The sequence below is a fragment of the Psychrobacter sp. TPE 89C genome, assembly GCF_055522395.1.
On the sequence record NZ_JBVFXW010000005.1, the window covers coordinates 1 to 103,463 of the forward strand.

Below are 103,463 nucleotides of genomic sequence, written 5' to 3' on the forward strand. Positions count from 1 at the left end.
TATGAGACAGCGCTTGGCAAGGCTCGTGGTCAACGACGTCAAGAAAATGAATCGGTTGATAGTAGTAGTTTGACTGCGGGGGTCAAATTCTGGTTCTAATATTATTAAAATAATAGGGGATATACTATGAATGCTTCAGATCAAAACAGCATGAATCATCAACAGGGCATGAACCCTTATGTAAAGTTCACTCTGATGATTGTGACGTCTACGATTGTGATGTACATCATGATGTATTTCAATACTTATGAATGGGATCATATTTATTTTAGTGAAACCCGAGCTTACATGGCGCTCTACATGGGTGCCGGTATGGCAGTGGTCATGTTGGCATTTATGACCAATATGTATAAGAAGACCAAGGTCAATTTGATGATCTATGGCCTGAGTGTATTGATGTTTGCTGTTGGTATTTGGGGTGTTAGATCACAAGCAACGGTCGATCAAGTCGATTGGATGCAAGCGATGATACCGCATCACTCGATTGCTATTCTCACCAGTAGTCGCGCTGATATTGAAGATCCGCGTGTACAAAAGCTTGCTGACGATATTATAAAAGCGCAAAAGCGTGAAATCTCTGAGATGAAGCAATTGATTGATGAGTTGGAATAAACAGTCACAAATTCTGAGCACTCTGTATTAGGTATCATTAAGTAAGTAGCCTATTGAAAGGTATATGTTCACACGCCAGTACTATATCATTACTTATACTAAGGAAATAACAAGTAAGGAGTACTCATCATGATTATTATGATGCACGGTATGATGAGCGGGCCTATGGATGGCCTCATGAATGGATCGATGATGCACGAGATGAGCTGGGGGATGATGGTTCTCTGTTTAGTATTTGCCCTACTGTTTTTGGCCATATTGATATTAATTATTATGTCGCTACTCAAACACCTGCGTAAACCAGATTGAGTCTTATTCTTAGATAAGTTATTAAGCGTATAAAGTAAGAGTAGAGACAACGGCTATCAGCGGTTGATATGACTGAATCAGAATATTTACTTATGGTCTTCAAGGAGTAGTTTTTATGAAACATGTGGCCAAGCAAGCGCATATCAAAAGCGGTAAATACGACAAAGTGCCAGAGGGCTACAGCGGAACCGTTTATACCTGTCCGATGCATCCAGAGGTGAAAAACGTTACAGATAGCGGCTGTCCAATATGCAAAATGTCTCTTAAACCTGACGACACTGTTGCCGAGATGGTAGCAATGAAAGATGACCGTGCAAGCTGCCATAGTCCGTCGAATACCGATGCCCATCCTACTAAAGAGAGTAAATACGACAAAGTACCGGAAAATTATAGCGGTACCGTTTATACCTGCCCTATGCATCCCGAAGTGAGAGATGTGGAAAAAAGCGATTGCCCAATATGCGGTATGTTTCTCAAACCTGAGGGCGAGGTTACTGATTCAAATGATAATGAAGACAGTCATGCACACTGTCATGGAAAGGATACTGACCGTACTAAGGTAAACTCTATAAAAGGCGGCAAGTACGATAAGGTGCCAGCTGGCTACAGCGGAATCGTTTATACCTGCCCCATGCATCCCGAAGTCAGAGATGTTGAGAATAGTGGCTGTCCCATATGTGGCATGGCACTTGAATCAGAGACTGCTACTATTGGTGAAGAGGATACCTCAGAGCTCGATGACATGACTCGGCGTTTTTGGATTTGTACCGTGCTGACCGTCCCTTTGTTTTTGTATGCAATGAGCGATATGGTAGGTATAAATTTAGACAGCTTCATTCAAGGCGGTCAGGGTGATATCGCTGGGCAGATTGCTCAGTGGATACAGTTGGCGCTTGCGGTACCAGTGGTGCTATGGGGAGCAGCACCTTTCTTCGTGCGAGGTTGGCAATCCATAAAAAGTCGCAACCTAAATATGTTTACCCTAATTGCGATAGGTGTAGGCACAGCATTTGGTTTCAGTCTGATAGCAACCTTTATTCCGGGCATTTTCCCAGACAGTTTTAGGGATGCATCCGGTCGAGTCGGTGTTTATTATGAAGCAGCAGCAGTTGTCACGACGTTAGTACTACTAGGTCAGGTGCTAGAGCTTAAAGCCCGAAGCCAGACTTCTGGCGCAATTCGTGCTCTTCTTGAGTTGGCACCACCAAATGCAAGGCGGGTAGATGAGCAAGGCGTTGAGACAGAAGTCTCCCTTGACGAAGTTATCAGTGGCGACAAATTACGGGTTAAGCCAGGAGAGAAACTCCCTGTAGATGGTATTGTGCTTGAAGGCAGTAGCAGTATCGATGAGTCGATGGTAACGGGGGAACCTATTCCGGTTTCTAAAGCAAAAGGCGATACGGTTACTGGTGGCACGGTAAACGGCACGGGAACCCTACTGATTGAAGCGGTTGACGTAGGTGATGACACGGTTCTGTCCAAGATCGTCAAAATGGTTGCTGAAGCCCAGCGCAGTCGCGCACCAATACAGAAACTGGTGGATAAAGTGGCTGGATGGTTTGTGCCAATTGTCCTTATCTGCTCTATCATAACTTTTATCGTCTGGGCTATCTTTGGGCCTGCGCCTGCCATGGCCTTTGCACTGGTCAACGCTATTGCAGTGTTAATCATCGCTTGCCCCTGTGCGTTAGGACTCGCCACGCCTATGTCGATTATGGTCGGTACCGGAAAGGGTGCTCAGAATGGTGTGCTTATCAAAAACGCTGAAGCGTTAGAGAGCATGGAAAAAGTCGATACCATCGTTGTCGATAAAACGGGAACATTAACCGCAGGCAAACCAGAGGTCACTGCTATCGAAGCACTTGGTGGCTTAGATGAAAATGAACTGCTTATACTTGTCGCTGCGGTAGAGACTGCCAGCGAGCATCCTTTGGCAGAAGCTATTGTTAAAGCTGCGCAGGAAAAATCTCTTGATATTGCTAAAGCCAGTGATTTTAGCTCGACCACAGGCGAAGGCGCGCAGGCACTGGTCAATGGCAAGCAAGTCGCTGTAGGCAACTCAAAATTTATGCAACGTCTTGATAGCTTTGACAGTACGCTTTCAGAACGTGCTGATAAGCGCAGAAAAGACGGCGAAACGGTAATGTTTGTAGCAGTAAACGGCCAAGCTGCTGGTTTAATATCAGTCGCTGATCCGATCAAGCCGAGTACTAGCGAAGCGATATCTTTACTGCATCAGGCTGGACTAAAGGTGGTCATGCTAACAGGTGACAACGAAATAACTGCTAGAGCCGTTGCCAGTAAGTTAAATATTGATGAGGTACATGCTGACGTCTCTCCAGAAGACAAAAACCGTATTATCAAAGAGCTACAAAATAGCGGCAAGGTCGTGGCTATGGCGGGTGACGGTATTAACGATGCTCCCGCTCTTGCACAGGCTAACGTTGGCATTGCCATGGGCACAGGAACAGATGTGGCTATGGAGAGTGCTGGCATCACGTTAGTGAAGGGTGATCTGATGGGAATTGTCAGAGCCCATGAACTGAGTCATTCTACGATGCAAAATATCAGACAAAATCTGTTTTTTGCGTTTATCTACAATGCGCTTGGTATACCGCTTGCGGCAGGCGTTCTGTATCCATTCTTTGGGCTGTTGCTCAGTCCAATGATAGCAGCCGCTGCGATGAGTCTGTCTTCAGTATCTGTTATTGGCAATGCGCTGAGATTGCGTCGCTTGAAACTGTAATTTTTGTACGGTAAAGAGGGTCTTAAAGCACACATACACATACTGGTCTTATCAAGACTTTAAAATATAAGGATCACGTTATGGGCAGTTTTTCTATTACACATTGGCTGATTTTATTAGTAGTGGTGGTGGTCGTATTTGGCACTACTAAGCTTAAAAATGCTGGCAAAGATTTAGGCGGTGCAGTAAAGGGTTTTAAAGAAGCAGTCAAAGATGAAGAAACTTCGCGTGCTCGCAATAATCGTTCACTTGACCATGAAAATAGTACACCAGTTTCAAACAATGGTTCAAATACACAGGTAGGGGCTCAGGCTGATGATACAGAAATCAGTCCTGTCACCACTGATGATCAGCAAAAAGTATAAAGGCTGCATCTTGTTCCCGTAACGTGCGTTATGACAAATAAGGCTTGATGTAAGAAGATTAATTCACAATAGCTAGCTTTTCATCTGTAATAAGCATCATATGCACAAAAAACCGTAGTAGCGGTGAGTGCTGCCATTTATTCGTTTGCTCTCTAGGATCTCGGCTAGCAATACCGATATGGAGAGCGCTTGTCGAATCATTAGATTGCTGCTTAATGTCTTGATAATCAGTATGTGACATATTTTTCATCCATAAAGCTTCGTTGCTACTTATTAGCCAATGTTTCAAAGGCAGCAGTTTCTCAGCAATATTGATGAAACGCTGCAACTCTTTCTCATCTCCTTTTCTAAATGGTAGGTATGCTCTGCTATTAGAGAGTTTTTGACTACATATCTCAATAAACCAAGCCCAATCAGTTCCTGACTTTTCTCGTAGACGATAGGCATTATTTAATAAAGGTGACAGCAATCTTAAATCACTTTGGTATTGAATGTGCAGTGGGCTTAAGACAGTAGGTTCTGAGTCTATGAGCTTTACAAAACGAGGTTTACCGCGTTTAGTAGTGATAGCGACAACTTCGTTGGCACGTTTTATTAAAATATTTGCATCTTGAATAGGAATATGTGCCAACTGGGCTGCTTTATCTAATGGTATATTTTTATCATAAGTCTGTAGCAGCAGTTGAACTCGGTTTAGACCATAACGACCAAACAGTTCATTAGTGGCTAGCGTATTGGTACTCAAGAGAAATTGCTTATCACAGCTTTCGATCGTAAATTTCGGTGACTTGCGTTTGCCTTCTATAATACTTTTAAATAAAAGTGTACGCATGCTAGATATGCTAGATATGCTGGCTATGCCACTAGCAGTAATGTCAGCATTATCCTCAATCTTTCTAGGAGGGAGCTTGGTAATGTTACACAGTGTTTGCTTGGGTAGTCTGATGTCAGCAACACTCAATGCATAGGTCGCCATTAAAGTGGCAAAATGGTTGTAATACTCAAAGCTACGCTCAGGCGACAAATGTCCCATAATACCTGATAGAGCGTACCAACGATCTTGTGCATCAATATGCTCACCCAATAAGCCATGTTTGATACGTAAAATATCGCTTTTATCATAATCGGTTAGTGCCTCTACGATATCTGGATGACCTACTAGCGCTAAAGATAGGTTGCTCACAGCCGTATGTCTAAATCCATGAAAGGTATGCTCTGCCACATTATCATTTACCGATATGTCTTTTAAGACTCGTTTGAGTAACTGTAAGGGAACATGATCACCAATAGGGCGCTGATCTGATGATAAGGTAAAGATAAATTTGTTTGAGTTACTGCCAATATTACTTTGTACAAAGGTGATAAAGAGGTTCAATTCGTCAGGCTTTAGAAGGGCAAATATAGGAATGCGGCGGATACTACTTTGAGTCTTAGTTGAGCGGTAGCTATTAGGCCTGATCACCACTGAGGGTGTGGCTACCTTCAAACCTTCGATGTCACTATACTTAAGTCCCAACAGCTCTTTTTTGCGCATGCCAGTACGATAGACTAAGATAAATAAAAGTGCGAACATCTCCCGCTCTAGTATATCTACAGAACCCAGTATTTGCGTGATAATGGTTTGGTACGCTTGCGGTGATATCAGCTCGGCACGTACACGCCGACCGTTTTTCGACTGTTGAAAGTTCACGGAGGGTAGATTGTATTTGCTCTTAGCAAAGTTGTGCATACTCTTCAATAGATTGGCAGAGTATCCAATGTCAGTATTGTTCCGTACGACAGCTTTGTACTCTAAAATATCTTCATAAAGTTCCTCAAACTCTTCCTCTGACCAAATATCAAGCGGCTGCGCCGTTGTAAAATATAGCCATTCATAGCCTATAGTTTTAATATATTTCAAAATAGACTCATTACTAGGTGATTTTGACTTTTTTCTATTTAGTAAACTTAGTACCCAATCTAATAAAATTTTTTCACTTAAGTCATCATATTGCTTATAGCGTTTTTCTACTCTTTCGATAATTGTGTACGGATTGCTATTGGATTTTTTCTTTTCATATTTTTTATCCATTTTAAAGTCTTTAGTGAGACTCATAATCAAATCAGACTTTCTAACCTCTATTTTTTTGGTAGAAATGTTGCCCGTCTCTTTTTGAGCAATAGAGCTTGTACTGATAGATAGCGCTAAAATATGTTCTAGATTATAGTGCTCAACTTTATGTTGATATTTTTGGTTCAAAAAATTATCAAAATCCTGCGTGCTCAGTCCAGCAGTGTTATGCATACCTCGAAGTATACCAACTGAAGCATGATCAATATCAGCGCCATCGAGCATCTCCCAGTGGTAGCTTGCGTAATATAAAAATTTTGAAAAGGAGAGGGGTTTAATATTTAAAGGCTTGATTAGGTTAGATAAAACAGTGGTCAAGTATAGCTCAATCTTATCTGCTGACAGCTTGGCAATGATATGATTGATATCTGTTTGACTGCTGTTTTTATGGTAACGCATCAGCCAACACTGACTGACTACATCTACGACGATTTGCTTGGTGTTATAAAGCTTGTCACTTTCTTCTTCTCGTTCATTACCAAAGCGCTTTTGTACAAAGCGCGGCGAGACCACTATCCTTTCTTTGATGAATGGCTGATATTTTTTGGTGAGCAATGAGGTAAGCCACCCTTGGAGCATCTGTATTTCATTAATACCACCATACACAATCCCTGAAAATATCAGCCAGCCTAAAATCTGATCTTGGCTATAATCAGCTGTTTGATTCCAGTGTGTTTGTGCGACACGAATAATCTTGACCAGTGACTTGCCATTTTTGACCCAGTCGTTATTAATAATCAATGGATTGAACTTTGTGGGCTGCGGCGCGACTATCTTAGGGTAATAGTGTTTTGCAAGCATGTAATGTTGATTTTGATAATCAATAAATTGACTAACAGTCTGCCATGCTTGTGTTAATTTTTTGGTTGTTTTATAGGCTTTAGAAATTTTGTCTTGAACAATAACTTGAAACTTATCGAACCCTTCGTTAGATAAGGGTTTTAGCTTATTATCAAAGTCACGCTGAAATTGGTCTAGTTCTTGACTCTGTAATAACCATAACTCATCAGCAAAACTTACAGGGCTCGGTATAACTAAAAAGGTGCGATTACTTGGCCAAAGTACTTGTTCGTAATCTTTGTCAAAAGATTTGGTGAACCTAATATTACCAGGATGAGTTCTTTGCAGGGAATCCCACTCAGTCTGTAGGTCGGCCAGTAGCTGTATGTCATATTTTTTAGGGCTATCGTCTTTGAGTTCAGAAGGATAAGGCACGTAGCATCTTTTTCTGCCATCAAAATTTGCCAAGCCATCGATGATTTTGGGCAGGTGAATATTATCTATCAACATGGTCTACTCCCGCATATATTCTTTCAATATGGCTTATCTTAGAATAGTTGTTTATCTCTATAAGGTTTAACCCTAACTGTTCAGCGATCTGCTCAAATACAGGTGCTACACGTCTTATATCTCTTTTACTGCTCGATGAGAAACGTCCTAATACCTCTTGACGAGATTTTTCATGACCAATAATAGTGTTGATGAGTGGCAGCTGAACACTACGTTTCTCAAGCTGAGTACGCACAAAGTGACGAGTCCAGTAAGGGTTGGCATCAATAACGTTTTTGGTAAAATTATAGGTGTCACCGCGCTTAATATCTTTTAGGTTACTTACACTTGCAGATAAAAGTTTCAATAACGCTTCATCGTTACCTAAGCGAATATCATCAACGGTAGTGCTGATGTCGTGCTTCAATTGATGCTTAGCCTGATAGTCAATTATATAGTCTCTATAGTCTGTCAAATGGCGTACAAGGGTGAGGCATAGTGGTATCAGACGATCACTTTTTACTTTCTTAACGGGCTTATCGTTGATCTCTAGCAACCCCATATCAAGATCGATATCGTATATCTTGCCAAGACCGTTGTTCGGTCGCACGCCCGTTAAAAGGCAAAAGATAAACCATATAAAAATACTGGTTCTATTAAAGTGCTCATCATAATTTGTACTTTGATCTGCCCAAATTTTTATCTCATCTATGATGTTACGAACGGTTTCGAGCTTGAGTGCAAACCCAGAGCCTATGGTGTATTTATGCCAAGGGGTGATATAAGCTAAGTCAAAACTACTTATATTGCTGAGTACACTTAGCGCCGACTTATAGTGAGCGATGATCCCTTCACTAGTATGGCTGCTATAGTACATCGCTGGAGCATGGGGCGCTGGCGTGCGGCAAATGATATCGGCAATATGTGCATGACAATCTGGCGTATAGCGAGAGAGTACAACATGTAATACTGTTTCTATTCGGTTGACCGAAAGATAGGGCAGTCCAAGGCTATTACGCAAGTTGGCAAGGTAAGTCGTAAACTCTTCTTTTATAGGCAACTGACAAGCCAGCAGGTTATCAATTAGCCATAATGGCAGTGGAATTTTAATAGTGTCAGAATGATTTTCGTAATCTTCCTTTGTTAACGTTTGGCTAACAGATCGTTTAGTAATACCAAGGCTATGTTTAATATAAGCTCTTTTGTCATGGATGCTAAAAATACTAGGATGACCGACATAGCCTGGTATTATTAAGGACTTAACAGGAAGGCCAGTAAGCATTGATAGCAATAAAATGCCAGCGCAGGTTTTATTGTTATCTGACTCTGGTAAAGATTTAGCATCTTGGTGTAGTGCGGCAAATAGGGTTTGATAACCAGCAACGGAAAGTAAGCGTGTGTTAGAGTTGAGCGCGAGATTACGCTGGGACATATAGTTTTGCTGCAGCGATAAGTCGATAGTTTGCAGCGGTATAGAGTTTCTAATTAGAGGGTTTGGATAGTTGTCGTAGCTGATATAGGGCAATTCATTGTGATCGATGTACTCTTCAAAGCTCGTCGTTAACCCTTCATAGGTTTCGGTATTAGCTTCCAGAAATGCTAGGTCTATGGTGGTAGAGCTGTGTTCGACATCATCAGGTGTGGTGTTCCAATTGTCTTTATCAGGCTTACTATTCCAGTTAGAGTTTGTAGCTCCATAATCGAGAGGATATATTGGTTTATCATCGGATAAGTTTATGGGTTTAATGCTGTTATTTTTTGGTGGCTTCTTGCGCTCAGGTTTTGGTGCATGCAAGTCGTGTGCGTGTTGGTAGGCGGTCGTTATTTTATCTATCTGGCTCAGCTTGGCTTTTATGTCAGACTTGTCTTTTTTTACTTTCTCTGTATGAGTAGCTTGGCCATTGATTAGTGCTACAAGTTCGCTTTTTTGCTGATCTAATAGACTATTAAATACCGATAATATACGCTCTATACTCATCTCAGTGTGGGAGATGTCAGGAAGTGCGTTCCAAAGCCATTTGCGCCTAGAAGATGCTGAGAATTGCGCCATCTTAAACTGCATCAGTATATTATTGGTATGAGTTTTCTTATCTTGAATGATAAGTAAAGCTGCAGTGTGCATTGCTATTGCTAACCAAACTAGGTGTTGCAATGAGTGGCCTAATTGTTGTTTGGTGACAATATTCTGCATTAGGATCAGCAGCTGCATCATCAGTGGTTTTTCTGCTAAATGAGTACGACTGATTTGCATATACTTAGAGGCAATAGGCTCATCTTGTAGTATTAGTACAGTCATCTCTAATAAAGGTTCAATAGAATTATTAGAGGATTTATAACTGTCATGTACTGCGATAATAATGGTGGAGATAGCATCTATAATAGCTTCTGGGTAAACAAACGCTTCCTCACTCTTTAAATAATCAATGGTCTTTGCAGACAGCCATTGTTCCTCATTGGGTGAGGTGTCATTATCTTGAGCCATCACGATACTCCAGTAGGACGACGTTTATGATAAGTCTGCTCATTTATTTTTATAAGCCGACAAAATGTAGTAATAGCAAAAATATTTTTGCCAAATAGTTTTTGGTTTATTTCTTGATCCAATAGCTCGTTTAGCTGCGTATAAACGAGCCTAATATCTATCTTTTTATTATGTAGAGCAATGAGGTCGATAAGCTCGTAAAAACTGATGCCAAAATCAAACTGACTCTTTGAGATGTATTTCACAGCCACTTCTTGTCTTAATACATCAAAATCAATATAAGGGCTTTTTACTATATAAAATAGCTCAAAGTTATTGAGCAAGAACCACTTTTCCTCCTCTTTTATAAAGCAGGTAAGTTTCGAGCAAGCATTACTTTGCTCAAGTTCGATAGTCTTGCTGTCAAGCAGCGGCCTAATATGGCAGGTATAAATATCAAATAAACCAACGATGTCTGGATATACAAGTACATTGAGTGTTTGTAGCTTAGCGATCGATAGTGATTTCATATATTTCTCACTGAGATATCGAGTTAATGATTTGGTCGTTATATCCTGTGTATTGACCTCCACTAATAATTTACGAGTATTAGCAAACAATTGAAAGTCAATTTGCTAATATTTGAAGCAAAAGTATGAAATACACGACATCAGGTGACGTCTTTTGAGCTTTTATAGACAATCTATGGTGATCTTATCTGAGAGAGTTTAGGAGTGTAGCTAGAGTTTGTAGGTGTATGAATGGATAAGATAACTAGAAACGTAGTTTAGGGTGATAGCTTGGGAGTGGAAAGTGGAGACAAGGCAAAGTACTACTTGAAGAGTAGAGGTCGGGTATAGATTGATATGTACGTAAATAACTATCTAGTAGGCAGTATAAATGCCACTTCGAGTAGAACTTTATGATGAAAACGTACAGCCTGCTCATATGTTTAAAATAGATAATATTGCTTGTAGATATGCCGCTTGTAGAATTTAAAAGCAGATGTGATTTATACGATGATGGCTGCTGTGGTATTTGAATAGTGAATGGTATGTATTTGACTTACTATTAGAGTAAGACGTTTTGAAGTCATAGCTATCTATTAGTTTCAGTTTAGCCTTAATTTCATTGCATTAGCTATTAGTAATAAGCTATATTTCATCCTTTATATTCAACACTAATCGAGATTATCTGCTATGAACAAGTTGAAATTTGGTATTACCTTTAGTTTACTACTGGTTTCCACGTTAGGAAGCACTCAAGTGTTTGCAAAAAATATTAATGTTAGCATTGGAAAAATTGCTGAAGGAAAAGAAATTATTATTCCTGATTATGAAGAAAAAGTAGAGCATGAAAGCGAGTGTGAGGACTATCAGCAAGCGGTATTTATAAGGACAAATAGTAGTAAAATTCAGCCAGCATGTGTTAATTATGGCAGTTTGGATAGCTATGTTGTCCCCATAGACGAAGGTATTACTTTAATTTCAGGCAATGTAAAGTACAAGGACGCTGTATTAGACGTCGACAAAAATAAAATACGCTAGCTTATACAATAAGACATCTTGAATGTTACTGTTAAATCTTATTATTTGAACTAAGACTGGATATATTCAAAATTAAAAAAGCTTAAAGCTGGAATGTAAATATGAGATTTTTAAAGTTGTTTGCTTTGTTTTTACCATTAACATTGATAGCTTGTAGTGGTAACGGACCAAGTAAATCAGTCGTCAAAGAAAAAGTTTTAGAGAGTTTTGTCCGTACGCCTGATTCAGTAGACTTTGACTATATTAAATGTGAGCCTAAGCCGCCACGAAAATACAAGGGTTATGAGGAAAATGTTGAATTTAGATGTATTGTCAGTTTATCTGTAGAAGCTTTTGGTAGACATGATGTTGTTACTCGTTCATATGATTTTGAAAAGTCACAAGATAATTGGTATGCAGATTCACCAAAAGAAGTTTCTAGAGAAGAAGCTGAGATAGCAGAAGGCAGATAGTTTTTCAAATATATAAACACAAATGAACCGCCCCAAGATTGTCGGATACTTAATATTCTAAAAGAATACGACAATGAAAAGACAAACCTACACCCCCGAGATTAAAGAACACGCCGTTCGCATGCTAATTGAAGCAGCGAGCGACTATCTCTACACATGGTCGGCCATTCAAGCTATAGCGTCAGAGATTGGCTGTACGCCTAAGAAACACATAGACCAAATCGTTCCTGCTTCAGTACAAGCTCAAAGCCAAGAGCAATGTGTTAAAGAGCTTGAACGCAAAAATAGAGAGCTCAAACAAGCCAACGAGATAATATGCAAGGCTGCTGCTTTTTTCGTCCAGGTAGAGCTCGGCCGCTGATTAAAATCATGATTCAATTTATCCAAGATAGCAAATATCCTCATGGGATCGAGATGATCTGTTGAGTACTACCAATAGTACCGTCAACCTATCACCGTGCCAAAAATTTGGAGAACTATCCTGAAAAGCGATCACTGCGCAGTCAACATTACGACTTCTATATAAGTGGGATTAAACGTATTTGGTAGGATAGCAAATGCCGTTATGGTGCTCGTAAGGTTTGGTAGCAGATGAAAGTAGATGGCATTCATGTGGCTCGTTGTACGGTAGAGCAGTCAATGACTCAGCATGAGCAGCCGTAACGACTAGAAGCATACAGATGACCTAGTTAATTGTAGCTTTAATGCTCACCGTCCTAACCAGCTGTAGGTTGTGGACTTTACTTATATGAAGACTATAAGCGGCTAGGTGTATAACGCATCTATCAATGATGCATTTGCTTGAGCTATCGTTAGCTAGAAAGTATCAAAGCGGATGAACACTGATATGGTGATGGCAGCTTTAAATCAAGAGATAGCAGACAGAAACAAGCCCAAAGATGTAATTCATCATAGCGATAGAGGGATTCATTACGTATCTATCCGCTACACTTATAGTATGACTGACTTTGGCATTATCACTTCTGTGGGCACGACTGATAATTCGTATGATAATGCATTGGCTGAAATGGTCAATGGGCTTTATAAGTCTGAGGTCATTCATTATTTAAAAAAGAGCTAGGACGGCGTAAGTGATGTTGAATTAGTAATCTTTGAATGGGCGGTAATTCGAGCACCGCTCTCGTCTTGCAAAGCTAAACCGATAATTAATCGATTTTTAACGCTTCTCAGGTTTAGTAAAAAACGACTGGATAGCACGATTGGTTACTTGTCATCCTTTGAGTTTGAAAGACGGTGTTATGATGATTTTAATCTATTAAGTGAAAATGGCTGACTCAAGTAAATCTGGCTCCGACAATTCCAGGAAGGTTCAGGTAGAGGATAAAGTGGATTTAGGAGGTGGGCATTTTTATGATCATTCTTTAGACATAATGAGCTATAGAGATTAAAATGATACTTGGTAGTGGCCAAAATAATATTCTTCTTGTTTGCAATTTCAGTATAAAAAAAGCACTCTATGTAGAGTGGTTTTTTATGGCCAATAATTTTAATTACTCACACTGAGATCCAAAAACAACCATACCAAGGGCTCCTCCTGCGTAGCTCAACATCACTTTATTACAGCCGACTGTAATAATATCTCCTACATTAAGATCACCTTTTACATCGCCCTCGATCCATATATCGTTAAGTATAATGCCTTTATTATAATAACCTTTAAGCACGCCTTGTATGATAGTAGGGCGATCATCAGCATACTGAGATAACGCTTTATCCACGTCTTCTGCAAAAGCGCTAGATAGCATAGGAGCCCATACGGGAACAGGGACACCATTGATATCTGGGCGATCATCTTCCAGAGGTTGTTCCTCGAAGACTGGAGCTATCTGGTCTCCATTAGCGTCTGCAATGTCATAATAAGTAATTCCTGTGTAGTCATGGTACGTCGAGCTACCAACTTCTACATCGTCAATCCAATACTGGCGCATTCGTAAAATATGATTGTACTTAGTTGTCGCCTCGACATCTTCGAAAGACGAGTCAGTAGAGCGACCATCTGAATCAGTCTCATCATTTGTACTATCTGCTATTGGTTCCTGAGCGGACTCTAAAGGCGCGTCAGAGCCTATTCCTCCATCAGTCTCGTTAGCAGTGGTTGAGGAACTGGCCTCGCTTTCTGAATTAACTTGATCTGAGCAAGCACCAAGGGCCACGCTAGTTAAGAACATAATTGCCAATAATCTTCTCATTTCTTATCCCTTATACACAGTTATTTATTATAACAACTAAACCTTAGTCTAGAAATGATTTTATATAATGAAGAAGAAACGCTGAATAGCTCGCCCATTTTCTAAGTCACCTGAGCGGTGATGAAGTCTTTTGATGTATCGCCTTTGTGTGAATTAGCTTTCTAAGTCACCTGAGCGGTGATGAAGGATCAAAATGCGTCAAAACTGGTGGCTCTAGTTTTCTAAGTCACCTGAGCGGTGATGAAGATGCTTATCTGGTCAGCGAAAAGTCTGGCAAATTTCTAAGTCACCTGAGCGGTGATGAAGCACGCATACCAATGATGGCATTAGTCACGTCATTTCTAAGTCACCTGAGCGGTGATGAAGGTGTTCATGTGCGTTTCACGGTTCGGACACTTTTTCTAAGTCACCTGAGCGGTGATGAAGTTTCAAAGTGAATCACACATTGTTGCTCATAATTTCTAAGTCACCTGAGCGGTGATGAAGGCGGCATTGCGTTACAGCGGCGCACTAACAGATTTCTAAGTCACCTGAGCGGTGATGAAGCCCAATGCCCTTGATAACCTGCTGTGTGTAATTTTCTAAGTCACCTGAGCGGTGATGAAGAAAGGTATTGATGCTAAGCCCCAAAAGGGGAATTTCTAAGTCACCTGAGCGGTGATGAAGAACTTTTTGCATTTTGTCGGTAAAGTCATCAATTTCTAAGTCACCTGAGCGGTGATGAAGGCTTTAAAGTTTTCAATCATAGCGGCTACTTTTTTCTAAGTCACCTGAGCGGTGATGAAGGACGGACAGATGGCAGAAGTGTTTAGTACATTTTTCTAAGTCACCTGAGCGGTGATGAAGCCGCAAAAACCTGAACAAATGCAAATGCCTATTTTCTAAGTCACCTGAGCGGTGATGAAGTATAGCTGCTCAACTGTAAGATCAAATGTCATTTTCTAAGTCACCTGAGCGGTGATGAAGCTGTTGGTGATTCAAAAGCTTATTGTACTAATTTTCTAAGTCACCTGAGCGGTGATGAAGAAAGACAATTACGTTCGGGTGTTTCTGCTAAGTTTCTAAGTCACCTGAGCGGTGATGAAGGACTTTCGGGTTTCACCATCAGTCACGCCACTTTTCTAAGTCACCTGAGCGGTGATGAAGCTCTATTAGTAGAAGCACCTTTGCCCTTTAGTTTTCTAAGTCACCTGAGCGGTGATGAAGTGAAGGAGAATCGATCTGCGTCTAATGTCATTTTTCTAAGTCACCTGAGCGGTGATGAAGTTTCTTACAAAATAGCTCTTCTGTAAAAAGTATTTCTAAGTCACCTGAGCGGTGATGAAGTGCTAAATATGGCAATAAATTAATCAGACTTGTTTCTAAGTCACCTGAGCGGTGATGAAGTTTTTAAAAGCTGTTGAAATGGATATTATTGATTTTCTAAGTCACCTGAGCGGTGATGAAGGCGTCAGGGATATTTTTAGCCAATGTTTCTATTTTCTAAGTCACCTGAGCGGTGATGAAGACGTCCTTATCAAAGTCTTTGGCCTCGTTTGCTTTCTAAGTCACCTGAGCGGTGATGAAGGTCAGTGCCCCTCATTGCCTTCTTTTGACGTTTTTCTAAGTCACCTGAGCGGTGATGAAGCTACCAGTGCCTTTGCTTCTACCAGTGCGGGCTTTCTAAGTCACCTGAGCGGTGATGAAGGCGTTTGACTAACAGCCAAACCCAAAGCAAGATTTCTAAGTCACCTGAGCGGTGATGAAGTTAGGTGCAAAGGTAGCTTGAACGGTTGAAACTTTCTAAGTCACCTGAGCGGTGATGAAGTATTGACTTAAATGAACGCAGCTTCCTGTCGTTTTCTAAGTCACCTGAGCGGTGATGAAGGCCTGTGTAAATACGGTTGATATATTTTTACCGTTTCTAAGTCACCTGAGCGGTGATGAAGTTCATGGTCAGCGTCGTTGTCTAATTTAAATTTTTCTAAGTCACCTGAGCGGTGATGAAGATGTGCTTGAACAACACAACCTTGTTTGATGATTTCTAAGTCACCTGAGCGGTGATGAAGGTAGCTTGTCTAGCATATTGAAAGATACGGCATTTCTAAGTCACCTGAGCGGTGATGAAGTATTCAGCAATATTGGTAAGTCTGGCCGTGATTTTCTAAGTCACCTGAGCGGTGATGAAGTGATACATCCTTAGAGCTATTGTACGCACTATTTTCTAAGTCACCTGAGCGGTGATGAAGTACGTCCGAAGAGAGTTGCGTTCTTTCGTGCTTTTCTAAGTCACCTGAGCGGTGATGAAGGATAAGTTGTAGGTGATTGCATCGCCACTAACTTTCTAAGTCACCTGAGCGGTGATGAAGTCATAAACACCCTCAGGCGCTTCAACATCTACTTTCTAAGTCACCTGAGCGGTGATGAAGGCAACGCCACATACAGCGGCTCTAAACCCATATTTCTAAGTCACCTGAGCGGTGATGAAGTCATACTAGAGGATGAAATGGGTTATGACATATTTCTAAGTCACCTGAGCGGTGATGAAGTACAGCGCCCTGCTGAACGTCTGCACGTAGTTTTTCTAAGTCACCTGAGCGGTGATGAAGTACAGCGCCCTGCTGAACGTCTGCACGTAGTTTTTCTAAGTCACCTGAGCGGTGATGAAGCAACCGTTTATAGTAAAACATTAGCTACTGAGTTTCTAAGTCACCTGAGCGGTGATGAAGACGTAAGAAAAAGACCGTCAAAATTTATTGGTTTTCTAAGTCACCTGAGCGGTGATGAAGGTTGGTGGTTGGTCTTTGGTTGATGCTGTTATTTTCTAAGTCACCTGAGCGGTGATGAAGGAGGGATTTAACCGCCATGTTTGTTCATCATCTTTCTAAGTCACCTGAGCGGTGATGAAGACTAACAAAGTTTTCAGGTATGCTTGCAGATGTTTCTAAGTCACCTGAGCGGTGATGAAGTGCATAACGCTGTAACTACAATCGGCATACAATTTCTAAGTCACCTGAGCGGTGATGAAGTAATGGGCTGCTTATTTTGTACAGGCTCAATCTTTCTAAGTCACCTGAGCGGTGATGAAGCAACGCCTTGATGGTGTTGGTAGGCCGCATATTTTCTAAGTCACCTGAGCGGTGATGAAGACGGTTGTAATTAATAATCCAAACTTTACTGATTTCTAAGTCACCTGAGCGGTGATGAAGTTTACGATGCAATATTTTGGTGGTGTCAATTGTTTCTAAGTCACCTGAGCGGTGATGAAGGACGACGATTGACGACGAGGTAGGATCAGCTATTTCTAAGTCACCTGAGCGGTGATGAAGACCCAATGACGCAAACCGCTCTTTTGTCTTGCTTTCTAAGTCACCTGAGCGGTGATGAAGATTACAGCGTGATACTTGCTAGATTGCCAAGTTTTCTAAGTCACCTGAGCGGTGATGAAGCAGCACGGTACGTTTTTAATATGCACGATGACTTTCTAAGTCACCTGAGCGGTGATGAAGTAATACGGCTAATGGGCTGCTTATTTTGGACATTTCTAAGTCACCTGAGCGGTGATGAAGAATGGGCCTAACATAATCCATTCGCCATGATTTTTCTAAGTCACCTGAGCGGTGATGAAGTCAGCGCACATACGGCTTTACTAACTCAGACTTTTCTAAGTCACCTGAGCGGTGATGAAGGTCACAGTTGCTCCAGCCTCAAAGCTGTCTATTTTCTAAGTCACCTGAGCGGTGATGAAGGTATCACCATGGACAAAAGAAACATCCAGTATTTTCTAAGTCACCTGAGCGGTGATGAAGTCGTGTTTACAGAGGGTTCGTTTCTTTACAACTTTCTAAGTCACCTGAGCGGTGATGAAGCAAGATGCGGACGATTGCGGGCCAAGTATTTATTTCTAAGTCACCTGAGCGGTGATGAAGCACTTGTATGTGTAAGTCATGCCGTTTAGTACTTTCTAAGTCACCTGAGCGGTGATGAAGTTTAAAGCTCCGTTATTAATCGAAATCGATTATTTCTAAGTCACCTGAGCGGTGATGAAGGATACAGAGCCTTACACGTTGTTCATTCAGACTTTCTAAGTCACCTGAGCGGTGATGAAGTTTGTTTGTGGTGCAGTAGGACTAGAAACTTTTTTCTAAGTCACCTGAGCGGTGATGAAGGCGGTGCTGGTCAAGTGGCTGGTGTTGTTCATTTTCTAAGTCACCTGAGCGGTGATGAAGCGATGACAGAAGGTTTGGCAATTAACGTGACATTTCTAAGTCACCTGAGCGGTGATGAAGTATTGGCACAAGAGTCCACCATTAGATAGAGTTTTCTAAGTCACCTGAGCGGTGATGAAGAAAACCTAGGCTGTGTTAGCTCGGTCTTTATTTTTCTAAGTCACCTGAGCGGTGATGAAGAGCAAGGCTCAGTCCATGCCATTGAGACAATCTTTCTAAGTCACCTGAGCGGTGATGAAGTTGAGTCGCTACTAAAGCAAGCCTTTAATGGTTTTCTAAGTCACCTGAGCGGTGATGAAGACTTTACCGCCAGCCGTTTTGGTTGCGTTAATTTTCTAAGTCACCTGAGCGGTGATGAAGGTTATTACACTAGTGTTGACATTGCGGTAAGTTTTCTAAGTCACCTGAGCGGTGATGAAGTGGCTTCTCGTTGTGTTGAGCATGATGACAATTTTCTAAGTCACCTGAGCGGTGATGAAGACCGACGCTAAAGCCCATGTATTTTAAATACGTTTTCTAAGTCACCTGAGCGGTGATGAAGCTATGGGTGAATGTATTTACCCAGAACCAATTTTTCTAAGTCACCTGAGCGGTGATGAAGGTAGCGTTTTGACAGTTGATCCCGATAAAATCTTTCTAAGTCACCTGAGCGGTGATGAAGTAACCTCCGCTTTTTTGATGCCTATAATTTAATTTCTAAGTCACCTGAGCGGTGATGAAGTATTGGCACAAGAGTCCACCATTAGATAGAGTTTTCTAAGTCACCTGAGCGGTGATGAAGTTTTTAATTTCTCTATCGTGACTAATAATTCATTTCTAAGTCACCTGAGCGGTGATGAAGACGTTGCTCTTGATGCTGCTGGGTCTGATGCTTTTCTAAGTCACCTGAGCGGTGATGAAGTTATTGGTCAGCCGCAGTTGGGTTTTTTAGGTTTTCTAAGTCACCTGAGCGGTGATGAAGTTGTCGTCATCAAACGTATAGCAGAACTCAGCTTTCTAAGTCACCTGAGCGGTGATGAAGGCAAAACCCCTGTATGGATATTCTAAAATAATTTTCTAAGTCACCTGAGCGGTGATGAAGAGGAATTATACCTCAAAGAAATCAATTACAACAAGGCGTGGAGGACAAAACACCCTATTTTACCCTCCATTTCTAGCCCGGATATAACTGATTGATTTTATTGTAATTTTTTAAATAGTCAAAAAAAAGGGTTTTTATGCCTAATTTTTGGGTAATTCGTCATTACCATTCAAGTCGATTACCAATGTGGCACGGTAATCGCATCTGACATACCATTTATGCCATAGACATTAAAGCTGCCTACTTTGGGTTGATCACAAGCCCGTTGCAACACTCTTAGACGATAGTTGCTATTGTTAGTCTGGCTACGCATTTGAATGTAGGGCAATGCCATTTCATTCTTGCGTTTAGCCACAGTTATCATGGCCTCCTCATAACTAACTTTAAGTTTCTCTGACAAAGTTTTCGCTTGTATATCAATAGGTTTAAAACGGTAACGATGGACACTGACATAGCCAGTGGCCTTGTTGCCAACGTCTTTGATACCTTTGATATGTACATAGTCTGTCAGTCGCGATAGCCAATCGTTAAGATTTAAGGTTTCTAAATCTTTTTGGTTGGAGGCAAAGACACGTAGCTTTAGCCCAAGCTTGGATGACTGCTCTGTTTTATCATCATAATGATAATCGGGGAAGCTGACACCGATAGAGTCGATATTATGCTTGTTTTTCACATCTACCAACGCTATATGCAATTGGATAAATAATTTGCTCCAGATAAAGTAAGGCGCAATATCAGGGTCAGGGATAATGGTTATTTCTTGAAAATGGGTTAGGTTAGTTGAGTCCGTCATGACTTACTCCTTGCCACTGGCACCGAACACGCCGCCACGAATAAGTACACCCATCACATAATGCTGTTGGCTGATATCTGGAGCATCACCATTTAACACCCAATTATCAAATAAGGTATAAAAGTCCATCTTAGCTTTAGGCTGACGAAATGCTGTACCTAAAGTAGTCACCGCGCCATAAGGTTCAACAGCGATAGGGAACTCGGCATCAGGATACCAGTCATCAATAGTGCGAATCGCGTTACTGACTTTTTGTGAGTGCATACCTGCATTGTCCTCAGAGCCCCTGCGGTCACTGACACGGTAGAGTACTTTGCTCTTCTTACTACCAGTATCTAAGATTAGTTCTTGCGAAGGATAAACCTCTTGACCATAACCAATGATGGCCTGTGCTTCTACGTATAAAATAATGAACTCATCACCGTTTAAACCTGCTTTGATCCAATCTGCCACCTGCCTAATATTAGCATCATCACTATTAAAATCTTTTAGACCGTAGGCTTTTGCATCATCGATAGTAATAGTTTGATCATTACATTTAACAGTGATTTTGATACTTTCAGTGCCTACACGATTACGCCATAACCAGCGAGCATTTAAAACGTTAATCGCATATCGACGTGCTAATTCATCGACACCTTGAGTATCGATATAATCAGTGACCACTTGCTCTAAAGCCTTCTGATAATCTTGATCGTTACAGACGTTAGGCTTACCTGTGAAGGGTAGAACTTTCAGACTAAAACGCGCAACCAAGGTATCATTGTTTTCATCTAATGACGCAGAATCAACTTTTTGTAGATTAGCTTTTTCTGTTTCAGCATCTAGTTTGGCAGGATCATTGGTAATGGTATTTTTCAGGCGGTTACTAATGGTGCCACGTACTGACTTTTCTTTAATAACGACAGGCGAAGGCGAAGTTGCTTTATTGGCTGCTTGACTATCGGTTTGCCATAGATAGGCGTCTGATACATCTAAGTTACGCTCAAAAGCGAGGACTGAGGCAGTTTTTAAGGCTGATTTTGACATAAAGTTCTCCATAGGAATCAAGGTTAAGTTAGATTTATTGTAAAAGTTGATTGGTTTAAAAGATTAAAAGTAAGGTCAGAAATCTTGTCGCTGAGTAACTAAATAGAGAGAGTCATCAGCATCGTAGCGATAATGCCAAAAAGCATTAGCAATATCATGTTCACCGCCAATGCGATTTAAACGCTGTGGATAGACCCATTTACCAAGGCTATATACGGCTTCGACATATTGGCTAGGGTATTCAGGATTGCGCACATTTTGCATGACACCTGAATCATATAGTTCAGAAATCCCTTGATACCCTACAGGCATAGGTACAAGCCAACCGTGACCACTCTTACGCGAAGTAGTCAGCCATTTGGTATCACCATTTTTTTGAGTTTCTGGTATTTGATGCAGCGCGCAAACCTCTATCAAGGCATCTAAAGGCGTCGCATCTAGATTGTCTTTTTGTACGTCATTAATAATTTGAGCAAACTCATTTTGTGCATCCATCAGTACAAAGGCAGGTAACAGCTGTGGTATGACGGCACTGATATCACTATTCTCAAAAAACTGTACTGGCTCAAATCTAGCCAATCCGCGCACACTACCACCCGCCATACGCTGCTGCTGAATCCATTGCTTAGTGTTTTGAATAGCAGACGCTTGCTGCTCAGTCGTTAATGTAGTGTCTGCCAATACTTCAACCACAAAGCTCATGACTAATCGACATTTGCCTTCTTCAATAATAGACGCTGTTTTTCCGTCTTTTTTTATAGGATTACGAGTTTGGTTAAAAGTGTAGTTATTGTAGGAATTTGGGCGATACATTTGTGGTTGGCAATCATGACATGCCAGTAATACGCCACCTAATGACACCTCAGATAACGACTCATCATCTGCCATCTTGCGAGACATTGCGTGAAAGCTACCTAAGAATCCAGTGATAGCAGGAAACCCATAAGTGAGTGGGCTTGAGATAGTGTTCGCCCCATCAATCATTACCTTTTTAAATAGCAAATAGCCAACTATCCCAATATTACTATCATCGTCTACACGGCTCATAAAAATACTCCTTTGCCTGCGCGCTCATAGCGTTTTTTCATATCCTCAATCTCACGCTCCCAGTCTAAATGCTCGGCATCGCCAAAATCACTGGCAATCTCCTTGAATTCGGCTTGCATCAAAGTATTGAGCCAACGGGCAAAAATATGAATGATTTGACTATGCCAAGCATCATCTTGTTCACGTTCCGCTTTGAATTCCTCTTCGCCTTCAAGGTCAGAGCGTTTTGGATCAAGCCAAAGCTTCTCGACACGATCAAGCTCATAGTCTTTTGACCAGCCTGCAGGCATAGTCGTCCGAATGTCTTCTGCGGCTGCAAATATTTGATAGAGCACCTCATCAATCGCACTTTTGCGCGCATCTCTGACATCGACGATATTGCGAGTGTCTTTTATAGATTTAAAAATACTTTGAATCGTCTCACGCGCGTTGTATTCCATACTGGTACTAAAAACACTATTGGCAAACTTGGATAATTTAAACGCGCGTTCTTGTTTGATAATCGGTGGGAGTGAGGGCAGGAGATAGTTACGACCACCTTGTTTGCTCATGAGCAAGCTAACATTTTGCGGTTTTGTACCACCAAGCTGAAGCGTTGCCAAATCATTCAAGGTAACATAAGGTTGCTGTTCGGCAGTTTTTTTAAAACGGTTATCACGTGCCGTTTTATTTTCTTCCGAAAATTTCAGGTGATTGATACGTTGATAGACTTCATGGGTGAGTACAGAGGGGTAGAGCGGTATGATATTAATATAGTTAAGCTGATCAATACCCGTACTTTCATACGCATTGGTGACCCATAATGTTTGTTTATTACGTTCATGAGTGACAGGGTCGGAAATGATATTTTGTAGTGCTTCTTTAAAAGTCTGTTGATAAGTTAAAGCCACCGCTTGGTCGCTAGCCAGCGTGGCAATAAAATCAGCATCATCCGCTAAGATGAGGTCACGAATTTTAGTCGTCTCATCTACTTCAAAGTCAAAAAAAGCAGCTAGGGGCAGGGCAGCAGCATTACCATTGGCATCAATGTAGCCACTGTTTATTGAATGTGTACCGATGATGGTTTCAGGTAAACTATTTATAGCTTCAAAACTAACATTATCGCCCTTTGCATCAGGATGCACCCCTTTTGAGATATGCGTACCGAAGTTCAGTTGCTTTGCCATACGCGTTGCCGCATCAGGAATCCAATTGCCGACGCTATATTTCTCTTTGGCTTCTGCTAGCGTTCCTTTTAGCTCTGAGACCTTTTTATAGTCGCTACTTTCAACGGCTTTAGCGAGCTGCTTTTGCTCAGTGTCTGTTTTTTTATCGTATAAGTTAACAAGAAATGCTTTGACTGCACTGCTGGCTAGCTCTGGGGTTATATCAATCAAGATTAGCTCCTTTAAAATAATGTACAAAAGTTGAATTTTTAAGCTATTAAAGCATGCAATATTTAATAAGCCAAAGCCTATCCACGAACAAAGCCAAAAAACTCGTGAAATGCCCAGCCACGACTATTGCTAGATTTAATGCTGTCTAGCGATACGGATGAATAAGTAATCGCTAATGACCGCATGCTTTTATCAGAATGTGAGTGTTGCAAATCTTGTAAGACGTCATTCAATGAAGTCGTCAACCAAGGTTTTATTTGTGCATGCTCAAATTTAAAGGCTAGTGGCTGAATCGCTTTATTCTGAGGGGTAGATTTGGTTAAACCTTTTTCAAAAACGTCTTCGGAATAATAAGTATCAAAACCTATACTTGGCATGTCGGTATCTTCATCATTGACCATTCTCGGGATTAATAGCCAGTCCTCCTGTGGCGTTCCTGCTCGAAAGGGGCTAATTTGCTGTAAATAAGTATGAGTACGATTAGCCGTAGCCTTGCTATCCCAATATGCGTTAACGTAGTTAAGTTTAGGGCTATTTAATAAATGCCGCATAACTTGATGTTCAAGATCGCTTAGCGTCTCTATAGTTTTATTTTGAGAAGTCTCAATTCTAGGTCTCGCATCGACTTGTACTAGCTGCTCTTGAGTCATCAGTTTATTTAAATCGTAGCTTGGTGGCTTGAATAGCGTGGTCTCAAACCCTGGATGTGTGAAGATAGGCCGCTGAGCATTAGGATGCTTAAAGTAGCGGATATTGTATTGTAGTAATAGAATGTTTGGCTCATTGGCAACTTTATCAGGACGATGTCGCCAAACACGCCCAGCCAACTGAATAATAGAGCGCATAGAGGAGGGTTCTACGATCGCCCAATCATAGTCGTGGTCACGTCCGACCTCAGCGACTGGAGTGGCGAGTACCATAAAGATATGGTTTTTAGCAGGCTGATTGGCAATGGCTTGTTCAATCTCAGGATGATTAAAGATACTAACTTTAACTTCGCTACGGTCTAAGATTCTATCGAGCTTATTCTCTAACGCATTGCGTAGTAGAAGTAGCTGCTTGGCGTGATAGCACACTACATGTATCATCGTATTTTTGGGTACTATTATGCTGTCTGCTTTGAACAGTTGCATCGCAATATTAGTAATGTTATTGATATTTGCGACACGTACTAGTCCAATACTTATTTGGGTGCTTTCGATAGATTTTTTCTTATTAGAATTAGGTTGTAATTCATGATGTTTACTATGCAAATTGATAGCTGCATCGACTATGGTTTGTGCCAAAGCACTATAAAACGGTGTAGCTTTATCCTTTGTATAAGAGGCTGAAAAGGGTAGTATTGCTGCTTGACGCCTAATAGGCTGTTTAGCTAAATAGCTGGCACGCTTATCACAAAATTGTTTATGGTTATTTTGAAAAACATCAACATCAGCGCATTGTTCAGACATCATCGCTTTAGGTTGTTCATCAAACCATGCACAGACTACTTTTGGTACAGGCTTATTTTGACTTTGATTAAATAGTTTGCGCCCTTCCATATAAGCTTCAAATAATCCTGTTACCAAATCAGGGGTCAAAGTCGCAGACGAGAGTAATACGCGCGTACCAAACAGTCCAGCAAGGTGCACCAAACGCGATAGCGCAGGCAAGTCTGCTTGATCAAAATCATCGGGTTCATCTAATATCAAATCACTACTGAGCAGGCGCAGCATCGGAGCAATGTATTTACCGCCGCGTTTGCATTCGCTAGCTTGGATAATATGGTCAACGGTGCAAGTCACGATAGGCGCAAAGATTAAATCACGAGCTTTAGAGTTGGCGATAACGGTATCAAGATTCAGCGCTTCATAATCTTGATAGTCTATGTCGCTATCGACGATTTCATCTAATAAATCCTCGCTGGATTCACTACCAAAGGTCGCAGACTCGTTATCGGGTTCATTGTCCTTTTTGTATTCATCGATAATGTCTGTAATATCGTTCGTCTTGTTATCGTACGCCAGCTCGAACAGTTTTTTATTGGCACTGCCACCGACCAATATGGCTAATTGATCGCCTTTTAACTTCAAGTCTTTACGAAAGCTTAGCCCTGTTTGTAACGTTAAAATTCGCAGACCTAATGCAATAGTAAAGCGCGCACCCTTCTTAGGATCAGCCAAACCATACATAATCCGTGCATTACCGATAGTCTTACCTGCACCTGTCGACGCCATATTAACGCCGAAAAACCCATGTTCGTGCGTGGCTTCTTGCAGACCATAGCTCATTTTAAAAGCTTGATTTTGCCATTTAAAACGCTCAATACCTGTTGGTTTGGCCAATGGGTCATGGTTACGCAAGGTTGGCATTTCACTGGCAATAATAGGTAGCGCGCGACAGAAGTGAGCAGTAAAAGTACCTACTCCTAATAAGTGCTCCTCCAAAGATTGCTTGACCGTTGGTATGCTAGCCGTGCGATCCGTATTTGCAGCTAATTTCTTAAATTGGCTATTAACGGCTACACAGCGTGAATCGTTTTCCTTAAGACTAGAATAATTATGATCACCAACCATTAGGCATAGGCGAGACAAATGTAGCAAAAATGGATCACTAATTGCTTTGTTAGATTCAACAGCTTTTTGGCCGATTTGCATTAGTGTAGAGTCATTTAGTGCTTTTTTAGACCAACGTCTAATATTTTTTTGCCAAGTTGAACTATTAATAACTAAATAATCAAATTTCCAAAAGCTTTTAAGTTGAGTTTGTGTCATTTCCTCTAACGATTTAGGGTTTTTAACCCAATAATCAAAAGGTTTTAAGCGACCGTAGGACTGCTGTAGGTTTCGCTTGTAAAGTGCTGTTTCTTGAGGCTGCTGCATACGTTGAATAGCGGTAAAAGAATGAAATACTTTATCAGCAGGCGGTAATCGGTGATGAGTGACAATTAACCAAGCGACCCACTGAGCAAGTGGTGGCATCGCTTCTATATTGACAGTATCTTGACTCGCATTAGCAAGACGCTTTTCTATATCGTTATTCTTTAACCAATCACCCAATTGCATTAATCGTTCAAGCCATATCTCATCTCGGTTACAACCTTCAATCATCAGCTCAAATAGTTTTAATGATATCCACTCATGACGATAAGAGTCACCTTGTTTACTACCTTTTATGAGTTTGTTTTGAAAACCAATTGTTGATTTGCCGATATCATGGAGTAGTGCAGCAATGGTGGCGATAATTTGCATACTACTGGCATAAGCCCAGTCGTTTTCCCATTCAGTATGCATAATATTTCTTTTGGTACGGTTCACAGGAACAATTCCAACCTCATTAAACTTGCGCTTATTACCAACGATCCATACTAGCTCCGTCAGCTGGCGTGTCTTATTGCGATGACAGCTTACCGCCGTTGACTTAGTCGCCGAACTGCGTAATAGCTGCTTAACCGTTTTAAGGCCTTCTTCAGTGATAGCCGTCTGCCAGACGTTATCACCAATGCGATTGGCAAAAGCATCTAAGATTCGACGAGTACGCCCTAATGCCTTTTTTTCACATTGAGAAACTAAAGTGACAATCATTTATAGCTCCCAATCTTTAGTCATAGCAATCTGCTTTACGACTTCAAACTGATAATCTAGTGCCTTATGCTTGGTAAACATATTCAGGCATTCTTGACGAAACTCTTGCTCACTCATGTTTTCGCTGGCACAGATAAAGGCGAGGGGCAGAACTAAAGCATCTTTGATAATATCGGCGATATCAAACACTAAAGCACCGCGCCGAGTCTTGCCGTGCATTACAGCAAAGCCATGTGGAATGCCCAATGTCCATGCTGTTGTCGCACCTAAACCATATGCTAGATAATTACCATGATTGAGAAAGCCATTGGCCTTATCGATACCTTCATGTTCTCTTGTAAAGCCATCGTAGCCTGTATTCTTTGCAGACAGTTTGTAAAGCTGCTTGGTCAATCGTGCTTCTAATTGTAGTAAGTGCATGACTTCCGTTTGCTGATTGATTTGCCGAATGTTATCGGATAGCAAGGCTTGCACCGCATCAATACTGTTATCAAACCCCCAACGTTTTAGCTCACTGTCTTTACTCCATACCGTTTGTAGATAAGCCAATCGTGCATGTTGCAACAGTTTCGCTGCCATCAAACGCTTGTTATCATCCCACCACCAACTCATCCACCCTTGAATATATTCTGTTGGACGATACTCACTTTGTGGTGTCATCCACTCGATAAATATTTCACGCTCCGCACCCATAAATAATGGCGAGCCACCACCACCACAAAAGCCAACTAAGACGCCAGCTTGTGATAGCAATCGCATTGCCGCTTGAGTAATGGAAGTTCCCGTACCGAGTAGAATGGAGGTGGTATTAGCAATAGGAATGTTATAGAACAGATTGGCTTTATCCTCTTCTGTTAGATAGAGAATTCGACCATCTTTTTGCATTACCCTACAATGAGAAAGGTAGTAAATATTGGCACGTTTAGAGTGCAAAATAGTCTTTAGATCAGAGGACGCGAAACTATTGTCAGTATAGGAGTTGCTAGGTTTTGCCATAGTAGTTCCGTCCATTGGAATTATTGTAGAGTTTAATACCAATTTACTTTAACCGAACTATGTTGGTAAAACAATATATATAAAAGTCTTTACGACAACAGATGTCGTCAGACAATAAAAAGCCAAACAACATAAACTGTTTGGCTTTAAATATTTATCGGTTATTATGCTCACGCCATGCAGCGTGCTCACATACCTCACAACACCAGCTCTGTTTTGAGCGCATGTAAGGAATATCTGCTGGTACCTCTAAAGGACAAATATAGCCACAGTATTCGCATAGCACATCATCTAAATAAGCAAAACATTGACCTATCGTTTCAAACAAAACGTGTAAGCTGATCTCATATTGGCAACAAAGTGCATTTACATGTTCAATATAGCCATCATATCCGTCATTGTTTGAATATGCCCAATAGTCTGCACAAACTCTTAGATCTCGAGCATTTTGAGTCATACTAGGCTGAAGCTTAACACTCATAATATTCTCCTTAGTACCCATAGCCAGTGTGTGGTAGTAGCTCGTAAAGCGCACTCTGTAGCTGACCACGCATCTCATCAAGTATATAATCAGGATTAGCGTCTAAGCGCTTCTGTACCCATACCCGCATTGCCATATGATTATCGAAGCAGCTATCTACATTTAATAAACGAGCCAAACCAGTACCTGATTGAATACAGAGCTCACAAATTAGAGAGTTAGCCATATTATTTGCATCATTACTGATATAGCCACTAGGTTTAAACGTCGCATGCAGTTTGTCGTAATCAATGATTTTCATTTTGATGCCTCCTTATCATTAGATACCTGAGCAATCTGACTTCGGTTGACCAATGCTTCAAATGCACTACCATCCTGCCGAGTCATATTCGGTACGTAACGGCTATACGTGTTGAATAGCATTTTGGTCGTAGAGTGTCCCATTTGGCTGGCTATCCACTCAGGACTTTCGCCAGCAGCTAGCCATAGCGTTGCTGCGGTATGACGGCTCTGATAGGCATTACGCTTCTTGAGACCCAAAATCTTAAGAGTAGGATGCCAAACACGCTTATTCACGTTGTTGTAATCAAGTGGTTCACCTGTATGCGCGCAAAACACATAATCAGAGCGTCCATAAGTAATCGTTTGTTGCTCTTTTAGAGCGTCATAGACCCAAGGTGACATTTGAATCGCACGGTAAGACTCTTGAGTCTTAGGAGGAACAATTTTGCCTTTAACATAAGCTTGTTTGATCACAATCTCACGTCGATCAAAGTCAATGTTCTCCCAAGTCAACCCATCAATTTCACTCGTACGCATCCCTGTGAAAAAACGTACCAGATAATAATTGCGATAGTCTGCTCTCACACCATTAATAAACGTCCAAACCTCATTCAGTGTGAATGGTTGAATATCCGTTTTAGGCTGTTTTAGCGCATTTATATCGTAGTAGGGATTATCAAATTGATAGCGTTTAGCCGCTTCTTTTAGTATCATACCTAAAGGTACCATGATCGAATTGATGCGTGCCGCTGACAGATGTTTGTTAGCTTTTCCGTACGTTACTTTGGCGAGCGATGAACGGAAGGCTAATACATCTGTCTTTTTTATGAGATGAATGGGCTTCGTCCCAAACTTAACAATCAAGTACATATCGATAATCTCCTTTATTTTGCGCTTGTAAGTATCACGCCATTCAATTTCTTTTTCAGAAAACCATAATTTTGCAAACTGCTCAAAGGAAGGTGTATTGGTATTAATGCATTCCTTGCGATCGTTCAACGCTACCATTTCTGCTGCTTTGTCACTTTTTGGAAAGTACTTAGCATAGTTGAACAGACCTAAGATGATTTCTGCTTCCATTTTCTCAATCACTTTCTCAAGCTTCTTGCGATTCGTCGGTGTGTCTGTCAGGTTTGTCGTCTCCCGACAGCGTATACCCATGTAATAAAAATCGACAAATAGCATATTGCTCCCTCTGCGGGTTCTAATACTAGCCATCCTATTCCTCCTTATTGAAGTGCCATTGCGTTAATGCTACCGGCGATGCCAGTACGCATATCTTTTTCAATCTCTTCCCAAATGTACAAAATCTTACGACCACCGAACGGGCGTATATAATGAATGCCTTCGATAAGCACGCTATCCTTGAGCTCATTACGGATAGTACGAGGGTTATATTTGATGAGCTCAGAAAGCTCTTGGGTAGTTAGGTAGGTATGTGACATAATAAATTCCTTGTAAGCCAATTAAATAACTAGGTTGTTTTATCGAAATAACAAATAATTCTATAAAAGTAATTTGTTGTTCGATAGAAGTACTTTACTAGCTATCGTTAGTCGATGCAAGTACTTTTTTAGTCTATTAAGGAATTATTAATGATTTTATGTAATTTACCAGTGCTACTAGCTGAACGTCGTATGAAGGTGGCAGATCTAATAAGAATGACAGGAATTAGCAAGTCGACAGTGCACAAGATCTATAACGAACAGACTTCAAGAATAGATTTTGACACTATGGATAAAATTTGTGAGGCACTAGATATTGAAGTAGGTGATTTATTTACTTATGTACCTAACGACTCGCTAGATAAAAAGAAGTAAATAAATATTGAGAGTGTTTTAGATAATTTAGGGTAGAGGTCGAAAGTGCGACTCTGAAAGAAAGGCAAAATAGAGAGCAGGCGCAACTTAGGCACAATTTAGGCACACACGTTTTTTGATGACGTTTGCGGAAAGTGAGAAAAGAGGAAATTTGCATCGACGTATAGTTTCCTTTTTCACTACAGCCCATATTTCACGGACAAAAAAAAGCCCCAATCGTGAGATTGGGGCTTTCTAAATTTGGTAGGCATAAGCAGACTCGAACTGCTGACCTCTACCATGTCAAGGTAGCGCTCTAACCAACTGAGCTATACGCCTATTTAGGTCATGCATTTTAGCAAGTTTTTCAAACTTTGCAAGCCTTTTCTATCAGAATATCGCCTTATTATTATTATATTTAGAAATGAGACATAGATTGACTAACTTAAAATGATTTTTATGTATTTTTACTAAATATTTAATTAAACTGGTTTAGTTTTTATTGTTAATTAAAGTGTGAAATCAAATGAAGAAGCATCTATAACTGCTATGATATCTCTGGAAACGAGGTGATTATCATCATGATCATAAGTTGAAACCAATCATATTTCACAAAAGTTAAATAAAAGTCAGAGAAACCGGAGAATAAGATGGGTCTATTGGTAGATGGGCAATGGCAAGACAAATGGTATGACACAGAATCTAGCGGTGGGCGTTTTGAGCGTGAAGACGCAGGCTTTAGAAACTGGGTCACAGTAGATGGCAGCGCAGGACCATCAGGGGTAGGCGGTTTTAAAGCTGAGCCTAATCGCTATCATTTATATGTGTCTTTGGCCTGTCCTTGGGCGCACCGTACTTTGATTTATCGTAAGCTCAAAGGCTTAGAGAATATGATTTCACTGTCTGTCGTTCATCCGTTTATGGGTGAGAATGGTTGGACGTTTGCAGCGGGAGAAGGGGTTATTGCTGATCCATTGAACCATGCATCGAATGCCTATGAGATTTATATCGCGGCAAAACCAGACTATACAGGGCGCGTCACGGTGCCTATCTTATGGGATAAGAAAACCAATACCATCGTTAGCAATGAGTCGTCAGAAATTATTCGTATGTTTAATTCAGATTTCGACGAAGTTGGTGCTGTAGCGGGTGATTTTTTACCGACCGACTTATTAACAGAAATTGATGAGATTAATGACTTTGTCTATTCTGCGATAAATAATGGTGTATATAAAGCAGGATTTTCGACCACACAAGAGGCTTATGAAGAAGCCGTGACCGCACTATTCGACGCACTAGATACGTTAGAGGTACGCCTGTCAGGTAAGCGCTATTTGGTAGGCAATAGCATAACAGAGGCCGATTGGCGACTGTTTACGACTTTGGTGCGTTTTGATGCTGTGTATGTCGGGCATTTTAAATGTAATCTGCATCGTATCGTGGATTACCCAAATCTGTGGGGATATCTGCGTGATTTATACCAAGTGCCAGGTATTGCAGAGACGGTAAATATGGTGCATATCAAGCAGCATTATTACACCAGTCATGCCAATATTAATCCTACGCGTATCATACCTGCTGGCCCAGTGATTGATTTTAATGAGCCACATGACCGTGCACGTCTATAGTTTTATTTATCAAAAAATATTCAAAAAAAGCCCCAACTGCTTAATAGTAGTTGGGGCTTTTTTTATGAGATGAAATACCGTTTATTTAACACTAAGCGTTGTTTAGCTGACGTGCTGCTTCTAGGGCAAAGTAAGTCAAGATACCATCAGCACCAGCGCGGCGGAAGCCAATCAGTGACTCTAAAATGACCGCGTCGCTCAACCAGCCGTTTTGAATGGCTGCCATGTGCATGGCGTATTCACCAGAGACTTGATAAGCAAAGGTTGGTACACCGAAAGTATTTTTAACTTCACGAATCAAATCTAAGTATGGCTGACCAGGTTTAATCATCACCATATCAGCACCTTCATTGATGTCCATGGCCACTTCATGCAACGCTTCTGCACGATTGCCAAAATCCATCTGATACTGTTTCTTATGTCCGCCTCTTAGGTTGCCAGCACTACCGACCGCATCACGGAATGGGCCATAATAAGAAGAGGCGTATTTAGCTGAGTAGGCCATGATAGCAGTATTGACAAAGCCTTCAGACTCTAGGGCATCGCGCATGGCTTTGATACGGCCATCCATCATATCGCTCGGCGAGATAATGTCAGCGCCAGCGCGTGCATGTACCAATACTTGCTTCACCAATACTTCGACGGTTGCATCATTGACCACATAACCGCTGTCATCGAGCAAACCATCTTGACCATGCGAAGTGTAAGGGTCTAAAGCAACGTCTGTCATGACCACCATTTCTGGTACGGCATCTTTCACCGCTTTTACCGTGCGTGCTGTCAGGGCATTTTCGTCATATGCTGATCTGCCATCTGGTGTCTTTAGTGAGTTGTCAATCACAGGGAAGATATCGATGGTCGTAACACCTTCTGCTAATAGCTCTTTGGCATATTTAATCAGTAGGTCAATAGATAGGCGCTCGACACCTGGCATGCTCGCAATCGTTTCGCGCTGATTTTCGCCTTCTAATACAAAGACGGGAGCGATGAAATGCTTAGGATGTAGTTCCACTTCACGAATCATCGCTCGCACGTTATCGTTATAACGTAGACGGCGCAAGCGAGTAGCAGGGTATTGGCGATTAAAAGTGTAAGTCATCATAATTCCTTATTTTAATTACAATCAGGGTTATTCGGATGTTAACTGCGTCAGGCTCTGTTAGATCTGCTCTATAAAGCAGTCCAATTTTTTATAGAATTCATGTAGGCAACAGTGTGTTCGATAAAATGTCACTACTATAACCAATAGTCACTACCGAAAGCAAAAAGCCCCACCAAGTCGGTAGGGCTGATTGTACGTATCGACTGTCAATGTGAGGATATCGTTACGTTACAAGATGATGATTGTATGATTTAAGGCCTAACAATCTTTGTAACGTGAACTGACTCTACACTATTTTTTAATTAAGCGTGTTTCTTCAGTGATCACACCTACGGCAGTATCTTTTTTACCATCATCGTTAACATCGACAACAGCAGTAGGGATAAAGGTAGTTGTTTCTACAGGTTGTGCCTGTTTGATTGCCACGGCTTCTTGCTGAGAAGCAACACGTGCTGAACCAGCCGCATCGATAGCCTTGGTCGCTTTTGCCTTATTGGTATTGGCAGCTACATTAGCGATTTGGGCTAAATTGGTATGTTGCGGCACAGGGATAGCAGTCGGTATGTCTAGATTGGAACCACCACCAAGTACTTGATACAACTCAATCTGGCTAATGATTTTTTGTAGCTCTAAATTCAAGATACCTTGCTGAGTTGAGAACAACGAGCGCTGTGCATCGAGAACGTCTAGATAGTTAGAGATACCAGCTTTGTAGCGAGCATTGGCAATCTGATACGTCTGATCAAAGTTATCCTGCAAGCGATACTGTGCGTCGAGCTGATCACCCAATGTGGCACGTGTCGCTAGTACATCTGATACTTCACGGAATGCCGTTTGGATAGAGTTCTCGTAGCTAGTCAGCGTTTGCTCACGTTCAATCTGCGCCACATCGTAATTGGCATCCAATCGACCAGCATCAAAGATAGGCACGCTAATGCTAGGGCCAAATGACCAGCCAACCGAGCCAGTATTAAATAAGTCGTTCAAGCTACCACTACTAACACCAATGCTACTGGCTAGACTGATAGACGGGAAGTAAGACGCACGCGCCACTTCGATATTGGCACCAGCGGCTTTTAGATTGTATTCCGCTTGCAGTACATCTGGGCGATAGCGTAGCAGCTCACTAGGTAGTCCAGCACTAAATATCTGCTGGTTAGTGATGTTGGTAACAGACGCGTTCGGAATAAGATTGCTAGGTATTGGTGCACCGACTAAGTACTGCAAAGCATTACGGGCTGTTAATACACTGCTCTGAGCACTTAGCATCGCAAGATTGGCGTCTTCTAATGAGGCGCTGGCTTGCAAAGAAGCAAGCTTGTCATCGATACCAGCTTCAAAGCGCTTGGTGGTAATGAATAGCGACTCTTTACGACTTTCATAAGTTTTAGAAGCCAGTTCAAGCTGTGCTAGGCTATAACTTAAGTTAGCGTAGCTTTGAGCAATATTACTGATTAGACTGATTTGAGTGGTATCTTTTGCGGCAGTGGTGGCCAAAAAGTTCTGTAAAGCCTGATCTTTTAGGCTTGAGATTTTACCCCAAAAATCCAGCTCGTAGTTTGCCAAGCCTAGATTGACGTTGTAGCTGCTACTAGGGTTACGATCCACGCTGTTTTGAGCGCTGCGAGAGTAACCACCGCTACCATCAATCGTTGGCAAATCACTAATATCAGTGATTCGATATTGCGCCCGTGCTTTTTCGATGGCTAGGCGTGCATTCTCAAAGTCTTTATTGTTTTGAAGACCGAGCGCAATCAAACTCTTTAAACGCTCATCGCTATAGAAGTTCTGCCAGCGTTGACTGGCGATACTTGCCTGATCAGCACTACTGACAGTTTCTTTGTCATACGCGCCATAGGCTTGCTGAACCGGAATATTAGGCTCAGCAAGTACAGGACGCATATCCGCTTTTGGTATAGTGTTACAGGCAGCCATGCTTATTGCTAAAGCGGTCAGGCCTATCAGACGACTGCCATTTCTGCGGGCGCTAGATAGTGATAAAGGGGTAGAGGTCATGGGGCGCTCATCTGTCGTTGCGCACGCGCTGGCAGTAATACTGACTGCCGCGTGTGCTGAGTTTGAGGTAAAAAGTGAACGAAAACTCATTGTGTATTATCTCCTAAGTTCACAGGCTGATAACTCTTAGAGAGAGTCGGGCTTTGTGGATCACTGTTTGGTGTATGCGGCGTATTATCACCACCACCATCTCTGTCATTTGGCTTATTATTCTCATACTTATGAGGGAAGATGCTACGTATCCAAATATAGAACATTGGGATAAAGAATACACCTAATAATGTCGCACTGACGACCCCACCAACCACACTGGTACCGATCGCACTTTGACTGCCAGAGCCAGCGCCAGTGGCTAAAAATAATGGCACAACACCAAGACCAAAGGCAAGCGACGTCATAATAATTGGACGTAAACGTTGACGTGCGGCTGTCATCACGGACTCTTTGAGACTATAACCAGCTTCTTGATAGTCTCTTGCAAATTCGATAATTAGAATAGCATTCTTAGCAGACAGCCCGACTACGGTGAGCAGACCTACCTGCAAATAAACGTCGTTGGAGAAGCCACGCATCCATGTAAATACCACCGCTCCTAAAACACCAAGCGGAACGACCAATAGCACAGAGAACGGAATAGACCAGCTCTCATACAAGGCGGCTAGACATAAGAATACAACTAAGAGCGAGATTGCATATAGCAATGGAGCCTGAGCACCTGATTTTTGCTCTTCAAGTGATGTGCCTGTCCACTCATAACCGACGCCTTCCGGCAGATTGGTTATCATCGTCTCTACCGCAGCCATTGCTTCACCCGTACTGAGTCCAGCAGCAGCAGCACCCTGAATGTTCATAGAAGGGAAACTGTTGTAACGGGTCAGACGCGGAGAACCTGACTGCCATTCACTGCTAGAGAACGCATCGAATGAAATCATATCGTTATTGTCATTACGTACGTACCACTTACCAAGGTCGTCAGGGTTGGTACGACTACTCGGCTCGCCTTGTACATAAACGCTCTTAATACGACCACGGTCAACGAAGTCATTGATATAACTTGAGCCCCATGCGGTCGAGATAACGCTATTGATACTAGACATCGACAAGCCATAAGCAGCGGCCTGTTCTTGATTGACATTGACCTTGAGCTGCTGTGCATCTTCTTGACCGTTAGGACGTACACCAGAGACTTGGTCGTTTTGAGCGGCCATGCCCAACAACATATTGCGGGCTTCGAGCAGCCCTTCATGACCGACGTTTCCGGTATCCTGTAGCATCAAGTCAAAACCACTGGCATTACCAAGTTCAGTAATAGCGGGCGGTACAATCGGGAATACTTGTGCCTCATTAATCTGAGTAAAGAAATAACCCATCGCCCGGCCAGCCACAGCTTGTGCGGTATTTTCATCGCCTGTACGCTCAGCCCAATCAGTTAAGCGTACGAACGCTATACCCATGTTTTGGCCTGATCCGGCAAAACTAAAGCCGCCGATGGTAAAGACAGAAGCGACATTGTCTTTTTCTTGGGTGTGATAATATTCACTCACTTTATCCAACACATCTTGCGTTTGATCGAGTGTAGATCCAGATGGGAGCTGAACTAAGGTAAACATAATACCTTGATCTTCTTCTGGTAAAAACGAGCTAGGAATGCGTAAAAAGACCACCGTCATAATGCCGATAATAGCGGCATAGCCAATTAAATATAACCATTTACGGCCGAAACTTTTACCCACAAAGCGCTCATAAGAGATGCTTGCTTTAGAGAAACTACGGTTGAACCAACCGAAGAAACCTTTTTGAGTGGCCATACTGCTCTTGTCATGGCTCTTGCTACGTTTGAGCAAGGTCACACAAAGGGCAGGGGTAAAAATAAGGGCGACTAAGGCCGATAGTACCATGCTGGTAATCAAGGTAATGGAGAACTGACGATAGATAGCACCAGTTGAACCACTAAAGAACGCCATAGGTACGAATACTGCTGATAGAATCAGAGCAATACCAACAACAATCTTACTAATTTCACCCATCGATTGAACGGTAGCATCTTTGACAGAAATGTCAGGATCTTCTTCCATTATCCGTTCGACGTTCTCTACGACTACGATGGCATCATCGACCAGTAGTCCGATAGACAGTACCATCGCAAACATGGTCAGAACGTTGATACTAAAACCTGCGATATACAGCACACACAAGGTACCGAGAAGTACCACAGGTACCGCTAGGGTCGGGATAATTGTTGCGCGCCAGTTCTGTAAGAAAATGAACATGACGATAAATACAAGCACAATAGCTTCGATGAGCGTATGTACTACTTGTTCGATAGACAATCGCACAAATGGTGTGGTGTCATAAGGAACAACCGTGGTTAGACCAGTAGGAAAGTTTTGTTCCAACTCTGCCATACGAGCGCTAAGTGCTTCGCGCGTATCAAGTGCGTTAGCGCCACCTGCCAATGATATACCCATACCAGCGGCTTCTTGACCGTCAAATAATGAGTTAACACTGTAGTCTTGACTACCAATCTCAACATCTGCCACATCGCTTAAGCGTACTTGCGCGCCTGAGGCATCCGTTTTCAGTAGTATGTTTCTAAACTCATCAGGCGTCTGTAAGTAGCTTTGTACCGTTACAGTGGCGTTGATAACCTGTTGCTCAGTGTCAGCGGGCGCTTGAGCTAACTGACCTGCAGAGACTTGCGCGTTTTGTGCACTGACGGCAGTAATGACATCAGAAGGCATCAAGTTATAGCTACGTAAGCGTGCAGGGTCTAGCCAGATACGCATCGCGTAGGTAGAACCAAACACACGAACTTCACCAACGCCCTCGACACGGCTGATCTGATCAACGACGTTTGAGTTAATGTAATCGGCGATATCACTACGATCCATACTGCCATCTTCAGAGATGAATGCTTGCACCATCAAAAAGCTGCTAGAGGATTTGTTGACCGTGACACCTTGACGCTGAACGGATTCAGGTAGTGAGCTTGTTGCCGCTTGAAGCTTGTTCTGTACCTGTACCTGAGCGGTATCAGAGTCAGTACCAGTCTCAAAGGTGAGCGTCACTGATGCACTACCGTTTGACGAGCTGGTTGATGACATATACATCAAACCATCAAGACCTTTCATTTTTTGTTCAATGATCTGAACCACTGAGTCTTCGACGGTTTGCGCACTGGCACCAGGGTAATTTGTGCTAACTGTAACAGTCGGCGGTGCAATACGTGGGTACTGTTCGATCGGTAGATTAATGACCGATATCACCCCGATGAGCATGACTAAAATAGCCAATACCCATGCAAAAATAGGGCGATTAATAAAAAAACGTGACATAGTATATCCCTAAGTCTTCCTATCTTTGAATGGAATTAGTTAGCTGCATCTTCCGCAGGTTTCTTGACCGTGTTGCTCTCAGCAGGTTTCTTAGTTTCTGTTGCTGCTTGCTGTGGTGTTTTGGCCGAAGCACTAGCAGGCGCGCTATTTCCAGTTGATGCTGGTGTAGCGTTTTCTACAGGTTTGGCAACGACTTCTTGATCAGGCTTAACTTTTGAGCCACCTATGACGACCAGTTTTTCACCTTCTTTGAGACCGTCAGTTACTACCCAATTACCGTTATAAGTACCATTCACTGTGACAGGGCGTACTTTGATTTTATTGCTTTCATCAACGATATAAACCTGAGTCTCACCTTTGACAGAGCGTGTGACCGCACTTTGTGGTACCAGTACCGCATTGTTGATCACACTTTGGGTCAAGCGTGCGCTGACATACATACCTGGTAGTAGAATACTGTCACTATTTGGGAAGATTGCACGTAAGGTGACAGCACCAGTTGACTCATCAACCTTTGCTTCAGACAGGGCCAGTTCGCCACTGACAGGATAAACTGTACCATCTTCTAATACCAACTCAACGGTATTCAAGCCCGCTTGAGCCTTGCCAGCAGAAATCTGTTGACGCAGTTTAAGTAGCTCGGATGAAGACTGGCTGATATCGACATAAATAGGATCTAGGCGTGAGACAGTCACTAGTGGATCAGCTTGACTTGCGCTAACCAACGCACCAGCAGTAAAGCTTGAGCGATCGCTACGGCCTGATATTGGGGCACGTACTATAGTGCGGTTTAGATCTAATGAGCTGGCTTGCAAACCCGCTTTGGCGCTTTCAATACCAGCTTTTGCGCTTTCAATACCTGCTTTTGCTTGACCAATAGAAGCATTGGCACTTTGTACAGCAGCTTGAGCCGTGCGAACAGTGGTTACCGCTTGTTCATATTGTTGTTTAGAGATGGCATTGATTTCGACCAATCCGCTCAAGCGCTGCAAGTCGTTTTGAGCTTGAGACAGTGTGGCTTGTTGGCTAACCAGATCAGCTTGTGCATTGACACTATTGGCCACTGCTGTCTGATAGTTGGCCTCTGCCTGTTGTACGGCTGCTCGACCACTCGTCACAGAAGACGCATAGTTGTCTGTATTAATACGATAAAGTGGTTGACCTTTTTTGACTGTACTTCCCTCACGGAACAGTATTTCGTCAATGACGCCATTAACCTGTGGGCGGACATCTGCAGTCTGATAGGCTGAGGTGCGACCAGAAAAGGTTTGTACTTGTGGTACGGTTTCAAAGGTTACGGTCTGTACGTTGACGACGGAGGGTGGCATTTGCTGCTGTGCGGCATCCCCAGCGGCATCTTCGTTACTGTCACAGCCCACCAGTACAGCTCCAGATAGTACAGCTGCTATTACAAGCGCAAGATAAGAGTGCTTCATCAATGTCCTCGTCAATAATATAATTGCGGTATAAATAAAAGAGTAATAATCATTAGTAGCGTTCGAGATATTGTTATTTGTTCTATAGTCATTCCACTATAAAAGTATGACAGCGTTAACCTCGCTTGAAGTATCATATATACATCTACGCTCGGTTGCCTTGTATTACTTTTAAATTGAATCGACTGTATGACAATCAATGCTAAGCGTTATGAATAATATACATAGGCGTTATAATATTGATTGTTTAATAAATATAAAGATGGCTATTGGTACTAAATATATAATTAAATAGTTAGATTTAGCCAATAAACATAGTCCGCTATTATAAACTAAAGGGTTAACCCCACAGTCAAGCTAATAAAAACAGTTATTCTGAAAAAGAAAGCCACATTTGTTCTCATGAACTGTACAAACATTGAAAGGGTAAGCATCACAAGAGATAACGTTTACCAAAGCGTAACGTTGTGACAGCGCAATATAGTGTTGTTTTTTTGTTATATAGTCTATTTTTATATACATATCTGAGATTGTGCTTAAGAAATGTTGCGCAGACAGCAAAAATATGGTTTTAGCAATACCTAAAAACATCTTTAACCTGAGCGAAGGTGCATGGTGTATCAATCAAAGCCTCTTGATCAAACATTATCCGACCGTCAAAACAATCCTTAAACGATTATAGTACTGCGAGGATTTATAAAACTTAAAGAAAGGTAACGATTCAGCTAACATACCGGTTCTTAAAATTGTGAATTGTTAGCTTTTCATGCATTAGTCACTAAAAATGCTACTCAAAAAGGAGCCGTCTTAATCAATCAATAATAAAGACGACTCACATTTAATTATACTAATCGTGCGCTAGCAAGTTCAGTCAATTGATATAAGCCTGTGCGATAGCGGTTATCAGGTAGAGTGCTTAGGGCGTCTTGAGCCAGTTTGGTTTCTTCCAACGCGCGCTGTTTGCAATAGTCTAGAGCGCCTGAACGACGTACCAAGTCAATAAGTTGTTCAGCGTTTGGTGTCTTGCCTGTCTGCACAGCAATACGTAGCTGCTCATAGCCTTCAGTGTCGCTGTGTTTTAGCAGCTCAAGCGCTTTAATGGTTGGTAGCGTAGGTTTGCCTTCAGCAAGATCATCGCCTAGGTTTTTGCCCATCACTTCACTATCGCCACTATAGTCGAGCACATCATCGATAATCTGAAAGGCATTGCCAAAGTGCTGACCAAAATCACCCAATGCTTGCATATATTCTGTCTTGTCTTGCAAGATAGCCGCCCCTTGAGTGGCCATCATAAACAGACGCGAGGTTTTGCCATCGATAATGCGCAAATAGTCTTCTTCTGTGGCGGCAGGGTTATGCTGATGCTGTAACTGCAAGACTTCACCTTCAGCAATATCACAAGTCCCATCTGAGAACACTTGCAACAATGGTAAGCTTTGAAAGCCGACCAACAGATTGAAGGCACGGGCAATCAGATAGTCACCGACCAGTACGGCTGTGGCGTTATCCCATGTAGCATTGGCGGTTGGCTTGCCGCGACGCTGACCTGACTCATCAATGACATCATCATGAACGAGCGTAGCGGTGTGCAGCATCTCGGTGATTGCTGCTAAATGCATGGCTTTTTCTGATGGATTGTCATTGAACATGCGTGCACACAACAACGTAATCAGCGGGCGCATACGTTTACCGCCAGCATTAATCACATGTTGCGAGACGCTCATTACCAATTGAACTTTGGAATTAAGACTACCGAATACTTGCTTGTCCATGATTTCAAAATCATCAGCCACGATACTTTGGATATCAGCATAGTTAGGTGTTGATTGAGTCATTGAATCTGTATTATTTGAAGGGGTACTGGTCATAATAAATAGTCATATTAATAAGAGTAGAAAGAGTTTTTAGCCTTGATGCCTTTTAACCTTAAGCCTATAGCAGGTAAGGCGTTTTTCTATAATAGCATAGCTCTGTCTCTAAATTGTTGGTTAAAGTATTTAGAGAGCAGCGCGATTATCTTGTATACCACACCTATTGTAGGTAGTTATTGGCATACAACATTCAAATCAATTTAAATGATAACTATGTAAATCTAGCTATCTCTGTTGTGTTTTTATAGGCAGGCATGAGTGATAAAGGGCTATAAGTAACTGATTATATAAGTTATAATAACGGCTGTTAGGCATAAACTGCTATTCATTATTTTTATGCAGGCTGTTTTTTATTGAGTAGTATCTTAGATACGTTCACAATCAACAGCTTATATAGTGATAACGGATACGGTTATTAGTGTAACCACCTTACAAAAACAAGATGCACGGCTTGCTTTTATGAGCAAAAAGCCGTAAAATCTTGCCTTTAATTTTTCCCTGTCGTGTTCGTCGTAAAAGCGTTGGTATAACATCAGCCACGGCACACGGGTTAAACGGAGTCATACAATGTACGCAGTAATCAAAACTGGTGGTAAACAGCACCGTGTAGTCGTCGATGAATTGCTTAAAGTTGAACTACTAAAAGCAGAAAAAGGCGAAACAATCAAATTTGAAGACGTATTGATGGTTGTTGACGGCGATAACGTCAAAATCGGTCAACCTGTCGTTGAAGGCGCTAGCGTAGAAGTTGAAGTTGTTGAGCATGGTCGCGGCGAAAAAATCCGTATCATCAAACACAACCGTCGTAAGCATTATCACAAAGAACAAGGTCACCGCCAATGGTACACCTTGTTAAAAATCAAAGCCATTAATGCCTAATTACCCATTTAGCAATTATTGCTAAACAGTGCACTAAATGCTTAAGAGTTATCGCATCAGCGGTAAGTCAAATTAACAAGGAGATTTTCTCATGGCACATAAAAAAGCTGCCGGTTCGAGCCGTAACGGTCGTGATTCAAACCCAAAAATGCTAGGCGTAAAAATCTTTGGTGGCCAAGCTATCACAGCTGGTAACATCATCGTTCGTCAACGTGGTACAGAATTCCACGCAGGCGAAGGCGTTGGCATGGGTCGTGACCATACTTTATTTGCACTGAATGACGGTGTTGTAAAGTTTGCGACCAAAGGCAAATTTAACCGTCGTTATGTGACGGTTGAAAACGCATAATTATCTATTTAAGTCATTTTATTCTTTGAGTAAAATGATTGGATAATTAAAAAAGCTCCTATTGCCTTATGGTAGTAGGGGCTTTTTTTACGTGTATTCATTCTTGTTGAAGCTTGTCAGAAGTAGTGAAAAATAATAAGAAAAACGGCTCATACTATTTAATAGTGTATAACCAATGCGGTTACAAGCGTGTATGGCAGCCGTAGTAATGATTGCAAATCATGACTAGGCGCGCAATAAAAAAACTGGCACACTGTTGTCATTGTTTATAGACACCAGTTTTATATTGGTCAGATAAGCACTTATAGAAAACAAAAAATTTAATGAGATGTTTTACTTTTAAGCGACTATTTTTTAAAAGCTACTAGGCTTTTTTAGAGAGGATTTATAATGACTTTATCAATGAACAAATCAATCAAACAAAAAATGATGAACGGTGCTCTAGCGGGTGTATTAATGACATCACTTGGCGTGGCAGCTCCTATGATTGCGATGACTCAATCGGCAACGGCAGCACCTGCAGATAACTTAACTGCTGCTAAGCGTTTGAACACGCTTTTGACCAACACTAAGAGTATGACGGCTAACTTTACCCAAACGACTAAAGGGGCAAATAGTGGTACGTTCAGTGGCTCTATGAGCGTTCAACGTCCAAACAATTTCCGCTGGGAAACGAAGTCACCATCACAGCAGATAATTGTAGCCAATGGTAGCTCAATGTGGGTTTATGACAAAGACTTGGAGCAAGCGACCAAGCAAAACGTCGATAGCCAAGTGGGTAACACCCCAGCACTATTGCTATCAGGTGATCCGAGCAAAATTGATCAGAACTTCAAAATCACTCAGCCATATTCTAATAAAAACTACTATGTACTCTATCCAAAATCAGATAGTGCTAGCTTTAAGAGCTTATCAATGAGCTTTAGCGGTGGTAAGCCAGTGATGATGGTACTAAATGATAGCCTTGGCCAGACCACATCGATTAAGTTCAGTAATATCAAACTTAATCCAAGCATCAGTAGCAGTCAGTTCAAATTCACACCACCAGCAGGTGTTGATGTTATCAATCAGTAAAAATCAATCACGACGTTATAGTTAGTGATTCAATAAAAAAGGACAAATCTTAAATGATTTGTCCTTTTTTGTGGCAGTGAGTAAGGTTGTATTGTTGCAACGATATTGTGCGTTGAGTATATTCAAAGATTTAAGACATTGCTTTGATAGCATTCATATCTGGCATCAGTGGTAATGCATCTAAATCACTCAATCCAAAGGCATCTAAAAACTGTGGTGTGGTGTGTAGCAATGCAGGACGACCTAACGTATCTTTATAACCGTCTTCCTTGACCCAACCTTTATCAAAGAGCTGCCTAAGTATGTTGCTTGATAGCGTCACACCGCGTACATACTCTATGTCACTACGGGTGACGGGTTGTTTGTAAGCAATGACACTTAGCGTCTCTAGTAACGCTTGGCTGAGGCGCTCCTGACGTTGTGGGAAAACGGTCTGAATGAGGGCGCTATAGCTATCTGCAATTTGCAGTCGATAGCCACTAGCGGTCTCGTGTAAGCTAAGTACGCCCGTGTCCAATCGTGTTTGTAATAATGCGAGCGCTTGTTTTAGCTCTTTGGTAGACAAATTCAGATGCTTCTTTAATACATTGGCAGTTAGAGGCGTTTCTGAAGCATGTAACAGTACTTCGATATCTTTACTGATACTTTCAAATCTTTGCCGTTCCTCATCAGGTAGTGATGAGCGTCCGGCTGCTGATATCGATTGTTGTGTCTGATCGTTTAGTGCCATGTCGTTTGGTGTTATGTAATTTGGTACTGTGTCATTTAGTGTTATGTCGTCAATATCTACCATCGAGAGTACGCTCTTTTATAAGTATTGTATTTTTAATATAGGGCAGGTTAAATATAGTTGGTTCAATAGCATCTAAATACAAGGAAAGCGAGTGAAAGTACGACAAGTAGCAGACTAACACCGTATCCAGTTTACAGAGAACTGATTATACTGTTAAGCCAACCACTGCAAGGTTAATGGCCCAATGTGTGAGTCGTTTTCGGAATCATTATCAGCAGTGGGGCTGCTTGCTACATCAGCATTTACCACACCGACTAACTGCCGTTTTATCAGCTCTAATACCGCGACGAAACTGACCACCACACCTATCTTGCCTTGTGCTTTATCCAGTAGCTCATAAAACGAGCGAGCACCATCCGTGCTCAGCTGCCGACTAATACTGGCAATGCGATCGGCAAGTGGTACTGCATCGACTTTGATGGTATGCATTTGATAGTCTGGTTGTAGCTGCATTTTAAATAAGCTATCAATCAGCAAGGTAGGTGAATAGCTCGGCAATTCAGCACTCATAACGTCTTGGCTAGGCATACTGACCATTGCCAAAAACACATCGCGCTCAAGACGAACCAGATTGTCTAGGCGCTGACTGGCTACCTTAATTTGAGCGTAGGCTTCAAGACGTTCAATCAACTCTGCCTTTGGGTCGCGCTCATCGGTAGGTGCTTCTGGTTTGGGCAGTAATAGCTCTGTTTTGATGGCGATCAACGTCGATGCCATCAGTAGATAGTCACCTGCCAATTCAAAATGCTCAGTATCTAACTCACCAATGTATGCCAAATACTGCTCAGTGATGGGCAGTATTGGCATCTGGGTCAGATCAACATTGTTCTTTTTGACCAAATACAACAGAAAATCCAATGGTCCAGCAAACTGCTCTAGCCAAATGGCAAAGGCTTGCGGTGGCACGTATAAATCTTCTGGCAAATGTTGTACTGGCGTCTGATAAATACGCAACGACATATCATGAGCGTTGGTAGAGGATACTGGTATCATTTCTGTTACATGGTCTGTCTTCAATGGATTACTTAAGCTTGGCAAGTGGACGAATACCAATGGCACGGCGAGTCTTGTCTAGTTGCTTACGGCTATGACGACGTGCCTTTTCTGCGCCCATTTGCAAGATTTCTTCAAGCTCTTTCGGATTGGCCATCAGTTCTTGATAACGCTTGCGGAATGGGGCGATTTCGTCATTTATTTTTTCAAACAAGGCTTTTTTTGCATCTCCCCAACCAATACCAGCTGCAAACTTCTCACGCATGTCAGCAATTTCTTCAGGCGTCGCAAAAGCTTTATAAATCTCAAAAATAGCAGAGTCGTCAGGATCTTTTGGCTCCTCAGGCAGCTGCGAGTTGGTGACGATTTTCATGATGGCTTTATGCATCTGTTTTTCGGCGCTGACTTGCGGATTAGCATCACCGAACAGAGGAATGGTGTTGCCATAGCTCTTACTCATCTTACGGCCATCAAGACCCGTCAATAACGGTATGTCGTCATCGACGACAGCTGACGGTAGTGTAAAGAGGGTTTTGTAACGATGATTGAATGTACCAGCAATATCACGTGCCATTTCAATATGCTGTACTTGATCGCGGCCAACAGGTACATGAGTAGCATTGAACATCAATATATCAGCTGCCATGAGCACAGGATAGCCGAACAGCCCCATGTTGATACCTTGATCAGGATCGACGTCTTCTTTGTCCATATTGATATCGACCGCCGCTTTGTAAGCGTGAGCACGGTTCATCAGACCTTTGGCACATGAGCAGTTCAATACCCAAGCCAGCTCTGGAATTTCAGGCACGTCTGACTGACGATAGAAGGTCACACGCTCTGGGTCTAGACCACAGGCAATCCAAGTCGCGGCAATGGCTTTGGTTGACTCATGAATGATAGCAGGATCGTAACAACCAATAATGCCATGGTAATCTGCCAAAAAGAAAAATGCTTCATCGTCACTGTTTTGAATAGCTTGGATGGCTGGACGAATCGCACCAACGTAGTTACCCAAATGTAGAGTGCCAGTCGGTTTAATACCAGTCAATACGCGCTTTACAGCTGGTGCTTCGGTAGAGGTTTGGTTGTTAGATGTACTATTACTAGTCATAGGAAATCCGTTATTTCGTTTATCAAATTATTATAAATGTGTTGTTATTTATGAGTCGATCATAGTAAAAATATTGACCACAAAGTATAACAAACTTTTCGACTATTTTTCTTTGGAATGATGCCTACTTATAGATATCGGTACGACCGTTTGGCCCGTGTTTAAAGCGCCGATGAAACCACATCCATTGGGTAGGATCGATACGAATGAGTCCTTCTAAGACCTCATTAACCTGAGTGGCGTCAGCAACTTCATCATTACTTGGATAGTTACTTAACTCAGGCGTAATCGTCAGGTGATAATGCGGACGTTTTCCCCTTGGTAAATTGTCCGGCGTTTGACGATAAGTATGTAGCGCCATTAGTGCGGGTGGATGTGTCTTGTCGCCCAATTTAGCCATACGTCGTGAGGCAGTAATAGTGGCCGCTGGTACACCGAAAAATGGTGCCATCACACCTTGTTTAAGACCATAGTCTTGATCAGGCGAGTACCAAATAACATGTTTTTCCTTGATAGAGCTGACAAAACTACGCATGTCTCTGCTCGCTATTTGCTTACCAAGAATGGTACTGCGCCCATTATAAACAAACCAATCTAACAGGGCATTGTTCTGAGGTCGATACATACCATCCATTGGAAAAAACTGCGTACATAACATACCACCTAGATCAAGCATCGTATAGTGGGCACCGAGTAAGATAACAGGGCGCCCTTCATTTTGTGCGTTAACTAGATGCTGTAAGCCTGAGATAGAAACCGTGCGAGTAAAGACATTGGGGCGGAACCACGCACATAGGGTTTCAAATACCCCAATACCCTGATTGACGAAGACTTGCTTGGCCATCAGTTCACGTTCAACTTCTGGCTTTTCTGGAAAGGCTAGCTTGAGGTTAATCAGGGTATCCCGCCTGCGTGAGCCTGCTATTTTATAGAGCAAAACACCCAGTTTACGACCTAGCCAAAACTGATAGCGCAATGGTAAGTAAATCAGTGGCAACACCAAAGCGAGCAATAACCAGATACCCCAGTACTTAGGCGATAAAAACTGCCATTGAAAGGGTTTCTTATCGGCTTGCGCTGTACGCTTATGAGTTTGCTTAATCGTTGGCGTACCAGCAGGGAGTGCTGGTGACTTAGCCGACGGCTGTATGCTCGGTGAGGGCATACTGTCTTTTGAAGGTGGTTTACTGGGATCGTATTGTTCAGGCGCTTTCATAATATCCTTTTGCAGCACTTTTATGGCATCGGGTTATAGCATCTTATAGCATTGTCGCTATTGATGAAAAGTTATTATGATAATGGGGTAGTAGCTACGGGTTTACAAGTTGGTTTTTTGGCAAAGTAACTCTATAAAAATGCTATGAATCGGCGTATCTGTAAAATATTTAAGATAAAGTTCTATCTAATCAATAGTCATAAAAAAACCTTACAAGCTGCGAACAGCTTGTAAGGTTTTGCAAATCTACTCTTTTATTTAATGCGAGTACTGTTGCTCTGAGATAAAGACAACAGTCGCAAAAGCATAAGAGATAGCTTTGATTAACGTTTCGAGAATTGTGGACGTTTACGTGCTTTACGTAGACCCAATTTCTTACGTTCAACTTGACGTGAGTCACGAGTAACAAAGCCAGCTGCTTTTAGAGCAGGTTTCAAAGCTTCGTCAGCTTCGATTAGCGCACGAGTGATGCCGTGGCGGATTGCGCCAGCTTGACCACTAATACCGCCGCCTGCAACAGTTACATATAAGTCATATGCGTTAGCAGAGTCTAATAGCTCTAATGGCTGACGTACAACCATGCGTGAAGTTTCACGGCTAAAATATTCGTCAAGTGGCTTGCCGTTAACAACAATGCTACCAGTACCTTTTGATAAAAAGACACGAGCAGTAGAAGTCTTACGACGACCAGTTCCGTAATTGCGTTCCATAAGTGTATCCTTAGATGTCTAGTGCTTTAGGTTGCTGTGCTTCATGTGGATGTTCAGTACCCGCATATAGTTTCAGCTTCTTGATCATCGCATAGCCAAGAGGGCCTTTTGGAAGCATACCCTTAACTGCTTTGTGTAGAACATCTTCAGGCTTATGTGCAAGCAATTTACTGAAGTTAGTTTCTTTGATACCACCTGGGTAGCCACTGTGACGATAGTATTTTTTATCTTGCGCTTTTTTACCCGTTACCGTGATTTTGTCAGCATTGATGACAACAATAAAGTCACCAGTATCAACGTGCGGCGTAAAAGAAGGCTTATGCTTGCCACGTAAGCGAGTAGCAATTTGAGTGGCTAAGCGACCAAGGGTTTTGCCGTCAGCATCTACGACATACCAGTCATGGGTCACTTCAGCTGGTTTTGCACTAAGTGTTTTCATGATAAAACCTTAAAATTAGAATTCGTTGAGAGTTTAGCTGGGAACGGGGCTCTCAAAAAACAGACTGCACATTATAAGCAGTAGAGCCTACGCTTGCAAGCTGCATTAGGGTTTATTTTTGCCTTATATACATTTAACTGCAGCGTTTGGCCAGTTTTAAGCGGTTTTAGACATTTTTAGTGGGTATTAAATGATTTCTCAAACAAGACAAATTACATAACCGTCAATGTTACGTTTGGTAATCACCGTGCAATTATGACGATGATAGCCGATAAAGTCCAGCGACAACTTGTCCAACTTTGGTTTGTTTCAAGCCTTCAAAAGCCACGACCTTTAGGACTGTCTGCTCTTGAGCGGCTAAATTGTTATTCAAATTATTTGCCAATTGCTGCAGTTGACTCTCTAAATCTTTGTCAGCTTCCAAATAAATGAGCGTGTCAGTATCGATTAACGACTGAATAATCAGGGCTGTCAAAATTGGCTGCCACAGATCCTGAGCATAAGGCGGGTCAATGAACACAATATCAAAAGTTTGCGGGACGACTTGCTGCTGTATTAAGACTTTCTCTGCTGTGCCAGTGATGATTTTATGACTGTCAGCATCAATGCGTAGCTGTAAAGCGCTTTGGCGTAGCATATCGCTTTGCGCATTATTTATTTCAATGAAAGTGCAATGTGCAGCGCCACGAGATAGTGCCTCAAAGCCTAGCACGCCACTCCCTGCACAGCTATCTAACACATAAGCCCCATGAATATCAGCCAGTAGCCAATTGAACAATGTCTCGCGCAGGCGGTCAGGCGTTGGTCGTAAACCCTCCGCATCGATAAAACTCACAGTGCGTCGTTTGAATTGACCACCAATGATACGCACATCGCCACCAATAGTAGCCTTTTTTGCTTTGTGATTTTTCCTAGTATCACGGCTGCTCATAGATTTTTTCATTATGTTTTCTCGCTGGCCGTCTTTTTATTCAGGTGTTGCTGCTTCTGTTACAGTTTCAGTTTGTTCTTTTAGAGCCTGCTCTTCTTTATCACGTATGGCATCACGCAGTGCTTTATCAAATGCCTTTTGACGTTTGATGGCCTTTAACTCATCAGCTGTTGGCGGCAATATAGGGTTACTTTTGCGTTGTAATACCCAATAGTCAAACAGCGCACGTCCTATCGGTGCAGCGACTTTACTACCGCCACCACCATTTTCGACCAATACGGCAAGCGCAATCTGAGGGTCTTCTACTGGCGCAAAACCATTGAACCAAGCATGATCCCAGTAGCGTTTGTCTATGGCGGATTTGTCATAACGTTTACCTTGTGCAATCGACTTTACCTGCGCGGTACCCGTTTTACCTGCAATGCGATAGCGTGGGGTGTAGATGCCGCGCCCAGTACCACTTTTGATCGTGGCTTCCATAGCGTCATGCATGCGTAACCAGTCAGAGGGCTTGCCATTGTAGTCAATTTTACCATCTGGTTTGGTGATAACTTTGACCTCTGCTGCACCATCGCTATTTTTTAATAAGTGCGGCGTAATATGATAGCCCTTATTCGCCGTCATGGCTGTGGCGTTGGCAACTTGTAGAGGGGTGGCTAGAAAATACCCTTGACCGATACTGACTGAAATGGTTTCACCTGGTAACCAACGTCTATCATAAGTGTCTTTTTTCCATTTTGGTGATGGCATGATGCCTGCTCTTTCATTAGGCAAATCAATGCCTGTTTGCTGACCAAACCCAAAGCGTGTCATCCAATCGTGTAGGCGCTGAATACCCATTTCATAGGCCAGTTTGTAGTAATACGTATCCACCGACATCATGATTGATTTTTTGAGATCTACTGACCCGTGGCCACCGCGCTTCCAGTCGCGGAATCGATGTGAGTCTCCCGGTAGGCTAAAATAACCGGGGTCATAAATAGTGGTTTCCCAATTACGCAAGCCATAATGGATACCGCCCAGCCCTTCAAAGGGCTTAATAGTCGAAGCAGGTGGGTACATACCTTGTAACGCACGATTGTACAATGGCTGATCAAGGTCATCGCGCAAATCACCGTAGTCTCTAAAGGAGATACCCGAGATAAAAGGGTTGGGGTCATAGCTTGGGTTACTGACAAAAGCCAATACGTCGCCATTTTTTGGATCGATTGCGACAATCGCGCCGCGACGGCCATCTAGCTGCTGTTGGGCGATCGTTTGTAAGCCATAGTCCAAGCTCAACGTAATATCGTTACCTGCTACAGGCGGCTTGGTATCTAATTGACGGACGATATTGCCAAGGGCATCCGTTTCAACTGATTGATAGCCCGGCTGTCCGAGTAAAATATCTTCATAGTAATCTTCGATGCCAATCTTGCCGATGAGGTCAGTACCAGCGTAGCGCTCTTTATCAATGCGTTTGCTTTCTTTGTCATTGATACGACCGACATAGCCAATAACGTGTGCAAATAGCTTGTCATAAGGGTAAGAGCGCGTTAGCTTACTCTGAATGCTGACACCACGAAAAAAGGGCTTACGTTCACTAAACTGTGCCAGTTGTGCATCAGTCACGTCGATTTTGATCGTGATAGGGTCATTTTTGCTTTTGCTCAGGCGCGCCAAAATATCAGTGATGTCTTTTTCTGTCAGATCAAAAATAGGCGCGAGTAGCTGTAATGTACGCTCTGGATTTTCGACTTCATTAGGGCTCAACATCGCCGTAAATACGGGTTGATTGTCCGCGAGTATGACCCCGTTACGATCGTAAATATAGCCGCGGCTAGGCGGTGCTGATATCAGCTTGATTCGATTGTTATCAGCTTGTGTGGTGTACTTGTCATGGGCGTAGACTTGTAGGTAGCCATAACGCATTATTAGGCCACCTAAGCCAATGAATATTAAAAACCCAAAGACAATGATACGGTTGGTAAAAATTCGATTGACCTGATCGGTGTTGGGAGTTATCGGTTTATTCATATAAAGTCAGAGCCCAAACGGTCAGTAAGTCAATTAAAGAGAAATAAGATAGGCGGGATCGTTAACCAAGGTGCGGTGAGCAAAAAGGATAATATAAAGAATTTCAAACACATAAGAGATATGGTTGGAAATGATGACATATACAATCTGTCTATAGATATTCGTTGTCACTTAATCACAAATTATAACAGAACAAACGCGAGGACGCAGTACTTCGCTGTTGGTTTTGTCTTTATTATTGGCACATCAATGATAGCTTATATTTCTGCGTTTTCCATCTGATGTGAACGATAAAACGTGTCATGTCTGGTCACAACTTGGCTAGGGTCTACGTGTGCTAATGGATAGCAAGTATGCTAAAATCAGGCGGTTTATTTTATAGTCATAATTATGGGTAGAGCGTGTGTTTGTGCAGCGTTCTAATGTGCTAACGGTATGTTATTAGCAACGACAATCAACCTGTCAGGGACAAGATAAGTCATGGACACAACTTCATTGTGGCAGGCGATAGCTGAGCACCCAGAGTTCTTTGCCATGCTAACCATTCCGCCGGTAACGGCATTCGTTACTTGGATACATGTGTGGATGGCGCTCAAAATGCTGTTTTATCCGGTTAAGTTTTGGGGTATTCGTATTCCTAACTTTCCGTTTTTTGGGTTGCCAGGTATTGGCTGGCAAGGTATCGTGCCGCGCAAAGCTGGCAAGATATCAGGTGTCATCGTTGATCAGACGCTGTCAAAACTGGGCTCGCTTGATGAGTTCTTTCAGGCGATGGAACCTGAGCAGATGGCCGTCTTTATCACTGATACAGTCGATAAAAACCTTGAGGCACTGATTGATGAAATTATGCTGGATCATTCGCCTGCGCTGTGGGGCAATCTACCTTATGCGTTAAAGCGTCGTGTCTATGCCCAAGCACACCAAGAGCTGCCCAATATTATGCAGTCGTTGGTGACAGACTTGACCCATAATGTCGAAGATTTGGTTGATATGCGTAAGATGATCGTCAACACGATGGAGGGTGATCGTCGGTTGATGGTTAATATGTTTTTAAAGGTAGGCCAAAAAGAGATCGATTTTATTTGGCATATCAGTGCCTTGATTGGTTTGATTTTCGGTCTTATCCAAATGTTCATATTTTTGGTAGTGCCGCAGCATTGGACAGTGCCGTTTTTTGCAGCAATTTGGGGCTTTCTCACCAATTGGATTGCTATTTGGATGGTGTTCAATCCGGTCGAGCCACACTTTATCCCCTATGTTAAGTTTTTTACTGTACAGAGCCATTTCCCATTTATAAAACCACAGATACCGCGTATTGATCGATACCGTCTACAAGGTGGCTTTATGAAACGTCAGGAGGAAGTCTCTGAGGTTTTTGCTGAGATTGTGGTAAAGGATTTGGTCACGCTTGAAAACATCATGAATGAGATGATGTATGGCGACCGTGCTGTGCAAACGCGTGAGCTGATGAAGTCACATTTATATAAAGTGCTAGAGTCGCCGGTGATTAGTACGACGTTGCGCGTGGGATTGGGTCGCCGTGAGTATGGTCAATTAAAAAACACGATTATAGATAAGTCGATTGTCGCAACGATGGTGCCACTACGTGATCCTGAGCTGAATGAGAGCCGAGCGAGCAAGATATTTGGGCTGTTTCGTGATCGTATTCGTGCATTGACGCCAAATGAGTTTCAAAATTTATTGCGTCCCGCTTTTCGTGAAGACGAAATGACGCTGATTGTATTGGGTGGTCTGACGGGATTTTTGGCTGGTTGGCTGCACCTTATTTTGGTCTTTTTTCCATCGACTTAACCAGATATTAAATTTTATGCGCTTTATACACATCGCATACAGAGTGGATACAAAAACGTGACAAGTTGGCGCTAATGTACCATGCTGTAAGCGTCTCAAGCTGCAAGGGCTAGTGACGCTCACCATCGCACTCATAAATATAGCAGTCACAAATACTGGATGCTTATAACGTCTTAACATTCTAATCCCTCAAATAAACTATGACCGTATCAAGGTAAACAAGGTTAGACCGTATGTTAATCACAGAATTGGGTTATTTTGCCTTGCTCGCCGCCTTTATGTTGGCGATTTTGCAGGTAGTATTACCGACCATCGGTATCATGCGCGACCACGTTGCATGGCAGCGTCTAGCGCCAAGTTTGGCATGGGCACAGTTTGCCGCAATGATTACCTCATTTGCCGCGCTGATGGCAGGCTTTTATTACAATGACTTTAGCCTCGTCTATGTCACTCAGCATTCTAATACTCTGTTGCCTTGGTACTATAAGTTATCAGCAACGTGGGGCGGACACGAGGGTTCATTGCTGCTTTGGATGACCATTATGGCCACTTGGTGTGCGCTGGTCTCTTATTTCAGCCGTGGTCTACCATTGTCTATGCGTGCGCGAGTATTGGTGATATTAGCTGGCGTGCAGATGATGATGCTAGCGATGCTTATCTTTACTTCATCGCCATTTGACCGTACATTGCCTAATTTACCTGTTGATGGTGCGGATCTAAATCCTGTACTACAAGATTTTGGCTTGATTATTCATCCACCGATGCTTTATATGGGCTATGTGGGTTTAGTCGTGCCATTTGCTTTTTGTATGGCGGCATTGTGGGAAGGTCGTTTAGATGCGGTATGGACACGCTGGTCGCGTCCATGGGCGCTAGCTGCTTGGGGCTTTTTGACCGTGGGTATCGCACTAGGCTCATGGTGGGCTTATTATGAGCTTGGCTGGGGTGGTTGGTGGTTCTGGGATCCAGTAGAGAATGCGTCACTGATGCCATGGTTGGCAGGTACGGCATTGCTACATTCGCTTGCTGTTACCGAAAAGCGCGGTGTGTTCAAAGCATGGACTATTATGCTAGCGATTTTTGCCTTTGCACTCAGCTTGCTGGGCACATTCCTTGTGCGCTCAGGTGTTATTACCTCTGTGCATTCGTTTGCTGCTGATCCAACTCGTGGTCTTGTCATCTTGGTGATTCTTGGTGTGATTATCGGTGGTGGCCTGTTGATGTTTGCTGTACGCGGCTGGCGCTTGACGGTCGAAAGTCAGTATCAGTTGATTTCACGTGAGTCGTTCTTAGTTATTAATAACGTCATTCTTTTGATTTCGACGTTGGTCGTACTGCTCGGCACGCTATATCCTATTATCGCTGATTCCTTTAATTTAGGACAAGTCTCTGTCGGCCCTCCGTATTTTAATGCGCTATTCGTCCCATTAACTTGGTTGATATTAGTCGCGATGGGCATGGGCTCCAATATTCGCTGGAAAAAAGACAGCCGTCCACTATTGGGTGCCGGCATGGTGATTGCGGCAAGTAGTGTTGTATTAGCAGCAGTTATCACGTATTTCACTAGCCCGTCTGCGATGCTCAATATTGGCGTCACATTGGCAGTCAGTTTTTGGGTGCTGTTCTGGATGGTGGTGGATTTCAAAGACAAAACCAAAAATGCCCCGAGTTTCTTTAAGGGATTACGTCAATTACGTCTGAGCTATTGGGGTCAACAGACCGCTCACGTTGGTGTGATTGTGGCGGTTATTGGTATTGCCTTTACCAGCACGTTGAGTATCGAGCGGGATGTCGCGCTTGGACCAAATGACAGCGTTCATGTCCAAGGCTATGACTTTACCGTTAAAGGCTTTAGTGAAGTAAAAGGCAGTAACTTTGATGCGACACAAGCTGAAGTTGAGATAACCAAAGACGGTCAGGCGGTGACGACACTGTACCCTGACAAACGTAATTACATCATCAGCATGATGCCAATGACAGAAGCGGCTATTGATGCCAGTCTAATGCGTGATGTCTACGTAGCACTTGGCGAACCTATCGCAGAAGATAGTAATGAGTGGGCTTTCCGTATCTACGTCAAACCGCTTATCCGTTGGATATGGCTTGGTGCTTTGATTATGGCATTTGGTGCATTGCTCAGCATGCTGGATCACCGTTATCGTATTAAGAAAACCAAAACGCCTGCGCAAATTGCGGCAAACAAATCAGGCTTTACGACAGTGGCCGATTTGGATTCTCCAGCAATAAAGATGGGGGATAAGTAATGAGCACATCAAACCATTCCTCTGACCCAAGTCCGAAAAAAGACAAGGCAAGCAACACAAAAACCATGAACAAAAAACAGCTTAAATTGTGGTTTGTTATTCCGTTAATTGTATTCCTTGGTTTTGTCATCATGTTATATATGCGTCTGGGTAAACCAACGGATATCGTTACCAATACGGCACTTGAGCGCCCAGTACCAACATTTGAGCTGCCGCTATTATCAGACACTAGCCGCATCATGACCAATGAGAATTTACCTGATAAGCCCTTTCTAATGAATATTTGGGGCTCTTGGTGTCCAACTTGTATCATTGAACACCCGTTTTTAATGCAATTAGAAGAGCGCGGTGTCAATTTGGTCGGTGTCAATTATAAAGACGATATTGGCGATGCGTTAGGGTACTTAAATCGAGGTGGTGATCCGTTCTCGATGTCCATTCAGGATTTGTCTGGTCAGTTTGCATTGGACTTGGGTTTGACGGGTGCGCCTGAGACTTTCATCGTCGATGGTGAGGGTATTATTCGTCAGCATATTATCGGTGAGATCAATGAAAGCAATTGGCAAAGTCGTATCACGCCTTGTTTGATGGTACTTAATGAAGCCAATGATAAAAACATCAGTCCAGAGCTGAGTCAGGTTCAGGAGGCGTGTCAATGATCGCTTATCAAATAAAGAAGGCGACGCTACAGTTAGCAGGCTTTATCATTGCTTGTCTCTTAAGTATGAGCAGTTATGCTGCAATTGAGGTCTATGACTTTGATTCTCCGCAGCAAGAAGCTCAGTATCGTGGTCTCATTGAAGAGTTTCGGTGCCCCAAATGTCAAAACCAAAACTTAGCAGGCTCTGATGCACCAATCGCTCAAGACTTAAAGCAAAAAACGTATGATCTGATAAAAGATGGTCGTAGTGATGGTGAAATTCGCGCTTATATGCAGGAGCGTTATGGCGACTTTATTAGTTACAAGCCGCCTGTACGTCCATCAACGTGGATTTTATGGTTTTTTCCGCCATTATTGCTCATCATTTTGGTTGCAGGTTGGTTTTGGCAAAGCAAACGACGTCAGCTTGTGGCTAGCGGGGAGAGTGGGATGACAGTAAATAATACTGCTACGGCGCTATCTTCTGCCGAAAAAGCTGAACTTGATCGCTTGTTATCACGTGCTGAGAGCGATGATAAGAAAGATCATGACATCACAAGTCTCGAGGACAAAAAATGACCATATTCTCTACTGTGGGCTTATTTATTGCTCTAAGCTTACTTACAGCCTTAATACTTGCTGTTATTACTATCATACCGTGGTTAAGATCGCCTCGTTCACAAGAAAAACAAGTAGACAATCAGCTATTAGATATCAACGTTGCGGTGTTCCGCGAGCGTTTAGCAGAATTAAAAACCGATAAAGACAGTGGCACTATTGACGACACTCACTATGAGAATCAAAAGCTTGAGCTTGAGCGTCAGCTGTTAGATGCTCAGCGTGAAGTCACACCGATGGTCACGCCTGGCGTTAAGAGTCGCCTGATTATTATCGTTTGGGTTCCTGTATTGTCGGCTTTGGCGTATGTTATGGTCGGTGACCGTACCCCTGTGTTTGAGCTGTGGGCAGCCGAAGACAAGGTCAGCCAAGTCGCTGATGACTTACTGACTGGTAAGATTGATCAGCCACCAGCTTGGGCAATCGAAGATGGTCAGCAGCTGATTAGTGCTATGCAGACCAATGTCTATCGCCATGCCGATGACCCTAATCGCTGGATGCGCCTATCGGAGCTTTTCTTATCATTAGAAGCGACCGATTCGGCACTAGAGGCTTTGTCACGTGCTTATCGTTTAACACCAGACAATGAAGAAATCGCGACTACCTACGCACAGATTAGCTTTTTTGCTAATAAAGGCCAGTTAGATTCTAATACTCGTCGAGTGTTAGAGGGCGTATTGGCTAAAAATCCTGCGCATGAAGGCGCGCAAATGCTCATGGCAATGGGTGAGGCACGCAGTAGTAATTTTGATCAAGCACAAGGCTGGATTAGACGTCTACGCGAGAGTATTTCTGCCAAGCCTGGCGACCATACCCAAGCGCTATCGAGTTTGGATGAGTTAAGTGCCAGTGTGAGTGCTCAGAAGCAGCAAGCATCTGAAGGCGTCGAAGTCACCGTGAAAGTGAATGCAAGTCTATTGCCGTTGGTTAAGGCTGACGATGTACTGTTTGTGGCGATACGTGATGTGAAAGGTGGTCCACCATTTGCAGCCAAGCGGTTACCAATTAGCGTCATTAAACAAGGTGAAGCCAATATTAGCCTAAGTGATTTGGATGCTATGATGCCTGAACGTACTTTGAAGTCTGCTCGAGACGAGAAGGTTCAGTTAGCGGTCATCGCACGCATCAGTCATAGCGGTACTGCTAGTGCTGAGTCAGGTGACTTGTCAGGCAATCCAGTCGTGATTGGCCCTGAACAAACTGAGGTCAACGTAGACATCAATCAGCAAATCCCTTAGTTGACTATCTGTTGCTGTCAGCCCCTATGACACAAGCGCTGTTGTCCAACACAGCAGCGCACAACAGCGTTATATGAACAGGTAAGTCATCGCAACTTATCACCCCAAATAATTAAAATACTTGAGCTTTGCAGGGCCACAAGGTAAGGTAGCCTTGCAAACAACCAATCCCAACGTTGTATTAGTCCCAAAATCCTATTTATTAAGGAGAAACGTGTAATGATGCGTATTATTTTGCTAGGTCCACCAGGCGCCGGTAAAGGTACCCAAGCCCAGTTCATTTCGAAAGAATATGATATCCCGCAAATCTCAACTGGCGATATGCTGCGTGCAGCAATCAAAGAGGGTAGCGAACTTGGCAAAAAAGCCAAAGACATCATGAATGCGGGTGGCTTGGTTTCTGATGACCTTATCATTAACCTAGTGAAAGAACGTATCGCTAAGCCTGATTGTGTCAACGGTTGTATCTTTGATGGTTTCCCACGTACGATTCCACAAGCTCAAGCGCTTGCAGATGCTGACGTTGCGATCAACCATGTGGTTGAAATCAGCGTTCCTGATGATGAAATCGTCAACCGTCTGTCTGGTCGCCGCCAGCATCCAGGCTCAGGTCGCGTTTATCACGTCCATCACAATCCACCTAAGCAAGACGGTCTTGATGATGTGACTGGCGAAGCGTTAATCCAGCGTGAAGATGATAAAGAATCTACGATTCGCGATCGCCTAGCGACTTATCATGAGCAAACATCTGCACTTGTTGGTTTTTATCAAGACAAAGCTAGCAAAGGTGCTGATGCACCTAAGTATGATAAGTTTGATGGTACTCAAGGTATCGATGATGTGAAGCAACAAATTTTGTCTGCACTAAAAGGCTAATTATCAATTTTAGCTAACTGATATAGTCATTAAAGACCCTGTTTAATAGCAGGGTTTTTTTATGGCTAATGATCTTGTATCTGATGGTTTTATATCTCACGAATCTATTTTTCGTAATGGCCTGTTTATTTAGAATTAAAAAGAACCCACAAAAAAACCGTTCACTCATCATAAGTAAACGGCCTTTTTATCAAAATATGTGACTGATAAAGCTCGCATATTTCTGATTAAAGCTTAGGCATTACCTTCAGCACCAACTTGTGCTTGCTGCTGGCTTTGTGCATAAGCTTGATCAAAGTTTACAGGTGCTAGTAGCAATTGTGGGAAACTACCACGTGTCACGATGTCACTGATGACTTCACGAGCGTATGGGAATAGCACGTTAGGGCAATATGCACCCAAGATTTGACCGATTTGGTCTTCTGGAATGTCTTTTAATAAGAAAATACCCGCTTGATGAACTTCAGCGATAAAGGCTGCTTCATCAGCATTTTTAGCCGTAACGCTCACGGTCAAAATGATTTGATAATGATCATCATCAAGCTTTTCAGCATTGCTAGATAGGTTAATATCAAGCTCTGGGTTCCACTCTTTGGTGAATACACCAGCGCCTGGCACTTCAAGTGACATGTCTTTTACATAGATGCGTTCTAGTGCCAATTGTGGTTGTGCTTGTTCGTCAGCCATGGTAATTCCTCTAAAATTGAATCAAATAATTGGGAAAATGGTCATTTTAATCAAAGTTCATTGTAATATAAATCGAGACTGAATCTCGACATTTTTATCAATACTTTTTATTGCTAGTCTTGAACCTACCTCTTTCTCTCTATCTTTGTATAAGCTGAGGTGGGTTCAAAAACAGGCAGCAGATTAACCCGCTAATAGCTCGTCAAGTTTGCCTTGTTGGTTCATCTGATTGAGCTCGTCGAAACCACCGACAAAGGTATCACCAACGAATATTTGTGGCACAGTACGATAGTTATTGGTTTTTTTCATCAATGCTTGGCGCTCTTCGCTACTGATGTCATGCATGCCAATCTCTTCATAAGCAACGCCCTTTGTTTTTAGCAGTTGTTTGGCGTTTGAACAGTATGGACAGATAGGGGTCGTGTAGACTTTAACAGATACGGTCATGATGAATCCTTATTTATTGGTTTAGAAGGTAAACGTTTTATTGTAATCCGATACCAGTACATAAATTGATATTAAAAATATATTTGGCGATGCTCATTATTAAAGTGGGGATGAGCATATCAAATTCAAGATGCTGGAGCATAAAAGCGCTGAGGGTAGCATAAATATCACAAACAAAAAGACACCTATCAATAAGGTGTCTTTTTTTGAGCATATCAATTAGATGTTAATTGTTGCTCGCTGAGCATTTTTCTAACTAAATAGTCATAAACTTTACTACTTATGCAAACTCGGCTTGGCTTTACCTTTGTTCTTCGGCTTGACATCTTTTACACCAACCAATGGCATGCCAGCGCCTTGCCAGCCACCAACACCACCTTCTAAACGGTAGACGTCATCTTTACCGATCATCTGAATCGCAGCGCCTGCTTGCACACCCATGTCACATATAATAATGACTGGTTGCTCAATGGCACGAATTTCTTCTATACGGTCTTTGAGATCAGTGAAAGGTATGTTGCGGCTACCTTGGATATAACCTGACTCAAACTTCTTTTTGGCACGAATATCGATCAGCTGCGCACTTTGCGAGTTAACCATCATACCAAGGGTATTAGGCGATATTTTTCTGCCGCTACGTTTGTTTTCAATAGCAAAAAACAGTATGGCAAGTACGGCCAATATACCAAATAAAAACGGGTGGTTGCCCACAAAATCCAGCGCACGATCCAAACCATACCTCCAAAAAATAAGTGTTCTATTAAGCCGAGAAGCCAGCCCAACGATATTGAACAAGGCGCTATTATACCGATTAGACCATCCATAGTAAACGTGCGATGGTCAACCTAGTGATGAACGATTAGTAAGGCCACGATTAATAAGGTTTAGTATCGGCCTCTTCTCTAAGGGTCACGAGGTTTTCGACACGGCGCTGTAACACCTCACCATCGGCCACGGCTTGCCATAATGCACAACCTTTGCTGTTGTGAGTATGACGACAGTCACGGAACTGACAGTAGCCTGCTAGTGGTGCAAGCTCAACAAAGCCCGAGATGATATCATCTGGACTCAAATGCCAAATACCATATTCACGGATACCAGGCGTATCAACGATGCCACCTTGGGTCAAGTCGTCTGGGTTAAACGGTAATAAGCGGCTGGTGGTGGTCGTATGCTGACCGAGCTTCGAGTTTTCAGAGATGATGTTTACCACTTGACCCGATTCTGGCAGTAGCGCATTGATTAAACTGCTTTTACCAACACCAGACTGTCCCGCAAAGATAACCAGTTTTTTGTCTATGTAGCGTTTTAGCTCGTCCAGTCCTTCTTGCTCATTACTGTCAGCGACGTTTTCAGGACAATCTACTGAGGTTAAGACGCTTTCATACCCAAGTGCTGCATATTGTGCCAATAGCTCATTGGTATCGACGCCGTTTTCTTGCGCCAGTAAATCGGCTTTATTCAGCACCAATAATGGCTTTACGTCAGCAAGATGACAAACCACTAGATAGCGATCAATCAGTGTGGGTGCAGCAGCAGGCAGTGGTGCAAAGACAATGGCCAAAATATCAACGTTGGCAGCGACAGGTTTAAGCTTATGATAGCGGTCAGGTCGAGAGACCAGCGAGGTGCGTGGTTTGACGGACTCGATACGGCCAAATCCAGTATTGGAGTCGGCGTTCCAGCGCACTTGGTCACCAGCGGCTAGCATCGGCAAATTGGTACGTACATGACAACGCCAAATATCACCCAACTCAAGCGTTTGCCAAAATGGCTCAGGATCATCAGGCCCAATCTCTGGCTGCTCAGGTATCACAGCAGGCAAGCTGGTGACTTGCACCTCTAGTTGCTTACCGTAATGCGCCATGACCACGCCATCCATCAAACTGTCATCGATGCTGTCTTGACTTAACAATTGCTGCTTGTCGATGCGACGAATCTGCTGTTTGGTCAGTTTGCGTTGCCGGATTAATGCCATGGGTTTGAACCTATTAAAAAAATATTGCTAAGTGTAGCGTGAAAATTTGCTAACATACAGCCTAAAGCGCCTATACCAGACGGTGGTTTTGTAATGTTTTAAGTTTTTGAGACGTTATGAATCCGTCAGCGCAATATAATATCATTTGAGCATGACCATTTATAGGTGGTTTATTTAGTTCACATTGCCCCAAAGTTGTTCCAAGCTTTATTGACCATAGGACAAAATATGAGTACCGATGACCATCCCAATAAAATCAAAATCAGAAACCAAGGCAAAAAAGGGCTGGTATGGATTGACCTAGAAATGACAGGTCTTGATACCGTCAATGACGAGATTATCGAGATTGCCACTGTCGTCACTGACGAAGATTTGAATGTATTGGCAGAAGGCCCTGTGTTTGCCATTAAGGTATCTGATCAAGTCTTAAATAAGATGGATGATTGGAATACTAAGCAGCATGGCCAGTCAGGATTGGTCGACCGTGTGCGTCGAAGTACGGTGACATTGGCAGAAGCTGAAGCTGAGACCATTAAGTTTTTAAATAAATGGGTCGATAGTGGCAAGTCTCCAATGTGTGGCAACTCAATCTGTCAAGACCGTCGCTTTATGGCACGCCAAATGCCAGAGCTTGAGCGCTTCTTTCATTATCGTAACCTCGATGTGTCATCTATCAAAGAGCTTTGCTTCCGCTGGCGACCTGATATCTTAAGAAACTTTGAAAAAGGCGGCAGTCATTTAGCTCTAGATGATATCCGTGACTCTATCCGTGAGCTAAAGCACTATCGTCAGCATTTCTTTAAATTGATGGATTAGAAGTAGAAAGTTTGCTAGCTTTTGTAGGTTACATCTAATCTGTCCCGTTTAGAGTAAAAGCTTACTTAGTAGCTATTAATAATTATGAGAAGCTGATGGACGTTAAATCTATATTGATAAAAATAGCTATTATTTCAAGTATATTATCTCCAGAGCTTTCTTACAGTAGTAGCGATTTATTAAGAGATAACCTTGATACTACTACGCAAGAAAATAGTAGTATCAATATTGTTGGAACCAGTAAAGATAAGACCGAGCTAGATAATATCAGAAATAAGATTCTTTCTACTTCTCGGTATAGCTTCGTTGGTAATTTTTCAGAGGATTTAGCCGCTGTAGAACGAAATGATAAGTATGGTTTCATTAATACTGATGGCAAAGAGGTCGTACCATTACAATATGACCTAATCGGTATCGGAGGTTTTAAAAGAGGTTTGATAGCTGTTCAGAAGAATCATAAATGGGGCTTTATTAACAATTCTGGTCAGGAAGTTGTTGAACTAAAGTATCAAGATACTTGGAGCTTTGAAGAAGATATAACTGGCGTTAAGAAGGATGATAAATGGGGTTTTATTGATACTAATGGAGAAGTATTTGTCCCATTCCAGTACGAGCACGCTGGTTACTTCGCAGGAGGTCTTGTACCTGTTAGTAAGAATAATAAGCATGGCTATATAGATGATACAGGTCAGACAGTTATTGAATTACAATATGATTGGGCTTATGTCTTTAATGAAGGTTTAGCAGGTATCGAAATAGATGGAAAGGCTGGCTTTATAAATACTATGGGTCAAGTTGTTATACCCCTCATATATGATAGTGCTTGGGCCTTCTCTAAAGGTCTAGCGCCTGTTAAGAAAGACGGTAAATGGGGGTATGTTAATACAGAAGGTAACGTTGTTATACCTTTTAAATATGATTATGCAGATATATTCTCAATGGGCGTGGGTATAGTCAAATTAAACGGCGAAGAATTGAGAGTTAATCGACAAGGTCAAATCGTTGACTGATTTTAAATTTTTTTAAATAGAGTTATAGGCTACGCCTTACGCACCGATTTTATAGAGTCTAATTTTCAGTGGTGCACGGGTTTCACTCTACACTGAATATCTAAACTCAAACAATCCAAACTCAGTATCATTATTACTAAAGCTGTCATTTGTATATTCGGTGCTTGTCACTGCACCAATAACGGCACTGACTTTCGGCTGGCGTGTTTCTTTATCTAGTAGTCGCCAGTCACCTAAGACATAACGCATTTTATCATTGGCAGTTTGATGAATATCTGGGCGATGCGTGTGTCCATGTAGTAGGGCATCACTATCAGCCATCACTGTACTGACCGCGTCTGAATTGACATCCATGATATGAGTGGCTTTATTGGCGTTATTTCTTTGACTCTTCTGTCGCATTTTATCTGCAATTGCCAAGCGTTTTTCTAGTGATTTATTGAGTAAATACCACTGGGTTAAACGGTTGCGCATTACTTTTCGAAAGAACTGATACTTTTTATCATCGGTACAGAGCGCATCGCCATGCTCTAATCGGTAATTTTGCTGTCCGACGTTTAGGGTGTATGGCTCATAAATAAGCTCACCACCGAATAAATTACAGAATGGTTGATCTAAGAGAAAATCACGATTGCCATGCATTACCAAAATCTCACAGCCAGCCACTCGCAGTGCTTTTAACTTCACGATAAGCGGGGTGAGCCAATGGGTCTGGCGTTCATCCTCCAACAAAGACAAATAAACATCATCACCCAGCCATACTTCGAACCAATCACCCAAGATAAACAGGCGTTTGAGAGCAGGTAAGGCAAGGCAATCATCAAGCAGCGCCAAAAAAGCCTGCACTAAGGCAGGCTCTTCAGGCGATAAATGCAAATCGCTAATCAAAACTTGCCGCACCTCATGAGGGCGGGTCGTGATTAAATGATTAAAATTTTGCATTTATCTTTATCCTCGTGACTTATCAGAATGCTTTCTTAAAAAGTTATTCTAATAAGTGCTTATTGAGTAAATATGACTACTTAGCCTGCTAATGAGAAACAATTACTGAGTAATGATGGTCGCTGAGTTGATAACGACTGGCTCTTTTGGTACATCAGCATGCATGCCGAAACGACCAGTAGGAACGCTTTTCATTTTTTCAATAACATCCATGCCGCTTGTGACTTTACCAAATACAGTATAGCCCCAACCTTGCATGTTTTTGCCAGTGTGGTTTAGGAAATCGTTGTCTTTTACGTTTACGAAAAACTGGCTAGTTGCTGAATGCGGATCTTGCGTACGCGCCATCGCAATCGTACCTTTATCATTCTTTAGACCGTTGTCTGCTTCGTTTTCAACTGGAGCATTGGTTGGCTTTTCGTTCATTTCAGCGTCCATTCCGCCGCCTTGAATCATAAAACCATCAATGATGCGATGAAAAATAGTACCGTCATACTGACCCGATTTTACATAGTTCAAAAAGTTTTCTACGGTTTTTGGTGCTTTTTCTTCATTGAGTTCGATAACGATCGCACCCATACTGGTGTCTAGTTCTACTACTGGTGGCATGTCTACCATGGGGTATTCCTCTTTGGTCGCAGCGCCTTAAATGACGCTGTCAAGTGGTGGGTAAAAAGCTGGTTAATAAAAAGTCATGGGTAGTCTAACGGCTTTTTTAGTCTGTGTCATGTATCAGGCTGTTAATGCGTTCGCAAAAGCTGATAGAATAACGCAACTTTAACTTTTTATTATCATTTTTGATAACCTGTTTTTAATAGTTTGGTTTGAATTTTCCATGATGTGTGATGGCATGCATCATGAACTGACAATTTGCGTTAGGAGCAATACCCGATGAGTGAGAACTCAAGCAATAATGCACAAAAAGACGAACACAAAAACGACTTTATTCGTAATATTATTCGTGACGATATCAAAGCGCAAAAACAGCAACAGATTGTGACGCGTTTTCCGCCTGAGCCAAACGGCTATCTGCATTTGGGTCATGTAAAATCTATTTGTTTAAACTTTGGTGTGGCCAAAGAGTTCGACGGTGTGTGTAACCTGCGTTTTGATGACACCAATCCAACGGCAGAAAAGCAAGATTTCATCGACAATATCGAAAACGATGTGAAGTGGCTAGGATTTGAGTGGTCAGGTGAAGCGCACCATGCGTCAGGTTACTTTGATCAGTTGCATGCATGGGCAGTACAGTTGATTGAACAAGGTGATGCATATGTTGACTTGCAATCGCCTGAACAGATGAAAGAAAACCGTGGCTCATTCAATGAGGCAGGCACGCCGTCTCCACAGCGTGACGCCAGTGTTGAAGAAAACCTAGCACTATTCAATGATATGAAAGACGGCAAGTATACTGAAGGCAAAGCCGTTTTACGTGCCAAGATTGATATGGCAAGCCCAAACATGAACATGCGTGACCCTGTCATCTACCGCGTCATGCATCAAGCGCATCACCAAACAGGGGATAAATGGTGCATCTATCCTATGTACGATTTTGCCCATCCGCTCTCTGATGCGCTCGAAGGGATTACTCACTCACTATGTACACTAGAGTTTGAAGACCATCGCCCGTTCTATGATTGGGTCATCGAAAAAGTTGGCTTTGCCACGCCGCCGCACCAGTACGAGTTCAGCCGCTTGAATGTGGACCATACGTTGACCAGTAAACGCAAACTTAAGCAGTTGGTTGATGAAAGCATCGTTAGTGGTTGGGATGATCCACGTATGCCGACGGTCGCTGGTATGCGTCGCCGTGGTTATACGCCAGAGGGTTTACGTGACTTCTGTGAACGTGTGGGCGTGACGAAAGTAGATAGCGTGGTTGATTTTCGCTTATTAGAATTTAGTATTCGTCAGTCGTTAGAGACGACGACTGCCCGTGGTATGGCAGTACTCAAGCCATTAAAAGTGACCATCACTAACTTTGCAGAAGCGGTCAGCAGCTGGGACTCTCTAAAAGCCGATAGCGTCAACGCGCGTTTTGATGATGCCGCACAAACTTTATGGTTGACTCAGCCGAACCATCCCAATGTCGATATGGGTGAGCGTGAAATCCCATTCACTGAGACGATATATATCGATCAAGGCGATTACGAGATTGAGCCGCCAGCAGGTTATAAGCGTTTGTCACCAGAAAAGCCAGAAATCCGCTTGCGTAATACCTATGTGTTGGCAGTGACTGAGCATATTACGGATGAAGCGGGCAATGTGGTCGAACTAAAAGCCACCATTGATCCGACTACTTTGGGTCAAAATCCCGAAGGCCGTAAGGTTAAGGGTGTCATTCACTGGGTATCGGCCAGTCAAGGCGTTCCAGCAACCGTGCGTATGTATGAGCAGCTATTTAGTGTTGAAGACCCAAGCAGCGTTGCTGACGTCCATCAAGTATTGAATCCTAACTCGTTGACTGAACTCAATGCTGTGGTTGAGCCATCACTTGCCAATGCTGATGCTGGCACGCGTTTTCAGTTTGAGCGTGAAGGTTACTTTATCTCTGATAGCGAAGACCACAGCACGGATAAACCAGTCTTTAACCAAATCGTTAGCTTACGTGATAGCTATAAACCTGCTTAATACATAACGAGCAATGCAAACAACGTTTGTTTTGAGACAATACTGAATAATAGTAGTTTGCAATCCAGCCCATTTCTAGTACGCTAGGGATGGGCTTTTTTGTGCATCTGTAAAGTTGAGTATCGTAATATTTGAGGAAATGAAAATGGCAAAGTTTTTGAACAGTAGTGGTACGACTTATCATTTAGAAGAGTTGATTAAAAATGCCTCTGAGAGATAAGGGTCTGTTGAACATTCAAATATTAGGGCTGCTGATTGTTAAAATTGCACCAAACTAGGCGCAAGCCGACGATAATGTCGAGACCTTAGCTAGGCTTGCAACAACGTTTGGAGTGATTTTAGCATCAGCCTTTCAGGGCAGTACTCTTTTTTGCCAATCTATGGCGAAATTGTTTAACCTAGAATGACTAGGCATCAAAAATTTCACTGCATATTGTCTAAAAAATAGTAACTGCCAGCACCACATTTTAATGTTCAACAGGTCCTAATTATTATTAGTCCGTATCTCAAGCTTAATGAGCGTATTAAAGAGTTATTAGAAGACCGTAACCGTCTGAAAATCGACATTCGAATTGTCTATGGTAAAAATGATCTACACCCTGAAGAAATAAATTGGCTCAAAAACTTAACCTTTATTCGTACCAGTTTTTGCAAAAATTTGCATGCGAAATGCTATCCGAATGAAAATGAGTGCATCATTACCAGTTTGAATCTGTATGAGTTTAGCCAAGTCAATAATAATGAAATGGGCGTGCTGATTTATCGTAATGAAGACAGTAAGCTTTATGCCGACACTTATGAAGAAGCTCAGCGCATCATCCGAATCAGTGACGAAGTGAGAATGTCGCTTGAAAAAGTAACTGAAATTGAATCTGGAACGGATGCTAGCACTGATAAAAAATCCGCGTCTAGTCATACGACAGTGAATACTAACGCTAATACAACGGCAAAACCTACCACAGAAGCGGCGACGCCGAATTACTCTAGATTGACGACTGCCAAGCTTGCTAAAGAACTGGGGTTTAAAACTCAGGCGTTAAATGATAAGTTGTTGGCAGCCGGTTATTTAGAAGCGCAAGATGGTGAGCTAGTATTGACTGATGCTGGACGAGCAGCTGGTGGTACTAGCAAAAAGGGCAAGTTTGGTGAATTTTTCTTGTGGGATGCAGGGATGGTCATCTAGTTGACCCTCTAGAAATGTATGGGTTTATTTATTGCCAAATAGAATAAGCGCATTACAATCCGTCACAAGACATTCATAACCAGTTTGTTAAGATAAAGTCAGTTTTTACTGAGGCGCTCTGTGTTATATTTGATCACGGAGCACGTCGATGATAATAATAGAGCGCGAGGCCGACGTGTCGATATAAGCGTTCATCAACATAGCTAAGGAATAGAGCATGGCACATTTACGTTTAGGCGATACCGCACCAAATTTTGACGCTACAACCACAGAGGGTGACATCAATTTCCACGAGTGGGCAGGCGATCATTGGGTGGTGTTTTTTTCGCATCCAGCTGATTTTACCCCAGTATGTACCACTGAGCTTGGTCGCGCCGCTGCCCTTAATGGCGAGTTCCAAAAGCGCAATGTCAAGCCGATTTGTATCTCTGTCGATAGCTTAGAAGACCACAAAGCATGGGCGAGTGATATCGGTGAGATCCAAGGGACAGAGATGAATTTCCCAATCATCGCTGACCCAAATAAAGAAGTCGCTGAATTGTATGACATGATGCATCCAAATGCCGATAGCACTCACACTGTACGTAGCGTATTTATTATTGATCCAAACAAAAAAATTCGTCTAACCTTAACGTATCCTGCAAGCTGTGGTCGTAACTTTGATGAAATTCTTCGCGTTATCGATGCTCTGCAACTGTCTGACGAATATAGTATCGCGACGCCAGTAGACTGGAAAGACGGTGATGATGTGATTATTCCACCAAGTGTGAAAAACGAAGACATTGCTGCCAAATACCCTAAAGGTTATACAGAGGTGAAGCCATATCTACGCACTACACCTGCACCAAATAAGTAAGTTGAACGAACTTGCCCTATAGTGATAAACATTAAGCCCTGTAACGTAACGTTATGGGGCTTTTTGCTACTCATATAACAAGCAGCGTTGGGTTTAGCAGTTCGCTGACTATATGATGGAAAAAGAACCATATATTATGTCTAGGTAATATCGTCTTTGAATGATATATTTTTAATGAGCGTTATCTACTATAAAAACCAACCGCATTCATTCGCTTTTCAATCCATAGTTTAAGGAGTTTGCCATGAAAAAACTATACGTCACCCGTACTGCACCGAATCCACGCAAAGCACTTATCTTATTAGCATCTAAAGGCATCGATGTTGATGACATGGACGATATTGATGTTATTGATATTGACTTTGCTGCTAATGAGCAGAATTCAGATGAGTTCACTGCAATGAATCCGATGCGTACTGTGCCAGTGCTCAAGTTGGGTGATGGTACGATACTTAATGATTCACAGGCCGTGTGCGAATACCTCGACCGCGTCTATGGTGAGCGCTCTGTGATGGGTAATGATGTCATACAACGTGCACAAGTTTGTTCTATGCGCCGCATCGCAGAGTTTGAAGTTTTATATAACTTCATGTTGGCATTCCAGCACAGTAATCCCGCGAAAGCCCAACGTGTTGAACAAGTACCAGAGTTTGTTGCCCCATCTATCGCACGAGGGGTCAAAACACTCGCTTATTTTGAAAACATACTAGAAGGCCGTGAGTATTTGGTCGGTGAGCAATTGAGTTTTGCAGATATCGTGCTCTATTTAGGTCTAGATTTTGGTAAAGTGCTCAAAGTTGATCCTAATGAGCAAGGTGAAAATCTTGCCCGTTTTTATCACATGATGAATGAGCGTTTTAGTATCAAAAACATGGCAAAAGCCAAGCCTACTCATAAAGAAGACTGAAACAAACACTAAGAATTAAAAATCATTTATAATCAGCGGTCTTAGGTAGTTGATAGTAATGTCAATTGCCTAAGACTATTTTTATGGATGTATGGCAAGTAAGAATAACCCGTAAAACAGTAGTTATACCAAACCCAAGAAGTACGATTAGCTGCGTCAAACTCGTTTAGTCTACAATGCGTAGTACTTGCACCTGTTTTCCTTGCTACTCTAATTTTTGTGAATGGTATTACTATGACTACATAAAATTAAACACTTTGTTACAACCGCTATAGTCATCAGCGCTATAGTGGTGAAATCATTACGCTTTTTGTGTTAGATACGGTTCGCCATCTGACCCTAAAATTCGTAATTTAGCCTCAAAGAGTTGATGGTTTAAAGCTTAGTTCTGCAAAAAGGATAATCACGATGCATGTGAATGGCCAAAAGGTATGATTGTTATGACATCGTTTGTTAAGAAACAGCCTGTTCGTTTGGGGTCGCTACCTCGTTCGGTATTGCTACTAAGTATGCTAGCCATCAGTTTGGCATTAAGTGCTTGCCATGGACCTTCTGACGAAAATGAGGGGCCAGATGATACAGATGTAGCTGCTAGTGAAGTAGGTGATACAGCTGTTGATAGTGATACTGTTAATCAAGATGCTATTAATACCGATGCTATTAATACCGATGCGATGGCCAGCGAGGTGATAGCCGATAAGATGAGTGTTGAAGATGTAATGATTAGCAATCTCTCACGTTATCGTTGGACACTGATATCTGCAACGGACAGTCATGATCAGCCACTAGATATGTTAATGCAAATCACAGACCAAGTGCGCCTGTCACTCAACCAGTATCAAGGTCAAAATACCTTAAATTATAGTGTTGGTTGCAACACCATAAGTGCGGCTTATCAGTTACAAGGTTCTGCTTTAACCGTTGAAGATAGCATGAGCACTAAAATGTCCTGTGGCGATCTTAATAAGGCTGAAGACAACTTAAGTACGTTGATGCAAGGTGATAGCGAACTGGTATTGGCGATGGCTAACAATGCTAGCGTTGACAGTCTCAAAAGTGATATACCAATATTGACACAGACTATTAGTGATGCCGCTACTTTAGTTTGGCAAGGAAAGCTGACCCCACAAGCCAGATATAGTAGTAAGGGCGAGGCTGTATTTTGGGCAGTAAGTGCAGACATGGTACCGTGTGCTGATAATAACCCACAGATGTGTTTACGAGTGAAGCCCGTTACTTATAACAGTCAAGGTATTAAAATCAATGAAGGTAAATGGCGCGTATTTATTGGTGAAATCGATGGTTATCAGCATGATGGCCAGCATGAAGAAGTATTACGTCTACAGCGCTATCGATTAGACGGCAGCGATACGGCAGAGGATGATACTTCCAACACATCAGATGAAGAATATGCTTATGTATTGGATGCAGTCATTGAAAGTTCAGTAGTAGAATAGATTCATTCATTATCGTTATGAATATATGGAGTCAATGATTCAAAAAACACGCGTCCATATGAAGCGTGTTTTTTTATGGTTGTATAACAGACTCTGTATTTAACGCAAATTGCCTAAGTCTTCTTCCGTTAAGCGCCAACGGCCTTTCTTTTTAGAAGCACCGCGTCCACGCATAGCGCTATTCAATATCAGTTTGTTCATTGAATGGCTTGAGTGAGCATGACAGATGGCGCAGGCGAGTCCATCAGCAGCATCCTGTTGTGGTACCACATCGAGAGACAAGATACGGCAGACCATCTCTTGCACCTGCTCTTTTGCTGCAGCACCATAGCCGCAGACAGCTTGCTTTATTTGGCGGGCAGTATATTCTGATACTTCTAGGTCCAGTGCTACCATGGCAGCAATCGCCGCACCTCGTGCCTGACCAAGCTTAAGCGCAGAGTCTGGATTTTCAGCCATAAACACCTGCTCAATAGCTGTATAGATAGGCTCGTCTGCATATTTTAAATGATGCTGGGTGATTCGTGTCAGACCATTAAAAATACGCTTAAGTCGTTCAGGCATCTCTTTGGTATCCGTACGAATAGTACCTGCATCGATATAAGTCAGTTTGTCGCCGGTTTGTTGAACAATCCCATAACCCGTCATGCGTGAGCCTGGATCAATCCCGATAATAATGGCCATAATATCCCGTCTTGCTTACATTTTATTTTATATTCAATCCTATATAAATCGGATAGGGTGTCAGACTCGCTCAGCCTACTCTCGTAGCACTTTTACTTACCGTCCTTGTATCCAAATTATATTGTACCGACTATATGGCTTAAAAATTAGCCGTAAGTTTGATAGTATAGCAATCAATCCCCATATACATCATATGTTAGCCATCTTAATTTGCATGGCGCTCAATTTATTGGTTTTTATTTTATAGGACGACACTTTATGGGTCAGATAGTTGGTATTGCCATCGTTTGGTTTATTATCGAGATGCTGCTTTGGTATTTGCTTGCTCAGTTTATGAGTGGTTGGTGGGTGTTTATGTGGTTTATCATTGCCGCCGTCATCGGTATCTCACTGTTGCGTAAAGGAATGGCAGCACTGAATCCAATGGCACAGCAAATGAAAGCTGGTGGAATGACGAATCCGTCGATGCGTCCGCAAGAGTCGACCATGATTAAAAGTGTCGCGATGGCAGCAGCGGGTGTTTTACTGCTCATACCAGGGGTGCTCAGTGATTTGCTCGCATTATTGGTCGTATTGCCACCAGTACAGAAAAAACTTAAAGACTTTGCCAATAACTATGTCATGAACAATCAGCAAAAAATGATGGAAATGATGGCAAAGCAGATGGGTGGCCAAATGGGCGGCGGTCAAAATCCGTTTGGTGGTATGGGTGGTCAAAATCCATTCGGCGGAGCAGGCGGCACGAACGGTCAAAACCCATTTGGTCAGCAACAACAAAACCCGTTCGGCGATGTGTTCAAACAGCACACGACTGTGGACGGCACAGCAAAAAATATTCCTAAAGATGTGAAAAAAATCACAAAATCAGCCAATGATGAATAGTGTATCGTCTATAGACTAGGAATACAGAAAAAGTCATAAAAAAAGCCCCTTTCGTCGATGACAAAAGGGGCTTTTTGTTGGTTGTAACCGTATTATCGTAAACTCATTTGTTATGAATAAAACGGTCAATAACCGAATGAAACAACCGAAGTGCCGCTGTAAGATGGTGACCCATGAACCGTGAAGTTCAGGGCGGATGCGTCATCATCTCTGCAGGTTTCCTGATACACCGCAAGCGGTGCAGGCATACACAATGAGATGATAGGTACCACATCCTGGTAAAGCATTATCGGCTCAGGGAATAAACATCTACTAGCCAACACTTCAGAATATAATTATCTTAACCAATGAGTTGAACGATTGCAAGTACGATTTACAGATTGATACGTAGGGTTGATGATTACAAGATTCATGTCGAGTTTTAACCCTTTTTTGAAAGACGCAAGAGCATACTAGGCGCTTAATTACTAGTTAAAAATAGCGATTTTTCAGCTATTTTGAGATGTGTGTTAATATAGAGGGCTTTAAACATCCTAGTACAGCATCATAGGCGTTCATTCACTTGAGGAGCGGTAATTCATGACCCATAATCACCAACAATCAGAATTTATCAACGATAGTCAGGCTCAACTCAATAATAAAAAAGACAGCGATAACAATAAAAAAACACCGCATGTCTTAATGATATTAGATGGTTTTGGGCATCGTGAAGACGATAAGGACAACGCAATTGCTGCTGCCGATATGCCAAATCTTGATAAGATTTATCAGCAGTATTCACACGGATTGATATCTGCTTCAGGAGAAGACGTTGGTTTGCCAGACGGTCAATTTGGCAACTCAGAAGTTGGGCATATGAACTTGGGTGCTGGCCGTGTTCTTTATCAAGATTCAACTCGTATTTCAAGTGAAGTGAGTAATCGTGAGTTTTATAAAAACGAAGCACTAGTAAATGCCGTAAAAGCGGCAAATGAGCTTGGTGGCAACGTGCATATTATGGGGCTGTTGTCGGACGGTGGTGTACATTCGCACCAAGATCATATCGAGGCGATGTGCCATTCAGCACTTGTCCATGGTGCCAAAAACGTCTTTGTGCATTGCTTTTTAGATGGCCGTGATACACCGCCAAAGTCTGCTGATAAATACATCAATCGTTTACGTACGCATATCGGTAAGCTCAATGAGCATTATGAAGGTGGTCGAGTACAGATTGCGAGTATTATCGGTCGTTATTATGCGATGGATCGTGACAATCGTTGGGATCGCGTACAAAAGGCCTATGAGCTTATCACGGAAGGTAAGGCTGATCGCTTGTCGACCCGAGCTGACGGTGCTGTACAAGCCGCTTATAAAGCACGTGAGACAGATGAGTTTATCAGTCCTACGACTGTGATTGGACGTGATGAAGTGCCATACACGGTCGATGACAATGATGCCTTAATTTTTATGAATTTCCGTTCTGACCGTGCCCGTGAACTTGCACAAGCCTTTGTACTACCGGATCATGAGTTTTCTGGGTTTGCACGTAATAAACAACCTAGATTGGCAGCTTTTGTGATGCTGACCAAATATTCAGACATTTTAGCGGATAACTCAAAAACCAGTATTGCGTATTATCCAACATCATTGACTAATACTCTTGGTGAATATCTGCAAGATCAAGGTAAGACACAGCTGCGTATCGCAGAGACCGAAAAATACGCTCACGTGACATTTTTCTTTAGTGGTGGCCGTGAGGATGAATACAACGGTGAGACACGTATCTTAGTCCCTTCTCCAAATGTGGCCACTTATGATTTGCAGCCTGAAATGAGTGCGCCTGAAGTGACAGATAAGTTGGTAGAAGCGATTGAATCTGGTAAATATGACGTATTGGTCGTGAACTATGCCAATGGGGATATGGTTGGACACACGGGTATATTCAATGCTGCTGTACAAGCGGTAGAGGCGTTAGACGTATGTGTGGGTCGTGTGGCGACGGCAGTGCGAGCAGCTGGAGGTGATATGTTAATCACGGCCGATCATGGTAACTGTGAGCAGATGCAGGACTATGACAGCGGTCAAGTACATACTCAACATACCACTGAGCTGGTACCTTTTATTTATGTTGGTGACAAAAAGTTAAAAGTGCGTCATGGCGGTAAACTAAGCGATATCGCACCGACTATTTTGGCACTGATGAATATTGAAGCACCACTTGAAATGACGGGTGAAAGCTTGTTATTACCAGTATCGTAATTGATAATTAAAAGATTTTAGCCTTCGTATTCTGATAGCAGATTGTCGTTGTGAGAAATTAAAGTTGTTGCACACTAGAAAAGGAAAGATATCTAATATCTTTCCTTTTTTTGATACATTTGGCCTAAAATATTTGCAATACTATTCTAGTTTTAAGCATGCGCTTGATGTTATGTTATGAGGCATGTTTAATAAATATATCTATAATAATAACGTTATATAGTTGATTCAGTTTAAAAGAGATACAGGGTAACCGAGCGCAGATGTATATGTGATAATTCAAGCGAGGTTTACGCTGTCACTCTTTTATAGAGGATTGACGATACATTCTATTATTTAAACGAGTTCTCTTATGCATCCTATCTATTATGTGCGATCGTCTGTCTCTAAGCGATTGGGTAAACCAACGCTGAAGCTATCTGCCACACCGACTTTTTTTAAGCCTGTATTAATGATAGGTTTACTGGGATTGAGTACTTTTAGTGTGTATGCACAGGCAGCAATATTGCCTGAGAACGATGCACGTAACCCTACAGCCAACCTACAACTTATCAGTTTAAATGATGATGAGATAGCGGCCAAAAATGACACTAATAATTTATCAGATATTGCGGATATGCTTGAAGCTGCAGACGATGCGGATGACTCAATAGATAGTGTGCCAGATGAAAGTGCTTTAACTGACGATACGGATGATATCGATACCAGTATCCCGTCTGACGTTGCACAAGTATCACTGAATGCCATTTCTCCAGAGACGCTTAAGACGTTCGTTGCAGTAGTGGATTTAGTGCGCCGTGAATATGTAGATACGGTGAATGATGAAGAGCTATTTAGCAATGCGATGAGTGGTATGCTGACCAAGCTTGACAGTCATGCTGAGTTTTTAGATGCTGAGGCTTACGAAAACCTACGTGCTTTTACAGAAGGTGATGTGGGCGATGTCGGTATCAAAGTTACTTATCAGCCCGTGGCTGGCTACTGGGTAGTTACAGACGTCGATGATGACTCACCTGCTGATAAAAAAGACATCGCTGTCGGTGACTATTTGCATCAAATTGGCGATCTTAAACTGGATGCTAATAAAGAAAGTAACGATATCAAGCAACTCCTGACAGGGATTGCGGGTACGCAAGTGGATATCGTAACCTCGAGAGCTGGTCGCCGCAAACATACCACTACTTTACAGCGTAATAATAGTCACCCTCAAATCGTTGAAGCAAAGCTTATCAATGGTATTGCCGTTATTAAGTTGCCTGCTTTTCAAAATAACAGCCGTGAAAAATTATTGGAAAGCTTGATTGATTTGGAGGCACCCGTATCTGGTATTTTGTTAGACATGCGTGACAATCCAGGTGGTGTATTAACGTCAGCGGTGAGCGTTGCCAGTTTATTCATGACTGATACTGATGTGGTACAAGTGAAAGCTCGTCAAAGTGAGACACGGACTCTATCGACTCAAGGTGCCGCCTTATTCGAATCACTGCCAGTTGTTGTTTTACAAAATAGATATTCGGCATCAGCGGCAGAGGTGCTGGCCAGTAGTTTACAAGCACAAAAGCGAGCCACTATTACTGGTGAGGTCAGCTATGGCAAGGGGTCAGTGCAGTCAGTTATCCCACTCAATGATGAGCAAGCCGTTAAATTGACAGTTGCTAACTATATGACAGCATCAGGCAAAAAGATAGATGGTATCGGTGTAAAGCCTGATGTCACATTGTCAGGCAATGAGGGCACATGGGAGCAGCAGGCACTCGAGATACTACAAGCACAAAAGTTAGGTTCAGGTATTCGTTTTGTCCGAAAGCCTACTGAAAATAACAAGGCGTTATAGGTCGAAGGCAGCTGGCTAAGCGCTACTCATTATAGGTAGGCTATAGTGTAATCATTACTATAGTCAATCCTCTATAAAAGAGTGAAAGCGTAAACCTCGTTTGAAGTATCCCATATAAATCTGCACTCGGTTGCCTTGACTCTCTTTTGAACTGAATCAAATATATGAAGGTTTATGATTCAGATTCATCCTCAGATATTTCTAATTTTTTCATGCGGTAGCGTAAAGAGCGAAAAGTCGTACCTAATAGTTCGGCTGCCTGAGTTTTGTTCCATCCGGTTTTTTTAAGCGCAGTAATAATCAGTTGCTGTTCTTGCTCTTGCAAGTAAGTTTCTAGCCCTTGAATGGGCAGTTGTCCATCAGATAACTCGCTTAGATTGACCTTTTCACTATTTTCTTGCTGGGTAGAGTTGGGGTTGGTGGACTCTTCATTATTATGAGATGTTGTAGGGTTCAGTATTTCTGTTTGATTGACTGATGAGCGCTGTCTCATAGCAGGGAAGTGCTGAGTGCTAGTGCGATAAGGGTGCAAGTTGGTTGTTACTTGTTGGATCTGCGGTGCTATTGCTTCATTTGTTGGTTGGATGGTTTTTTCACCCGCCTCTAGCGTTGCACCCACTGTCTTATCGTTTAACTCAGGTTCTGGTATTTGAGCATGATTGACATCAATATCTGTAAGACCTAAGTGATTGACGTCGATTTGTGAGCTCTCTGCTAGAGTCACGGCTCGCTCAAGGATATTACGTAGCTCACGGACGTTGCCCGCAAAGTCATGATGTTGCAAGCGCTCGCAAGCCTCATTAGTCAATGATGGTGGCGTCTCTAACTGCCATTCATTGGTAATCATTGCTAAAAAATGCTCAGCTAAAACAGGTATGTCGTCACGACGTGCATTTAGAGTAGGGAGTTTTAGTTCAATCACATTGATACGGTAGTACAAATCTTGTCGAAATGCGCCATCTTGTACCAATTGACTTAAGTCTTTATGGGTTGCGGACAATATACGAATATCTACCGGCACTTCCTTGGTATCACCAATCGCTCTCACTGTTTTTTCTTGAATGGCACGCAGTAGTTTTACCTGCATTGCGAGCGGCAAGTCTGCTACCTCGTCTAAAAATAACGTGCCACCATTTGCTTGTTGGAACAGTCCTTGTTTGTCAGCGACAGCACCAGTAAAGCTGCCTTTTTTGTGACCAAAAAATTCTGACTCCATGAGCTCTGAAGGTATTGCACCGCAGTTCACTGGTACAAAGCTACCATCTCTACGTGGGCTTAAGTCGTGAATCAGTCTAGCAACCACTTCTTTACCTGTACCCGATGCGCCTGATAAAAAAACAGGTGCTTGTGAGCGTGCCAGTTTTAAAATAGTTTTTTTCAGAGGATGCATCACGGCAGAATTACCGATGAGCCTACTATCCAACATTTTTTGCTCAGGTGAGGATTCAGGTGTAGCACTTGCTACATGGTCTTGGTGTATAACCTTTAAGGCATTTTCGACCAGTTGGCGTAAGCGCGGCAGCTCAAGGGGTTTATTAACGAAATCAAAAGCACCAAGTTTGAGTGCCTCGATCGCTAGATCCATACTGCCGTGGGCGGTAATCACAGCTATTGGAGTGCTAGAGCTGTCACTTATTTCTTTTACTAACTCTAACCCTGACCCATCAGGGAGGTTTAAGTCGGTCAAGCAAAAATCATAGTCATTGTCTTTCCAGAATGATCTTGCTTGTGACAACGTATATGCGACATCACTTTTGATGCCCATTTTGGTCAAAGTAATTTGCATTAATCGGCACAAATCTACTTCATCATCGACGACTAGCGCGGTTGTTGTCATACATTATCTCATTGTGTTCAATAGCTATAGTCTGTCCTATATAATTCAGGTACGATGTCAGGAGCGTTCAGTCTACTGTTTGTAGTACTTTCTCTCGCCCTTTTTGTATCTAAATTATCTTACAACTGACTATATAGAATTAAAAAAATAAATAGTAAACCTTAAAATAAACATAACTCAATGGTAAAAGTCTTGCCACAGGATAAGACTGCTATTTACAAAACGCTTTTATTCACGTTGTTTTATGCATTGTGCCATACGTACTAGCATTGGCAGAAGGCGCTATCAAGCGAAAGCATGTTTTCTTATGCTCAGGAATATAAAGCAAACGAGTCTGATTGGCCTCACAAAATGCTTGTGATAGGTACAGTCCTAAGCCTGTACCTGCCTGATCTGTAGTAAAGAACGGATTAAATAAATGTTCTAAACTTTCGGCGCTCACGCCAGCACCATCGTCTAAAACATCGATTATAACATCGTTGTCGGCACAATAAATCTCGATTTCTACATAAGCATGAGGATGAGCATAGCTACTATAACGTAGGCCATTATTGATTAAATTGATCAAAACTTGTTCTAATTGATGAGTGTCGAATGATATGGTAGGTTGCGTTTTTACTCGTAAAAAAATGTCATGTCCTTGAAAATAATTTTCTAAAAATGTTGGCATCCACTCAGCCAATACGATCGATTGTTGACTGGCTGCTTGCTGGCGCGACAGTTTTAATACATCTTCTATAATACGATTGACGCGTTTTGTTTGCGCAAATATCATCTTATAAAGCTCATAATTACCGGACAGGTCGACATTTGAGTTGCTAACCGCTGTGTTTTCACTTGCGGTATTTCTTTCTTCAATTTCTGTCACATCTTCCATTAATAGCTGACTGGCTTGAGAAATAGCCGCCAAAGGGTTTCTTATTTCGTGAGCAATACTGGCGGTTAACTGTCCTAAAGATGCTAGCTTTAACTGTTGGGCACTGGCTTGCTCACGGCGTAAATCTTCTAGCATTATTAGTTTGCTACCATCCTTTAATGGAATGATATGTACGCGTAGTTTACCGAATATAGAAGCATTTGCTACTGCAGGCAGGTCGTACGTAAAGGTGCACGATTGACCTACTGAGACTGACAAACAGGCATGCAAGAGCTGTGTATGCTGTTTGCTAAGCTGTTGCTCAAAATTGGTTAATAGTTCGGTGTAGCTATCATGTCGTGTACTAATATCTGCTTCGTCAGATACGCTTGGCAATGATATTGATGCATTATAAGGAAGGCTAAGTAATTGATGAGCGGCAAGGTTAGCTAACACGACATGCTGTTTGTCGATGACAATGACACCATTAGCCATTTGCGTGATGACTTCTTGATTGATGACATTCAATCGCGCTACTTCTTTGGCATGACTCGCGGCTACTTTTTCTAGCTGTACTAAACGATAGGAGATCGACCAACTCAATCCACCAACTGCCAAAAAGCTGGCGGACATAAGTAAAGCATTACCTAAATTGGCCAAATTCATACTATTAGCAATGGCATAAAAAAATTGCTGATAAATGACAAAAATAATAGCAAGTAGCGTAATAACTAAGGCTTGTGAGCTGTGTAATAGCATAAAGCTGGCTGCGACTACCACCATATACAGCATGGTCAGCTGTAAATCAGGTGCACCAGCTGTGTAAAGCAATAAGCTCAATATAATAACATCTAAGACCAAGCCAAAGGCCAGTTGACGTCGCATCTTTTGATGTACGACATAAAACAGTCCCAGCAAAATTAAACTCAGTAGAATATAAAAGCTAAGGACAGTTTGTTGCAGAAAGCTTGGTAGAGAGATGATGTTGCCAGCTTGAGCCGTGATATACACCATTAACATAGAAAATAGGCCAACGATGAAGCGGTAACTGCTATAGATTAGCCCTAATCTACGTAATTGTATCAGCGGAAGAGTTTCATCTTGATGCAGATAATGAGTAATAGCAGACTTCATAAGTTGACCATGGCAAAGAAAGGGAGGCTAAATGGTTTATGGTTGGATAAGACCATGACGAATGGCCAAATGAGTCAATTTGACATCACTATCTACACCGACTTTTTCGTAAATGCGATATCGATACGTATTGATGGTTTTGACACTGACGAATAACTGATCGGCTATCTGTTGAGGGCTTTGACAGTTAACTACCATCATGGCCACTTGTTTTTCACGGTCACTTAATAAGTCGAATGGTGAGTTGGCATTATCTGATAACAGAACATCGGCCAATTGTTCGGCAACATCTTGACTAAAATAGCGTCCGCCTTGATAGATTTTTTTGACCGCTCTTATCATCTCATCGAGTGGTGTACCTTTGGTGATGTAACCATTAACACCTGCTTTGATGAGCATTGAAGGATAAGGCTGTGCTGACATACTACTAACGGCTAATATTTTAACTCCTATATCAAGCTGAATTAAGCGCTTGGTTGCTTCTAGCCCACCAATATTAGGCATGTTGACATCAAGTAATATCACATCAGGACGCAGCTGTTTAGCCAGCCTAATAGCCATATCACCACTGTCAGCTTCGCCGACAACTTCAATGTCGACACTATCTGATAGCATACGGCTAATACCCATTCTTACCAAATCATGATCATCTACTACCAATACTTTAATCATAACGATACTCTTTATTTTTTGTCAGAATGAAGATTTTGACTGATGCTGAATGACAAATGATTTCAAGTCATTTGAGCCATTTTTCAATTTGGAAACACAATATACTGTTAATATATTGTGTTGTTACTGCTACTTAACATAACAAAATATGAATAATCGCTTTATTCGAAACTAGAAATGTTTCTTAAATGTGAAGCAATGTTTCTATAGTATCAAGTAGATGTAGCGAAATTTGTATTAGACGGAAATGAACCATTAAATCATTCTAAGAGATTAAACTTAAATGCAAACCATGATACACTAAAAATACAAAAACTCTATATGAGTACTCATAAACACATCCATAAAGGCTACGTACGTTTGTGGCGTCAGGCAGTGTATAACTGGCGTGATAACGACAGCAGGGGGCATAATGAAGCAACTACCATTAACCAAACAGCAATTAATCGCTGCTATGATTTCATTGAGTTTGGGCAGTGCTGCACAAGCCGCACTTACGATTAATGGTAGCGCTGACAACGGCTCTAGCGCACGCATGAGTTGGGGCGGTGCGGACAGTCTATCTGAAGCACGTAATATCATGTACAAGTCTAACAGCTCTACTATCAAAAAAATTGATAATGGTTCTGGTACAACGACTTCTAATAGTTTCGGTAGTAGTAATAGTTACAATACCACTTACCGCGGTTCATTTGGTAGTAGTGATATGATTCCTATCAGCACTGACTCTCGTAGTGTCGCTGTTATCGATGCAGAGACTGGTGAGTCTATTTACGAAAAAGATGCTGATGTTGCGCGTCCAATGGCCAGTATTACTAAAGTAATGACTGCCATGGTTGTACTTGATGCCGGTCTCGACATGCGTGAAGAGATTACCCTTGATCCAGAAGATTTCGTTGGTCCTAAGCGTGCAAGCTCGAACCTAAAGTCTGGCGATCGTATGAATCGTGCTGAAATTTTATTAATGGCATTGATGAAATCAGAAAATCCGGCTGCAAAAAGTCTAGCGCGTAACTATCCAGGTGGTTATAGTGCCTTTATGCGTGCGATGAACCGTAAGGCTCAAGACTTAGGCATGACGACCGCTTTCTTCGGTGATCCAACAGGACTTGATAAGCGCAACGTCGCTTCTCCAAAAGATCTTGTAAAAATGGTACGTGCTGCTGGTAATTACGATGTGATTCGTCGTTTCTCTACCACTAAGAGCTATGACTTTTTTGTCTCAAACTACTCCAGTGGTAACCGTACCTATAAAGCCAATAACACCAGTAGTTTGGTCCGTGATGGCAGTTATCCAATCGGTATCTCAAAAACAGGATTTATCAACGAAGCGGGTCGTTGCGTCGTGATGGAAACGCGCGTGAATAACCGTCCAGCGATTATCGTGATCTTAGGGGCGAACAGCTCAGCCACACGTTGGGGTGATGCCAAAAATATTCTGAACAGTTTAGCGACACGTCGCACGGTGTAAGCTTATTGTTTTGGTATTTTCAATTAGTTTGGTAGTTGTAAAGAGGCTGTTATGTGATATAACAGCTTTTTTATTGTGTGGAAATTACGGATACATTATATGATTCAGTCATCAAATTTTTTAATGCCGCAGTTATACTTGTTGACCAACGACGATGAGTTTTCACTTCTGTATCAGAAGTTAGAAGCAGCATTGGCAACCGGATTAATTGCGCTACTACAAATCCGACGCAAGAAAATACTCGCGTTACCTGATGGCGAGTCGCAACTGTACGACGAGGCGCTACAGATCGTTGATTTGGCCAATGTGTACAACGTTCCAGTTGTCATAAATGATGATATTGACTTGGCGGCTAAGCTTGGTGTCGGTGTGCATCTGGGTCAAAAAGATGGCAATGTTAGTGATGCTAAGCAGTCTTTAGCACCCAATCAAATTATTGGCCGTACTTGTCATCGTGAATCAGCATTAGTTAAAGAAGCAAAAAGTGATGGCGCAAGTTACGCTGCAATGGGCGCAGTCTTTGCTTCTACAACTAAACCAAATGCCGATATTGTATCCCATGAGCAGCTTGTTACCGGTTGTCAGCAAGGCATAGATATGTGTGTGATAGGTGGTTTAACGGCTGAAAATGTCTCGACTCTAGCAGGGTTGCCTATTGAATATGTCGCGGTAGTAGGCGATATTATGGATTTACCAGTCACACAAATCGCTGAACGTTGCCACCAGTGGCAGCAGGTATTTTCTGAGTGGGAAAAACCTGCTTTATAGTCTATTTATTGAAAATAGAAGCCAAATGTTATTCAGCATGTTCCATACATAGTGTGGCGTATGGCAAGGCCTCTAAACGTTGCACTTCGATCTGCTTGCCGCATACCTCACACTCGCCGTACGTACCGTTTTCGATACGGCTTAAGGCATTATCGACATAAATTAAACTTTGACGAGCTTCACCCATGAGGTTTTTGCGCATGTCATTTTGACGATATGAGATGGCTTGGTCGTCCCAATGCTCATTGAGATCGTCTTGTGGGTTTTTAATGTGGTCTTCAATTTTATCGATTCGAGTCTCATACTCGTTTTTTAATGTTAAGAGATTCTGTTTTGCAATATCTAAGTTGATGGTCATTGTACTCTCCTAATAGTTTATTTTTATTATCCACACTTCTATCGTAGAGATGCTGACGGTTAAGTACCACCACAAAATGTTACTGGCTCTTTAACAAGGTTCAAAGAGTAAGCGTTAAGTTTTTGGCAAGTTCCACATGAGCTTTTGAAAGAAAACTGGTAGAATGCACCGCCGTTAATTTTTGCCTAAACAGATATGTTGATAATCGAATAACAAATATAAAAAATTATCACAAAGGTAAAGATCAACTCAAAAATATGAAGATCAATATAGACAACAGTTGGTCATCTTCTTTTATAAAAGTCATGTCATAACACATGTCATAGCAATAGTAACCGTAAATTAACCAATAGATTGATGCATAGGAGCAGGTAATGAATTTTTTGCGTATGAGTGAGCTGAGCTTGACGGATAAAGTCGTGTTAGTTCGAGAAGATCTAAACGTACCTATCAAAAATGGTAAAGTTACGAGTGCTGCTCGTCTGCAAGCAAGCCTACCTACTATAAAGATGGCTTTAGAAAAAGGGGCTGCTGTTATCATTTGCTCACATCTAGGACGTCCGACTGAAGGCAGTCCTGAAGCAATATATTCATTAGCACCTGTTGCCGACTACTTAAGCGAAAAACTAGCAGCACCAGTGAGCTTGAATCGTGATTATTTGACGCAAGGTGCTTCTATTAAAGCTGGTGAAGTCGTACTACTAGAAAACGTGCGTTTCAATGAAGGCGAAAAGAAAAACGATGCCGCTTTAGCAAAAAAATACGCAGATTTATGCGATGTATTTGTGATGGATGCTTTTGGTACGGCACATCGTGCGCAAGCATCAACAGAAGGCGTTACTCAAGCTATGCGTCAAGCGAGCAAAACAGTCTGTGCAGGCCCTCTATTAGCTGCTGAACTTGATGCACTGAGTCTAGCGCTTGAGACCCCAGCTCAGCCGATGTTGGCTATTGTTGGTGGATCGAAGGTATCGACGAAATTAGAAGTTTTGCACAGTTTGGCAGAAGTATGCACACAGATTATTGTTGGTGGCGGTATTGCCAATACTTTCTTGGCGGCTCAAGGTCATAGTGTTGGCGCGTCATTGTATGAAGCAGATTTAGTAGATACGGCTCGTGACATCATGAGTAAAACTGAGATTTTATTACCTGAGTACGTCGTAGTCGCTGATAAAAATGATATCGACTTCGCTGACTTTACTGGCTCGTTACAACAAGCCACGGCGACGATTAAGTCTGTCGATGCGATTGGTGACAATGACATGATATTGGACATTGCACCAGAGAGCGCAAAGCAGCTTGCCGATGCGATTATCAATGCAAAAACGATCTTGTGGAACGGCCCAGTGGGTGTGTTTGAAGTAGATGCTTTCGGCCAAGGTACGCATATAGTGGCAAATGCTGTTAAAGCTAGCCAAGGCTTTTCAATTGCTGGTGGTGGCGATACATTAGCAGCGATCGATAAATATCAAATTGCTGATGGTGTCAGCTATATGTCAACGGGCGGCGGTGCGTTTTTGGAATTTGTAGAAGGTAAGGTGCTCCCAGCGGTTGCTGCTCTGCAAATTGACGCTTAATTAAGTCGATGCTACCTAGCCGTTTGGTAACATTAGACGTACAACTAAAGTTAAGTATCTCATGTAGGCTATCGACATAATGTGATGGCTATCGCTTTTTTAGTCTGTCTTCAGACCAGTTATAAGCCATAGCCGTTGATCCTTAAGTCATTATTATTTATCTATATACTTAAAATTATTATTGCATGTCTCATTTGCACTCTATAAAATAGTGCCACCATGTATTTTGACATGTCTTATTTACGAGAGGTTTATTATGTTAAAACGTCATTTGTTACTTGCTAGCGTACTTGCTGGTACTTTTGCAGTTACTGCATGTAGCCAACAGACAGAAGAAAACGCTGAAGCGACTACTGAGTCTGCTGCTGACGACATTTCTGCTGAAACTGAAGCGACTGCTGCTGACGCTGAAGCGGCTGCTGCTGACGCTGAAGCGGCTGCTCAAGATGCTGGTACTGAAGTTACCGAAGGCGCAGAAACTGCTGGTGCAGCTGCTACAGATGCATTGCAAAACACTGGTGATGCTATCGCTGAAGGTACTAGTACTGTCGTTGAAGGTACTGCTTCTGCGGTATCTGAAGGCGCTACTGCTGTTGCTGAAGGTGCAGACGACATCGCTGTTGACGCTGAGCAACAGTACTAAGTTAAGTAACAAGCTAAGTAATAGGTCGCTTCATTACTGACTTATTGACGCGCTATTGATTGAATAAATTAATAGGTTAGTAACGAACATAGGTTTTTGTATTATAAGCCCTCATGATATATTAGAGAAGCCTTGGTGATTACCAAGGCTTTTTGCATTTTTATGATTAACTTAAATTTTTTATAGAAACCAATACATGAGCTGACTCCTTGCAGAATTTGCTAAAATAAAGCATAGACTAAACATATAAACAAATAGTCAGGCAACGACTACGAAGACAGAGCAATTTTTGTTATAATCATCGCGTATTCATTGTCCTGAAATGATTAACTATTATGCTGATTGGCAGTGCTGTTACTGTTATCAAGCAATGCTTTTTGCTAATGGCTTTTAAAGCCATCATTTCAAGAGCTATTTTTAAAATACTATTCAAAACTCAATCAGAGAGCGCTTTATGGCCTTAATATCTTTACGTCAACTTCTAGATCATGCCGCTGAACACAGCTATGGTGTTCCTGCCTTTAACGTCAATAACCTAGAGCAGATGCGTGCAATTATGATGGCTGCAGATGCCTGTGATTCACCTGTTATCGTCCAAGCCAGCGCTGGCGCACGTAGTTATGCAGGATCAGCATTTTTGCGTCATTTGATTATTGCTGCTATCGAAGAGTGGCCACATATTCCAGTCGTTATGCATCAAGATCATGGCATGTCACCAGCGATTTGCCAACGTTCAATCCAGCTTGGTTTTTCATCAGTGATGATGGACGGCTCACTGGGCGAAGATGGTAAGACGCCGATGGATTATGATTATAATGCTAGCGTGACTCGTGAAGTCGTTAAGATGGCGCATGCTTGCGGTGTGTCTGTAGAAGGCGAAATCGGTTGTTTGGGCAGTCTTGAGACTGGTATGGCAGGCGAAGAAGACGGCTCTGGTGCAGAAGGCGTATTGGATCATGAGCAACTATTGACCAGTGCTGACGAAGCTGAGCAGTTCGTTAAAGACACCAACGTCGATGCGCTAGCTATTGCTATCGGTACGAGCCACGGTGCGTATAAATTCACGCGTCCACCTACAGGTGACATCCTGTCTATTGAACGTGTAAAAGAGATTCATGCCCGTATTCCTAACACGCATTTGGTCATGCATGGTTCATCATCAGTACCGCAAGAGTGGCTAAAAGTCATCAATGAAAATGGCGGCAATATCGGTGAGACTTATGGTGTACCTGTGGAGCAAATCGTTGAAGCGATTAAGCATGGTGTCCGTAAGGTCAATATCGATACAGATTTACGTTTGGCCTCAACAGGTGCTATTCGTAAATTTCTTGCAGAAAATCCGAGCGAGTTTGATCCACGTAAATATTTCAAAGCATCTATGGTCGCAATGTCAGACATCTGCACCAATCGTTTTGAAGCTTTTGGTTCTGCAGGTCAAGCGCATAAAATTCGTCCAACTAGCCTTGAAGGTATGGTGAACTTTTACCAGTAAAATTTGTCTAGTGAAAAGTCGCGAACAATAACATGGCAGCTGATGTTCTTTATGCTGATATTCTTTATACGATGGCTTATGTAAGAGGTAGTGAATGATGATTGGATTGATTACCGGACAAGTGCAATATTTAATGGCACCAACCGCTTGTATCATGACTACCTCTGGTGTTGGTTATGATATTGAGCTGCCATTGCCTTCATTTTGTCAGCTACATCTCAATGAGCAGGCAAGTATTTGGACGCATTTTCATGTGCGTGAAGATGCGCAGCTGCTCTATGGCTTCATCGATCGCAAAGAGCGAGATGTCTTTCGTCAGTTGATTAAAATCAATGGCGTTGGGGCAAAAATGGCATTGGCTATGTTGTCTGCGATGTCAGCAGCTGAGCTCAAAATGCACGTTGAGCAGGATTCAGAGACAGCCCTGACTCGTATTCCAGGTATCGGTAAAAAAACGGCGCAACGTTTGCTGATTGAACTAAAAGACAAACTGAAAAATATTGAAGTGGATAATAGCAATTTAGAATTCGCTATTCAGCCTGCTGAGATTTCTGCCGAAGACAATATCATCGCTGAAGTAGAAGGCGCTCTGATTAGTTTGGGGTATAAAGAAAAAGAAGCCCAGCTAGCCATTAAAGCTGCTAAAAGTAACGGTGATGTCTTTGCAGATACGCAAGGGTTGTTAAAAGCCACGCTACAACAGCTATCAATGTTTAAGTAGTTTTGGCTGCTGTTATTAATGAGTGTATCAATACATATCGAATAAATAAGCGACATTAATTGTCGCTTATTTTCGTTTTGGCAGATAACTTTTGATGTTTTGCATGACTTATAGGTGGCGTTTGGTTATGCTGTTTATTACCTAATTTATTAATATAATGATAAAAACTATGATGCAAGATCGTTTGATTAATCCGCTAGAAGGCGCAGGGGATGCTCCTGATTCCAATATTCGACCAGCACTATTGGCTGAATATATTGGCCAGCCAGTCGTACGTGAGCAAATGGAAGTATTTATTGGTGCAGCACGAGGTCGTAATGAAGCGTTAGATCATACCCTTATTTTTGGTCCGCCAGGTCTAGGTAAAACCACGCTTGCTAATATTATTGCTCGTGAAATGGGTGGTAATCTACGCTCGACCTCAGGGCCAGTGCTTGAGCGTCCAGGTGATTTGGCAGCCATGCTGACCAATTTAGAAGAGGGTGACGTACTCTTTATTGATGAAATTCATCGATTGAGTTCAGTTATTGAGGAAATATTATATCCAGCAATGGAAGATTTTCAGCTGGATATTATGATTGGTGAAGGGCCTGCTGCTCGTTCTATCAAGCTTGATTTACCACCTTTTACCTTAGTGGCAGCGACCACCAGAGCAGGGCTGTTGACGTCACCACTACGTGATCGCTTTGGTATTGTACAACGATTAGAGTTCTATAATATCGCTGACCTAACGACGATTGTCAGTCGTGCAGCACGTTTGATGCGTGTGCCTATGAGTGAGGATGGCGCAGTCGAGATTGCCCGTCGTGCGCGTGGTACACCGAGGATTGCAAATCGTCTATTGCGCCGTGTTCGTGATTATGCTGAAGTCAGGGGTGATGGCAGTATCAATGGTGCGATAGCGGGCAGTGCGCTGGATATGCTGGCCGTTGATAGACGTGGTCTCGATCATTTAGACAGACGTTATATCGAAATATTACATGAGCGTTTTGATGGTGGACCTGCTGGAGTCGAAGCGGTGGCCGCAGCCATGGCGGAGGATAGAGGCACGCTTGAAGATGTGATTGAGCCGTATCTGATTCAACAAGGCTATGTGTTACGTACGGCACGTGGTCGCGTATTGACTCAAATGGCGATTGATCAGATGCTATAGTATTCAGTATTCAGTATTCAGTATTCAGTATTCAGTATTCAGTATTCAGTATTCAGTATTCAGTATTTAGCGTAAGAAATGCACCTGCTTCTCATTAAAAGCAGGTGCATTTCTTTGTTTGAGTCTAAAGTTACGAGGCTTTTTCTGAACTAAGTAAATAAAAAATAAAGCTGGTCTTTAAGCCAATATACGCCAAACAACTACCAACACAGCCAGTATATAAAATATAGGTGATAGCCAGCCGATGACTTGCGTAGCAATAGCAATAAATATAGCAAACCCTGCCAGTGCTAGCCAGTCACGGCGACGGTCATTGAGCATGTCAGCACGAATTTGCTGTATCTCTCGCAGTTGACTGTCTTGGCGTGATCCTTGTGAAGCAAGGCTTTGTAAGCCTTGGTCTAGTAACTTGGGAATATCAGTGGTAGACAGTAATATCTCGGGTAATTGCTGACGAAGCTGTTGTAAGTTACGCATAGGGTCTAGCTGCTCTTTGATCCAACTGCTTAAAATTGGCTTGGCAAGTGACCAGATATCAAGATCAGGATATAAGTCGCGACCCAATCCTTCAACATGTACCAATGTTTTCAGCAATAGCATGAGTTGCGGTGGAATGCTCATATGATGACGGCGTGCAATGTCTAGAATCTGCATTAGTACGCCAGCAAAATCGATATCATTAATGGATTTTTTTAACATCGGGCCGACAGTGCGCTTCATATCGCGCATCAAGGCGTGTTTGTCAGTATTTGGTGGTATCCAACCTGCTCGGCTTACAATATCAACCATTGCCGTAAAGTTGTCATTCATGACTGCCAACAGCATACGCGCGACGATGAGTTGATCGTCCTTCGATAAAGTGCCCATGATGGCACAATCTAGTCCGATATAACGTGGCTCATGACCTAAATCGACCGCTGCCATACCTGCATGTAGTGTTTGAACTGGCGGCGTCTCTACGAATACATTACCCGGATGCATATCAGCATGAAAGAAGTTATCACGAAATACTTGGGTAAAAAATATCGTTAAGCCTTTTTTGGCCAGTGCCGCACGGTCATAACCAAGTTGGTCAAAAACCTCAACCTGCGAGATGGGAACGCCTTGAATACGCTCCATCACCATCACATTTTTGGCAGCATCATAAACTTCAGGTACATACATCAATGCTGAACCCAAGAAGTTATTACGCATTTGAGTAGTATTGTCTGCTTCAAGGGTTAAATCTAACTCGTTAAGCATGACTTGACGGTAGTCTTCGACAATATCAATAATATGTATGGCACGAGCCGCTTCGATACGAGCAGATGCCCAGTTGGCTAATTCACGTAGTAGCTCAAAGTCAGCAACAATGGTGGTACGGATATCAGGACGAACCACTTTGACCACGACTTCACGGCCATCATGTAGTGCAGCAGTATGAACTTGAGCGATAGAAGCGGCGGCAAGCGGTTTGATGTCAAAGCGTGCAAATAGTGTTTCGATAGATTGCCCAAAACCATCCTTAGTATCCTGAATTTGAGCGACAGCAATATCAGCGTCAAACGGTTTGACTTTGTCTTGTAGCTGAACCAGTTGCTCAATAATCTCAGGCGGTACTAAATCACGACGTGTAGAGAGCAGTTGTCCAAGTTTTAAAAACAGCGTACCCATATCTTCAAGCGCATATTTAATCGCATTTGGTTGATGCTTTTTACCCCAAGCAGCTGGATGCATACGAATTAGACGTGCTAAAGGTTGCAGCTGCGGTGCTTCTTCGACCGAAAAATGGGTATCAATGCGATACGTAGCGGCGATACGCCAAAGCTCAAATAAACGGGCGCGATGAGATAATAGCATGAGATATATGTACTCTAAATAAAGTCAGAAATAGGGTAGGCGTAGCGATTGCCTATTGATGAAATGAGTTATTAAGGAAACGTACCTGTTCATCCTTGATAGCCGCGAGTTTGGCATCTTCACGTTCGACATCAGCACGTAGCTTTAGGAGTTGTTGCTTGAGGTCATTTACTTCCGCCGTCTCAGCAGGATTAGGAGAGCTATTACCTGCTACGTCATTTGCCCAATCACTGACATCGTTGAAAGCACGCTTAGCACCATGACGCCAGCTACCTTTGAGCTGCGAGATAAGCAGATGCAACTGACTCGCCATTGGTTTACCAATGAATGGCTCAAGTTGTCCAGCTACGTCAGGATCAAATCCTGCGACCAACTGTTTGAGCTGCATCAGCACTTTATAGTCACCAGCGATAGGTAGATTGCCCTCAGTGCCGCGCATCAGGTTGAGCAGTTGAGCGGGGTTTTCTACAGTAATGGTACAGTCTGGCTGACTGTGACCCAGACGTGCCCGTTCCATACTGGCTTTTTGGCGCTCATTCATTTGGCCACTTGGCTCAAACACGCTCTCTGTCGTGACAGGCTCAAAGCGTAAACGCTCGTGAGTAAACAGCACATCTAGATTGATTTCAGGCATGCCCATATTCAGTCGTAACACTTTGCCAGCAAGTGGTGCTAGACCTGCTTTGGTAATCTCATCACTAGCAATGGCAAGATTGATCAGCTTTTCGGCACCAGCTAATAGGAGGACAGTCAGCATAAGGCTCTCGCATTGTTAAATGAGCGCCTTTGCATTAGCTGCATCAGCGCATAGTATAGTCGTGTCAGGCTCAATAAGGTCTTACTAATCGTACTTTATCGTTACGCTTTAAAGCCACGATGCACAGCGACGATACCCGCAGTTAAATTATGATAATCACAATTTTCAAAGCCCGCTTGTTGCATCATTTGCTTGAGTGTCTGCTGATCAGGATGCATGCGAATCGATTCTGCTAAATACTTATAGCTTTCTGAATCATTGGCGATGATTTTACCCATCAGTGGTAGCGCGGTAAAAGAGTATAGGTCATACGCTTTTGATAATGGTTCAAAGACAGGCTTTGAAAACTCTAGTATTAATAAACGACCGCCCGGCTTCAACACGCGATACATGGCTTTTAACGCAGCATCTTTGTCTGTGACATTACGCAGACCAAAGCTAATAGTTACTAAGTCAAAGCTTTCATCATCAAAAGGTGCAAGTGTCTCAGCATTGGCCAAGACAAAATCAACGTTATTACAGCCCGCATTGATTAGGCGCTCACGACCCACTTCTAACATGGCCGCGTTGATATCTGATAATACTACGTGGCCGTTTCTACCGACTTCACGGCTAAAGACTTTGGCCAAATCTCCAGTACCGCCCGCGATATCAAGCACATGTTGACCTGAACGCACACCTGATAAGCTTATGGCATAACGCTTCCATAGACGATGGATACCGAAAGACATTAGGTCATTCATAATGTCGTATTTTTTGGCGACAGAGGTAAAGACATCCGCCACGCGCGCCTGTTTTTCTGCTTTATTAACTGTTTTATAACCAAAATGTGTTTCTTCTGCGCCATCAGTATCAGACGTATGTGGATTGTTGATGTCATCACGCTGGTTAAAAAGCATTTGTTTGGCTGCTTCTACCTTTGCAGAGACACTTTCTACTTTGCTATGGCTATTATCGATGGTGTCATTGGTTGGCATAGTGGTTTGTTGGCCTTGTGGTGTTCCAGTTGGTAAGTCTTGGACTTGCGTGAAGTCATTGCTTTTGACGCTATTACTGTGTGTGTTTACATTGGCTGTTGGCAGTGTCTCTACGTTAGCAGTTTGTGCTGCTAGGACTTGGGCTGTGATGTTTTGATTGTTGGCGATACTATCTTTTACCAGCTGATCTTGTAAATGACCGTTGGTTGTCGTTGGTTGGTTGAGATGCGTATTTTTATTATTTGCAGTATCGGTCATGGTGTTGTCCTATCATTCATTTTTATGATTGTCTTTCTAAGAGATATAAGGTGGCGGTGACTCAGTTGTATTATGTATCCTATGATACACCAAACGTCATTGGCTTACCGCCATTATCCGTATCATGGACTTGGTCAATAATTATCAGCTCACGCTCACAAAAAGGCTCAATAAAATCACTCACACTTTTGAGCGGTTTCATGGCTTTAAACCCTGTATCAATGAAGTCGTAAAGTGGCTGAAAGTTATAGCGATACGCAGTGCCTTTAGCTAGGGCAAAGGCTTTTTTGAGCATAAACGAGTTCAAGTGCTTATCAGTGCGGTAGCAGACCTCTTTTAGGTTACGAATCTGTACTCGGCGCTCGTCAGCTTCATCGACAGCACGATACGCAGCAAGCATATTCTCTTCATTAACTGGTAACGCTGCAGCGACCAGCCATTGAGCCAAATGCAAGTCTAGCTCAATCGCTAAAATCGCCGCTTGGATACCCATGCTCCCTGCTTCTAACGCAGACTCTTTAGCTAGGCGCTCAAGTTTTTGAGCTTTAGGTAGAATGCGTGCTAGCTGCTTGGCCAGTAATTTGAACTCATCACCGCCGTATAGCTGCGTTAGAAAATAATCTGCCATCAGTTGGTTTTTTGGCTGTTCAAAGAGGTCGCTGTGCGTGTGTTTAATCCGTGTTTGTTGCCATGATTGTACGTCTTTGAGCTTGGCATCTAATGCCAAATCTTCATGATAGGGCAGCGCCCAAAAACGTGTTAAATGCTGTTGTAAATCGGCTAAAGCGGCCATAATATGTAAACCTACAAATAAGTAAAAGTAGTAAAAAGAATGTGATCAAACTGATAATTTATACTTAGTGTCTTACACTGATAAATAGTTATTAAAGCATGTATTCTAGATGGTGTTCACAATAAAAGAAAATAAAGTAGAATACAAATGTCAAACTGTTACATAGCATCGTTATTTACTCGATTAATCGAATGCTATGATTAAAAAAATGCGTTTTAAATCATAGGATGATTTTGGTTATGAGTAAACAGAATAATACGACTAGACCAACCGAGCTAGAGTCAGTCAGTGCGCAATTTAGTGAGCAGGTTGTCGATCAGCGTCTGACGCCTAATCCCCTTAGTCAGTTTTCTATGGATACAGATTCTCTAAGACTGGCCTTGGTTACCGCTCAATACGCTCTAAGAGCAACGCGGCAACAGACGCCGCCCACACTCAATAAGCCAACAGGTTTATTAGTGTTGGTCAATGGGATGGAGCAGGCAGGTAAAGGCACGGCGGTTAAGCAGCTGCGAGAATGGGTTGATCCTAGGTTGCTTAAGGTTGAGGCTACGATAGGTTCTCGTCCATTGGCGTCTCAGCCTATTTGGCAAGCGCATACTCACGTGATGCCACGTCATGGTGATGTGATGGTTTACTTTGGGAACTGGTACGCCGATTTGCTCTACAACGCTATGCGAATGGCGACATCAGACAGCGATAGTGAGCAGTCAAAAAGTAAAAGCTTGAAAGTTAAAAAATCGCTGCCTATCGCTAAATGGCAAGCATATCTAGAGCAGCAACTCATCAAGCTACAAGCCTTTGAACAAGATCTCGTTGCCAACCAAACCAGACTATTAAAGTGCTGGTTTCATGTCGATATCGAAACCCTACAATCACGGCTGAACGACAAAGAAGCTGATCCACATTTTTTATATCAAATTGACTGGAATAGTCAAAACGTTATCGAAAAATTCAATGAAGTGGCCGCAGCCTTACTACGACAGCAAGATGACTGGGTCATTATCGATGGTGATGATAAGTCACAAGCGGCCGATCATTTTTGTCATGAAGTGCTACATGCGATGCAAACGGCACTAGTGAGTAGTAAAGCAAGCTCGACTGAGACGGCTAAAAAGCAAACCTCATCCGATAAATCAGAATCTAATGACCAGACAAATCAAGCCTTGGATCTAAATGCGTTTAAATCGGTAAAAATACCGAAGCAATTAAAGCGCGTCGTTGATGTAAACATAGATAAGTCTGATTACCGTAAAGCATTGGCAGAGAAGCAAGCGCGTTTCGCTGAATTGCTACGTGCGCGCAATGGTCGGCATGTGGTATTTGCCTTTGAAGGTATGGATGCGGCTGGCAAGGGTGGGGCAATTAAGAGATTGGTCGCGCCGCTCGACCCACGTGAGTATCAAGTCTATAACATTAGCGCGCCAATGCTGTATGAACTACAACACCCTTATCTATGGCGCTTTTGGACAAGGTTGCCTAACGAGCAAACTGATCATATCAGTCGTGTCGCCATCTTTGACCGGACTTGGTATGGACGTGTACTGGTTGAGCGTATCGAAGGGTTTGCAACGCGTGATGAGTGGCAGCGCGCTTATGATGAGATCAATCGTTTTGAAGCGGACCTAGTCAGCGCAGGCACGATAGTTATTAAGTACTGGCTGGCAATTGACAAAAAAGAGCAGCTTAAGCGTTTCGAAGAGCGTCAAGAGACACCTCACAAACAATTCAAATTAACGGATGATGATTGGCGGAACCGTGATAAATGGTCTGATTATGTGCAATCAGCCGCTGATATGTTGGCGTACACAGATACCAAAAATGCCCCTTGGTGTGTCATCGCTACTAATGAAAAGCGCCAAGCACGATTGGATGTGCTAGATCACGCTATTGAGCAGTTATCATCAGCATATGATAGCTAGTACTTGTTTTTGTACTGGCTTTTATACTTGGTTGGCTTGTATCACTTTTAAATTGAATCGACTATAGTCAGCCATAAATAATAGAGTTGTATCGCTCAAATACTGGCAGTTACAAATCTCGCAATATCATCATGCATTATGCGCTCATATTTAATATAATAGAGCGCGTAACAGCGTCTGCTAACTAACAATTTTAATTTAGCAAATAGCGCGTTTTAGTTATTTGATACAGATACCTTAATAATTACGACAGAAATTGTTACAATAGCTACTAGTAGTACCATAAATATCACTATGAAATATCTAAGCCGCAAGATGCTGTAATCAGACGATTTGGCAATATAACTTGCGGCTTTGTGACATGTTGAGGGATGCGTTCTTCGCCTTGGCCATAGTTAGTTTAAGACCATTTAAAAGCATGTTGCGTGTTTCATGTATGCTACGCCATAAGATGCCACAACAAGCCTTATGAGTAGCAGCGCAATGTTATCAACCTCATATAATTTCAATCAGCTTACGCAGGACGTATTAACGTATGGGTATTAGTAGCAGTTCTACAGAGTCAATCAAAACCGTTGGCTCGATGAGAATAAATCTATTTTTTGGCATTTTATTGGTTGCAATGACCAGCTACTTTTTGTGGTGGGGTCTAGATTACACGATGCGTCAGCAAACGACGCTATTTATTGTGGCGACTGCCTTTGGTGTCTTTATGGCATTCAATATCGGTGGTAACGATGTCGCCAACTCCTTTGGTACTTCAGTGGGTGCAGGGACGTTGACTATCCCGCAAGCATTGGGTATCGCCGCGATATTTGAAGTGTCAGGTGCTGTGCTGGCAGGTGGTGAAGTAACCGATACGATTCGAAGCGGCATTGTCGATCTAGATGGCCTCTCAGTCGCGCCCAACCAGTTTATTTATGTCATGCTCTCAGCACTCATTGCTGCTGCATTTTGGCTGTTATTTGCCACCAAAAAAGGTTTGCCAGTTTCGACCACACACGCGATTATCGGTGGTGTGGTTGGTAGCTCCATTGTATTAGGTATCACGTTAGGTGGTACTGAAATGGCGTTATCAACGGTGAATTGGGGTAAGATTGGTACTATCGCCATCTCTTGGGTTCTATCACCGCTACTAGGCGGCGTTTTGTCCTACCTGCTATATGGACAGATCAAGAAAAATATCATTGAATATAATGACAAAACAGAAGCCTATATTGCGACGCTAAAAGGTAATAAAAAAACCTTAAAGCAAAATCATAAAGAATACCTGGACGGTCTGACAGAGTCTGAGCAGTTGGCTTATACGTCAGCTATGTTACGCGATCAAGAAATCTATAAAGATGATGATTGTGTTGTTGAAGATTTAGAAACGGATTATTACAAAGAGCTGTATGAGATTGAAAACGAACGCAGCAACCTCGATACTCTAAAAGCATTGAAGCAATGGGTACCTATAATTGCGGCTATGGGCGGTGCAGTCATGGCCTCTCTGGTTGTCTTTAAAGGTCTAAAGAACGTCAATAATGGTATGACGACGTTGCAAGGCTTTTTAATCATGGGAATGATTGCAGCGCTAGTATGGCTAGCTACCTATATTTATACCAAAAGTATCCGTGGTAAGCATAAAGAAGACTTGACCAAAGCCACCTTTATTATGTTTAGCTGGATGCAAGTCTTTACGGCATCAGCGTTTGCTTTTAGTCATGGCTCGAACGATATTGCCAATGCGGTTGGTCCTTTCGCTGCCATTATGGATGTTATTCGTACCAATAGCATCTCGACCGAAGCGGCAGTACCACCTGCGGTTATGTTGACTTTTGGTGTGGCATTGATTGTGGGTCTTTGGTTCATCGGTAAAGAAGTGATTCAGACGGTCGGTACCAATCTCGCTAAGATGCATCCAGCTTCTGGGTTCTCAGCTGAGTTAGCTGCTGCTGCTGTCGTGATGGGTGCATCAACCATGGGTCTGCCTGTATCAAGCACGCATACCTTGGTAGGTGCAGTACTGGGTATCGGTATTGTCAATAGAGATACCAATTGGAAGCTTATGAAGCCGATTGGCTTAGCATGGGTTATTACTCTTCCTGCGGCAGCGTCAATGTCTGCAATTAGCTATCTCATATTGGTAAATATCTTTTAAGATTAATGTTATAGAGTTCACCAAACAGGCTTACCTTAGCATCATAAAAAACGCTTATCGGCATCATGTCGATAAGCGTTTTTTTGTATCAAATATAGATTCAATCAGTGCCAAACTGCTGGCGTTTTTTAGCAAAGAAGCGATCTAAGCGATCCATTGCATCTTCCAATTCATGTAGATTGGGTAGGAATACTAAGCGAAAATGATCTGGTCTGTCCCAGTTAAATCCCGTACCTTGTACCATTAAGACATTTTCTTCAATTAATAAATCCATCATGAAATCCATGTCATCCGTGATAGGGTAAACGTCAGGATCTATCTTTGGAAAACAATAAAATGCGCCTTGAGGCATGGTGCACGAAATACCTTTAATAGCATTGAGACGTGTTACAGCCATTTCACGCTGTTTATACAAACGACCTGTCTTGGAAGTAAGGTCTTTCATACTTTGGTGGCCACCCATCGCTGTTTGGATGGCATATTGCCCCTGAACATTAGAACACAAGCGCATAGACGCTAGCATGTCTAATCCTTCGATAAAGTCCGTGGCGTGTTGCTTGCGACCAGAGACCATCATCCAGCCTGCACGAAATCCAGCGATACGGTGCGACTTTGATAAGCCATTATATGAAAGGACTAGCACATCGTCAGTCAGCGTACTCATTGGCGTATGTACGGTATCATCATAAAGAATACGATCGTAAATCTCATCGGCCATAATAATTAGATCGTGCTCTTTAGCGACGTCGATAATTTGTAATAGCAGCTCATCGCTATAAAGCGCACCAGTTGGGTTATTCGGGTTAATAACCACGATACCCTTTGTCTTGCTGGTAATCTTAGACTTGATGTCTTCGATATCAGGGTGCCAGTTATCTTCTTCGTTGCAACGATAGTGCACGGCTGTACCACCAGACAGATTGGCTGCTGCTGTCCATAGCGGGTAATCCGGCATTGGAATGAGCACTTCATCGCCATCATTCATCAATGCTTGCATGGTCATGACAATCAGCTCAGATACGCCATTACCCAAATAAACATCACGGACATCAACAGCTGATAACAATCCTTTCGATTGATAATATTGCAATACCGCTTTACGCGCAGAAAAAATCCCTTGAGAGTCTGAATATCCAGTCGCTTCTGCTAAGTTCATCGCCACATCACGTAAAATTTCATGCGGTGCTTCTAAACCAAAGGGTGCTGGGTTGCCGACATTTAGTTTTAATATGCGTTTGCCTTCCGCCTCCATTCTATTTGCAGTCTGTAGTAGGGGACCACGAATGTCGTAACAGACATTTTGTAATTTATCAGATTTTTTAATTGTATTCATAGAGTGACCACTCTTAGGATTGTGTTGTGAGTTTTTTCGAGCGCTAGAGGTTGTAGAGACTGTTTTCGATTGATTTTGGTCTGTATCGTTGGGCTGTATGTCTACAGGTAAAGAAGCAGATGAATCGTCATTCTTGCCTAAACCACCATTTATGGATTTTGTCGTCGCACTGGCTTCGTTTTGAAGTTCACCACGTAACAGATAGCCTTCGCTACAGCCTAAGATGCGTGCTAACGTCGGCAGCTTAGACGAGACAATACCGTTCGTGCCACGTTCCCAGTTTGAGATAGCGCCACGACTTACCTTCGCGCCTGCTGCCGTCATCGCTTGTGCCAATTGCGCCGCGGTAAAACCTTTACCGCGGCGCAGCTGTACAAGTCGCTCAGCTTGTGTACTTTTATTCTTATCACTAGCCATAATAAGTTAAGCCTGTGTTCATCAATAGGTTTGTAATAAACGGATTACTTTAGTTGAAGAGTAATGTTTATGTACTAATGCAAGATATTATTGCATAAATGATAGCGATGCAAGTTAACTTTGAAATTATTAGAAAAATGAAAGTAAATCTTGCATTCATGAGTATATGAGACAGTTTTATACTAAAATGACACATGATTACCTATTACTAATTGCTTTACCAACATAATATTATTGTAATATATACCTTGAATATTGGAGCAGTAACCAATAGATAGGGCACATCGTTTTTAGAAAGCAATAACGATAAAACTCAAATAGTAGCAACATAAAATATTAGATAATACCTATCTAACTAAGGGTAAATTATGCAAGATAATCAACTTAGCAAAGAAGAAATCAGCCAGTTAACAGAAGCTGACTGGAAAGAGCGTTTAAGCGCTGACGAATATCATGTGCTGCGTGAGAAAGGCACAGAGCGTCCGTTCACAGGTGTTTATAATGATGCGACCGATGATGGCGTTTATCGTTGTAAAGGCTGCGGTGCCAGCTTATTTGACTCAAGTAATAAGTTTGATGCTAGCTGCGGTTGGCCAAGTTTTGACCAAGGAATCGATAACAGTGCTATTGAAGAGCATGTCGATAACTCGTTGGGTATGACTCGCACAGAAGTGACCTGCAGTAACTGCGGCGCGCATTTGGGTCATGTATTCCCTGATGGGCCTAGTGAAACGACTGGCATGCGCTACTGCATCAACTCAGTATCTATCGATTTGGATAAATCTGAGAAGTAGTTGTCAACTGGTCAGCTGTTTAGATAAGCTTAGACGTATAAAAAGGAAGCATGATGCTTCCTTTTTATTTGTTGGTACTCTTTTCATTTATTGGTAGTATGGTTGTGGTTGCTACTAAGAATATAGTAACGCTTAAAAAACAACTAAAATAATAATTCAATCAATTTAAGGAATAGATGATGAGTACTATTTATGATTTTACGGCTGAGCAGATGGATAGCACGACGCAAGCATTTTCTGACTATAAAGGTAAGGTGCTACTAATCGTCAATACCGCCAGTAAATGTGGATTTACGCCGCAGTTCGAAGGGCTAGAAGCGCTTTATCAACAATATAAGGAGCAAGGGTTAGTCGTTGTAGGTTTTCCTTGTAATCAATTTGGTAGCCAAGATCCAGGCAGCAATGATGAAATTGGTGCGTTTTGTCAAAAGAACTATGGTGTTAGCTTTCCAATGATGGCAAAGGTCGATGTGAATGGGGAAGGTGCTCATCCTATCTATGAATGGCTCAAAGAGCAAAAGGGTGGCGTACTGACAGATGGTATCAAATGGAATTTCACCAAGTTTTTAATTAGTAGTAATGGACAAGTCATCGATCGCTATGCACCAACGACCAAGCCAGAAGCTATTAAAAATGATATTGAGCAAGCATTAGCCAATAAATAAGTATCGAACTCAAAAAATATTGGTTTTTTATAAAAGTATAAAACCAATAAAAACATATGCTTGCTAGAAATATCGATAAAAATGCAAAAAATATGTGAAAAACTCGAAAATACTGTTTGACACCCAACTGTAAATCTATATAATACACACCCACAGCAGCAGAGCTTAGTGACAAACTTAAGAGCTCAGTTGATGTTGAATAAATTGCATAGCAATTGTTCGCGGGTGATTAGCTCAGTTGGTAG

The 103,463-nt window shown here is 42.3% G+C and carries 81 protein-coding genes, 1 tRNA gene, 1 other RNA gene, 1 pseudogene and 1 CRISPR repeat array; of the genes and pseudogenes, 39 read left to right on the forward strand and 45 right to left on the reverse strand.

Features of this window, described 5'->3' with window-relative positions; genetic code table 11:
• The first annotated feature begins 126 nt into the window (after positions 1 to 126).
• The 4 genes from ACZW67_RS02895 (at position 127) to tatA (ending at position 4,032) form a co-directional block, all read left to right on the forward strand.
• Entirely contained in the window at positions 127 to 612 is a 486-nt protein-coding gene (locus ACZW67_RS02895) for a DUF305 domain-containing protein (RefSeq protein WP_465182092.1), read from the forward strand.
• Positions 613 to 741: 129 nt separating this feature from the next.
• Positions 742 to 921 (forward strand): hypothetical protein, encoded by a 180-nt coding sequence (locus ACZW67_RS02900; RefSeq protein WP_110922567.1) that lies wholly within the window; start codon positions 742 to 744, stop codon positions 919 to 921.
• 115 nt (positions 922 to 1,036) lie between these two features.
• The gene (locus ACZW67_RS02905) at positions 1,037 to 3,667 is read left to right on the forward strand and encodes a copper-transporting P-type ATPase (protein WP_465182093.1); all 2,631 of its coding nucleotides are present in this window, start codon (positions 1,037 to 1,039) and stop codon (positions 3,665 to 3,667) included.
• Between the two features lie 80 nt (positions 3,668 to 3,747).
• Positions 3,748 to 4,032 carry a Sec-independent protein translocase subunit TatA gene (gene tatA, locus ACZW67_RS02910; protein WP_110922569.1) on the forward strand — a complete coding sequence of 95 codons (285 nt, stop codon included), beginning with the start codon at positions 3,748 to 3,750 and terminating at the stop codon, positions 4,030 to 4,032.
• A gap of 58 nt (positions 4,033 to 4,090) precedes the next feature.
• Here the strand turns inward: tatA and ACZW67_RS02915 are convergent, their stop codons facing one another.
• From ACZW67_RS02915 to ACZW67_RS02925, 3 genes are read right to left on the reverse strand one after another with little or no spacing between them, the layout of a single operon-like run.
• Positions 4,091 to 7,432, reverse strand: coding sequence for a tyrosine-type recombinase/integrase (locus tag ACZW67_RS02915; RefSeq protein ID WP_465182094.1), 3,342 nt, complete (start codon positions 7,430 to 7,432; stop codon positions 4,091 to 4,093).
• Complete coding sequence (locus ACZW67_RS02920) at positions 7,419 to 9,893, reverse strand: site-specific integrase (RefSeq protein WP_465182095.1); 2,475 nt, start codon at positions 9,891 to 9,893, stop codon at positions 7,419 to 7,421. The genes ACZW67_RS02915 and ACZW67_RS02920 overlap by 14 nt, the downstream gene beginning before the upstream one ends.
• A complete protein-coding gene (locus tag ACZW67_RS02925) occupies positions 9,893 to 10,402 on the reverse strand; it encodes a hypothetical protein (protein ID WP_465182096.1) in 510 nt (169 codons plus the stop codon). The genes ACZW67_RS02920 and ACZW67_RS02925 overlap by 1 nt, the downstream gene beginning before the upstream one ends.
• A 669-nt stretch (positions 10,403 to 11,071) precedes the next feature.
• Here ACZW67_RS02925 and ACZW67_RS02930 point away from each other — a divergent pair.
• The 3 genes and pseudogenes from ACZW67_RS02930 (at position 11,072) to ACZW67_RS02940 (ending at position 13,165) form a co-directional block, all read left to right on the forward strand.
• Positions 11,072 to 11,419: a hypothetical protein gene (locus ACZW67_RS02930; protein WP_465182097.1), complete on the forward strand. Its 348-nt coding sequence runs from the start codon at positions 11,072 to 11,074 to the stop codon at positions 11,417 to 11,419.
• 101 nt (positions 11,420 to 11,520) lie between these two features.
• Positions 11,521 to 11,871 carry a hypothetical protein gene (locus ACZW67_RS02935; RefSeq protein WP_465182098.1) on the forward strand — a complete coding sequence of 117 codons (351 nt, stop codon included), beginning with the start codon at positions 11,521 to 11,523 and terminating at the stop codon, positions 11,869 to 11,871.
• A gap of 73 nt (positions 11,872 to 11,944) precedes the next feature.
• Positions 11,945 to 13,165, forward strand: a pseudogene (locus ACZW67_RS02940) (IS3 family transposase).
• Positions 13,166 to 13,382: 217 nt separating this feature from the next.
• On the opposite strand, the gene ACZW67_RS02945 reads toward ACZW67_RS02940, so the two are convergent.
• The 11 genes from ACZW67_RS02945 to ACZW67_RS02995 form a co-directional block, all read right to left on the reverse strand.
• Entirely contained in the window at positions 13,383 to 14,081 is a 699-nt protein-coding gene (locus ACZW67_RS02945; protein WP_465182099.1) for a hypothetical protein, read from the reverse strand.
• A gap of 98 nt (positions 14,082 to 14,179) precedes the next feature.
• Positions 14,180 to 19,370: a CRISPR direct-repeat array (repeat unit 28 nt; unit sequence TTTCTAAGTCACCTGAGCGGTGATGAAG).
• A gap of 178 nt (positions 19,371 to 19,548) precedes the next feature.
• The gene (gene cas6f, locus ACZW67_RS02950; protein WP_465182100.1) at positions 19,549 to 20,163 is read right to left on the reverse strand and encodes a type I-F CRISPR-associated endoribonuclease Cas6/Csy4; all 615 of its coding nucleotides are present in this window, start codon (positions 20,161 to 20,163) and stop codon (positions 19,549 to 19,551) included.
• Positions 20,164 to 20,166: 3 nt separating this feature from the next.
• The gene (csy3, locus tag ACZW67_RS02955) at positions 20,167 to 21,192 is read right to left on the reverse strand and encodes a type I-F CRISPR-associated protein Csy3 (RefSeq protein WP_465182101.1); all 1,026 of its coding nucleotides are present in this window, start codon (positions 21,190 to 21,192) and stop codon (positions 20,167 to 20,169) included.
• Between the two features lie 75 nt (positions 21,193 to 21,267).
• Positions 21,268 to 22,239: a type I-F CRISPR-associated protein Csy2 gene (gene csy2 / locus ACZW67_RS02960; protein ID WP_465182102.1), complete on the reverse strand. Its 972-nt coding sequence runs from the start codon at positions 22,237 to 22,239 to the stop codon at positions 21,268 to 21,270.
• On the reverse strand, positions 22,236 to 23,615 hold the full coding sequence (gene csy1, locus ACZW67_RS02965; protein WP_465182103.1) for a type I-F CRISPR-associated protein Csy1: 1,380 nt from the start codon (positions 23,613 to 23,615) through the stop codon (positions 22,236 to 22,238). The genes csy2 and csy1 overlap by 4 nt, the downstream gene beginning before the upstream one ends.
• Positions 23,616 to 23,692: 77 nt before the next feature.
• Positions 23,693 to 27,178, reverse strand: a complete 3,486-nt coding sequence (gene cas3f, locus ACZW67_RS02970; protein ID WP_465182104.1) for a type I-F CRISPR-associated helicase Cas3f — start codon at positions 27,176 to 27,178, stop codon at positions 23,693 to 23,695.
• On the reverse strand, positions 27,179 to 28,174 hold the full coding sequence (gene cas1f / locus ACZW67_RS02975) for a type I-F CRISPR-associated endonuclease Cas1f (RefSeq protein WP_465182105.1): 996 nt from the start codon (positions 28,172 to 28,174) through the stop codon (positions 27,179 to 27,181).
• A 154-nt stretch (positions 28,175 to 28,328) separates the two neighbouring features.
• Positions 28,329 to 28,655 (reverse strand): hypothetical protein, encoded by a 327-nt coding sequence (locus ACZW67_RS02980; RefSeq protein ID WP_045447044.1) that lies wholly within the window; start codon positions 28,653 to 28,655, stop codon positions 28,329 to 28,331.
• A 10-nt stretch (positions 28,656 to 28,665) separates the two neighbouring features.
• Entirely contained in the window at positions 28,666 to 28,956 is a 291-nt protein-coding gene (locus ACZW67_RS02985) for a hypothetical protein (protein WP_465182106.1), read from the reverse strand.
• On the reverse strand, positions 28,953 to 30,155 hold the full coding sequence (locus tag ACZW67_RS02990; protein WP_465182107.1) for an Arm DNA-binding domain-containing protein: 1,203 nt from the start codon (positions 30,153 to 30,155) through the stop codon (positions 28,953 to 28,955). Before ACZW67_RS02990 ends, ACZW67_RS02985 begins: the two co-directional genes overlap by 4 nt.
• Positions 30,156 to 30,166: 11 nt before the next feature.
• Positions 30,167 to 30,382 carry a hypothetical protein gene (locus ACZW67_RS02995; protein WP_045447035.1) on the reverse strand — a complete coding sequence of 72 codons (216 nt, stop codon included), beginning with the start codon at positions 30,380 to 30,382 and terminating at the stop codon, positions 30,167 to 30,169.
• 150 nt (positions 30,383 to 30,532) lie between these two features.
• On the opposite strand from ACZW67_RS02995, the gene ACZW67_RS03000 reads away from it, so the two are divergent.
• Complete coding sequence (locus ACZW67_RS03000) at positions 30,533 to 30,757, forward strand: helix-turn-helix domain-containing protein (RefSeq protein WP_110922585.1); 225 nt, start codon at positions 30,533 to 30,535, stop codon at positions 30,755 to 30,757.
• Between the two features lie 241 nt (positions 30,758 to 30,998).
• Here the strand turns inward: ACZW67_RS03000 and ACZW67_RS03005 are convergent.
• Positions 30,999 to 31,075, reverse strand: a tRNA-Val gene (locus ACZW67_RS03005).
• Positions 31,076 to 31,386: 311 nt separating this feature from the next.
• Here ACZW67_RS03005 and ACZW67_RS03010 point away from each other — a divergent pair.
• Entirely contained in the window at positions 31,387 to 32,364 is a 978-nt protein-coding gene (locus ACZW67_RS03010) for a glutathione S-transferase family protein (RefSeq protein ID WP_465182108.1), read from the forward strand.
• Positions 32,365 to 32,455: 91 nt separating this feature from the next.
• On the opposite strand, the gene hemB is transcribed toward ACZW67_RS03010, so the two are convergent.
• From hemB to ACZW67_RS03035, 5 genes are all read right to left on the reverse strand, one after another.
• Positions 32,456 to 33,463 (reverse strand): porphobilinogen synthase, encoded by a 1,008-nt coding sequence (hemB, locus tag ACZW67_RS03015; protein ID WP_110922587.1) that lies wholly within the window; start codon positions 33,461 to 33,463, stop codon positions 32,456 to 32,458.
• 294 nt (positions 33,464 to 33,757) lie between these two features.
• Positions 33,758 to 35,572 carry an efflux transporter outer membrane subunit gene (locus ACZW67_RS03020; RefSeq protein ID WP_245905641.1) on the reverse strand — a complete coding sequence of 605 codons (1,815 nt, stop codon included), beginning with the start codon at positions 35,570 to 35,572 and terminating at the stop codon, positions 33,758 to 33,760.
• Positions 35,569 to 38,817: an efflux RND transporter permease subunit gene (locus ACZW67_RS03025; protein WP_465182109.1), complete on the reverse strand. Its 3,249-nt coding sequence runs from the start codon at positions 38,815 to 38,817 to the stop codon at positions 35,569 to 35,571. Before ACZW67_RS03025 ends, ACZW67_RS03020 begins: the two co-directional genes overlap by 4 nt.
• Before the next feature lie 35 nt (positions 38,818 to 38,852).
• Complete coding sequence (locus tag ACZW67_RS03030) at positions 38,853 to 40,253, reverse strand: efflux RND transporter periplasmic adaptor subunit (protein WP_465182110.1); 1,401 nt, start codon at positions 40,251 to 40,253, stop codon at positions 38,853 to 38,855.
• An 842-nt stretch (positions 40,254 to 41,095) separates the two neighbouring features.
• Positions 41,096 to 42,121, reverse strand: coding sequence for a polyprenyl synthetase family protein (locus tag ACZW67_RS03035; protein ID WP_465182111.1), 1,026 nt, complete (start codon positions 42,119 to 42,121; stop codon positions 41,096 to 41,098).
• A gap of 570 nt (positions 42,122 to 42,691) precedes the next feature.
• On the opposite strand from ACZW67_RS03035, the gene rplU reads away from it, so the two are divergent.
• From rplU to lolA, 3 genes are all read left to right on the forward strand, one after another.
• Positions 42,692 to 43,003 (forward strand): 50S ribosomal protein L21, encoded by a 312-nt coding sequence (rplU, locus tag ACZW67_RS03040; protein ID WP_110922591.1) that lies wholly within the window; start codon positions 42,692 to 42,694, stop codon positions 43,001 to 43,003.
• Between the two features lie 91 nt (positions 43,004 to 43,094).
• Complete coding sequence (gene rpmA, locus ACZW67_RS03045) at positions 43,095 to 43,352, forward strand: 50S ribosomal protein L27 (RefSeq protein WP_021813611.1); 258 nt, start codon at positions 43,095 to 43,097, stop codon at positions 43,350 to 43,352.
• A 390-nt stretch (positions 43,353 to 43,742) separates the two neighbouring features.
• Positions 43,743 to 44,426 (forward strand): outer membrane lipoprotein periplasmic chaperone LolA, encoded by a 684-nt coding sequence (gene lolA, locus ACZW67_RS03050; RefSeq protein WP_110922592.1) that lies wholly within the window; start codon positions 43,743 to 43,745, stop codon positions 44,424 to 44,426.
• Positions 44,427 to 44,556: 130 nt separating this feature from the next.
• Here the strand turns inward: lolA and scpB are convergent, their stop codons facing one another.
• The 8 genes from scpB to mrdA form a co-directional block, all read right to left on the reverse strand.
• Entirely contained in the window at positions 44,557 to 45,156 is a 600-nt protein-coding gene (scpB, locus tag ACZW67_RS03055; RefSeq protein ID WP_465182141.1) for an SMC-Scp complex subunit ScpB, read from the reverse strand.
• A 216-nt stretch (positions 45,157 to 45,372) separates the two neighbouring features.
• Entirely contained in the window at positions 45,373 to 46,212 is an 840-nt protein-coding gene (locus ACZW67_RS03060; RefSeq protein WP_465182142.1) for a segregation and condensation protein A, read from the reverse strand.
• Between the two features lie 28 nt (positions 46,213 to 46,240).
• Positions 46,241 to 47,326 carry a tryptophan--tRNA ligase gene (locus ACZW67_RS03065; RefSeq protein WP_465182112.1) on the reverse strand — a complete coding sequence of 362 codons (1,086 nt, stop codon included), beginning with the start codon at positions 47,324 to 47,326 and terminating at the stop codon, positions 46,241 to 46,243.
• Between the two features lie 124 nt (positions 47,327 to 47,450).
• On the reverse strand, positions 47,451 to 48,542 hold the full coding sequence (locus tag ACZW67_RS03070; RefSeq protein ID WP_465182113.1) for a lysophospholipid acyltransferase family protein: 1,092 nt from the start codon (positions 48,540 to 48,542) through the stop codon (positions 47,451 to 47,453).
• A 323-nt stretch (positions 48,543 to 48,865) separates the two neighbouring features.
• Complete coding sequence (gene rpsI, locus ACZW67_RS03075) at positions 48,866 to 49,252, reverse strand: 30S ribosomal protein S9 (RefSeq protein ID WP_110922597.1); 387 nt, start codon at positions 49,250 to 49,252, stop codon at positions 48,866 to 48,868.
• Positions 49,253 to 49,262: 10 nt separating this feature from the next.
• The gene (rplM, locus tag ACZW67_RS03080) at positions 49,263 to 49,691 is read right to left on the reverse strand and encodes a 50S ribosomal protein L13 (protein ID WP_010199223.1); all 429 of its coding nucleotides are present in this window, start codon (positions 49,689 to 49,691) and stop codon (positions 49,263 to 49,265) included.
• Between the two features lie 253 nt (positions 49,692 to 49,944).
• Entirely contained in the window at positions 49,945 to 50,634 is a 690-nt protein-coding gene (gene rsmD / locus ACZW67_RS03085) for a 16S rRNA (guanine(966)-N(2))-methyltransferase RsmD (RefSeq protein ID WP_465182114.1), read from the reverse strand.
• A 24-nt stretch (positions 50,635 to 50,658) separates the two neighbouring features.
• Positions 50,659 to 52,638: a penicillin-binding protein 2 gene (gene mrdA, locus ACZW67_RS03090; RefSeq protein ID WP_465182115.1), complete on the reverse strand. Its 1,980-nt coding sequence runs from the start codon at positions 52,636 to 52,638 to the stop codon at positions 50,659 to 50,661.
• 480 nt (positions 52,639 to 53,118) lie between these two features.
• Here mrdA and ACZW67_RS03095 point away from each other — a divergent pair, with 480 nt between their 5' ends.
• From ACZW67_RS03095 to adk, 6 genes are all read left to right on the forward strand, one after another.
• Positions 53,119 to 54,450, forward strand: coding sequence for a DUF445 domain-containing protein (locus ACZW67_RS03095; RefSeq protein WP_197099958.1), 1,332 nt, complete (start codon positions 53,119 to 53,121; stop codon positions 54,448 to 54,450).
• 233 nt (positions 54,451 to 54,683) lie between these two features.
• Positions 54,684 to 56,714, forward strand: coding sequence for a heme lyase CcmF/NrfE family subunit (locus ACZW67_RS03100; protein WP_465182116.1), 2,031 nt, complete (start codon positions 54,684 to 54,686; stop codon positions 56,712 to 56,714).
• Positions 56,714 to 57,373 (forward strand): DsbE family thiol:disulfide interchange protein, encoded by a 660-nt coding sequence (locus ACZW67_RS03105; protein WP_465182117.1) that lies wholly within the window; start codon positions 56,714 to 56,716, stop codon positions 57,371 to 57,373. The genes ACZW67_RS03100 and ACZW67_RS03105 overlap by 1 nt, the downstream gene beginning before the upstream one ends.
• Positions 57,374 to 57,438: 65 nt before the next feature.
• Entirely contained in the window at positions 57,439 to 57,933 is a 495-nt protein-coding gene (locus ACZW67_RS03110; RefSeq protein ID WP_465182143.1) for a cytochrome c-type biogenesis protein, read from the forward strand.
• Positions 57,930 to 59,210, forward strand: coding sequence for a c-type cytochrome biogenesis protein CcmI (gene ccmI, locus ACZW67_RS03115; protein ID WP_465182118.1), 1,281 nt, complete (start codon positions 57,930 to 57,932; stop codon positions 59,208 to 59,210). Before ACZW67_RS03110 ends, ccmI begins: the two co-directional genes overlap by 4 nt.
• A 219-nt stretch (positions 59,211 to 59,429) precedes the next feature.
• The gene (gene adk / locus ACZW67_RS03120) at positions 59,430 to 60,086 is read left to right on the forward strand and encodes an adenylate kinase (protein WP_110922605.1); all 657 of its coding nucleotides are present in this window, start codon (positions 59,430 to 59,432) and stop codon (positions 60,084 to 60,086) included.
• 234 nt (positions 60,087 to 60,320) lie between these two features.
• Here the strand turns inward: adk and secB are convergent, their stop codons facing one another.
• The 4 genes from secB to rsgA form a co-directional block, all read right to left on the reverse strand.
• The gene (gene secB / locus ACZW67_RS03125) at positions 60,321 to 60,773 is read right to left on the reverse strand and encodes a protein-export chaperone SecB (protein ID WP_110922606.1); all 453 of its coding nucleotides are present in this window, start codon (positions 60,771 to 60,773) and stop codon (positions 60,321 to 60,323) included.
• 183 nt (positions 60,774 to 60,956) lie between these two features.
• Complete coding sequence (gene grxC, locus ACZW67_RS03130) at positions 60,957 to 61,220, reverse strand: glutaredoxin 3 (RefSeq protein WP_110922607.1); 264 nt, start codon at positions 61,218 to 61,220, stop codon at positions 60,957 to 60,959.
• 276 nt (positions 61,221 to 61,496) lie between these two features.
• Positions 61,497 to 61,952 carry a rhodanese-like domain-containing protein gene (locus ACZW67_RS03135; RefSeq protein WP_465182119.1) on the reverse strand — a complete coding sequence of 152 codons (456 nt, stop codon included), beginning with the start codon at positions 61,950 to 61,952 and terminating at the stop codon, positions 61,497 to 61,499.
• Positions 61,953 to 62,094: 142 nt separating this feature from the next.
• Positions 62,095 to 63,198: a ribosome small subunit-dependent GTPase A gene (rsgA, locus tag ACZW67_RS03140; RefSeq protein WP_465182120.1), complete on the reverse strand. Its 1,104-nt coding sequence runs from the start codon at positions 63,196 to 63,198 to the stop codon at positions 62,095 to 62,097.
• Positions 63,199 to 63,426: 228 nt separating this feature from the next.
• Between rsgA and orn the strand changes: the two genes are divergently transcribed.
• Together orn and ACZW67_RS03150 are read left to right on the forward strand one after the other, a co-directional pair.
• Positions 63,427 to 64,014 (forward strand): oligoribonuclease, encoded by a 588-nt coding sequence (orn, locus tag ACZW67_RS03145; RefSeq protein WP_201550260.1) that lies wholly within the window; start codon positions 63,427 to 63,429, stop codon positions 64,012 to 64,014.
• Positions 64,015 to 64,109: 95 nt separating this feature from the next.
• Positions 64,110 to 65,024 (forward strand): WG repeat-containing protein, encoded by a 915-nt coding sequence (locus tag ACZW67_RS03150; RefSeq protein ID WP_465182121.1) that lies wholly within the window; start codon positions 64,110 to 64,112, stop codon positions 65,022 to 65,024.
• 87 nt (positions 65,025 to 65,111) lie between these two features.
• On the opposite strand, the gene ACZW67_RS03155 is transcribed toward ACZW67_RS03150, so the two are convergent.
• Both ACZW67_RS03155 and ACZW67_RS03160 read right to left on the reverse strand, forming a co-directional pair.
• Positions 65,112 to 65,966: a UDP-2,3-diacylglucosamine diphosphatase gene (locus tag ACZW67_RS03155; RefSeq protein ID WP_465182122.1), complete on the reverse strand. Its 855-nt coding sequence runs from the start codon at positions 65,964 to 65,966 to the stop codon at positions 65,112 to 65,114.
• A gap of 102 nt (positions 65,967 to 66,068) precedes the next feature.
• Positions 66,069 to 66,584: a peptidylprolyl isomerase gene (locus tag ACZW67_RS03160; protein WP_110922612.1), complete on the reverse strand. Its 516-nt coding sequence runs from the start codon at positions 66,582 to 66,584 to the stop codon at positions 66,069 to 66,071.
• Between the two features lie 273 nt (positions 66,585 to 66,857).
• On the opposite strand from ACZW67_RS03160, the gene ACZW67_RS03165 reads away from it, so the two are divergent.
• From ACZW67_RS03165 to ACZW67_RS03185, 5 genes are all read left to right on the forward strand, one after another.
• Positions 66,858 to 68,597: a glutamine--tRNA ligase/YqeY domain fusion protein gene (locus ACZW67_RS03165; RefSeq protein ID WP_465182123.1), complete on the forward strand. Its 1,740-nt coding sequence runs from the start codon at positions 66,858 to 66,860 to the stop codon at positions 68,595 to 68,597.
• A 451-nt stretch (positions 68,598 to 69,048) separates the two neighbouring features.
• Positions 69,049 to 69,780, forward strand: coding sequence for a phospholipase D family protein (locus tag ACZW67_RS03170; protein WP_465182144.1), 732 nt, complete (start codon positions 69,049 to 69,051; stop codon positions 69,778 to 69,780).
• Between the two features lie 217 nt (positions 69,781 to 69,997).
• Entirely contained in the window at positions 69,998 to 70,636 is a 639-nt protein-coding gene (locus tag ACZW67_RS03175; protein ID WP_465182124.1) for a peroxiredoxin, read from the forward strand.
• Between the two features lie 244 nt (positions 70,637 to 70,880).
• Positions 70,881 to 71,543, forward strand: a complete 663-nt coding sequence (locus ACZW67_RS03180; protein WP_465182125.1) for a glutathione S-transferase family protein — start codon at positions 70,881 to 70,883, stop codon at positions 71,541 to 71,543.
• Between the two features lie 440 nt (positions 71,544 to 71,983).
• Complete coding sequence (locus ACZW67_RS03185) at positions 71,984 to 73,000, forward strand: META domain-containing protein (protein ID WP_465182126.1); 1,017 nt, start codon at positions 71,984 to 71,986, stop codon at positions 72,998 to 73,000.
• A gap of 99 nt (positions 73,001 to 73,099) precedes the next feature.
• On the opposite strand, the gene ruvC is transcribed toward ACZW67_RS03185, so the two are convergent.
• Positions 73,100 to 73,684: a crossover junction endodeoxyribonuclease RuvC gene (gene ruvC, locus ACZW67_RS03190; protein WP_045446965.1), complete on the reverse strand. Its 585-nt coding sequence runs from the start codon at positions 73,682 to 73,684 to the stop codon at positions 73,100 to 73,102.
• A gap of 258 nt (positions 73,685 to 73,942) precedes the next feature.
• Between ruvC and ACZW67_RS03195 the strand changes: the two genes are divergently transcribed.
• Positions 73,943 to 74,566 (forward strand): FxsA family protein, encoded by a 624-nt coding sequence (locus ACZW67_RS03195; protein WP_197099972.1) that lies wholly within the window; start codon positions 73,943 to 73,945, stop codon positions 74,564 to 74,566.
• A 138-nt stretch (positions 74,567 to 74,704) separates the two neighbouring features.
• On the opposite strand, the gene ssrS is transcribed toward ACZW67_RS03195, so the two are convergent.
• A non-coding RNA gene (gene ssrS, locus ACZW67_RS03200) (6S RNA) lies at positions 74,705 to 74,900 on the reverse strand.
• A 245-nt stretch (positions 74,901 to 75,145) separates the two neighbouring features.
• On the opposite strand from ssrS, the gene gpmI reads away from it, so the two are divergent.
• Both gpmI and ACZW67_RS03210 read left to right on the forward strand, forming a co-directional pair.
• Complete coding sequence (gene gpmI / locus ACZW67_RS03205) at positions 75,146 to 76,804, forward strand: 2,3-bisphosphoglycerate-independent phosphoglycerate mutase (RefSeq protein WP_465182127.1); 1,659 nt, start codon at positions 75,146 to 75,148, stop codon at positions 76,802 to 76,804.
• Positions 76,805 to 77,156: 352 nt separating this feature from the next.
• Entirely contained in the window at positions 77,157 to 78,638 is a 1,482-nt protein-coding gene (locus ACZW67_RS03210) for a S41 family peptidase (protein WP_465182128.1), read from the forward strand.
• 172 nt (positions 78,639 to 78,810) lie between these two features.
• Here the strand turns inward: ACZW67_RS03210 and ACZW67_RS03215 are convergent, their stop codons facing one another.
• The 3 genes from ACZW67_RS03215 to ACZW67_RS03225 all read right to left on the reverse strand — a co-directional run bounded on the left by ACZW67_RS03215 (position 78,811) and on the right by ACZW67_RS03225 (position 83,137).
• A complete protein-coding gene (locus tag ACZW67_RS03215) occupies positions 78,811 to 80,475 on the reverse strand; it encodes a sigma-54-dependent transcriptional regulator (RefSeq protein ID WP_465182129.1) in 1,665 nt (554 codons plus the stop codon).
• Positions 80,476 to 80,707: 232 nt separating this feature from the next.
• Positions 80,708 to 82,465 carry a sensor histidine kinase gene (locus tag ACZW67_RS03220; protein WP_465182130.1) on the reverse strand — a complete coding sequence of 586 codons (1,758 nt, stop codon included), beginning with the start codon at positions 82,463 to 82,465 and terminating at the stop codon, positions 80,708 to 80,710.
• A gap of 36 nt (positions 82,466 to 82,501) precedes the next feature.
• Positions 82,502 to 83,137 (reverse strand): response regulator, encoded by a 636-nt coding sequence (locus ACZW67_RS03225; RefSeq protein ID WP_465182131.1) that lies wholly within the window; start codon positions 83,135 to 83,137, stop codon positions 82,502 to 82,504.
• Positions 83,138 to 83,549: 412 nt separating this feature from the next.
• Between ACZW67_RS03225 and ACZW67_RS03230 the strand changes: the two genes are divergently transcribed.
• Both ACZW67_RS03230 and ACZW67_RS03235 read left to right on the forward strand, forming a co-directional pair.
• Positions 83,550 to 84,608 carry a D-alanyl-D-alanine carboxypeptidase family protein gene (locus ACZW67_RS03230; protein ID WP_465182132.1) on the forward strand — a complete coding sequence of 353 codons (1,059 nt, stop codon included), beginning with the start codon at positions 83,550 to 83,552 and terminating at the stop codon, positions 84,606 to 84,608.
• A 99-nt stretch (positions 84,609 to 84,707) separates the two neighbouring features.
• The gene (locus ACZW67_RS03235) at positions 84,708 to 85,376 is read left to right on the forward strand and encodes a thiamine phosphate synthase (RefSeq protein WP_465182133.1); all 669 of its coding nucleotides are present in this window, start codon (positions 84,708 to 84,710) and stop codon (positions 85,374 to 85,376) included.
• Between the two features lie 28 nt (positions 85,377 to 85,404).
• Here ACZW67_RS03235 and ACZW67_RS03240 read toward each other — a convergent pair whose 3' ends face one another.
• Positions 85,405 to 85,734: a TraR/DksA family transcriptional regulator gene (locus tag ACZW67_RS03240; RefSeq protein WP_197216897.1), complete on the reverse strand. Its 330-nt coding sequence runs from the start codon at positions 85,732 to 85,734 to the stop codon at positions 85,405 to 85,407.
• A gap of 374 nt (positions 85,735 to 86,108) precedes the next feature.
• Between ACZW67_RS03240 and ACZW67_RS03245 the strand changes: the two genes are divergently transcribed.
• The 5 genes from ACZW67_RS03245 to ruvB all read left to right on the forward strand — a co-directional run bounded on the left by ACZW67_RS03245 (position 86,109) and on the right by ruvB (position 91,320).
• Positions 86,109 to 87,311: a phosphoglycerate kinase gene (locus ACZW67_RS03245; RefSeq protein WP_465182134.1), complete on the forward strand. Its 1,203-nt coding sequence runs from the start codon at positions 86,109 to 86,111 to the stop codon at positions 87,309 to 87,311.
• A gap of 256 nt (positions 87,312 to 87,567) precedes the next feature.
• Positions 87,568 to 87,954, forward strand: a complete 387-nt coding sequence (locus ACZW67_RS03250; RefSeq protein WP_465182135.1) for a hypothetical protein — start codon at positions 87,568 to 87,570, stop codon at positions 87,952 to 87,954.
• Positions 87,955 to 88,408: 454 nt separating this feature from the next.
• On the forward strand, positions 88,409 to 89,446 hold the full coding sequence (gene fba, locus ACZW67_RS03255; protein WP_197131567.1) for a class II fructose-bisphosphate aldolase: 1,038 nt from the start codon (positions 88,409 to 88,411) through the stop codon (positions 89,444 to 89,446).
• A gap of 97 nt (positions 89,447 to 89,543) precedes the next feature.
• Positions 89,544 to 90,167, forward strand: a complete 624-nt coding sequence (gene ruvA, locus ACZW67_RS03260; protein WP_201593008.1) for a Holliday junction branch migration protein RuvA — start codon at positions 89,544 to 89,546, stop codon at positions 90,165 to 90,167.
• Positions 90,168 to 90,339: 172 nt separating this feature from the next.
• Positions 90,340 to 91,320 carry a Holliday junction branch migration DNA helicase RuvB gene (gene ruvB, locus ACZW67_RS03265; RefSeq protein WP_197132062.1) on the forward strand — a complete coding sequence of 327 codons (981 nt, stop codon included), beginning with the start codon at positions 90,340 to 90,342 and terminating at the stop codon, positions 91,318 to 91,320.
• Between the two features lie 177 nt (positions 91,321 to 91,497).
• On the opposite strand, the gene ACZW67_RS03270 is transcribed toward ruvB, so the two are convergent.
• From ACZW67_RS03270 to ACZW67_RS03285, 4 genes are all read right to left on the reverse strand, one after another.
• On the reverse strand, positions 91,498 to 93,159 hold the full coding sequence (locus ACZW67_RS03270) for an ABC1 kinase family protein (protein WP_465182136.1): 1,662 nt from the start codon (positions 93,157 to 93,159) through the stop codon (positions 91,498 to 91,500).
• A gap of 52 nt (positions 93,160 to 93,211) precedes the next feature.
• Positions 93,212 to 93,916 (reverse strand): ubiquinone biosynthesis accessory factor UbiJ, encoded by a 705-nt coding sequence (locus ACZW67_RS03275; RefSeq protein WP_465182137.1) that lies wholly within the window; start codon positions 93,914 to 93,916, stop codon positions 93,212 to 93,214.
• A gap of 101 nt (positions 93,917 to 94,017) precedes the next feature.
• Positions 94,018 to 94,815 carry a bifunctional demethylmenaquinone methyltransferase/2-methoxy-6-polyprenyl-1,4-benzoquinol methylase UbiE gene (ubiE, locus tag ACZW67_RS03280; protein ID WP_465182145.1) on the reverse strand — a complete coding sequence of 266 codons (798 nt, stop codon included), beginning with the start codon at positions 94,813 to 94,815 and terminating at the stop codon, positions 94,018 to 94,020.
• A gap of 415 nt (positions 94,816 to 95,230) precedes the next feature.
• Positions 95,231 to 95,944: an FFLEELY motif protein gene (locus ACZW67_RS03285; protein WP_110922632.1), complete on the reverse strand. Its 714-nt coding sequence runs from the start codon at positions 95,942 to 95,944 to the stop codon at positions 95,231 to 95,233.
• 239 nt (positions 95,945 to 96,183) lie between these two features.
• Between ACZW67_RS03285 and ACZW67_RS03290 the strand changes: the two genes are divergently transcribed.
• Both ACZW67_RS03290 and ACZW67_RS03295 read left to right on the forward strand, forming a co-directional pair.
• Entirely contained in the window at positions 96,184 to 97,866 is a 1,683-nt protein-coding gene (locus ACZW67_RS03290; RefSeq protein WP_465182138.1) for an ATPase, read from the forward strand.
• A 535-nt stretch (positions 97,867 to 98,401) separates the two neighbouring features.
• Positions 98,402 to 100,009 (forward strand): inorganic phosphate transporter, encoded by a 1,608-nt coding sequence (locus ACZW67_RS03295; protein WP_465182139.1) that lies wholly within the window; start codon positions 98,402 to 98,404, stop codon positions 100,007 to 100,009.
• Between the two features lie 100 nt (positions 100,010 to 100,109).
• Here ACZW67_RS03295 and ACZW67_RS03300 read toward each other — a convergent pair whose 3' ends face one another.
• A complete protein-coding gene (locus ACZW67_RS03300; protein ID WP_465182140.1) occupies positions 100,110 to 101,759 on the reverse strand; it encodes an aminotransferase class I/II-fold pyridoxal phosphate-dependent enzyme in 1,650 nt (549 codons plus the stop codon).
• A gap of 368 nt (positions 101,760 to 102,127) precedes the next feature.
• On the opposite strand from ACZW67_RS03300, the gene msrB reads away from it, so the two are divergent.
• Together msrB and ACZW67_RS03310 are read left to right on the forward strand one after the other, a co-directional pair.
• Positions 102,128 to 102,553, forward strand: coding sequence for a peptide-methionine (R)-S-oxide reductase MsrB (gene msrB / locus ACZW67_RS03305; RefSeq protein ID WP_194197216.1), 426 nt, complete (start codon positions 102,128 to 102,130; stop codon positions 102,551 to 102,553).
• 179 nt (positions 102,554 to 102,732) lie between these two features.
• Positions 102,733 to 103,218 carry a glutathione peroxidase gene (locus ACZW67_RS03310; RefSeq protein ID WP_197099987.1) on the forward strand — a complete coding sequence of 162 codons (486 nt, stop codon included), beginning with the start codon at positions 102,733 to 102,735 and terminating at the stop codon, positions 103,216 to 103,218.
• Positions 103,219 to 103,463: the final 245 nt, after the last annotated feature.

What these genes read in the sequence shown, in the direction of transcription:
- ACZW67_RS02895 (WP_465182092.1), top strand. Translation starts at nt 127, where the DNA reads ATGAATGCTTCAGATCAAAACAGCATGAATCATCAACAGGGCATGAAC.
- ACZW67_RS02900 (WP_110922567.1), top strand. Translation starts at nt 742, where the DNA reads ATGATTATTATGATGCACGGTATGATGAGCGGGCCTATGGATGGCCTC.
- ACZW67_RS02905 (WP_465182093.1), top strand. Translation starts at nt 1,037, where the DNA reads ATGAAACATGTGGCCAAGCAAGCGCATATCAAAAGCGGTAAATACGAC.
- tatA (WP_110922569.1), top strand. Translation starts at nt 3,748, where the DNA reads ATGGGCAGTTTTTCTATTACACATTGGCTGATTTTATTAGTAGTGGTG.
- ACZW67_RS02915 (WP_465182094.1), bottom strand. Translation starts at nt 7,432, where the DNA reads ATGTTGATAGATAATATTCACCTGCCCAAAATCATCGATGGCTTGGCA.
- ACZW67_RS02920 (WP_465182095.1), bottom strand. Translation starts at nt 9,893, where the DNA reads ATGGCTCAAGATAATGACACCTCACCCAATGAGGAACAATGGCTGTCT.
- ACZW67_RS02925 (WP_465182096.1), bottom strand. Translation starts at nt 10,402, where the DNA reads ATGAAATCACTATCGATCGCTAAGCTACAAACACTCAATGTACTTGTA.
- ACZW67_RS02930 (WP_465182097.1), top strand. Translation starts at nt 11,072, where the DNA reads ATGAACAAGTTGAAATTTGGTATTACCTTTAGTTTACTACTGGTTTCC.
- ACZW67_RS02935 (WP_465182098.1), top strand. Translation starts at nt 11,521, where the DNA reads ATGAGATTTTTAAAGTTGTTTGCTTTGTTTTTACCATTAACATTGATA.
- ACZW67_RS02945 (WP_465182099.1), bottom strand. Translation starts at nt 14,081, where the DNA reads ATGAGAAGATTATTGGCAATTATGTTCTTAACTAGCGTGGCCCTTGGT.
- cas6f (WP_465182100.1), bottom strand. Translation starts at nt 20,163, where the DNA reads ATGACGGACTCAACTAACCTAACCCATTTTCAAGAAATAACCATTATC.
- csy3 (WP_465182101.1), bottom strand. Translation starts at nt 21,192, where the DNA reads ATGTCAAAATCAGCCTTAAAAACTGCCTCAGTCCTCGCTTTTGAGCGT.
- csy2 (WP_465182102.1), bottom strand. Translation starts at nt 22,239, where the DNA reads ATGAGCCGTGTAGACGATGATAGTAATATTGGGATAGTTGGCTATTTG.
- cas3f (WP_465182104.1), bottom strand. Translation starts at nt 27,178, where the DNA reads ATGATTGTCACTTTAGTTTCTCAATGTGAAAAAAAGGCATTAGGGCGT.
- cas1f (WP_465182105.1), bottom strand. Translation starts at nt 28,174, where the DNA reads ATGGCAAAACCTAGCAACTCCTATACTGACAATAGTTTCGCGTCCTCT.
- ACZW67_RS02980 (WP_045447044.1), bottom strand. Translation starts at nt 28,655, where the DNA reads ATGAGTGTTAAGCTTCAGCCTAGTATGACTCAAAATGCTCGAGATCTA.
- ACZW67_RS02985 (WP_465182106.1), bottom strand. Translation starts at nt 28,956, where the DNA reads ATGAAAATCATTGATTACGACAAACTGCATGCGACGTTTAAACCTAGT.
- ACZW67_RS02990 (WP_465182107.1), bottom strand. Translation starts at nt 30,155, where the DNA reads ATGGCTAGTATTAGAACCCGCAGAGGGAGCAATATGCTATTTGTCGAT.
- ACZW67_RS02995 (WP_045447035.1), bottom strand. Translation starts at nt 30,382, where the DNA reads ATGTCACATACCTACCTAACTACCCAAGAGCTTTCTGAGCTCATCAAA.
- ACZW67_RS03000 (WP_110922585.1), top strand. Translation starts at nt 30,533, where the DNA reads ATGATTTTATGTAATTTACCAGTGCTACTAGCTGAACGTCGTATGAAG.
- ACZW67_RS03010 (WP_465182108.1), top strand. Translation starts at nt 31,387, where the DNA reads ATGGGTCTATTGGTAGATGGGCAATGGCAAGACAAATGGTATGACACA.
- hemB (WP_110922587.1), bottom strand. Translation starts at nt 33,463, where the DNA reads ATGACTTACACTTTTAATCGCCAATACCCTGCTACTCGCTTGCGCCGT.
- ACZW67_RS03020 (WP_245905641.1), bottom strand. Translation starts at nt 35,572, where the DNA reads ATGAGTTTTCGTTCACTTTTTACCTCAAACTCAGCACACGCGGCAGTC.
- ACZW67_RS03025 (WP_465182109.1), bottom strand. Translation starts at nt 38,817, where the DNA reads ATGTCACGTTTTTTTATTAATCGCCCTATTTTTGCATGGGTATTGGCT.
- ACZW67_RS03030 (WP_465182110.1), bottom strand. Translation starts at nt 40,253, where the DNA reads ATGAAGCACTCTTATCTTGCGCTTGTAATAGCAGCTGTACTATCTGGA.
- ACZW67_RS03035 (WP_465182111.1), bottom strand. Translation starts at nt 42,121, where the DNA reads ATGACCAGTACCCCTTCAAATAATACAGATTCAATGACTCAATCAACA.
- rplU (WP_110922591.1), top strand. Translation starts at nt 42,692, where the DNA reads ATGTACGCAGTAATCAAAACTGGTGGTAAACAGCACCGTGTAGTCGTC.
- rpmA (WP_021813611.1), top strand. Translation starts at nt 43,095, where the DNA reads ATGGCACATAAAAAAGCTGCCGGTTCGAGCCGTAACGGTCGTGATTCA.
- lolA (WP_110922592.1), top strand. Translation starts at nt 43,743, where the DNA reads ATGACTTTATCAATGAACAAATCAATCAAACAAAAAATGATGAACGGT.
- scpB (WP_465182141.1), bottom strand. Translation starts at nt 45,156, where the DNA reads ATGGCACTAAACGATCAGACACAACAATCGATATCAGCAGCCGGACGC.
- ACZW67_RS03060 (WP_465182142.1), bottom strand. Translation starts at nt 46,212, where the DNA reads ATGATACCAGTATCCTCTACCAACGCTCATGATATGTCGTTGCGTATT.
- ACZW67_RS03065 (WP_465182112.1), bottom strand. Translation starts at nt 47,326, where the DNA reads ATGACTAGTAATAGTACATCTAACAACCAAACCTCTACCGAAGCACCA.
- ACZW67_RS03070 (WP_465182113.1), bottom strand. Translation starts at nt 48,542, where the DNA reads ATGAAAGCGCCTGAACAATACGATCCCAGTAAACCACCTTCAAAAGAC.
- rpsI (WP_110922597.1), bottom strand. Translation starts at nt 49,252, where the DNA reads ATGGAACGCAATTACGGAACTGGTCGTCGTAAGACTTCTACTGCTCGT.
- rplM (WP_010199223.1), bottom strand. Translation starts at nt 49,691, where the DNA reads ATGAAAACACTTAGTGCAAAACCAGCTGAAGTGACCCATGACTGGTAT.
- rsmD (WP_465182114.1), bottom strand. Translation starts at nt 50,634, where the DNA reads ATGAAAAAATCTATGAGCAGCCGTGATACTAGGAAAAATCACAAAGCA.
- mrdA (WP_465182115.1), bottom strand. Translation starts at nt 52,638, where the DNA reads ATGAATAAACCGATAACTCCCAACACCGATCAGGTCAATCGAATTTTT.
- ACZW67_RS03095 (WP_197099958.1), top strand. Translation starts at nt 53,119, where the DNA reads ATGGACACAACTTCATTGTGGCAGGCGATAGCTGAGCACCCAGAGTTC.
- ACZW67_RS03100 (WP_465182116.1), top strand. Translation starts at nt 54,684, where the DNA reads ATGTTAATCACAGAATTGGGTTATTTTGCCTTGCTCGCCGCCTTTATG.
- ACZW67_RS03105 (WP_465182117.1), top strand. Translation starts at nt 56,714, where the DNA reads ATGAGCACATCAAACCATTCCTCTGACCCAAGTCCGAAAAAAGACAAG.
- ACZW67_RS03110 (WP_465182143.1), top strand. Translation starts at nt 57,439, where the DNA reads ATGAGCAGTTATGCTGCAATTGAGGTCTATGACTTTGATTCTCCGCAG.
- ccmI (WP_465182118.1), top strand. Translation starts at nt 57,930, where the DNA reads ATGACCATATTCTCTACTGTGGGCTTATTTATTGCTCTAAGCTTACTT.
- adk (WP_110922605.1), top strand. Translation starts at nt 59,430, where the DNA reads ATGATGCGTATTATTTTGCTAGGTCCACCAGGCGCCGGTAAAGGTACC.
- secB (WP_110922606.1), bottom strand. Translation starts at nt 60,773, where the DNA reads ATGGCTGACGAACAAGCACAACCACAATTGGCACTAGAACGCATCTAT.
- grxC (WP_110922607.1), bottom strand. Translation starts at nt 61,220, where the DNA reads ATGACCGTATCTGTTAAAGTCTACACGACCCCTATCTGTCCATACTGT.
- rsgA (WP_465182120.1), bottom strand. Translation starts at nt 63,198, where the DNA reads ATGGCATTAATCCGGCAACGCAAACTGACCAAACAGCAGATTCGTCGC.
- orn (WP_201550260.1), top strand. Translation starts at nt 63,427, where the DNA reads ATGAGTACCGATGACCATCCCAATAAAATCAAAATCAGAAACCAAGGC.
- ACZW67_RS03150 (WP_465182121.1), top strand. Translation starts at nt 64,110, where the DNA reads ATGGACGTTAAATCTATATTGATAAAAATAGCTATTATTTCAAGTATA.
- ACZW67_RS03155 (WP_465182122.1), bottom strand. Translation starts at nt 65,966, where the DNA reads ATGCAAAATTTTAATCATTTAATCACGACCCGCCCTCATGAGGTGCGG.
- ACZW67_RS03160 (WP_110922612.1), bottom strand. Translation starts at nt 66,584, where the DNA reads ATGGTAGACATGCCACCAGTAGTAGAACTAGACACCAGTATGGGTGCG.
- ACZW67_RS03165 (WP_465182123.1), top strand. Translation starts at nt 66,858, where the DNA reads ATGAGTGAGAACTCAAGCAATAATGCACAAAAAGACGAACACAAAAAC.
- ACZW67_RS03175 (WP_465182124.1), top strand. Translation starts at nt 69,998, where the DNA reads ATGGCACATTTACGTTTAGGCGATACCGCACCAAATTTTGACGCTACA.
- ACZW67_RS03180 (WP_465182125.1), top strand. Translation starts at nt 70,881, where the DNA reads ATGAAAAAACTATACGTCACCCGTACTGCACCGAATCCACGCAAAGCA.
- ACZW67_RS03185 (WP_465182126.1), top strand. Translation starts at nt 71,984, where the DNA reads ATGACATCGTTTGTTAAGAAACAGCCTGTTCGTTTGGGGTCGCTACCT.
- ruvC (WP_045446965.1), bottom strand. Translation starts at nt 73,684, where the DNA reads ATGGCCATTATTATCGGGATTGATCCAGGCTCACGCATGACGGGTTAT.
- ACZW67_RS03195 (WP_197099972.1), top strand. Translation starts at nt 73,943, where the DNA reads ATGGGTCAGATAGTTGGTATTGCCATCGTTTGGTTTATTATCGAGATG.
- gpmI (WP_465182127.1), top strand. Translation starts at nt 75,146, where the DNA reads ATGACCCATAATCACCAACAATCAGAATTTATCAACGATAGTCAGGCT.
- ACZW67_RS03210 (WP_465182128.1), top strand. Translation starts at nt 77,157, where the DNA reads ATGCATCCTATCTATTATGTGCGATCGTCTGTCTCTAAGCGATTGGGT.
- ACZW67_RS03215 (WP_465182129.1), bottom strand. Translation starts at nt 80,475, where the DNA reads ATGACAACAACCGCGCTAGTCGTCGATGATGAAGTAGATTTGTGCCGA.
- ACZW67_RS03220 (WP_465182130.1), bottom strand. Translation starts at nt 82,465, where the DNA reads ATGAAGTCTGCTATTACTCATTATCTGCATCAAGATGAAACTCTTCCG.
- ACZW67_RS03225 (WP_465182131.1), bottom strand. Translation starts at nt 83,137, where the DNA reads ATGATTAAAGTATTGGTAGTAGATGATCATGATTTGGTAAGAATGGGT.
- ACZW67_RS03230 (WP_465182132.1), top strand. Translation starts at nt 83,550, where the DNA reads ATGAAGCAACTACCATTAACCAAACAGCAATTAATCGCTGCTATGATT.
- ACZW67_RS03235 (WP_465182133.1), top strand. Translation starts at nt 84,708, where the DNA reads ATGATTCAGTCATCAAATTTTTTAATGCCGCAGTTATACTTGTTGACC.
- ACZW67_RS03240 (WP_197216897.1), bottom strand. Translation starts at nt 85,734, where the DNA reads ATGACCATCAACTTAGATATTGCAAAACAGAATCTCTTAACATTAAAA.
- ACZW67_RS03245 (WP_465182134.1), top strand. Translation starts at nt 86,109, where the DNA reads ATGAATTTTTTGCGTATGAGTGAGCTGAGCTTGACGGATAAAGTCGTG.
- ACZW67_RS03250 (WP_465182135.1), top strand. Translation starts at nt 87,568, where the DNA reads ATGTTAAAACGTCATTTGTTACTTGCTAGCGTACTTGCTGGTACTTTT.
- fba (WP_197131567.1), top strand. Translation starts at nt 88,409, where the DNA reads ATGGCCTTAATATCTTTACGTCAACTTCTAGATCATGCCGCTGAACAC.
- ruvA (WP_201593008.1), top strand. Translation starts at nt 89,544, where the DNA reads ATGATTGGATTGATTACCGGACAAGTGCAATATTTAATGGCACCAACC.
- ruvB (WP_197132062.1), top strand. Translation starts at nt 90,340, where the DNA reads ATGCAAGATCGTTTGATTAATCCGCTAGAAGGCGCAGGGGATGCTCCT.
- ACZW67_RS03270 (WP_465182136.1), bottom strand. Translation starts at nt 93,159, where the DNA reads ATGCTATTATCTCATCGCGCCCGTTTATTTGAGCTTTGGCGTATCGCC.
- ACZW67_RS03275 (WP_465182137.1), bottom strand. Translation starts at nt 93,916, where the DNA reads ATGCTGACTGTCCTCCTATTAGCTGGTGCCGAAAAGCTGATCAATCTT.
- ubiE (WP_465182145.1), bottom strand. Translation starts at nt 94,815, where the DNA reads ATGCTTTTTAACCAGCGTGATGACATCAACAATCCACATACGTCTGAT.
- ACZW67_RS03285 (WP_110922632.1), bottom strand. Translation starts at nt 95,944, where the DNA reads ATGGCCGCTTTAGCCGATTTACAACAGCATTTAACACGTTTTTGGGCG.
- ACZW67_RS03290 (WP_465182138.1), top strand. Translation starts at nt 96,184, where the DNA reads ATGAGTAAACAGAATAATACGACTAGACCAACCGAGCTAGAGTCAGTC.
- ACZW67_RS03295 (WP_465182139.1), top strand. Translation starts at nt 98,402, where the DNA reads ATGGGTATTAGTAGCAGTTCTACAGAGTCAATCAAAACCGTTGGCTCG.
- ACZW67_RS03300 (WP_465182140.1), bottom strand. Translation starts at nt 101,759, where the DNA reads ATGGCTAGTGATAAGAATAAAAGTACACAAGCTGAGCGACTTGTACAG.
- msrB (WP_194197216.1), top strand. Translation starts at nt 102,128, where the DNA reads ATGCAAGATAATCAACTTAGCAAAGAAGAAATCAGCCAGTTAACAGAA.
- ACZW67_RS03310 (WP_197099987.1), top strand. Translation starts at nt 102,733, where the DNA reads ATGAGTACTATTTATGATTTTACGGCTGAGCAGATGGATAGCACGACG.